General features: G+C 59.9%; 94 protein-coding genes, 2 tRNA genes and 1 pseudogene (1 of these 97 only partly in view). 55 read left to right on the forward strand and 42 right to left on the reverse strand.

Translation table 11 applies throughout. The annotated features are described in order from the left end of the window. Positions 1 to 51 precede the first annotated feature (51 nt). Entirely contained in the window at positions 52 to 750 is a 699-nt protein-coding gene (locus KYK83_RS03945) for a helix-turn-helix transcriptional regulator (protein WP_222827260.1), read from the reverse strand. A gap of 163 nt (positions 751 to 913) precedes the next feature. Here KYK83_RS03945 and KYK83_RS17515 point away from each other — a divergent pair, with 163 nt between their 5' ends. After that, on the forward strand, positions 914 to 1516 hold the full coding sequence (locus KYK83_RS17515; protein ID WP_196846376.1) for a helix-turn-helix domain-containing protein: 603 nt from the start codon (positions 914 to 916) through the stop codon (positions 1514 to 1516). 22 nt (positions 1517 to 1538) lie between these two features. Here KYK83_RS17515 and KYK83_RS03955 read toward each other — a convergent pair whose 3' ends face one another. The 10 genes from KYK83_RS03955 to rlmN form a co-directional block, all read right to left on the reverse strand. Continuing rightward, a complete protein-coding gene (locus tag KYK83_RS03955; RefSeq protein ID WP_221597588.1) occupies positions 1539 to 2060 on the reverse strand; it encodes a septal ring lytic transglycosylase RlpA family protein in 522 nt (173 codons plus the stop codon). A gap of 899 nt (positions 2061 to 2959) precedes the next feature. Continuing rightward, the gene (locus KYK83_RS03960) at positions 2960 to 4174 is read right to left on the reverse strand and encodes an argininosuccinate synthase (protein ID WP_222827261.1); all 1215 of its coding nucleotides are present in this window, start codon (positions 4172 to 4174) and stop codon (positions 2960 to 2962) included. Positions 4175 to 4293: 119 nt separating this feature from the next. Beyond that, positions 4294 to 4557 (reverse strand): DksA/TraR family C4-type zinc finger protein, encoded by a 264-nt coding sequence (locus tag KYK83_RS03965; protein ID WP_103023245.1) that lies wholly within the window; start codon positions 4555 to 4557, stop codon positions 4294 to 4296. Positions 4558 to 4625: 68 nt separating this feature from the next. Beyond that, a complete protein-coding gene (locus tag KYK83_RS03970) occupies positions 4626 to 5921 on the reverse strand; it encodes an SAM-dependent methyltransferase (protein WP_222827262.1) in 1296 nt (431 codons plus the stop codon). Between the two features lie 110 nt (positions 5922 to 6031). After that, positions 6032 to 6772 (reverse strand): molybdopterin-dependent oxidoreductase, encoded by a 741-nt coding sequence (locus tag KYK83_RS03975; protein WP_222827263.1) that lies wholly within the window; start codon positions 6770 to 6772, stop codon positions 6032 to 6034. Then, positions 6769 to 7434 (reverse strand): cytochrome b/b6 domain-containing protein, encoded by a 666-nt coding sequence (locus KYK83_RS03980; protein ID WP_222827264.1) that lies wholly within the window; start codon positions 7432 to 7434, stop codon positions 6769 to 6771. Before KYK83_RS03980 ends, KYK83_RS03975 begins: the two co-directional genes overlap by 4 nt. After that, positions 7431 to 8201 carry an SDR family oxidoreductase gene (locus KYK83_RS03985; RefSeq protein ID WP_222827265.1) on the reverse strand — a complete coding sequence of 257 codons (771 nt, stop codon included), beginning with the start codon at positions 8199 to 8201 and terminating at the stop codon, positions 7431 to 7433. Before KYK83_RS03985 ends, KYK83_RS03980 begins: the two co-directional genes overlap by 4 nt. 103 nt (positions 8202 to 8304) lie before the next feature. Beyond that, a complete protein-coding gene (locus KYK83_RS03990) occupies positions 8305 to 8748 on the reverse strand; it encodes a glycine zipper 2TM domain-containing protein (protein ID WP_222827266.1) in 444 nt (147 codons plus the stop codon). Between the two features lie 137 nt (positions 8749 to 8885). After that, complete coding sequence (locus KYK83_RS03995) at positions 8886 to 9527, reverse strand: MOSC domain-containing protein (protein WP_222827267.1); 642 nt, start codon at positions 9525 to 9527, stop codon at positions 8886 to 8888. A 279-nt stretch (positions 9528 to 9806) separates the two neighbouring features. Next, positions 9807 to 11060, reverse strand: a complete 1254-nt coding sequence (gene rlmN / locus KYK83_RS04000; RefSeq protein ID WP_222827268.1) for a dual-specificity RNA methyltransferase RlmN — start codon at positions 11058 to 11060, stop codon at positions 9807 to 9809. 288 nt (positions 11061 to 11348) lie between these two features. Here rlmN and KYK83_RS04005 point away from each other — a divergent pair, with 288 nt between their 5' ends. Then, positions 11349 to 12014, forward strand: a complete 666-nt coding sequence (locus KYK83_RS04005) for an outer membrane protein (RefSeq protein ID WP_103023253.1) — start codon at positions 11349 to 11351, stop codon at positions 12012 to 12014. A 57-nt stretch (positions 12015 to 12071) separates the two neighbouring features. On the opposite strand, the gene KYK83_RS04010 is transcribed toward KYK83_RS04005, so the two are convergent. The 3 genes from KYK83_RS04010 to KYK83_RS04020 are packed head-to-tail and all read right to left on the reverse strand — an operon-like array spanning position 12072 to position 14982. Beyond that, positions 12072 to 12554 carry an invasion associated locus B family protein gene (locus tag KYK83_RS04010; RefSeq protein WP_222827269.1) on the reverse strand — a complete coding sequence of 161 codons (483 nt, stop codon included), beginning with the start codon at positions 12552 to 12554 and terminating at the stop codon, positions 12072 to 12074. Next, a complete protein-coding gene (locus tag KYK83_RS04015) occupies positions 12547 to 13026 on the reverse strand; it encodes a GreA/GreB family elongation factor (protein ID WP_222827270.1) in 480 nt (159 codons plus the stop codon). Before KYK83_RS04015 ends, KYK83_RS04010 begins: the two co-directional genes overlap by 8 nt. A gap of 21 nt (positions 13027 to 13047) precedes the next feature. Continuing rightward, positions 13048 to 14982 (reverse strand): lytic transglycosylase domain-containing protein, encoded by a 1935-nt coding sequence (locus tag KYK83_RS04020; protein WP_222827271.1) that lies wholly within the window; start codon positions 14980 to 14982, stop codon positions 13048 to 13050. 104 nt (positions 14983 to 15086) lie between these two features. Here KYK83_RS04020 and dapA point away from each other — a divergent pair, with 104 nt between their 5' ends. Further along, positions 15087 to 15968 (forward strand): 4-hydroxy-tetrahydrodipicolinate synthase, encoded by an 882-nt coding sequence (dapA, locus tag KYK83_RS04025; protein WP_221597578.1) that lies wholly within the window; start codon positions 15087 to 15089, stop codon positions 15966 to 15968. Here the strand turns inward: dapA and KYK83_RS04030 are convergent. Beyond that, a complete protein-coding gene (locus KYK83_RS04030; RefSeq protein ID WP_222827272.1) occupies positions 15965 to 17038 on the reverse strand; it encodes a succinylglutamate desuccinylase/aspartoacylase family protein in 1074 nt (357 codons plus the stop codon). The two genes, dapA and KYK83_RS04030, sit on opposite strands and share 4 nt — an antisense overlap. A 114-nt stretch (positions 17039 to 17152) precedes the next feature. Further along, a complete protein-coding gene (locus KYK83_RS04035) occupies positions 17153 to 19099 on the reverse strand; it encodes an alpha/beta hydrolase family protein (protein WP_222827273.1) in 1947 nt (648 codons plus the stop codon). Positions 19100 to 19211: 112 nt separating this feature from the next. On the opposite strand from KYK83_RS04035, the gene smpB reads away from it, so the two are divergent. The 7 genes from smpB to alaS all read left to right on the forward strand — a co-directional run bounded on the left by smpB (position 19212) and on the right by alaS (position 29038). Further along, on the forward strand, positions 19212 to 19694 hold the full coding sequence (gene smpB, locus KYK83_RS04040; RefSeq protein ID WP_222827274.1) for an SsrA-binding protein SmpB: 483 nt from the start codon (positions 19212 to 19214) through the stop codon (positions 19692 to 19694). A gap of 129 nt (positions 19695 to 19823) precedes the next feature. Then, entirely contained in the window at positions 19824 to 20432 is a 609-nt protein-coding gene (locus tag KYK83_RS04045) for a DUF2062 domain-containing protein (protein WP_222827275.1), read from the forward strand. Further along, on the forward strand, positions 20429 to 22903 hold the full coding sequence (locus KYK83_RS04050; protein ID WP_222827276.1) for a hybrid sensor histidine kinase/response regulator: 2475 nt from the start codon (positions 20429 to 20431) through the stop codon (positions 22901 to 22903). Before KYK83_RS04045 ends, KYK83_RS04050 begins: the two co-directional genes overlap by 4 nt. Before the next feature lie 141 nt (positions 22904 to 23044). Then, a complete protein-coding gene (gene recA / locus KYK83_RS04055) occupies positions 23045 to 24109 on the forward strand; it encodes a recombinase RecA (RefSeq protein WP_103023260.1) in 1065 nt (354 codons plus the stop codon). Between the two features lie 195 nt (positions 24110 to 24304). Continuing rightward, on the forward strand, positions 24305 to 24931 hold the full coding sequence (locus KYK83_RS17520) for a glutathione S-transferase family protein (protein WP_222827277.1): 627 nt from the start codon (positions 24305 to 24307) through the stop codon (positions 24929 to 24931). Between the two features lie 183 nt (positions 24932 to 25114). Continuing rightward, positions 25115 to 26137, forward strand: coding sequence for an NAD-dependent epimerase/dehydratase family protein (locus KYK83_RS04065; RefSeq protein WP_222827278.1), 1023 nt, complete (start codon positions 25115 to 25117; stop codon positions 26135 to 26137). Positions 26138 to 26374: 237 nt separating this feature from the next. Next, a complete protein-coding gene (gene alaS, locus KYK83_RS04070; protein WP_222827279.1) occupies positions 26375 to 29038 on the forward strand; it encodes an alanine--tRNA ligase in 2664 nt (887 codons plus the stop codon). Here alaS and KYK83_RS04075 read toward each other — a convergent pair. The 3 genes from KYK83_RS04075 to KYK83_RS04085 form a co-directional block, all read right to left on the reverse strand. After that, positions 29035 to 29538 carry a YkgJ family cysteine cluster protein gene (locus tag KYK83_RS04075; RefSeq protein WP_222827280.1) on the reverse strand — a complete coding sequence of 168 codons (504 nt, stop codon included), beginning with the start codon at positions 29536 to 29538 and terminating at the stop codon, positions 29035 to 29037. The genes alaS and KYK83_RS04075 overlap by 4 nt on opposite strands. A gap of 3 nt (positions 29539 to 29541) precedes the next feature. Further along, positions 29542 to 31302 carry a cation:proton antiporter domain-containing protein gene (locus tag KYK83_RS04080; protein WP_234003109.1) on the reverse strand — a complete coding sequence of 587 codons (1761 nt, stop codon included), beginning with the start codon at positions 31300 to 31302 and terminating at the stop codon, positions 29542 to 29544. Between the two features lie 149 nt (positions 31303 to 31451). Continuing rightward, positions 31452 to 33107: a carbon-nitrogen hydrolase family protein gene (locus KYK83_RS04085; protein WP_196846356.1), complete on the reverse strand. Its 1656-nt coding sequence runs from the start codon at positions 33105 to 33107 to the stop codon at positions 31452 to 31454. Between the two features lie 197 nt (positions 33108 to 33304). On the opposite strand from KYK83_RS04085, the gene KYK83_RS04090 reads away from it, so the two are divergent. Further along, positions 33305 to 34525, forward strand: coding sequence for an FAD-dependent oxidoreductase (locus KYK83_RS04090; protein WP_222827281.1), 1221 nt, complete (start codon positions 33305 to 33307; stop codon positions 34523 to 34525). A gap of 60 nt (positions 34526 to 34585) precedes the next feature. Here KYK83_RS04090 and KYK83_RS04095 read toward each other — a convergent pair whose 3' ends face one another. Then, on the reverse strand, positions 34586 to 35806 hold the full coding sequence (locus KYK83_RS04095) for an NADP-dependent isocitrate dehydrogenase (RefSeq protein WP_103023265.1): 1221 nt from the start codon (positions 35804 to 35806) through the stop codon (positions 34586 to 34588). Positions 35807 to 36093: 287 nt separating this feature from the next. Between KYK83_RS04095 and KYK83_RS04100 the strand changes: the two genes are divergently transcribed. The 4 genes from KYK83_RS04100 to KYK83_RS04115 all read left to right on the forward strand — a co-directional run bounded on the left by KYK83_RS04100 (position 36094) and on the right by KYK83_RS04115 (position 43069). Further along, entirely contained in the window at positions 36094 to 37122 is a 1029-nt protein-coding gene (locus KYK83_RS04100) for a mannose-1-phosphate guanylyltransferase (RefSeq protein ID WP_222827282.1), read from the forward strand. Positions 37123 to 37465: 343 nt separating this feature from the next. After that, positions 37466 to 38179 (forward strand): ImuA family protein, encoded by a 714-nt coding sequence (locus KYK83_RS04105; RefSeq protein ID WP_222827283.1) that lies wholly within the window; start codon positions 37466 to 37468, stop codon positions 38177 to 38179. After that, a complete protein-coding gene (locus KYK83_RS04110; RefSeq protein WP_222827284.1) occupies positions 38100 to 39647 on the forward strand; it encodes a DUF6504 family protein in 1548 nt (515 codons plus the stop codon). Before KYK83_RS04105 ends, KYK83_RS04110 begins: the two co-directional genes overlap by 80 nt. Beyond that, on the forward strand, positions 39647 to 43069 hold the full coding sequence (locus KYK83_RS04115; RefSeq protein WP_222827285.1) for an error-prone DNA polymerase: 3423 nt from the start codon (positions 39647 to 39649) through the stop codon (positions 43067 to 43069). Before KYK83_RS04110 ends, KYK83_RS04115 begins: the two co-directional genes overlap by 1 nt. 7 nt (positions 43070 to 43076) lie before the next feature. Here the strand turns inward: KYK83_RS04115 and KYK83_RS04120 are convergent, their stop codons facing one another. After that, positions 43077 to 44387 carry a UDP-glucose dehydrogenase family protein gene (locus KYK83_RS04120; RefSeq protein WP_222827286.1) on the reverse strand — a complete coding sequence of 437 codons (1311 nt, stop codon included), beginning with the start codon at positions 44385 to 44387 and terminating at the stop codon, positions 43077 to 43079. A gap of 165 nt (positions 44388 to 44552) precedes the next feature. Between KYK83_RS04120 and KYK83_RS17655 the strand changes: the two genes are divergently transcribed. The 4 genes from KYK83_RS17655 to moaC all read left to right on the forward strand — a co-directional run bounded on the left by KYK83_RS17655 (position 44553) and on the right by moaC (position 48282). Next, complete coding sequence (locus KYK83_RS17655) at positions 44553 to 44945, forward strand: DUF2946 family protein (RefSeq protein ID WP_488153864.1); 393 nt, start codon at positions 44553 to 44555, stop codon at positions 44943 to 44945. 94 nt (positions 44946 to 45039) lie between these two features. Then, a complete protein-coding gene (locus KYK83_RS04125; protein ID WP_222827287.1) occupies positions 45040 to 47229 on the forward strand; it encodes a TonB-dependent receptor in 2190 nt (729 codons plus the stop codon). 87 nt (positions 47230 to 47316) lie between these two features. Then, a complete protein-coding gene (locus KYK83_RS04130; RefSeq protein ID WP_222827288.1) occupies positions 47317 to 47718 on the forward strand; it encodes a MerC domain-containing protein in 402 nt (133 codons plus the stop codon). An 87-nt stretch (positions 47719 to 47805) separates the two neighbouring features. Next, entirely contained in the window at positions 47806 to 48282 is a 477-nt protein-coding gene (moaC, locus tag KYK83_RS04135; protein WP_222827289.1) for a cyclic pyranopterin monophosphate synthase MoaC, read from the forward strand. On the opposite strand, the gene KYK83_RS04140 is transcribed toward moaC, so the two are convergent. From KYK83_RS04140 to yghU, 3 genes are all read right to left on the reverse strand, one after another. Beyond that, entirely contained in the window at positions 48283 to 49788 is a 1506-nt protein-coding gene (locus tag KYK83_RS04140; RefSeq protein WP_222827290.1) for an acetyl-CoA acetyltransferase, read from the reverse strand. Positions 49789 to 49855: 67 nt separating this feature from the next. Beyond that, a tRNA-Gln gene (locus KYK83_RS04145) sits at positions 49856 to 49930 on the reverse strand. 163 nt (positions 49931 to 50093) lie between these two features. Further along, positions 50094 to 50945, reverse strand: a complete 852-nt coding sequence (yghU, locus tag KYK83_RS04150; protein ID WP_222827291.1) for a glutathione-dependent disulfide-bond oxidoreductase — start codon at positions 50943 to 50945, stop codon at positions 50094 to 50096. 92 nt (positions 50946 to 51037) lie between these two features. On the opposite strand from yghU, the gene KYK83_RS04155 reads away from it, so the two are divergent. The 4 genes from KYK83_RS04155 (at position 51038) to KYK83_RS04170 (ending at position 56431) form a co-directional block, all read left to right on the forward strand. After that, the gene (locus KYK83_RS04155; RefSeq protein ID WP_222827292.1) at positions 51038 to 52039 is read left to right on the forward strand and encodes a DNA topoisomerase IB; all 1002 of its coding nucleotides are present in this window, start codon (positions 51038 to 51040) and stop codon (positions 52037 to 52039) included. Between the two features lie 138 nt (positions 52040 to 52177). Further along, positions 52178 to 53194, forward strand: coding sequence for a sensor histidine kinase (locus KYK83_RS04160; RefSeq protein ID WP_222827293.1), 1017 nt, complete (start codon positions 52178 to 52180; stop codon positions 53192 to 53194). Between the two features lie 277 nt (positions 53195 to 53471). Then, positions 53472 to 55541, forward strand: coding sequence for an NAD(+) synthase (locus KYK83_RS04165; RefSeq protein WP_222827435.1), 2070 nt, complete (start codon positions 53472 to 53474; stop codon positions 55539 to 55541). 26 nt (positions 55542 to 55567) lie between these two features. Further along, a complete protein-coding gene (locus KYK83_RS04170; protein WP_248284248.1) occupies positions 55568 to 56431 on the forward strand; it encodes a DMT family transporter in 864 nt (287 codons plus the stop codon). Here the strand turns inward: KYK83_RS04170 and KYK83_RS04175 are convergent, their stop codons facing one another. Beyond that, positions 56432 to 57514 carry a branched-chain amino acid aminotransferase gene (locus KYK83_RS04175; RefSeq protein ID WP_222827295.1) on the reverse strand — a complete coding sequence of 361 codons (1083 nt, stop codon included), beginning with the start codon at positions 57512 to 57514 and terminating at the stop codon, positions 56432 to 56434. Between the two features lie 439 nt (positions 57515 to 57953). Further along, positions 57954 to 58502 carry a hypothetical protein gene (locus KYK83_RS04180; RefSeq protein WP_222827296.1) on the reverse strand — a complete coding sequence of 183 codons (549 nt, stop codon included), beginning with the start codon at positions 58500 to 58502 and terminating at the stop codon, positions 57954 to 57956. A 34-nt stretch (positions 58503 to 58536) separates the two neighbouring features. On the opposite strand from KYK83_RS04180, the gene KYK83_RS04185 reads away from it, so the two are divergent. From KYK83_RS04185 to KYK83_RS04230, 10 genes are all read left to right on the forward strand, one after another. Then, on the forward strand, positions 58537 to 59274 hold the full coding sequence (locus KYK83_RS04185; RefSeq protein WP_222827297.1) for a TlyA family RNA methyltransferase: 738 nt from the start codon (positions 58537 to 58539) through the stop codon (positions 59272 to 59274). 55 nt (positions 59275 to 59329) lie between these two features. Then, positions 59330 to 60862, forward strand: coding sequence for an acyl-CoA carboxylase subunit beta (locus KYK83_RS04190; RefSeq protein ID WP_222827298.1), 1533 nt, complete (start codon positions 59330 to 59332; stop codon positions 60860 to 60862). A gap of 162 nt (positions 60863 to 61024) precedes the next feature. Then, positions 61025 to 61474 (forward strand): methylmalonyl-CoA epimerase, encoded by a 450-nt coding sequence (gene mce, locus KYK83_RS04195; RefSeq protein ID WP_196846339.1) that lies wholly within the window; start codon positions 61025 to 61027, stop codon positions 61472 to 61474. 24 nt (positions 61475 to 61498) lie between these two features. Further along, entirely contained in the window at positions 61499 to 62110 is a 612-nt protein-coding gene (locus KYK83_RS04200; RefSeq protein ID WP_222827299.1) for a glutathione S-transferase family protein, read from the forward strand. A gap of 85 nt (positions 62111 to 62195) precedes the next feature. Next, positions 62196 to 62981 carry an enoyl-CoA hydratase-related protein gene (locus KYK83_RS04205; protein ID WP_222827300.1) on the forward strand — a complete coding sequence of 262 codons (786 nt, stop codon included), beginning with the start codon at positions 62196 to 62198 and terminating at the stop codon, positions 62979 to 62981. Positions 62982 to 63032: 51 nt separating this feature from the next. After that, entirely contained in the window at positions 63033 to 65189 is a 2157-nt protein-coding gene (scpA, locus tag KYK83_RS04210) for a methylmalonyl-CoA mutase (protein ID WP_222827301.1), read from the forward strand. A 345-nt stretch (positions 65190 to 65534) separates the two neighbouring features. Beyond that, positions 65535 to 66545, forward strand: coding sequence for a biotin synthase BioB (bioB, locus tag KYK83_RS04215; RefSeq protein WP_222827302.1), 1011 nt, complete (start codon positions 65535 to 65537; stop codon positions 66543 to 66545). Then, positions 66542 to 66961 (forward strand): lysozyme inhibitor LprI family protein, encoded by a 420-nt coding sequence (locus KYK83_RS04220; RefSeq protein ID WP_222827303.1) that lies wholly within the window; start codon positions 66542 to 66544, stop codon positions 66959 to 66961. Before bioB ends, KYK83_RS04220 begins: the two co-directional genes overlap by 4 nt. A gap of 1 nt (position 66962) precedes the next feature. Then, entirely contained in the window at positions 66963 to 69029 is a 2067-nt protein-coding gene (locus KYK83_RS04225) for an acetyl-CoA carboxylase biotin carboxylase subunit (protein WP_222827304.1), read from the forward strand. Between the two features lie 179 nt (positions 69030 to 69208). Beyond that, entirely contained in the window at positions 69209 to 69466 is a 258-nt protein-coding gene (locus KYK83_RS04230) for a hypothetical protein (RefSeq protein ID WP_222827305.1), read from the forward strand. A 33-nt stretch (positions 69467 to 69499) separates the two neighbouring features. On the opposite strand, the gene KYK83_RS04235 is transcribed toward KYK83_RS04230, so the two are convergent. From KYK83_RS04235 to KYK83_RS04245, 3 genes are all read right to left on the reverse strand, one after another. After that, positions 69500 to 70915: a peptide MFS transporter gene (locus KYK83_RS04235; protein WP_222827306.1), complete on the reverse strand. Its 1416-nt coding sequence runs from the start codon at positions 70913 to 70915 to the stop codon at positions 69500 to 69502. Positions 70916 to 71034: 119 nt separating this feature from the next. After that, on the reverse strand, positions 71035 to 72144 hold the full coding sequence (aroB, locus tag KYK83_RS04240) for a 3-dehydroquinate synthase (protein ID WP_222827307.1): 1110 nt from the start codon (positions 72142 to 72144) through the stop codon (positions 71035 to 71037). Further along, on the reverse strand, positions 72135 to 72701 hold the full coding sequence (locus KYK83_RS04245) for a shikimate kinase (protein ID WP_103023292.1): 567 nt from the start codon (positions 72699 to 72701) through the stop codon (positions 72135 to 72137). The genes aroB and KYK83_RS04245 overlap by 10 nt, the downstream gene beginning before the upstream one ends. A 75-nt stretch (positions 72702 to 72776) precedes the next feature. On the opposite strand from KYK83_RS04245, the gene KYK83_RS17390 reads away from it, so the two are divergent. The 5 genes from KYK83_RS17390 (at position 72777) to KYK83_RS04265 (ending at position 78205) form a co-directional block, all read left to right on the forward strand. Then, positions 72777 to 72911, forward strand: a complete 135-nt coding sequence (locus tag KYK83_RS17390) for a hypothetical protein (RefSeq protein WP_255407925.1) — start codon at positions 72777 to 72779, stop codon at positions 72909 to 72911. Then, positions 72908 to 74755 carry a hypothetical protein gene (locus tag KYK83_RS04250; protein ID WP_248284249.1) on the forward strand — a complete coding sequence of 616 codons (1848 nt, stop codon included), beginning with the start codon at positions 72908 to 72910 and terminating at the stop codon, positions 74753 to 74755. The genes KYK83_RS17390 and KYK83_RS04250 overlap by 4 nt, the downstream gene beginning before the upstream one ends. 1 nt (position 74756) lies before the next feature. Continuing rightward, a complete protein-coding gene (locus KYK83_RS04255; protein ID WP_222827308.1) occupies positions 74757 to 75635 on the forward strand; it encodes a tyrosine recombinase in 879 nt (292 codons plus the stop codon). A 9-nt stretch (positions 75636 to 75644) separates the two neighbouring features. Further along, the gene (locus KYK83_RS04260; protein WP_222827309.1) at positions 75645 to 76589 is read left to right on the forward strand and encodes an acetyl-CoA carboxylase carboxyltransferase subunit alpha; all 945 of its coding nucleotides are present in this window, start codon (positions 75645 to 75647) and stop codon (positions 76587 to 76589) included. A 122-nt stretch (positions 76590 to 76711) separates the two neighbouring features. Then, entirely contained in the window at positions 76712 to 78205 is a 1494-nt protein-coding gene (locus KYK83_RS04265) for a M48 family metalloprotease (RefSeq protein ID WP_222827310.1), read from the forward strand. 49 nt (positions 78206 to 78254) lie between these two features. Here KYK83_RS04265 and KYK83_RS04270 read toward each other — a convergent pair whose 3' ends face one another. Together KYK83_RS04270 and KYK83_RS04275 are read right to left on the reverse strand one after the other, a co-directional pair. Then, positions 78255 to 78443, reverse strand: coding sequence for a Flp family type IVb pilin (locus tag KYK83_RS04270; protein WP_222827311.1), 189 nt, complete (start codon positions 78441 to 78443; stop codon positions 78255 to 78257). A gap of 121 nt (positions 78444 to 78564) precedes the next feature. Continuing rightward, positions 78565 to 78744: a Flp family type IVb pilin gene (locus KYK83_RS04275; protein WP_103023297.1), complete on the reverse strand. Its 180-nt coding sequence runs from the start codon at positions 78742 to 78744 to the stop codon at positions 78565 to 78567. A gap of 117 nt (positions 78745 to 78861) precedes the next feature. On the opposite strand from KYK83_RS04275, the gene KYK83_RS04280 reads away from it, so the two are divergent. Continuing rightward, positions 78862 to 79251, forward strand: coding sequence for an NUDIX domain-containing protein (locus KYK83_RS04280; RefSeq protein ID WP_346729419.1), 390 nt, complete (start codon positions 78862 to 78864; stop codon positions 79249 to 79251). Between the two features lie 50 nt (positions 79252 to 79301). Continuing rightward, positions 79302 to 79378 (forward strand) — tRNA-Arg (locus tag KYK83_RS04285). Positions 79379 to 79426: 48 nt separating this feature from the next. Here KYK83_RS04285 and KYK83_RS04290 read toward each other — a convergent pair. Next, complete coding sequence (locus KYK83_RS04290) at positions 79427 to 79789, reverse strand: metallopeptidase family protein (protein ID WP_248284251.1); 363 nt, start codon at positions 79787 to 79789, stop codon at positions 79427 to 79429. 124 nt (positions 79790 to 79913) lie between these two features. On the opposite strand from KYK83_RS04290, the gene KYK83_RS04295 reads away from it, so the two are divergent. From KYK83_RS04295 to folE, 3 genes are read left to right on the forward strand one after another with little or no spacing between them, the layout of a single operon-like run. Then, on the forward strand, positions 79914 to 80405 hold the full coding sequence (locus KYK83_RS04295) for a hemerythrin domain-containing protein (RefSeq protein WP_103023299.1): 492 nt from the start codon (positions 79914 to 79916) through the stop codon (positions 80403 to 80405). 15 nt (positions 80406 to 80420) lie between these two features. Continuing rightward, positions 80421 to 81962, forward strand: coding sequence for a phospholipase D-like domain-containing protein (locus KYK83_RS04300; RefSeq protein WP_346729413.1), 1542 nt, complete (start codon positions 80421 to 80423; stop codon positions 81960 to 81962). Continuing rightward, entirely contained in the window at positions 81959 to 82570 is a 612-nt protein-coding gene (gene folE / locus KYK83_RS04305; protein WP_103023301.1) for a GTP cyclohydrolase I FolE, read from the forward strand. The genes KYK83_RS04300 and folE overlap by 4 nt, the downstream gene beginning before the upstream one ends. Positions 82571 to 82647: 77 nt before the next feature. On the opposite strand, the gene KYK83_RS04310 is transcribed toward folE, so the two are convergent. Next, on the reverse strand, positions 82648 to 83430 hold the full coding sequence (locus tag KYK83_RS04310) for a class I SAM-dependent methyltransferase (protein ID WP_222827313.1): 783 nt from the start codon (positions 83428 to 83430) through the stop codon (positions 82648 to 82650). A gap of 656 nt (positions 83431 to 84086) precedes the next feature. Continuing rightward, positions 84087 to 84566, reverse strand: a complete 480-nt coding sequence (locus tag KYK83_RS04315; protein WP_103023304.1) for a peroxiredoxin — start codon at positions 84564 to 84566, stop codon at positions 84087 to 84089. Between the two features lie 204 nt (positions 84567 to 84770). Here KYK83_RS04315 and ahcY point away from each other — a divergent pair, with 204 nt between their 5' ends. From ahcY to trxA, 8 genes are all read left to right on the forward strand, one after another. Then, on the forward strand, positions 84771 to 86177 hold the full coding sequence (gene ahcY / locus KYK83_RS04320; RefSeq protein ID WP_196846323.1) for an adenosylhomocysteinase: 1407 nt from the start codon (positions 84771 to 84773) through the stop codon (positions 86175 to 86177). A gap of 83 nt (positions 86178 to 86260) precedes the next feature. Continuing rightward, on the forward strand, positions 86261 to 88606 hold the full coding sequence (locus KYK83_RS04325; protein WP_221597537.1) for a sensor histidine kinase: 2346 nt from the start codon (positions 86261 to 86263) through the stop codon (positions 88604 to 88606). Then, a complete protein-coding gene (gene tsaE, locus KYK83_RS04330; protein ID WP_222827314.1) occupies positions 88603 to 89040 on the forward strand; it encodes a tRNA (adenosine(37)-N6)-threonylcarbamoyltransferase complex ATPase subunit type 1 TsaE in 438 nt (145 codons plus the stop codon). The genes KYK83_RS04325 and tsaE overlap by 4 nt, the downstream gene beginning before the upstream one ends. Further along, positions 89037 to 90026, forward strand: coding sequence for an aminoglycoside phosphotransferase family protein (locus tag KYK83_RS04335; protein WP_222827315.1), 990 nt, complete (start codon positions 89037 to 89039; stop codon positions 90024 to 90026). The genes tsaE and KYK83_RS04335 overlap by 4 nt, the downstream gene beginning before the upstream one ends. Beyond that, positions 90023 to 90745, forward strand: coding sequence for a nucleotidyltransferase family protein (locus tag KYK83_RS04340; RefSeq protein ID WP_222827316.1), 723 nt, complete (start codon positions 90023 to 90025; stop codon positions 90743 to 90745). The genes KYK83_RS04335 and KYK83_RS04340 overlap by 4 nt, the downstream gene beginning before the upstream one ends. Beyond that, positions 90738 to 93743: a double-strand break repair protein AddB gene (gene addB / locus KYK83_RS04345; RefSeq protein ID WP_222827317.1), complete on the forward strand. Its 3006-nt coding sequence runs from the start codon at positions 90738 to 90740 to the stop codon at positions 93741 to 93743. The genes KYK83_RS04340 and addB overlap by 8 nt, the downstream gene beginning before the upstream one ends. Continuing rightward, a complete protein-coding gene (gene addA, locus KYK83_RS04350; RefSeq protein ID WP_222827318.1) occupies positions 93740 to 97219 on the forward strand; it encodes a double-strand break repair helicase AddA in 3480 nt (1159 codons plus the stop codon). The genes addB and addA overlap by 4 nt, the downstream gene beginning before the upstream one ends. A gap of 49 nt (positions 97220 to 97268) precedes the next feature. After that, complete coding sequence (gene trxA / locus KYK83_RS04355; RefSeq protein ID WP_103023311.1) at positions 97269 to 97589, forward strand: thioredoxin; 321 nt, start codon at positions 97269 to 97271, stop codon at positions 97587 to 97589. Here the strand turns inward: trxA and KYK83_RS04360 are convergent. The 3 genes from KYK83_RS04360 to KYK83_RS04370 are packed head-to-tail and all read right to left on the reverse strand — an operon-like array spanning position 97586 to position 101747. Further along, complete coding sequence (locus KYK83_RS04360; protein ID WP_222827319.1) at positions 97586 to 98410, reverse strand: inositol monophosphatase family protein; 825 nt, start codon at positions 98408 to 98410, stop codon at positions 97586 to 97588. The genes trxA and KYK83_RS04360 overlap by 4 nt on opposite strands. After that, entirely contained in the window at positions 98407 to 99633 is a 1227-nt protein-coding gene (gene argJ / locus KYK83_RS04365; RefSeq protein ID WP_222827320.1) for a bifunctional glutamate N-acetyltransferase/amino-acid acetyltransferase ArgJ, read from the reverse strand. Before argJ ends, KYK83_RS04360 begins: the two co-directional genes overlap by 4 nt. Positions 99634 to 99671: 38 nt before the next feature. Beyond that, positions 99672 to 101747, reverse strand: a complete 2076-nt coding sequence (locus KYK83_RS04370; RefSeq protein WP_222827321.1) for a spermine/spermidine synthase domain-containing protein — start codon at positions 101745 to 101747, stop codon at positions 99672 to 99674. Between the two features lie 178 nt (positions 101748 to 101925). Here KYK83_RS04370 and KYK83_RS04375 point away from each other — a divergent pair, with 178 nt between their 5' ends. The 3 genes from KYK83_RS04375 (at position 101926) to KYK83_RS04385 (ending at position 105919) form a co-directional block, all read left to right on the forward strand. Then, entirely contained in the window at positions 101926 to 102195 is a 270-nt protein-coding gene (locus tag KYK83_RS04375) for a hypothetical protein (RefSeq protein WP_222827322.1), read from the forward strand. 94 nt (positions 102196 to 102289) lie between these two features. Continuing rightward, positions 102290 to 105055, forward strand: coding sequence for a preprotein translocase subunit SecA (gene secA, locus KYK83_RS04380; RefSeq protein ID WP_222827323.1), 2766 nt, complete (start codon positions 102290 to 102292; stop codon positions 105053 to 105055). Between the two features lie 123 nt (positions 105056 to 105178). Next, the gene (locus KYK83_RS04385; RefSeq protein WP_222827324.1) at positions 105179 to 105919 is read left to right on the forward strand and encodes a sulfite exporter TauE/SafE family protein; all 741 of its coding nucleotides are present in this window, start codon (positions 105179 to 105181) and stop codon (positions 105917 to 105919) included. A gap of 30 nt (positions 105920 to 105949) precedes the next feature. On the opposite strand, the gene KYK83_RS04390 is transcribed toward KYK83_RS04385, so the two are convergent. The 5 genes from KYK83_RS04390 to KYK83_RS04410 all read right to left on the reverse strand — a co-directional run bounded on the left by KYK83_RS04390 (position 105950) and on the right by KYK83_RS04410 (position 114364). Next, entirely contained in the window at positions 105950 to 107080 is a 1131-nt protein-coding gene (locus KYK83_RS04390) for a hybrid sensor histidine kinase/response regulator (RefSeq protein ID WP_222827325.1), read from the reverse strand. Further along, positions 107077 to 107643, reverse strand: a complete 567-nt coding sequence (locus tag KYK83_RS04395) for a chemotaxis protein CheB (protein WP_222827326.1) — start codon at positions 107641 to 107643, stop codon at positions 107077 to 107079. The genes KYK83_RS04390 and KYK83_RS04395 overlap by 4 nt, the downstream gene beginning before the upstream one ends. Next, the gene (locus KYK83_RS04400; protein WP_248284252.1) at positions 107640 to 108464 is read right to left on the reverse strand and encodes a CheR family methyltransferase; all 825 of its coding nucleotides are present in this window, start codon (positions 108462 to 108464) and stop codon (positions 107640 to 107642) included. The genes KYK83_RS04395 and KYK83_RS04400 overlap by 4 nt, the downstream gene beginning before the upstream one ends. Continuing rightward, positions 108464 to 111772, reverse strand: a complete 3309-nt coding sequence (locus tag KYK83_RS04405; protein WP_222827439.1) for a response regulator — start codon at positions 111770 to 111772, stop codon at positions 108464 to 108466. The genes KYK83_RS04400 and KYK83_RS04405 overlap by 1 nt, the downstream gene beginning before the upstream one ends. Positions 111773 to 112189: 417 nt before the next feature. After that, the gene (locus tag KYK83_RS04410) at positions 112190 to 114364 is read right to left on the reverse strand and encodes a S9 family peptidase (RefSeq protein WP_430299011.1); all 2175 of its coding nucleotides are present in this window, start codon (positions 114362 to 114364) and stop codon (positions 112190 to 112192) included. Positions 114365 to 114826: 462 nt separating this feature from the next. On the opposite strand from KYK83_RS04410, the pseudogene KYK83_RS04415 reads away from it, so the two are divergent. Beyond that, a pseudogene (locus KYK83_RS04415) lies at positions 114827 to 115343 on the forward strand (serine hydrolase domain-containing protein) (it continues 359 nt past the right edge of the window).

The following is a 115343-nucleotide window of genomic DNA, read 5'->3' on the forward strand; positions in this document are numbered from 1 at the left end:
CCTCTCCCCCTCACGATCATGCAGGCAGGCAGGGCCGGTACGCCGGTTCGCTCAGACCGAGATGATGCCGAACTTCACGCCCTTGACCGCCGCGGCGGACCGGTCGTTCACCTCCAGCTTGGCGAACAGCCGCTGGATATAGGTCGATACGGTCGGCAGGCCGATGTTGAGGATCGATGCGATCTCCGAGTTGGTCTTGCCGTGCGCGATCCAGTGCAGGATCTCGACCTCGCGCGGTGCCAGCCTGGGAAACACGCCCTGCTGGTTGATCCGGTCCAGCTGCGTGTGCGCCGCCTGCATGATCGCCTGCAATTCGTCGATATCGGCGCGCTGCAGCACTTCGGGGCTTGTCACCTGCCCCAGCGCAAAGATGCCCATCTGCTGGTGCGATCCGAAGGTGGGGATCAGGAAGCCGTCGGTAATTCCGCCCTCGCGCGCGCGGCCCACGAACTCGCGTTCCGCCGGCGTCAGCGTCCCGCTCTTCCACACGTCGCTCAGCTGGATCGGGTGCCGGTGCCGCGCAACATATTGGGGGAAGGGGTCGGACTTGCTCAGCCCCTCGTCGCGATAGATGTTCCGCCACGCCTCCGGCAGGCCGCGCAATTCGAAAACCATGGCGCCCGGCTCCTCGGTCGACGGCACCATATACCCGAACCCCTCGAACCCCTGTTCGCGGAAATGGGCCCCGAGCATGTCGAGCAGCGAATCCCGGTCGGGGCACGCCTTGATCCGTTTGAGCAGCTCGATCACGCGCAGATCCCTATGTCCGTCATGCGGATGACATTGATTCGAATGACATTCAATATCATGTCATACTGCACAATGTCTCGCAATCTTGGCACCTAATCAGTTACACGTAGTTAATCATTATGAACGGAAAGTTCATGGTGGCATAAAAAACAGGGTCGAAAACGTGCAAGACAGACAATTCATCGTGGTGGACCGCGACTTTTCTTGTCGCAATCAACTCGCTCACAATCTCTCCCGCAAGGGTTACGTAATCCCCCTCGACCGCATGGAAGAGCTTGGTACACAGCGTCCCAAGGACGCCTGGGTCTTCGTCGGCGACGATGGCGATCAGGTCGAAGCCGCGGCCGATGTGCTCGACCGTGAACTCGAAAGTTTTCCCCTTGTGGCCTACGGCCGCACCCCGCAGATGAGCCGCGTCCTGGAACTCACCAACGGCCCCTGCGTCGGCTACGTCCAGTGGCCCACAGACGGGATCGAATTCTGGCGCAGCTTCGAAGCGCTTGAAAAACGTATTCCGCTCCGCTCGGAAGCCGCCCAGGTCGCCGCTCGCGCCCGGCGCATGCTCGCGGTCCTTACCGATCGCGAACGCGAAATCGCGGAAGGCATCTCGCAGGGGCTGTCGACCAAGGAAATGGCCGAACCGCTCGGCATCAGCCCGCGCACCATCGAGGTGCACCGCGGCAATATCCTCGCCAAACTCGACGCGCGGAATATGGCGGGGCTGGTCCGGCTCGTGGTTGAATCGGAATTGTCGACGCCCAGCTGATCTGCCGGGTGGGGAGGGGCTGTTACGCCGCTGAATCCAGAACGGCGAGTTCCACCGTTCCGCTTCCCGGGCCGATCAGCCCGAGTTCCGTCGCCGCAGCGCGGCTCACATCGATGACCCGGCCACCGTGGAAGGGGCCCCGGTCGTTGATGCGGACCGTCACCGTTTTCCCGTTACGCGGGTTGGTGACTTCGACCAGACTGCCGAACGGAAGCGTCCGATGCGCTGCCGTCATCGCGTTCATGTCGAACTTTTCGCCACTGGCGGTGGGCCGTCCATGGAAGCGTCGGCCGTAATAGGAAGCGACCCCACCCCCGATCGACGTAGCGACAGGCGATGCATCGACGGGTGGATCGATATGCGACAGGTCGATGGCATTGGCCGCCGGTGCCGGCGCAGTCGGAAGCGCCGTGCGCGCGACCAGATTGGCGTCGAACGCGGCACTGGCGGTCGCTGTGTTGGCGTTCTCACGCGGCTGAGCCGCGGTTGCGGGCAGCGCAAGGGCTGCAAGAAGTACTATGCTGCGAAGCGCGCGATTGGCCATAATTCTGGACCTCCCGTTCGGTTCCGGCGTCTATACGGGAGCCTTTCGCAGGAGTCCTTAACAGGGCGGCTAACTGCCCCATTCGTGCCACAGTTCATCGTAGTTCGGGAACGACGACGCGCTTTCCTACCGTATTTCGTGGCTGATCGGGGTGCTGGATACCAAGGCTGGTTGCATGATTCCCGCTCCGTTTTCCGGTCGCGGTAAAGCAAATGGGGCCGGCATTGCTGCCGACCCCACTCTCACCGATGCGTGGTCATGTCCGAAGACGAGAACTTGGCATCCGATGTTTTCCCTTCTGAGCATCCGAAGATGTTCGTCCGGTTCTGTCACCGGCGCTCGCACCGGCATCCGGTTCCGTCCGGCGGCCTACCCGGTCGAGTGCGCCAGGTCCGAAGACCCTCGCTTCTGTCCCAGGCCGGCCAGCGATGGGCGGCACCGAGATCGCGCTTCCCATAATGGTCGCTCGCTTTCATCTGCATCAGGGATCCAGTCCGAAGACCTTTTCTTCTGATGCTTCATCAGCAGACGACCGGTTGGCCCGATCCATAAAAGAAGTTTTCTGCGCTCCGTCATCGACCCACTTGCGTCAGACCGAAGTCTTCAGCACGTCAGTCTCTGGAAACACATGGACAGCTTCTTCCATGTCTTTCCGGTTTGGATATTCTCCGTAATTTCAAGCCGTTAGGCTCTCAATTTCGTCGAATGTCCGTGCCGTTCCGATGACTTGAAGCTGCTCCCGATGTAGCGATTCGTCCAGCGTGCAAGGCGCGAGTTATCCACTTTCCCCAGATTTGCTTGTGGAGGAAGGTGGATAACCAAACGCTTTATCGCAAAATCATAATGTCAGAGGGCTTGGCGGCGTAATATTACACTGCCTTGAGCTCTTGTTAGCGTAATTACCGATCGCGTTTTGCGAGAAGGCGAAGACGCAGAGCATTGAGCTTGATGAAGCCTTCGGCGTCTTTCTGGTCATACGCGCCCGCGTCATCTTCGAAGGTCACATGGGCTTCGGAATAAAGCGAGTCGGCCGATTTGCGCCCGACGACCATCGCATTGCCCTTGTAGAGCTTCAGGCGAACGGTGCCCGATACCTTTTCCTGACTGAGGTCCACTGCGGCCTGCAGCATTTCACGCTCAGGACTGAACCAGAGGCCATTGTAGACCAGTTCGGCATAGCGCGGCATCAGCTCGTCCTTGAGATGTGCGGCGCCCCGGTCGAGCGTGATCTGCTCGATGCCGCGGTGGGCCCGGGCATAGATCTCTCCGCCGGGCGTTTCGTACATTCCCCGGCTCTTCATCCCGACAAAACGGTTCTCGACCAGATCGAGGCGGCCGATGCCATGTTTGCGGCCCAGATCGTTGAGCGCTGCGAGCAACGTTGCAGGGCTCATCGCCTCGCCGTTCAAAGCGGTGCCATCGCCTTTTTCAAAGTCTATAGTGATGTACTCGGGCGTATCGGGCGCATCTTCCGGATGGTCGGTGCGCGAGTAGACATAATCCGGGGTTTCCTCCCACGGATCCTCGAGCACTTTGCCTTCAGACGAGGTATGAAGAAGGTTCGCGTCGGTCGAAAAGGGGCTTTCGCCGCGCTTGTCCTTGGGCACGGCGATCTGGTGCGCTTCCGCCCATGCGATCAGCGCGGTCCGGCTCGTGAGCTCCCATTCCCGCCAAGGAGCGATAACCTTAATGTCGGGATCGAGCGCGTAGGCCGACAGTTCGAAACGGACCTGGTCGTTGCCTTTGCCGGTTGCCCCGTGGGCGATCGCGTCCGCGCCGGTTTCATGAGCGATTTCGACGAGGCGCTTGGAGATGAGCGGGCGGGCAATGCTCGTACCGAGGAGATAGTCGCCTTCGTAACGGGCATTTGCCCGCATCATCGGAAAGACGAAATCACGCACGAACTCTTCACGCAGATCTTCGATGTAAATATGCTGGTCCGGAATTCCCATCGCGCGTGCTTTTTCACGCGCAGGCTCGATCTCCTCACCCTGACCAAGGTCTGCAGTAAAGGTGACCACTTCCAGTCCGCGCTCTACCTCGAGCCATTTGGCGATGACGGAAGTATCCAGACCACCGGAGTAGGCGAGGACGACGCGTTTGATATCGGACATGGGGGCACCTTGCTGTTACGCGCGCGCCGCTAGCAGGGGGAGGGGGCGCTAGGCAATCGTTTCACGCTTTGCCCGTCTAAAGCTGAAATGCTCACACGCTTCATGGGCGTGCGCCAGCATCAGCGCAATTGACTGTCCTTGCTTCCCCGGCGGTTGATGCCCGAACTGCGCGCGTTCGCATCACGGCCAGACTGGCAGGCAACGCACCGCTTGACGCCGGGTAGGGCTTCGCGGCGTTTCTCGGGAATTTCCTCGCCACATTCAACGCACCACCGCTCGCTTTCGCCCACCGGCAGGCGTGCACGTGCTGCGCTCACCGCGTCGGACACGGTGTCGTCGATCTGGTCCTGTACGGCGCCATCGCGCGCCCAACCGCCTGCCATGAAAGCTCTCCTTCCCTTACAAAGGTAGGAAAGAAAACGAGATAATCAAATCAGGGGAGGCAGGCGTATTACTCCGCAGCTTCGCGCAAAGCCGGATCGAGATGCCATTCGGGCACATTGCCCTCGTCGGCGGCCCGGAGCCGTGCGCTTTCCGCTTCCAGATATTCGCGGGTCATCGGAATGGCCTCGCGATCCTTCACATACTGGATTTGCCAGTTGACCATATTGCCGTGCCGAAAGCTCTGCTCTGCCCCAGCCAGATAGAACAACCACATGCGATAGAAGCGTTCGTCGTACAGCTCGACGATCTCTTTTTCGTGAAGGACGGTCCGGTTGTACCATTCTTCCAGAGTGTGACTGTAGTGGAAGCGCATCGCTTCGACGTCCGTTACCTCCCAGCCAAATTTCTCGCTCTGGCTCACGAGTTCGGAGAGGGCCGGAATGTAACCACCCGGGAAAATGTACTTGCGCGTCCATTTGTCGGTAAATCCGGGAGGGCCTGCGCGGCCACAGCAGTGACTCATCATGACGCCCTTGGGCGCCAGCAGACGTGCGGTGTGTTCGAAGAACTGCGGGTAGTGCGGCGTGCCGACATGTTCGAGAAGGCCGACCGAACTGATCCGGTCGAAGCTTCCGGTAACGTCACGATAATCCATCAATTCGAACCGCACACGGTCGGCAAGGCCAGCTTGCTCGGCCCGCTCCTGGCAGAAAGCGATCTGGTCCGGCGCGAGAGCGACGCCGGTGACTTCCACATCGTAATGGCGTGCGAGGTAGAGCGCGAACCCACCCCAGCCGCACCCGATATCGAGAATTCGCTGGCCCGGTTGCACGTACATCTTGGCGGCTAGATGCGCCTTTTTGTCGAGCTGTGCTTTCTCGAGCGAGGTCGTGGCCGGATCGCCACGGTAATAGGCCATGGTGTACTGGCGGTCCTCGTCAAGGAAGCGCTCGTAAAGCTCACGAGTGAGATTGTACGTGTGTTCAGCGTTCTTGCGCGCCTTGTCGCGCGGATTAAGGCTGTCGACTGTCGCGAGCAGTTTCTGGGCAGCCTTGCGCAGCGGTCCCTGCGGTTTCAGCGCCCGTTCGCCATCACCTTTGGCATTCTTGGTCACGAAGAGGACAAGGTCGCGAATATCGTGCGGCTCTTCGACATGAAGCCATCCCCACATGAAAGCTTCGCCCGCGCCGACCTGAGGGTAGCGGGCAATGTGATTGGCTGCTTTCTTGTCGGTCAGGCAGATGTGCAGGGGGGGCTCGCCTTCTGAAGCGGAACCGTACTCATAGGTCGCGCCATCGTAATCGGTGACGACCATCCGGCCCTGCTTGATCGCGGCTTTCAAAAATTTATCGAGCAGCCACATCTGAGGCGATCTCCCTTGTCTGAATTAAAGGCGTCTGTGGGGCACCGGGGGAGGGCAAGTCAATCGAAGCGGGATCGCGGAGCAGGAAGGTGCAGCAATGCCAACGTCGATCAGATGCCCGCGTACCACTGGTATCCGGCGCGGTCTTCCCAGTACCCGCCTTTGCCGAGACCCACATCATCGAGACTGGCGACAGCTTCGATCCCCGTGAGATATTTTGCGTGCTTGTAACCAAGCTGGCGTTCGATCCGCATCCTGAGCGGGGCTCCGTTGCGCACCGGAAGGGCCTGACCGTTCAGCGAATGAGCAATGATGGTTTGCGGGTGGTACGCATCGATCAAATCGACGCTTTCGTAGTAATCGCCGCCGTTCAGATTATCGGCGCAGCGAAAGATCACGAACCGGGCATCGTCACGCAATTCGGCAGCGTCGAGCAGCACAGAAAGTTGCGGCCCGGTCCATTGGCCGATCGCGCTCCAGCCTTCCACGCAATCGTGGCGGGTGATCTGGTTGCGCTGGGGAAGCCTGCGGATGTTCTCGAGGCTCAGGCTGAGCGGATTTGCGACCAGCCCGGTCACTTCGAGGCGCCAGTTGGCAAAGCCTTCGTCGACATGACGGGGATAGTCGCCGTTTTGCGGATCTGTCGAGCCATTGCCGCGAAAGAAGGGCGAGATGGCGCTGGCCGGATATTCCGGAGCGAGAGCATCGCGGCTCGTCAGCAGGCGCTGGGCATTCTTGTGCCAACTGTCGGCGGCGTCCAGAACCGCCTTGCCCGCGTTCGTTTCGGCTATCCGGTTGCATCCGGCGACCAGAGCCGCGCCCGCAGCGACGAGGAAATTGCGACGCTTCATGCCTTGCGCCCTCCCGTAATCATGTCTTGCATCTGGCGGATGGGTCCGGAAAGAATGACCAGCAAAACGTGCACGATAAAGAACCCGACGATCGCGAAAGCGAAGATGAAGTGCAGGCTCCGGGCCGACTGTCGTCCACCCAGAAGGTCTACCAGCCATCCGAAGGTCGGCTCCATACCGGGGCTGATGGAGATGCCGGTGAAGATCATCATCGGCAAAAACACGCCCAGCACGAGGCCATAGGCGAGTTTCTGGAGGAAATTGTACTTCCCTTCGTGATGATCGAAATTGAGCTTGAGATGTTCGACGACATCGCGCCAGATTGCGGAAGGTCGCCATTCCCTGCGTCTCGTGACGATATCGCGTTTGAAATGGCGATTGACCATCATCGCGATCCACATGAACAGCAGCCCCACTGCGAAAGGCCATGCCATCAGTATGTGCCAGTCCCGCGCAACAGCCAGGCTGTAATACCCCGGTATCGTCATCCAGTCGGGAAAGCGCGGCACCATGAGCCATGCCTGACTGGCTTCGAAGCCCCAATCGCCCCAGTACAGCCGACGATGCGCGTTCGAGATCGTCAGTCCCGACATGAACAGGACGACCACGCACAGCAGATTTAGCCAATGCCAGAGCCGCGTGCTGAGGGCGTGTCTTTTCATGCGTGCTGTTCCTCCCGGGCAAGGTAGATTACGTCGCGTGGCTGAGAGAGCAGGTGCTGCCCGCTGTCGCAATATAGCGTCTGTCCGCTGGCGAGATGACCTTGCGCGAGGAAAAGGGCGGCCTTCGCCACCTCGTCCTGGCCCGTCTTGCGCTTCAGCAGGTTCATGCGGTGGGAGATTTCGGTTTCCTCTTCGCGCTGATCGTGACTGGCAAGAATGGCGCCGGGGGCAAGGGCATAAACCCGGTCGTCCGGCCTGGCGGCACCCATGGCCAGCATCGGGACCGTCGATGCCAGCGCGTGCTTGCTCATCGTGTAGCTGAAGAAATCCGGGTTGGGATTGGCGATCTTCTGATCGGTAATCTGGATCACGCAGCGTCCGGCGACTGCACGTGCCGAGCGCAGATAGGCCTGCGCCATGAGGGCGGGGGTGCGAGCGTTGATCTGCATCGTGCGTGCATTCGTGGCAGGATCGAGAAAGGTTACATCGTCGGCTTCGAAAATGGCCGCGCAATTGACCAGTGCAGCCCAATCGGACAGGCGAGCGCTCAAATCTGTTATCATCTGCGCAGTGGCCGCGTCATCTGCGAGATCGAATTGCACCGTTTCGGCCGAGGGGAGACTGCCCGCCAGCGCTGCGGCGTCTTCTCGCGAGCATCCGTAATGGATCACCACATGCCATCCGGCATGGCCGAATGCCCGCGCGATCGCCGCGCCGATACGTTTCGCGCCTCCCGTTACGAGAACTGCTGGCCTGGCATCACTCATCACCGCCGACCATAGCGGCACGCCCGGCAAAGAAAAGGCGCGCCGCCACCGATGGTTCGGTAGCGGCGCGCCGCGAGACCGGTTTCCCGATCAGATCCAGCGATTAGCGGCAGCTCAGGCTGCCCCTGTCGATTTCGCGACCGACAACGCCGCCGACGACACCACCGAGGATCGCGCCGAGGGTACGATCACCGCGGCCGGCGATTTCGTGGCCGGCAAGGGCGCCCACGCCTGCACCGATGACAAGGCCGGTGGTGCCGTTATCGCGCTTGCAGTAATAGCGACCGTCATTGCCGCGCCACATGCGGTCACGGCGGCTGATACGACGGGGTTCGTTGTAACGGCCGCGATCGTCATAGACCCGCCCGCGTCCGCCACGATAGCGACGGTCACGGTCGTGCAGGGCCGCCACGGTCGTGGTCGGGGCAGACGTTTCAACCAGCGCGCTTGCCGAAGTGAAAGGGGCAGGTGCAATTTCGACAGCGGCGGCTGGAGTGGCGATTGCTGCCAGCGAACCTGCGGCGATACCAAGGGCGATCCTGTTCATCTGAAATCTCCTCATTCGTGATTTGTGTGTGGATGACGCTCGAAATCGCCAGAGGCTCCACAACGTCCGATGAACGATCTGTTGTCCTGCCAAAAACGCGATGAGCCGAGCCAAAACACAGGACCAGCCGCTGGTTTTCAGAGCTTTCGGGACAAGGAAAGGCGTACCTCTTCGCTCAGCTTTTCGAGCATGCAAATCTCCTCGAGCTGGTCTGGCGCGGGCTTGAAGGAAGGATCGTAAAGCGCCGCGAAGAGGCGTGCCACGGTCCAGTCCGTCTTGCCTTCATCGACCTTCGTCAGATGATCGCTTGCCTGCGCGATGCCTTCTTCGATGACGCGGTAATACCAGCCGCTGATGTGCGTCTTTACGATATGCGCAACCATGCCTTTCCGGCCGAAGCGATGTTCGATCTTCCAGCATGGTTTGCGGGGTTGGCTGACCTCCAGCAGGGCTTCGCCAAGACGGAAACGGTCACCGATGCGGACGTCGGTTTCGACAAGGCCCGTAGCCTCGATGTTCTCCCCGAAGGCGGAGGGACCTGACAGCAGATCGTGACCGCCGAGCCATTCGGCCCATGCGGAATAGTGGTCGTGAGGATAGTGATGCACGGCCATGTCGGGGCCGCCATGGTGCTTGGTGTCGGCAACCATGTCCCCTTCGAGCCCGAAGCGGCGGATCATGACCGGACCCTCCGCAGGCCGCTTGTCGATTGCGCTGAGTTCTGCGCCGTTGAAGGGCAGGGGCAGGCCCGTACACAAGGCTTCGACTACAATCGTCATGCGCAATCCCTCATCCGTCCCGATGGTTCGAGACCCGCACGGTAATAGACATGGACCACATGGACCACATGGACCACTGTCCAGGGCACAAAAATGTCAGCTTGCGAAAGGCCCGGGAACGCGAAGTTTTCCTGAGGGTCCGGGAGTGCCATCTGCCCGTATCAGCACACGAGAAGGGTGTAGGAAAGCGCTTAGATTCCTAAACGATCAGGACGGGCGCCGGGTAAACTTCAGTACGACGAAATCCGCATTACCGCGGCAGTGGCCCGCAAGCTGACCTCAGGCCGTCGCGGCTGGTTCCAATGCTTCGGCCGCTTCGCGGTCGCGTTGGGCGCGGCTTTTCTTTTCTGCGGCGGTCTTGAGCTGGCCGCAGGCCGCGTCGATGTCGCGCCCGCGTGGGGTGCGAACGGGTGCGCTGATGCCGTGTTCGAACACGATTTCGGAGAAGCGCTTCACCCGTTCTGGCGTCGAACATTCGTAGGGCGCGCCGGGCCAGGGATTGAAGGGGATGAGGTTCACCTTCGCCGGCAGTTTGTAATGCTTCAGCAGGCGAACAAGTTCGTGCGCATGCTCGTCGGTGTCGTTCTTGTCCTTGAGCATGACATATTCGAAGGTGATGCGCCGCGCATTCGACGCGCCTGGATAGGCGGCACAGGCTTCGAGCAATTCGTCGATGCCGTATTTCTTGTTGAGCGGCACGATCTCGTCGCGGATTTCCTTGGTCACCGCGTGGAGCGAAACCGCCAGGTTCACGCCGATTTCTTCCCCGCAGCGTTCCATTGCCGGAACGACACCGCTGGTCGAGAGCGTGATGCGCCGCTTCGACAGGGCCAGGCCTTCGCCGTCCATGACGAGCTTGAGGGCACCTTTGACATTGTCGAAATTATATAGCGGTTCGCCCATTCCCATCATGACGATGTTGGTCAGCAGCCGGCCATCGGAGGTGTATTGGGCGCTGTCTTCTTCCACTTCGAGACCCGCCATCGAACCCTTGGGCCATTCGCCCAGAGCATCGCGCGCCAGCATGACCTGGCCGACGATTTCACCCGGAGTGAGATTACGCACGAGGCGCATCGTCCCGGTGTGGCAGAAACGGCAGTTCAGAGTGCAACCTACCTGGCTTGATACGCAAAGCGTGCCGCGGTCGGCATCGGGGATGAAGACCATTTCGAATTCATGGCCGTCCGACGTCCTGAGCAGCCACTTGCGCGTGCCGTCGGTCGAATGCTGGGCTTCGACCACGTCCGGCCGGCCGATGAAGAAGCGTTCGGCCAGCCATGGGCGCATGGTCTTGGCGATATCGGTCATCGCTTCGAAATCGGTCACGCCGCGATGGTAGAGCCAGTGGAAGACCTGCTTGGCACGCAGTTTCGCCTGCTTGGCGTCGAGGCCCGCTTCGTCGAAAAGTTCGCGAATGCGGTCCTTGGGCAGACCGATCAGGTCCACGCGACCGTCTTCGCGCGGCGTGATGTCACGCGCGACGGGAACCGGGTCGATCTGCCCGGGGATGCTCATCAGTGTCGTCTGGGTCATGGGAGCGCCCCATATAGGGCGTGGAGGGGGATTTGGCCACATTGAAGAATTGCGCGAAAATTACGGACACCGAACAGGGTTCCGGAACGTGAACGCTTTCACTCCGCAGCGGGAGAACGGTGCGTGGATTCCTGCGTTTCATCCTGGGAAGTACACGCCCGGGCCGTAATAATGTGTCCCTAATGCAACATATTCTTGTTGTGTTACGTTAATGAAACTCGCCAGCGGAACCACCGTTTTCCTAGTCCACGCGATGCACAAATCGCGGGTTAAAAAACGGAGTATATAATGAACAAGACAACAGCTCTTCTCGTCGCAGGAACCATCGCCGGCATGTCGGCCCCAGCCATGGCGCAGAGCACCGATGGCCAGTTCACCGGCTTTCGTGCAGGTGTGACCGCGGGTTACGACGCCGTACAGGCCGGTAGCAGCGTCGACATCGACAACGAGCCGAACAACAACGACCAGTCGATCGACGGTCTCGCCTATGGCGTGGTCCTCGGTTACGACGTGGACCTTGGCGGCGCGGTTGTCGGTGTGGAAGGTGAATACACCGACTCCACGGCGAGCACCAACTTCGACGACGGCGATTTCGAAGGCTTTGGGCTGGGTGAAGTCGACGCTGGCCGCGATCTCTACATCGGTGCGCGCGTCGGTGCCAAGATTGCACCCGATGCCCTGCTGTACGCAAAGGGCGGTTACACCAATGCCAAGCTGAACATCCTCAGCGACTATGGCACGGTCGAAACCGATCGCGACTTCAAGCTGGACGGCTGGCGCGCAGGTGCAGGTGTTGAATATGCCGTCAACCCGAACACTTACGTGAACCTCGAATATCGTTATTCGAACTACAGCGACGCGAACATCGAATTCGCCGACGGCAGCACCAGCCGGAACTTCGATGTCGACCTTGACCGCCACCAGGTCATGGCAGGCGTCGGCATGCGCTTCTAAGCCATTGCGCCATTAAGAATGGGCCGGGGAGCTTGGTGCTCTCCGGCCCTTTTTTTGTCAGCGTCGCGAACAGGAAAGCGTTGCTGCATCCATGGCCGTGGCCGCGCCGGACAGGGAATAGCTGTCGGAGAAGCGACGGCCATTGGTGCCGGTAGCGCGGACGGTCATGCGGCTGGCCGACCGCATCGCTGCAACGATGGCGGCATCCATCGTGCGGTCTTCAGCCCAGGCATCGCCGCCGCCGCCGGTCAGCTGGAAGCTCTTGGTGCCGATGGAAAGCGTAATGCCGGGCCGCTGCGCGAGCTGGCGCGAGAGGCGGAAATGAACCTGCCCGCGGATGTTCTGGCGCGGCCAGGTTCCGATGGTGGCGAAGGGTTCGAAATCGCGGCGCGCGCGGCTGTCTTCCGGCATCGCGATGGCATAACACCGCGGTAGCGAGGGATCGCGAAATGCCCCCCAATCGGAAAACACGCCAAGGCTGTCCTTCGCTGCGAGGGGCGCAGCCAGTGTAAGCGCGGCGACTGCGATCAGTTTACACATAGGCGATCGCAACGATTTCCCATTCCTTCGCGCCGCCGGGCAGATTAACATTGCGCAGATCGCCAACCGATGCGCCTTTCAATGCCCGGGCGAGCGGAGACGACCAGCCGATGCGTCCGGAGCTGGCGTCCTGTTCATCGTCACCGACAAGGGTGACGACCCGTTCGTTATCATCTTCGTCCGCCAGAGTGACGGTGGCCCCGAAAAAGGCCCGTGACTTGTCGGGCTGTTCGACGGGGTCGATGACCCGCGCGGTCTTCATCCGGCGTGCAAGGTGCGACAGTTCGCGATCGATTTCGCGCATGCGCTTGCGGCCATAAAGATAATCGCCGTTTTCGCTGCGGTCGCCATTGCCCGCCGCCCAGCTGACTATTTCGACGATTTCGGGCCGTTCGGTGCCAAGAAGATGGTCGTAACGGGCCTTCATCGCGGCATAGCCAGCGGGCGTGACGGGATTGGATTTGGGCTGCATGGGCTTGCGCCCTAGCGCAAATCAGCGGCGCAGGTAATTCCCGATATCGCGTTCATAGCTGGACGATTTGTCCGGATGCATGTTGGCATAGCTGACCGCGTTTCCGATCACGCGCATGACATAATAGCGCGTTTCGAAATTGGACGGGATCTGTTCGATCCAGGTAACCCAGTCGACCGAACCATTGCGCGGATCGCCATTAGCCGCGAGCCACTGGTTCACCCGCCCCGGGCCTGCGTTATACGCCGCGATGGCCAGGGGATAAGCGCCGCCGTAACGGTCCATCAGGCGGGCGAAGTGCGCATCGCCGAGACGGATATTGTAGCTCGGGTTGGCGGTCAGGTCCGCCGACATGTAGCTGACCCCGATCTTGCCCGCTTCTTCGCGTGCGGTTCCGGGCATCAGCTGCATCATCCCGCGCGCACCGGCATGGCTCACACGGTTGCGGTCAAATTCGCTTTCCTGCCGGGCGATGGCATGAACCATGGTCCAGTTTGCGCCCGAATGGGTCTGCACGGTCGGGTAGCCGAGGCGTTCGAAGCCCTTGAAGCCGTGTTCGCCCGCCACGAGGCCCGCGACGACGGCCATTTCGTCCATACCGGTCTGTTCAGCCAGTTGACCGACGAGAGCCATTTCGCCGGGCGTGTCCGCTTTTTGGGCAATGGCTTCGAAGAAGGCCCGTTCGGTCCGCCAGTCGCGCCGATTGCGGGAAATCGCCCGCAGCGCACCGGTCAGCGGATGGGCTTCGAAAGCAGCGCGTTCGGCCGAACTGGCAGCGGGGACATTGGCGAATGTGGGCATGGGCCGGCCAAGCTCGCTTAGGGCGAGCTGTCCGTAATACCAGTCCGGATATTCGGCGGCCATTTCCCAGTAACGCTGGGCACCGGCACGATCACCGGCGCGGGACGCGGCGCGGCCGGCCCAATAGAACCCTTTCGAACGGGTCAGCGGCGTCTTGGCCGCAGTACCATAGCGGTAGAACAGCGGCGCGGCCTGGGCGCCGTCACCCATCGACCACAATGCCTTCGTACCGCCGAGCCACATGAGATCGGTATATTTGTCGCGCAGAGTGAAGGAGCCGTCCGAAATGTCCGTGCCGGGGGCGAAGACATCATCGATTTTCGACGCGATGCTGACAGCCTGCGCGGAACCCGCGCTCTTGGCCACGGCGAGGGCTTCGCTGACGAATTGCGTGCCATCGAAGGCAGGCGCGGCAAAGGATGCGCGGGTCGAGAGCAGGTTGACCGCTTCGTAGGGCTGGCCCGAATTGCGATAGTAGCGGGCAAGATTGTAAACGTAACCGGCGTCGCTCATCGCGTTGGGGGGAACCGGAACGCCTGCCTGCGACGGCGTGCTGCCCTGAAGCATGGCGAGCCGTGCCTGCGCGGTCGGACGATAGGCCGGCGATACGCGCACGATATGGCGCGAGGCGGCTTCATAATTGCCCTGCCACAGGAGCGCATCCATCCGCGCGTCCTGATCTTCGGGCGCAAAACGCGCGCCGAACAGGCCCTGCATGTAGAGTTCTGCCGGGCCGCTCATCGTGCCGCCACGCCAGGCTTCGCGCGCCACCTCCAGCGCTTCGGGGCGATCCAGCGACGCCAGCGCCAGGGCGTAACGCGCCTTGCCGCTATTGGTGAGGGGCGGGTGCCGGTCGAAGAAGGAGACGAGCGTCTGCGGAGACGGCGCATCGCGATCCAGCGCAGCTTCCGCCCGCCGCTGGAGCAGGTCCTGCTTGGGGAAATCGGGATAGCTATTGATGAAGCCCGCGTAGGAAGAGAAGGGCAGGTTTTCCTGACTTGTCAAATATTCCCACTGACCGACCGCCTGATCGAGGCTGCCCGGCTGCTGCGCGACAAGGCTCGTGCGCGCATTGTCCTGTGCCTGAGAGATTGAAGGGAATGCCAGCGAAGTGCCGAGCACAAGTGCGAGAGTGAAAACTGTTTTACTGCCCATGCTGGACATAGTGCCCGGCCCCTCCTTATCAGGCGCTGAATGAATTATGGCGCGTGCCGCCAAAAACTGCCTTGTTTCATATCTCTAACGCAGGACTCACGTAAATGTTTTCAGGCTCGATTCCGGCTCTGGCGACTCCTTTTCGCGACGGATCGTTCGACGAGGCCGCTTTTCGCAAGCTCGTCGACTGGCAGATCGATAACGGGAGCAAGGGATTGGTGCCCTGCGGCACGACAGGCGAGGCATCGACCCTGTCGAATGCAGAGCATCACCGGGTGATCGAAGTCTGCATCGAACAGGCGGCCGGGCGCGTCCCGGTGATTGCCGGCTGCGGTTCCAACGACACGCGCAATGCGCTGCTGCACATGCAGTTTTCGAAGAAGGCGGGGGCCGCGGCCGGACTGTGCGTCGCGCCCTATTACAACCGGCCGAGCCAGGCGGGCCTTATCGCCCATTTCAGCTTTCTTGCAGAAAACAGCGACCTGCCGATCGTTCTCTACAATGTCCCGGGACGGACGGTAACGGATATCGAGGACGAAACGGTCGTCGAACTGGTCCGCAAATACCCAGATCGGATCGTGGCCATCAAGGATGCGAGCGGCGACCTTTCCCGCGTCGCGGATCACCGGATGGGGATCGGGCGCGAGTTCTGCCAGCTATCGGGCAATGACGAATTGTGGCTGCCGCATTCGGCCGCAGGCGGATCCGGATGTATTTCGGTAACCGCCAATGTCGCCCCGGCGCTGTGCGCGGAATTCCACGATGCCATCGCAGCGAACGAGCTGGTCAAGGCACGGGAGCTCAACGACCGGCTGTTCCCCTTGCACTATGCGATGTTCTCCGATGCCAGCCCGGCACCGGCGAAATATGCGCTCAGCCGGGTACACGACTGGTTTTCGCCCGATGTCCGCCTGCCGCTGTGCAATGCCAGCGAGGCGAGCCGCAAGGCAGTGGACGAGGCGCTCGAGATTGCAGGCCTGATCTAGAGCACTTCGTCTTCGTCGAGCAATGGCGCGGCGGGGAAGGGCGGATCGCTGACCGCCAGCGCTTCGACGATACTGTCGGAATGCTCGCCCGCGTGATTGAGCGCATCGACTTCGGCGATATGGAATAGCGCATCGCCCTGATTGACGATCGGGAGCGTGGCATGTCCGATGATCACGCCGTCCGATGGGCTGACAAGCTTCATCGGGTCCTCTCCGAAGAGGCCGCCGACGAATGCCAGCGGTTCGCCCTTGCGCACGGCGTCGCCCGATTTGTGGATGCGGCGACTGACCCCGCCGCGCGGGGCGCGGACCCAGCTTGAACGGTTGGACCGCAGCGGCACATGGACATCTTCCAGGCCGTCTTCCGCATCGATCATTCCGATATGGGCAAGCACCCGGAGAACGCCCGCCACGCCGACATTGAGCGCGAAACGGTCGAAGCGAAGGGCTTCGCCTGCCTCCAGCAGGAGCATGGGCGTCTCGCGTTCGTGGGCAAGGGCGCGCATCGAACCGGGCCGCAGGGGGCTTTCTATGATGATGGGCGCACCGAATGCCATGGCGAGTTCCGACAGATAGGGGCTGCCAGAGGCAATGCGTATCTGCGGCAAATTGTAGCGATGGACCGCCGCCGAATGGATATCGATGCCCAGCGAACAGCGATCGATGACGTGGGTGAGGAAGCAGTGCGCCAGTTGAGCGGCCAGACTGCCATGCTCCGCGCCGGGGAAGCTTCGATTGAGATCGCGCCGGTCGGGCAGATAACGGCTGTGCGCGGCAAAACCGTAAATGTTGACGGCAGGCGCAAAAATGATCGTCCCTGCCAGCATTTCGGGCGACAGGCGTTCAAGCAATCGCTGGATCACGGCGGTGCCGATGATCTCGTCACCGTGAATGGCAGCGCTGACGAAAACGCAGGGCCCTCGCCGCGCGCCATGCATCACGCGAAGGGAAAGCGCAGAGTTCAGGCCCGTCACCTGCTGACTGACGGGAATGGCAATGGTCGCCTGCGTCCCCGGCGCGATCCGGCTTTCGTGAATGATGAAAGGTTCTGCGGAAGTTTCGGCGTTCATCTGCCTAATCGTCACAACGGCCAGCACCTTGGCAAGCGAAAAGCGTGGTGTGGCTGTTCCAGATGAGGGCGCATGCCACCTTGCCCGCGCGAGCCAGCCATCATCAGGATATCTTTAATCAGCCGGGTTATGCTTCTCCACAAATCCGACTGCCGCTTCGAGCATTTGCAGACGTGTCGATGACAGTGAAAGCCAGTGGTCTTCGCCCTGCAACGTTACCAATTCGAACGGTTTGCCGGCATCCTTCAGGGCATCTGCCATCTTGTGGGAATGCGAGTAGGGTACGACTGTGTCATCCAGTCCGTGAATTAGCAGAACAGGTGCATCGGCGCGTTGGGCCAGGCGACGAGGTGAGACTTCGTCCCAGCGGTCCTTCGATCCAAGTTGGTCCAGGAGGGACGATTTCGTAATACGTAAGCCGCCCGAAGCGCGATAATCTTCGTTATACATCGCCCGAATGTCGCTAACGGGGGCGACAGCTACCGCGCACCGATACAGATCCTGTTGAACAGTGACGCCGGCGAGAGCAGCATATCCGCCGTAGCTAGCCCCCACAATACAGGCGCGCTTGGGATCGACCAGGCCCTGTTTTGCCAATTCAGCCAAGCCGTCCGAAATATCGGTCTGCATTTTACGACCCCATTCACCGTAACCGGCGAGCTTGAAGGCCTGGCTTCGATTGGTGGACCCACGGAAATTGGGCTGGAATACTGCATATCCTCGAGATGCAAACGCCTGTGCCCACCAGTCGAACTGCAGGCGATCACTGCTGTGCGGGCCGCCGTGGGGCAATAAAACAACTGGGAGGTTCTTGGCTTCGCGACCTGGCGGCAACGTGAGAATGCCATCCATCTCAAGCCCGTCCGAAGCTGCGAAGGGGAAGGTGGAAATCGTCCCGACCTGCTTTGGTCCAAGGGTCTGCCGTTCGTAGGCAATCGCATCGGCTTTACCTGTGGCGAGGTTGACCACGAACCACGAACCGCTGTCGAGATTGCCACTTGTTCGAACCAGAACTTTTTTGAAGTCAGGTGTCCAGTCGACCATTCGCATATCGAAACCGGCAAAGGCCTTCTTGATTTTTTCTGCAGATTTCTGGAGCTCTTCGACGGCGAAAACCGGTTCGTCGTCGCTGTTTAGATAACCGGCGATCTGACCGTTCGTTTTGTCGAAGTATAAGCGCTTTATGTCCGTATCTTCGAGGAAGGGCTTTGGCTGCCCACCTGACATTGGAATTTCATACCAATGCGCAATGTTTTCGCTGTCTCGTGCCGCATAGACTATGTTCTGACCGCCATGCGACAAGCCGACGAGACCAACTCTGCCATTACGTTCGTTGCCGGTAGCGATGGTCGACCCCTCCGGCCCCGAGAGATGCCAATCTCCGTTGGTCATGCTGACGTCCAAGGTCGCAGCAACCTTTCCATTCCCATCGACGAGCCAATCGCGGTCCATACCTTCGCGAGGAGCACTCGCTATCCGTTTGGCGCGGTTTTCCTTGGTATCGACTTGATAGAGAAAAGGTCTGCCATGATCCCAGGTGAAATCATTTCCAAAACTCGAACCTTTTTTCAGTTCGATTGCGCCGAAAAATGCGGTCCAGCGGTTATCGGCAAACCGCACTCCGTAATCGCCATTAAAGGCGTCCATCAATTCACGATTCCGCCCGAATACTGTTTCTACTTCCCCGTCATAGGTTACGGGGATGAGCCGAGCGACGCTGAACTCCGCCTTGTTCGTAGTAAAACCCCAAAGCTTCTCGGTCTGACTGGTGACCAGAATAAGCTGGTCGTCACCAACCCACCGGAAATAGCGGATTTTCGTATCGCCTACCTGAAAACGGCGGATCGCCTTCATTTGTTCGTCAAGAAAGAGGAGTTGCCGCTCGCCTTTCAGCGTAATCAGCAGGGCTATGTTCGATCCGTTGGGCGATATCGCTGCATCTTCGACCTCGGGCAGTGCGCCATAAGCAGAAAGCGGAGGAGCGGATTGGGCGATTGCTATCGACGTAACTAATAATGTGATTGCCGCAAGCAGCGACGCAACGAATCTCGATAACTGCATATACCCCCCCAAGTAATCCTGTGTGATTACCCAAATGCCTTACTGGCGCAAGCGAGATTGATGCTGAAGGGGCTTGGCCTTTCCCACGCCATCTCCTACATGCGCCCGCCTTATGGCTCGTCCCAAAACCGCCACTTTCGATAAGCAGAAGACCGTCGCCGATAATCGGCGTGTGCGGTTCGACTATCATGTCGAAGATACCTTCGAGGCGGGACTCGCGTTGCAGGGCACCGAGGTGAAGGCGCTGCGGGCGGGCGAGGCCAGCATCAAGGAAAGCTATGCCGAAGTGCGCGACGGGCAGGTCTGGCTGGTCAATGCCAATATTCCCGAATATTCGCATGGCAACCGGCTGAACCACGAACCGCGCCGCCCACGCAAACTGCTGCTGCACGAGCGCGAGATACAGAAGCTTTTCGGTGCGGTCGAGCGCAAGGGCATGACGCTTGTTCCGCTATCGATCTATTTCAACGCGACCGGTCGGGCCAAGGTCGAGCTTGCGCTGGCGAAGGGCAAGCAGGCGCATGACAAGCGCGCCACGATCAAGGATCGCGACTGGCAGCGCGACAAGGCCCGCCTCATGCGCGAGCGGGGCTGACCGAGCCATTCGGCCCTTAAAAAAAGCGCCTGCGGTAACCACATCGCCAGCCATGCCGCATTCGTCGCAATCCGCTTCGCGCACCCCCTTGAACTCGCCTTCGAGGCAGCGCATGGCGGCGCTGTGTCAATGAGCAAGCGCAGATCGAAGACCTTTCTGACGGACTGGATCCGCCGGCATATGCCGACGCGCGAACAGATGGCTGAAAACAAGTATTTGCAGCCCATTGCTCACCGCTTTCTGACGCCGGAACTCTGGCGGTTCACGCGCCGCAGCGTCCCGCGCGGCGTGGCGCTCGGCATTTTTGCCGGCTTCATCATTCCGGTGGGGCAGATATTCCTTGCCGCTTTCATGTCCTTGCCCGCGCGTGCGAACGTGCCGTTGTCGGCGCTGGTCACCTTCATCACCAATCCGCTGACCTTTCCCTTCTGGGCCGTGGTGGCAAACAAGCTGGGTGTGTTCATACTCAAGGTGGACCTGGCGGCGACGGGCGGCGCAGCTCAGGACGAGATGACCAGCGGTCGCTGGTCGTGGTTCGTCAATCTGTTCGAAGGGGTGGGCGTGACGGTTCTGGTGACCATTTTCGGCTTCGTCGTCCTCGCCATCGTTGGCGCGTCGATCGGCTATGTGCTGGCGAGCATCGGGTGGCGCATCATCGTGGCTCGCAAGCGCAAACGCCGTCTGCGCGCAATGGAGCGTCGCCTTGAAGACCGCCTGAGCAAAGATGGCGAGGCATGAAAGTGCAGGACGATAATCCGATAATCCGCCTTCCACCTGCTCCATTGATGTTGGGAGTGGTGGCGGCTTGCATCATTTCCATCGGATTGGTGTGGCTGGTCGGCCAGCAATCGGTGGTGGCGCTGGCGTATGGCGGCGCGCTGATTGCGATCTTGCTGATGCTGCTGCTCGTCGCTCGTCTCAAGGCCGACCCTGCCGAGGCGCAGATGCTGCAACCCGACTGGTCCGTCACCAGTGCAGCGATCGAAACCAAGCACCGCGCCATAGCGATTGTCGATCGCGCCAACCGGATGGTGTGCGCCAATTCCACATATGAAGGATGGTTCGACGGAATTTCCGCTCCGTACGAACTGGCAATGGACGCGGCGTCGCGCGAAGCTGCATCGGAGGCGGCGCGGAGTGCGTGGCGAGATGGACGGGCCGAGGTTCCTGTTGTCCGGCTGTCCAGCGGCGACATGGAATATCGCCTGCGTATCGAGCGCAGTGGGCGGGGCGAGGCCTATCTGGTTTGGCGCTTCGACGAAATTCGTACGCAACGCAGTTACGATGGCCTGTCCGAACGGCTGGCCGGTCCATTGGGCGAAGTATTGTCGCGCGCAGGCGTGGAGGTTGCGCTGGTGGCACCCGACGGCATTGTGCAGACGACCACGCCGGGTCTGGCAGAACGGGCCACCGGCAGTCGCGAAAATGCAGTCGGCGGGCTGGAGTTCGTGCAATTGCTCCGATCCGACGACCGCGACCGGATTTTCTTCGCCAGGGAAGGGCAGCAGGGTTCGCCACAGACGCTGATCCATGTGCCGCTCGATATCCCGAACGCTTCGAAAATGAGCGATGCGGATGAAACGCCGTCCATCATGCTGTTGCTGGACAGCACCGTGGGTATAGGCGGCGGCTGGGAAAGCACGGGCAAGGCGGCGATACCGCAACTGGAAGCCCTGCTGTCGGCGCTGCCTCTGGGCCTTGCGCTTACCGACCGCGACGGACGCTTTCTGTTTGCCAACAAGGCCTTCTTGCGTGCGGTCGAACGCGAGACGTCCGGCCTGCCGCAGTTTCCATCCGATCTGGTCGTGCGCGAGGACAAGGCTGCGATGGCTGACACCGTCCGCCGCTTTGCAAAAGGGGCGACGGCCAGCGGCGACATGGCCGTGCGGCTTGGCAACAACAAGGACGAACCGGTCTCGATCGGTCTGGCCGGGGTGCGCGGGCTGGGCGATGCGGCGGTGCTTCTATCCATTTCGGACTCTTCGGAAGAAAAGCGGTTGCGGCGTCAGGTGGCCCAGGCGACCAAGATGCAGGCGGTCGGCCAGCTTGCAGGCGGCGTTGCACACGATTTCAACAATGTGCTGACGGCCATTATCGGTTACTGCGATCTCATGCTGCTGCGTCATACGCCGGGCGACAGCGATTATGACGACATCCAGCAGATCAAGGCCAATTCGAACCGGGCGGCCAGCCTCACCCGGCAGTTGCTCGCCTTCAGCCGCCAGCAGACGCTGCGCCCCGTAGTTCTGCAATTGCCCGACGTGGTCAGTGAAGTGAGCCAGCTTCTGAAGCGGCTCATGGGCGAGAAGATCGAGTTCTCGGTTCGTCACGATCGGGAGCTCGGTTCGGTTCGCGCCGATCCCCAGCAGCTCGAACAGGTTATCATCAACCTGGCTGTAAATGCCCGCGATGCGATGCAAGCCTATGCGTCGAAGCGGGGCAAGCAGGACTGGAAGGGCCGCCTGACCCTGGCCACGCGCCGGGTTTCCGCTCGCGACGTGCGCAAGATGGGCATCGATATCATGCTGGCCGACGACTACACGGTCATGATCGTCCAGGACACCGGCGGCGGGATCCCGGACGAGCATCTCAACAAGATATTCGAGCCTTTCTTCACGACCAAGGAGCAGGGGAAGGGGACCGGGCTCGGGCTTTCCACTGTGTATGGTATCGTCAAGCAGTCGAACGGCTTCATTTTTGCCGATAATGTGCAGGGCCCGGATGGCACCCCGATCGGTGCCCGCTTCACCGTTTACCTCCCGGTCCACAAGGGCGAACTGCCCGCCATCATGCGCGCCGACGAACCGGAAGAGCAGAAGGCATCCGAGTGGTCTGCAGGCGGCAAGCTGCTGCTGGTCGAGGATGAGGACATGGTGCGCGCCGTCGCCGAACGGGCGCTGGTGCGTGCAGGCTATACGGTGACCACCGCTTCCGATGGCGAAGAGGGACTCGGCATCGTGGCCAATGGCGATACGCAATTCGACCTGATCGTTTCGGATGTCGTCATGCCGGCAATGGATGGCCCTGCCATGGCGCGTGCGATCCGCAACGTTCGCGCTCACGTGCCCATCCTGTTCATGTCGGGCTATGCGGAAGAACAGCTGCGCAATGAAATCGACATCGAGAACATGTACTTCATACCCAAACCTTTCAGCGTGCAGCAGATCAACGCGAAAGTGGCAGAAGTGCTGAGCGCCCAGCGCAAGTAGCCTAGATAGCGTTACGCTGCCGATTGAAAGACAACGGGAAAAAACTTTCGTTCTCCACTTGTTCTTTTGGAACAAAGCCGATACATCACGCGTCAGTTGAAGAGTCGATACCGGCTCTGGCCAAGCGCAGGAGGTAATGTCATGGCGGCAAGTCTGAAGCTCGTAGAGGACAAGAAAGTGGACGCAGACCGTCAGAAGGCATTGGATGCCGCGCTTGCGCAGATCGACCGCGCATTCGGCAAGGGTTCGGCGATGAAGCTGGGCCAGAAGGAAGCGATGAATGTGGAGGCCATCTCCACCGGGTCGCTCGGTCTCGATATCGCCCTTGGCGTGGGCGGTCTGCCCAAGGGTCGCGTAATCGAGGTGTATGGCCCGGAAAGTTCGGGCAAGACCACGCTGGCTCTTCACGTAATTGCAGAAGCCCAGAAGGCGGGCGGCACCGCTGCCTTCGTCGATGCGGAACATGCACTCGATCCGGTCTATGCCAAGAAGCTTGGCGTGGACATTGACGAATTGATCGTGTCGCAGCCGGATACGGGCGAACAGGCGCTGGAGATCACCGATACGCTGGTTCGGTCCAACGCGATCGATGTGCTGGTCGTCGACTCCGTCGCAGCGCTCGTTCCGCGCGCCGAAATCGAAGGCGAGATGGGCGATAGCCACGTCGGCCTTCAGGCCCGTCTGATGAGCCAGTCGCTGCGGAAACTGACCGGTTCGATCAACCGCTCCAAGTGCATGGTGATCTTCATCAACCAGCTGCGCATGAAGATCGGCGTTATGTACGGCAATCCGGAAACCACCACTGGCGGCAATGCGCTCAAATTCTATGCGTCGGTTCGTCTGGACATCCGGCGCACCGGCCAGATCAAGGATCGCGACGATATCATCGGCAATGCGACCCGCGTGAAAGTGGTCAAGAACAAGGTGGCGCCGCCGTTCAAGCAGGTCGAATTCGACATCATGTATGGCGAAGGCATTTCCAAGATCGGCGAAATTCTCGATCTCGGCGTGAAGGCAGGCGTGGTCGAAAAGTCGGGCAGCTGGTTCAGCTACGACAGTGTCCGGATCGGTCAGGGGCGTGAGAACGCCAAGACCTTCCTGAAGGAAAATCCAGAGATGTGTACCAAGTTGGAAGCCGCAATTCGTGGCCGAACCGACGAGGTCGCCGAAGAGATGATGACCGGCCCGGACGCGGACGAGGACTGAATTCTCTTCAAGCGGGAACACGCTGATCCAGCATCCCCCGGATCAGCGCACTAGCCGGACTGTCCCCCGGCGTTCCCGAAAAAACGGAAAGCCGGTGTGCGCCGCTTCATGGCCACACCGGCTTTTCCGTATGGGATTGGTATCCGCTTCGATCCGGACCTAGTGTAGGTGCGAATCGCACGACAGGAGAGCCGCGTGACAGTCACCGTCCACCATCTCAACAACAGCCGTTCGCAGCGCATCTTGTGGTTGTTGGAGGAGCTGAACACTGATTACGACATCGTGCCGTATCAGCGCGATGCCGAAACCAACCTCGCCCCGCCCGAACTCAAGCAGGTCCACCCCTTGGGCAAGTCGCCGCTGATCGAAGACAATGGTCTGCAAGTGGCGGAAAGTGGTGCGATCATCCAGTATCTTTGCGAGCGTCACGGTGGAGGCAGTTGGCTGCCGGAAGCTGATACGGAAGACCATGTCCGCCATCTCGAATGGATGCAGTTTGGCGAAAGCAGCTTCTTCGTGCCCGTCATGCTCAAATTGTACACCGGGCGGCTCGGCGAGGCGGCGGCTGCCCTGGCCCCCCGCATCGACGAGCAGCTTGCCGCGCATATCCAGTTTGCGGAGGATAATATTTCCGACGATCTCCATTTCGTCGGCGATGACTGGACGGCGGCCGATGTAATGATGAGCTTTCCTGCCGAAATCGCGGTCATGCAGGGATATGGTGACAAAGCGCCCAAGCTGGCCCGCTTCGTCCAGGCGATCCATGCCCGTCCCGCGTGGCAGCGCGCCCGGGAACGCGGCGGTGCGTATTTCATGTGGTGAGCGTTACGGCACGGTCCGTCTTGCCTTCCAGCGAACGCGTTTGCTCTGCCAGTGTCACGAAAGGTGACGCATTCGCCATGACGGTAATCCGAATGAGCCCGGACAGAGAGTTTGAGCAGGTTCTTCAGCAACACTTTAGCCCTATAAGGCAGCCGGATAATCAGATTGCTGCGGGAATGATCGATGACTGAGACACGTACGGCAATGGTCACGGGGGCTGCCGGGTTCATCGGTTATTTCACCTGTCTCCGCCTCCTCAAGGATGGCTTCCATGTCGTCGGTATAGACTCGCTTTCCGATTACTATGATCCCGAACTGAAGCGACGCCGCCAGCAAGCTTTGCTTCAGCACCAGAGCTTTTCCGAGGTGAATGAGCCGATCGAGACGCCGGGATTGCTCGCCGATCTCTTCGCGAAACACACGCCGGATATCGTGGTTCATCTCGCGGCGCAGGCTGGGGTTCGCTATTCCATCGACAACCCGCGCAGCTATCTTGAAAGCAATCTCGTGGGGACGTTCGAACTGCTCGAAGCCGCGCGCTGGAACCCGCCACAGCACATGCTGCTCGCGTCAACGTCTTCTGCCTATGGCGCCAATACGGAAATGCCGTATCGCGAAAGGATGAAGGCGGACCATCAGATGTCCTTCTACGCCGCGACCAAGAAAGCGACCGAGGCGATGGCGCACAGCTATGCGCATCTCTACGGCTTGCCGGTGACGATGTTTCGCTTTTTCACGGTTTATGGTCCGTGGGGCCGGCCCGACATGGCCTTGTTCAAATTCACCAAGGCAATGCTGAATGGTGAGGCGATCGACGTCTACAATAATGGCGAGATGATGCGCGACTTCACCTATGTCGATGATCTGGTCGAGGCTGTTCGTCGCCTTATCGATGCACCCCCAATCCGGGTCGACCGCCCGGAGGACGTCGAGGCAAACGACAGTCTTTCCCCTGTGGCGCCATGGCGGATAGTCAACATCGGCAATTCGCAACCGGTGCAACTCGGCGATATGATCGCGGCTATTGAGGAGGCACTGGGGATAAAGGCGGAGCGTAATCTCATGCCGATGCAGCCCGGCGACGTTCCTGCCACCTGGGCGGATGCAGAATTATTGCATTCGCTTACCGGGTATGTCCCCCGCACCGATATTCGCGAAGGCGTGTCACGCTTTGTTACCTGGTATCGTGACTATTACCGGACGTGAATTCACCGCCATGGGCATATGCCGCCCCGCAAAGTCGCACGCTTCGCGATGAACGGTGCCATCCTACTTCGTAGCTATACACCCCGAACATAGCGACTTTCGAGCGTCCGGCCCCGGTCCATCCGGCACCGTCCGCCGGTGCGCACCCGCCTCATCCACTGCTGATCGCCTGTAACGCACAGTCTGGCTGGGCTTTCACGCTTGTCGCATGCCACGCGATTGCTTACTTGCCTCGCCATGACTTCGACCAACGACATCCGCCGCAGCTTTCTCGACTATTTCGCCTCCCACGAACATGCGGAAGTCGCCAGCGCCCCGCTTGTCCCGTTCAGCGATCCAACGCTCATGTTCGTCAATGCGGGCATGGTCCCGTTCAAGAATGCCTTCACGGGTCTGGAAACGCCACCGGCGCAACGCGCAACCAGTGCTCAGAAATGCGTGAGAGCAGGCGGCAAGCACAACGATCTCGATAATGTCGGCTACACGGCGCGCCATCATACCTTCTTCGAGATGCTCGGAAACTTCAGTTTCGGGGACTATTTCAAGGAACAGGCGATCGATCACGCCTGGACCCTTCTCACCAAGGAATGGGGCCTCGACCCCGAACGCCTTCTGGTCACCGTCTATCATACAGACGACGAAGCATTCGATCTGTGGAAGAAACGGACCGGATTTGCGGACGAAAAGATCATTCGTATTCCGACCAAGGATAATTTCTGGGCCATGGGTTCCGATGGACCATGCGGTCCGTGCTCGGAGATATTCTATGATCATGGCGATCACATCTGGGGCGGCCCTCCGGGATCGCCCGAGGAAGACGGCGACCGGTTCGTGGAAATCTGGAACCTCGTTTTCATGCAGTACACACAGGAAAACGACGAGATCGTCGCCGACCTGCCAAAGCCCAGCATCGACACCGGCATGGGGATCGAACGTGTCGCAGCCGTGATGCAGGGCGTGCATGATAATTACGATACGGACACCTTCAAGAACCTGATCGCTGCGAGCGAAAGCCTGACAGGCGTAAAGGCCGAAGGGGACCGGACAGCCAGCCACCGCGTCATCGCCGATCACTTGCGTTCGACAAGCTTCCTTATGGCCGACGGCGTGCTGCCATCCAACGAAGGGCGCGGTTATGTTCTTCGCCGAATAATGCGCCGCGCCATGCGTCACGCCCACCTTCTCGGGGCGAGCGAACCGTTGATGCACCGACTGGTGCCTGCATTGGTGACGGAAATGGGCCAGGCCTATCCCGAACTCGTCCGCGGCCAGCCGCTGATTCAGGAGGTCCTCGAGCGCGAAGAAACGCAATTCCGCCGTACGCTCGACAAGGGTCTCAAGTTGCTGGATGAAGCAACGGAAGACATGGGTGAAGGCGGCACTCTCGACGGTGAAACCGCGTTCAAGCTCTACGACACCTACGGGTTTCCCTACGATCTTACCGAAGATGCGCTGCGCAGCCGCGGCATAGGCGTCAATAAGGACGGTTTCGACGCCGCGATGGCGCAGCAGAAAGCTGCTGCGCGCGCAGCATGGAAAGGATCGGGTCAGGCCGCGAACGAAGAGGTCTGGTTCGATATTGCCGAACGTGAGGGCTCGACAGAGTTCACCGGTTACAGCTCTACGACCGGGGAAGCCGCCGTCGTCGCCATCGTCAAGGATGGCGCCGAGGTGCAATCGGCTGAGGAAGGCGACGAAGTCGTCATCCTGACCAATCAGACTCCGTTCTATGGCGAAAGCGGCGGTCAGACCGGCGATGCCGGGCGCATCTGGACACCCGAGGGCCTGGAATTTTCGGTCGAGACGACGAACAAACCTCTCGGTCGTCTGCACTCGCACGCCGGCACCATCACCAAGGGAACGGTCAAAATCGGCGAAGCCGTCCATCTCGAGGTGGATGGCGATCGTCGCGATCGTATCCGCGCGAACCATTCGGCGACCCACCTGTTGCACGCTGCGCTGCGTAACCGGCTTGGCGGACATGTGACACAGAAGGGCTCGCTGGTATCCGACGATCGGTTCCGGTTTGATTTTTCCCATCCTAAACCACTGAGCGAGGAAGACATCGCTGCGGTGGAAGCCGAGGTGAATGAGGAAATTCGCGCTAACGAACAGGTCGGTACACGTCTGATGACGCCTGACGATGCGGTTGCGGCCGGGGCGCTTGCGCTGTTCGGCGAAAAGTATGGCGACGAGGTGCGCGTACTTTCCATGGGCCGCAAGGGCGGGGAAGGGCGCAATTACTCCGTGGAGCTATGCGGCGGTACGCATGTGAAGGCGACCGGCGACATCGGGATCTTCAAGGTGGTATCGGAAAGTGCGGTCAGCTCTGGCGTGCGTCGCATAGAAGCGCTGACCGGCGAGGCTGCACGCCAATGGCTGGTAGCGCGCGACGAAGCGGTTCGCGCGATCGCAAGCGCGTTGAAAACGTCGCCAGACGACGCCCGCACACGCGTCATGGCACTTATCGAAGAACGTAAAAGGCTGGAAAAGGATCTGGCCGAGGCGAAACGCGCGCTGGCGCTTGGCGGTGGCGGTACTGCAGACGTCGCAGCAGCCGATGAGGACATTGGCGGTGTAACCTTCTCCGGTCAGGTCATTGCAGGACTTGATCCGAAGGAGCTTCGCCCATTGCTCGACCAGGCAAAGAACCGAATGGGTTCGGGTGTGGCGGCGATTTGCGCGGTCAACGATGGCAAGGGTGCCTTCGCAGTGGCGGTCACGGACGATCTCACCGACCGCCTCAGCGCTGTCGATCTGGTGCGCGCTGGTGTCGAGGCTCTGGGAGGCAAGGGCGGCGGTGGCCGCGCCGACATGGCCCAAGGTGGCGGTCCGGACGGCTCGAAAGCCGATGCAGCACTCGACGCCGTGCGCCAGGCACTGGCCCAAGTCTCAGCCTAACGGTCGAAATGCTCGTATAGAGCGCGTAGTTCGCGCTCGATCGCCGCTACTTCGGCCGTATCATTGAGGCTCGATCGAGACTGGGCAACATTTTCCAGACGCTCCGCCAAGACAGTCGCTTTGTCGCGCAGTTCGGCCTTGTCTGTCATCTCATGCGCCCGCTGTGCAAGGAAGTTCAGGTCTGCGACCGGCCGCATGGCGAGAAAGGCATCGACCATGGGGCCGAGCAGCGCTTGATCATTACGCCAGTCGTTACCGGCAAACAGGTTCTGGACGACGTGCTGGCCCGCACCGAAGCATTCGAACCGGATACAGCCGGCAAAACCTTCCTCGGCCCGATGCTCGTAAATGGTGCAGAGACCGTTCCCGCCAAGCTTGGGGCACGGTTCGCCAGCAGATTTGATGGCGGAGAATCCCGGCATGTCTTCGGAAGGGTAGGCGATGCAGCATAGCGCTGCACAGCGATCGCAGTCCGAGCGCGTTTCTAGCACTGCGGGCATGGGTCAGCGTTCCGATGTACTGGTGCGTAGCTTGGGCTTGTAGGTCAGCGCCCCTTCAAGCTCGATCTGTTCGCGGAATTCGTCGCGCTTTTCGTGAATGGACGCAATCACCGGCCCCATCGCAACCCCGATATCGATGAGCACGGCCTCGGAAAGCTGGAGCGAACTCTCCAGCGTTTCCGGTACGGCATGACTGGCTCCTGCGCGATAGAGTTCGGCAGCGTGCGAACTGTCGCGAGCGCGGGCCACGATCAGCAGGTCAGGGTATGTCTTGCGCAGTTTAGCCACCAAGCGCTGTGCCAGAACCGGCTCGTCCATGGTGAGCACCAGAGCGAGGGCATTCTCGATCCCGAGCTTGTCGAGCGCGTCGGCGCGAGACGCATCTCCGAATGCTGCACGGATGCCCTCGCGCTTGGCGTTGGCAATGAGGTCGGCGTTCGAGTCGATTGCGATATAGGGCTTGTCATGCGCTTCCAGCATCCGCGCGATCAGCTGGCCGACACGGCCCGCGCCGACGATGATGACGCGCGGCTTGTCCATGTCTTCTGCAGGCAGTTCGGGTATCGGCTCGATACGCCGCCCGATGATCCTGCCGATATGCGCAAGCAAGGGCGTCACTGTCAGGCCGATCGCCGTGACGATCTGCCAGAACTGGGCCGTACCGGGCTGGATCAACAAAGCCGCCGATGCAGCGGAAATGATGATCAGCGTGTCTTCGGACGGGCTGGCCATGAGAATGCCCGTCTCGACTGCCGTACTCCGGCGCGCGCCCATCAAATACAGCAGCGTCGTGGTAATAAGTGCCTTGAGCGTAAGCAGGCAGACGACTGCGATGGCGATTGCGCCGATGTTCTCGAAGATACTGTAGACATTGATCGTCATGCCCACGGTCAGCAGGAATATCCCTAGTGCAAACCCGCGAAACGGTTCGAGGATATTGGCTACTTCCGGGGAATAATCCGTTTCCGCGATCATCAGCCCCGCCAGGAGCGCGCCCACGATCATCGAGAGGCCTACCATCGAGGTCGCGAGGCTTGCCCCGATCACTACCAGAAGGCTTGCGGCGAGAAATATCTCGGGACTCTTGGTACGGGCTGCCTGAGCGAAGAGGCGCGGCAGAACGAAGGGGCCTGCGGCGAGCATCAGCACGATGACGACCGCGCCCTTCCACAGCGTGTCGACCATCCCCTCGAACCCGTCCGCCGCGGCATGGGGGGCGAGGGTGCCAAGAAGAAAGATGATCGGAACCAGCGCGATGCCTTCGAACAGCAACATCGACAGCGCCGCTCTGCCAACCGGTGTTCGAGTACCTGAAATCGGCAGAACGACTGCGGTCGAGGACATGGCCAGAGCCAGGCCGAGCGCCAGGGCCCCGGTCCAGTACTGCCCCAGAATGGAAAGGAAAATCGCGATCAGCGATCCGCCGACCAGCAATTCGAGCGACCCGAGGCCGAAGACCAGTCGCCGCAATTGCCACAGGCGTTTGTACGAAAGCTCCAGCCCTATCGCGAACAGCAGTAGCACGATGCCCAGCTCGGCAAACGGCTCGAGCCGTTCCGGATCGGTAATCGTGAACCAGGTGAGCCATTCATATTCGGATGTCGCCCGGCCAAGACCGAATGGCCCCACCACGACGCCGACCAGAATGAAGCCGATGATGGGCGTGATCTTGAACCGGGCAAACAGCGGGATCACGATTCCCACGGCACCCAAAATCACCAGTGCATCCGACATCATCGGAGGGATCGCGGTCTCGGCATTCATAAGGCGCGAATGTTTCCTTCGTGTTGAACGCAATGCACTAGCGAGATTGTGCTGGCATCACATAGAGATGGCGCCTGCCGGGTCAGGCGACGTCCGTAACCGGCTTAGCTATGCGCAAGCCACCTGTCAGCCCCGCAATGGCGCGCGGGCTAACCTCCGCCGATGGTGGATGGACCCAGAGGTTCGCGGCGCGGACGCGGTTTGCCCGGGTGCTTGCCATCCTCGTCCCATTCGATGCGGTAGAGGTCGAAACGCCGGTCGGCCAGATTGCGGACCGTCCCTTCGGCGCGCGCCCATTGCAGATCGGCAAGGTTGATGTCGCTGATGGTCAGCGTCTCGACATTCTCGGTCGCTTCGGCTGCGATACCATCGCGTGCGAAGGGAAAATCGCAGGGGGTCAGGATACAGCTTTGTGCATACTGAATGTCCATGTTGCCCACGTTCGGAAGATTTCCGACATTCCCGCTGAGCACCACGAAGCACTGGTTTTCGATCGCGCGCGCCTGGCCGCAATAGCGTACCCGCAGATATCCCTGCCGGCTATCCGTGCAGAAAGGCACGAATATGATGCGCGCACCTTCGTCGGCGAGGCGGCGGCTGAGTTCGGGAAACTCGCTATCGTAACAGATCTGCACGCCGATCGGACCGCAATCGGTCTGGATCACCTCAACCTTGTCGCCGCCCTTGATGTTCCACCAGTACCGTTCGTTGGGTGTCGGATGGATCTTCTCCTGAGCATGCACCGCACCATCGCGCAGGCAGACGTAGGCGACGTTATGAATATCGCCATCGTCCATGCGCGTGGGATGCGATCCGGCGATGATATTGATGTTGTAGCGCATGGCCATTTCCGAAATGTCCGTACGCAGCCGAGGCGTATATTCCGACAGGCGCTCGATCGCTTCGACCGGTGACAGTTCCTTCTCCTCGAAACTCAGCAGCATCAGCGTGAAGAGTTCGGGAAAGACGATGAAGTCGGCTTCGTAATCGCTTGCCACATCGACGAAATATCGGACGTGGCGCATGAATTCGTCATAGTCGGCGACCTGCCGCGCCTGGAGCTGGCAGGTGGCCACGCGCACGGCTTCCACGCCGCGGGGCAGGCGCTTCTTCACCGGCTGATCCCGTTCGACGTAAGGGTTTCGCCAGACCATCATCACGGCATTGCTCTGCGAGGCCTTGTCCTCGGGCAGATATCCTTCGAGAATGCGTTCGGGCTCGAAGCCGTTTGCCATCTGAAAGCGCAGGACGGGATCGTGCAGCTTCTTCTCGACCACCTTGTCGAGATAGTCCTGCGGGCCTTCTACGCGGCGGCGGAAGCGGCGATAATTGGGCATGCGTCCGGCAAAGACGATGCCTGTCAGGTCCTTATCTTCGGCCAGCGCCCGGCGCTCTTCATAAAGGCGCCGCCCGATACGCACGCCGCGCACCTTTGGATCGACGCACATTTCATAGCCGTAGAGCCAGTCGCCGGTCGGATCGTGGCGGCTGCCGTAACCGTTGCCGGTGATCTCGTCCCAGTCGTGGTCCTGAAAGGCGAGTGCCTCGGCCAGTTGCATTGTCGCGCAATAGCCGACGACCTCATCGTCGAGCAGGGCGACGAAGCACCCTTCGCGGAAATTGTTGATCTGCCCGCGGATCTCGCCGTGCGTATAGGCAGGCATGTCCTCGTAAACGCGGCGCACCAGATTGGCGATGCCGGGAATGTCCTTGATCTTGGCGTTGCGGATATCGAGCCGCTTCTGTCCGAATTTCTCCGGACCCTTGCGTTTTACACTGCGCTTTTTGGTCGGCTGCTTGGCCATTGTGTCCCCGTGTCAGATTTCTGGCATCAACGTTCAGTGTGAACGCGTTTCGCGAAGCGCGGTTTCGTGCCGATTTCGTGGTTGGCGATACGGCGCGCAGCGCGCTACGGCAACAGTCCTCGCTCGAGGGTCGCTGGCCGCCCTAGGGTCCGGGAAGGATGCGGATCGTGGGCGATTGTAAAAGAGAGACAGACGGAATGGTGAAACATGACGTGGTCGTTGTCGGGGGAGGGCCGGCGGGGATGATGGCGGGCCTGCTGCTGGCCCGGGCCGGTGTCGACGTTCTGGTGCTGGAGAAGCATGCCGATTTCTTCCGCGATTTCAGGGGCGACACGGTACATCCTACGACGATGGAGATCCTCGATCAGCTCGGCTGGCTGGATGAATTCTTGCGTCTCCCGCACAACCGGGTCGATAGTGCTGAATTCACTTGGGAAGACCGGACGTACAGTCTGGCCGATTTCTCCCATCTACGCACGCCGGCTCCTTTCATCGCCATGATGCCGCAATGGGACCTGCTCGACTTCCTGCGCGATAAGGCACGAGCTTTTTCCGGCTTTCATCTCGCGATGTGCGAGGAGGTTACCCAGCTTGTGCAGGAAGGGCGGCGTTTCACGGGTGTCGTTACCGCGGCTGGCGAGGAATTTCATGCTCGAAGGCTTGTCGTGATGGCAGACGGCCGATCCTCGCTGGTTCGTCGCAAGGGTCTCCTGTCCCTGCATGATCTGGGCGCGCCGATCGATGTCCTGTGGTTCAAGGTGCCCAAGAGCGGTTCCGGCAGCCGGCTGCGCGGACAGATAAAGGGCGGCCACATGCTCGTTCTGTTCGAACGCGGCGATTACTGGCAATGCGCCTTCGTCATCGCCAAGGGGCAAGCGGCGCGCATGATGGCACAGCCAATTGCGGACTTGCGCGCGCTGGTCGCCGCCGCGGCGCCGGATCTGCCCGATCTGGAACGCGCATTGTCGGATTGGGACCAGGTCAAATTGCTCAGCGTGTCGCTTGATCGGCTGGAAAAGTGGTATCTGCCGGGGTTGCTGGCAATTGGCGATGCGGCGCACACAATGAGCCCGGTCGGCGGCGTGGGCATCAATCTGGCCATTCAAGACGCGGTCTGCGCGGCCAATGTTCTGGCCGCACCGCTAGCCGCGGATCGCGATATCGATCACCTTCTGAGCAAGGTCCAGGCGAGGCGCGAACTGCCAGTACGCGTCGTTCAGGGCGTGCAGAAACTGGCGCACGAGGTGGTAATCGAACCAATCCTGAAAAGTCAGGACGGCAAGCCCCGCGAAGCGCCCTTGCCGCTAAGGATTGCCGATCGGTTCAGCCGCTTGCGACGCCTGCCTGCGCGTCTCATCGGTTACGGTTTCCGGCGTGAACGCCTGACAGCGCCATGCGCGGCGGAAAATGCGAGCTGATACGAAAAACCCCCGTCCCGAAGGACGAGGGCTCTTCAAATACTCAGTTGCGGTGGGGACCTAGCCCCAATTCGCCATTTCCTTCTCGAGGTTCTCGACAATCGCTTCGAAGAACTGTTCGGTGGTCATCCAGCTCTGGTCCGGACCGATAAGAAGCGCAAGATCCTTGGTCATCTTGCCGCTTTCGACAGTCTTGATGCAGACACGTTCCAGCGTTTCCGCGAACTTCACGACGTCCGGCGTATTGTCGAAACGACCGCGATAGATAAGGCCGCGCGTCCAGGCGAAGATGCTGGCGATCGGGTTGGTTGATGTCGCCTTGCCCTGCTCGTGCTGGCGATAGTGACGGGTAACGGTGCCGTGGGCAGCTTCCGCTTCCACCGTCTTGCCATCGGGCGTCATCAGGACCGACGTCATCAGGCCGAGCGAGCCGAAGCCCTGCGCGACCACGTCCGACTGTACGTCGCCGTCGTAGTTCTTGCAGGCCCAGACGAACTTGCCGCTCCACTTGAGTGCCGATGCGACCATGTCGTCGATCAGGCGGTGCTCGTACGTGATCTTCGCTTCAGCGAACTTGTCCTTGAATTCATTGTCGAACACTTCCTGGAACAGGTCCTTGAAGCGGCCGTCGTATTTCTTGAGGATCGTGTTCTTGGTCGACAGGTACACCGGCCATTTGCGATCAAGGCCATAGTTCATGCAGGCACGCGCGAAGTCGCGGATGCTGTCGTCGAGGTTGTACATCGCCATGGCGACGCCCGAACTCTGGAATTCATAAACGTCGAGGTCGATGTTCTCGCCATTCTCGCCTTCGAAAACCAGGCGCAGTTTGCCGGCGCCGGGGATCAGCGTGTCCTTGGCGCGATACTGGTCGCCGAATGCGTGACGACCGACAACGATCGGGTCGGTCCAGCCCGGCACCAGGCGCGGGACATTGTCGATCACGATGGGTTCGCGGAAGACCACGCCGCCCAGAATGTTGCGGATCGTGCCGTTCGGGCTGACCCACATCTTCTTGAGGCTGAATTCTTCGACGCGTGCCTCGTCCGGTGTGATGGTGGCGCATTTCACGCCCACGCCGTGTTCCTTGATGGCGTTGGCGGCGTCGACCGTGATCTGGTCTTCCGTCTCGTCACGCTTTTCGATGGAGAGATCGTAATATTTCAGATCGACGTCGAGGTAAGGCAGGATCAGCCGTTCGCGGATCCACTGCCAGATGATTTTCGTCATTTCGTCGCCGTCGAGCTCGACGATCGGGTTCGCAACCTTGATCTTGGCCATGGGTATCCTGTTCGTTCGAATTGAGGTTGCGCGCGCCATAGCAGAGCGCGGGGCGAGGGCAAGGGAGGGGGCAGGATAGACTTTGGCCGCTGGCGCGGAGAAGGCCGGGCTTGCTCCATGTGCAACCGATCTGGCGTGGGACCAGGCGATAAAAATGCTTTGGCTGGACATTGTCTGCATGCTCAGAGCCTTGCCCTGACGGTTTCTAAACTCGATAGTAACCATCGCAGCATAGGGTTTGCGGGCACTTCCAATCACCTGAATGATCAGATCTAACTAGGCGACGCATGACTATTGTTCCGGTAATTCTATGTGGCGGAAGCGGCACTCGGCTCTGGCCGCGAAGCCGGAAGGCGATGCCGAAGCCCTTCCTGCCGCTTGTCGGCGAGAGAACGCTTTTCGAAGCGACACTTCATCGCTGTGCCGATCCCGAGGTGTTTGCCCGCCCGATCGTGGTTACGGGGGCAGAACACGTCGAGCATGTAGAAGCGCAGTCCGGCCCCGGCACTTCGATCATCGTCGAACCGGAAGCGAAGAATACTGCAGCAGCGATCGCGCTGGCGGCATATCGGCTGCCGAAAGACGCCATAATGCTCGTTTGCCCGAGCGATCATCACATTGCCGATTTACAGGCGTTTACCGATGCGGCCACGAGCGCAGCGTCGCTGGCGAGCGATGGCTGGCTCGTCGCTTTCGGTATCGAGGCGAGGAAGCCGGAAACCGGATTTGGATATATCAAATGCGGCGCACGGCTTGGTGATCGTTCCTACCGTGTAGAACGGTTCGTGGAAAAGCCGGACCTCGCGACAGCCAGGTCTTTTCTCGCGCAAGGCGATTACCGCTGGAATGGGGGTTTGTTCGCGTTCGTCGCAGGGAAATTTATCGAAGAACTGGCGTCGCATCGACCGCAAATTTCCGCCTTGGTCGAGCAGGCGGTTCTCAGTGGCCGCGACGAAGGCGGTCACTTTCATCCGGATGCGGAGGCGTTTTCCAAGGTCAGCGGCGAAAGCATCGACTATGCAGTGATGGAGAATACCGACAGGGCCGCGGTGGTGCCGGTTGATATGGGGTGGTCGGACATCGGCAACTGGGTGGCGCTGCGTGAAGCCTGCGCAACCGACGGCAATGGGAATGTCGCGCCGAGCTCGGCGGAATTGATTGATTGCCGCAATGTGATGGTGGAGAGCGACGGCCCGCGCGTATCGGTCGTTGGGCTGGAGAATGTCACTATTGTCGTTTCGAACGGCGAAATACTGGTGACGAGCGATGCTGGGGCGCAAAAAGTGGGCAATCTGGCCGGGGCGAAAAATCAGTAATGCACGCTCGCGATTGAGCGGATTTCTACCGTGAATCTTTTCGAAACCTGCCTACTATCCCGCTGATAAAACGCGTGTAATGGGGTGAGGCACCTGGGTCCGTCTTTTTCGCAACGGTCCATGCCTTATGATCGATAAATCCCTGTTTATGAGCTCTGTGGCTGGCGTCTTGTTCGGGATGTCGGGCCAAGGCAATCGACAGCTCACATCTGGAATATCGCTCTTGATCGAATGATGGATCGGTGAGAACATAAGTGGAACATTGGTTAGGCCGATTCGTATCCACTTGATGTCACATGCTCAGAATATCTCACCGCCTCAAAACACTCCTCTGGCTGGGAGAGTGGACGCTCTGCGTGCTTCGGAACTTCCCGTTGCCCTGGGGAATGGCGCAGACGAATGGTCCCCTGATCTGCAGCTTCCGCATTCCATGTGGGAAATCTTCGGCAGCATGGACGATGTCGCCGGTGACGCGCTGGCACTTGCTTTCGCTCAGAAACATTGTGCTGCTGGCGGCGAAGGCTGGCGGTGGCTGTGGGTTCAGGATGCGCGCAGCACCCGATCTTCGGGGCGCCCGTTTCTTCATGGCCTGCCGCCACCGTTGCGCAGCGGCTTCATTCATGTCGAGGCAGGCAGTGCGGCCGATGCCTTATGGGCAATGGAAGAAGGCGTAAGATGCGGCGAGCTGTCCTTCGTCATCGGCGAGATCGTGGGCGATCCCAAGGTGCTCGATTTCACGGCCATCCGTCGGCTCGTGCTGGCGGCGGAACGCAATGGCGTGATGCTTTACCTGTTGCGCCGGGAAGGCTTTGCGAATCTTTCCGCTGCCCGGTTGCGCTGGCGGGTTACCGCTGCGCCTTCGGCATTGCACCGCTGGAACAGTATGGCACCCGGTGTGCCGCGCGTGCGCGCCGAATTGTTTCGCGGACGCGGCCTGAGGCCTGGGCAGTTTTGGCTCGAACATGGCGTGGGCTCGCATGAACCGGATCATAGTCTCCTTGTGGTTCCCGACCTTCGCGATCGACCGGTGGAGCCGGATTACCGCGCAACAGGGTGAGGAAGACGATCTGCGACAGCCCATCGTGCTGGTGAGCGACACGGCACATGGTCCCGTCATCGATGCCGTCAGCCGGATGGCCATGGCTGCTGGTGCGCAGTCCGGCATGCGCTTGGCCGATGCGCGAATGCTGGCCCCCGAACTGGTGGCCATTCCATTCGATCACGAAGGCAACCAGCGCACGTTGGGAAAGCTGGCGCTTGCAACGCAGCGCTGGGGGCCCTGGAGCATGGTGGACGGTTACGATGGCATATTGCTTGATAGTTCGGGCAGTGCACATCTGTTTGGTGGCGACGGTCCGATGCTGACGAGGATCGAAACGTTTTTTCTGAGGCAAGGTTATCAATGCCGTATCGCCTGTGCGCCCAATAGCGGAGCCGCCTGGGCGCTTTCCCACTATGCCGAGAATCGTTCGGCCATCACCATGCCGGACGATCTGCCTGAAGCGCTTGCGCCTCTGCCTGTTGCTGCCCTGCGGCTCAATTCGGAAACCAGACTGTTGCTGGCCCGGCTCGGGCTGAAAACCGTTGGCGACTTGATGGAAGTTCCGCGTGAAAGTCTCGTCCGGCGCTTCCGCAATCGTCGTTCCGCCGAAGCCAATCCCCTGGTCAGGCTCGATCAGGTGCTGGGGCGTAAGCACGAGCCGCTCGTCCCGCTTATCGAGCACCCACCATTCGGGGCAGAGCGCCGACTTGCCGAGCCGATCCTTCACCTCGAGCCGCTGCAGCATATCGTGGGCGATATTACGCATGACCTCATGCGTATCCTGGAACAGGCCAAACATGGCGTGCGCAGACTGTCGCTGCGTCTGTGGCGGGTGGATGGCGAAGATATGTACCGAACGCTCGAACTGGCTTCGCCGTCACGCGATCCCGATCATATCATTCGTCTGTTCGTACAACGGCTGGACGACGTTGAAGCCGGGTTCGGCATCGATCAGATCAGGTTGACTGCAATATGGACCGAGCCGCTGGATGGCGCACAGGATACGCTCGACAAGCTCGACACCAGCGGCACGGCGCTACCGGTTCTGATCGACAGGCTGGTTACGCGCTTGGGCAGGGACAGGGTGGCACAATTTGTTCCGCGTAGCAGCCATTGGCCCGAACGCTCACAGCGAGTGGCAGCGCCCGGCAAAACGAGCGCCGCAGTGCAATATGATCTCGGTTTCAACCAGCGCCCGCTCAAGCTGCTGGCCCGTGCCGAGCCGATCAGTGTCATCTATGCCACTCCCGAAGGTCTGCCTCGGCGCTTTCGCTGGCGCGGCGGGCTGCACGTTATTGTAAAGGCGGAAGGGCCGGAGCGGATAGCACCCGAGTGGTGGAGACAGCGGGCGAATGCGCGATTGCGTGATTATTACCGGATCGAGGACGAGGCCGGGCGCCGTTACTGGATCTATCGCAATGGCCTGATCGGTGACGGGCGAGGCGGGCCGCCCGACTGGTATCTGCATGGATTTTTCGCCTGATGCCCGATCAGCCGCTCACCCCTGATCGCCGAACGCTTGCCCGATTTTCCGACAAGGAATTCGTCGGCAACCCCCGCGCGCAATTCGTCGAGCTGGGGATCACCAGCTGCTTCTCGTTTCTGCGCGGCGCGTCCGATGCGGTGGATCTGGTCCTGACCGCATTCGCGCAAGGGTACGATGCCATTGGCATCGCCGATCGCAATACGCTGGCGGGGGTGGTGCGCATTCATACCGAAGCCAAGACGGCCCGGATGCGTCCGGTAATCGGATGCCGGATCGTGACTGTCGAGGGCTGGCATTTTCTCGCCTATCCGACCGACCGCGCCGCCTACGGACGGCTTACCTCACTGCTGTCCAGGGGCAAGATGCGGACTCTGGAAGGGAAATGGCAGGACAAGGGCGAGACGCACATCGATCTCGCAATGCTGGCCGACCACGCAGAAGGCATACAGCTGATCCTCATCCCCCCGGACGTTCTCGACGAGCGGTTTATGGCTGAATTGCGCAAGCTTGCCGTACAGCTGCCGACACTCCGGCATCTTGCCGCCGCCTATCTCTACTCCGGCGACGACATTGCGCGTATCAACCAGCTCGATACGCTGGCGCGAAGCACCGGCCTCACCATCCTTGCCACCAATGACGTGCACTATCACGCCCGCGACCGGCGGCCCTTGCAGGATGTGATGACCTGCATCCGCGAAAAGACGACGATCGATGGTGCGGGCCTTTTGCTTGAGGCAAATGCGGAACGTCACCTCAAACCGCCGGAAGAAATGGTCCACCTGTTTGCCGAATGGCCCCATGCCATTGCCGCGGCGCGTGACGTGGCCGATGCGAGCACGTTCGACCTTGAGGAACTATGTTATGAATACCCGGACGAGCCGATCCCCAAGGGCCGTTCGCCGGATGCGTATCTTGCCGAACTGGCCCGGCAGGGTGCACAGGCCCGTTACCCTCGTGGTGTTCCGGTCAAGGTAACACGCCTGATCGATTATGAGCTCGATTTGATCCGTAGGCTCGGCATCGCACGCTACTTCCTGACCATCAGGGACATCGTCGATTTTGCGCGGACCCGGGATCCGCCGATCCTGTGTCAGGGACGCGGCAGCGCGGCAAACTCCGCCGTCTGCTACTGTCTTGGCATTACGGCTGTCGACCCGGACGAGCACGAATTGCTGTTCGACCGCTTCATCTCCGAAGAGCGCAAGGAGCCACCGGACATAGACGTCGATTTCGAACACGAACGGCGCGAAGAGGTCATCCAGCATATTTATGATCGCTACGGTCGTCACCGCGCCGGGCTGTGCGCAACAGTAATTCATTACCGTCCGCGTATGGCCATTCGCGAAGTCGGTAAGGTTATGGGACTGTCCGAAGATACCACGAGCGTGCTCGCGCGGACCGTCTGGGGCAGCTATGGGCGAGAAATTGCAGAAAAGCATGCGCAAGAAGCCGGGCTCGATATGCGTGATCCGCACTTACGCCGTGTGCTGAAACTGACTGAGCAGATGATTGGCATGCCGCGCCATCTCTCGCAGCACGTAGGCGGTTTCATCCTCACTCAGGGCCCGCTGGTCGAAACCGTGCCAATCGGCAATGGTGCCATGCCGGATCGCAGTTTTATCGAATGGGACAAGGACGACATAGAAGCCTTGGGCATTCTGAAGATCGACGTTCTGGCGCTGGGGATGCTGACCTGTCTGCAAAAGGGTTTCGACCTGCTGCGCGATCACCATGATCGTGATCTGACGCTGGCGACCGTCCCGCGCGAAGATGCCCGTGTTTACGACATGCTGGTGAAGGGGGACAGCCTAGGCGTCTTCCAGGTGGAAAGCCGGGCGCAGATGAACATGTTGCCGCGGTTGAAGCCGCGCCAGTTCTATGATCTCGTCATTCAGGTGGCGATCGTACGTCCCGGCCCGATCCAAGGGGATATGGTACATCCCTATCTCAAACGGCGGCGGAAGGACGAAGCCGTGGTCATTCCAAGGCCATCCCCCCTTCATGGCCCGCCGAATGAACTCTCATCGATCCTCGATCGCACTTTGGGTGTGCCGATTTTCCAAGAGCAAGCGATGAAAATTGCACTTGATGCCGCAAAATTTTCCAGCACCGAGGCAAATCAGCTTCGCAAGGCGATGGCGACCTTCCGCAGCCGCGGCATGGTTGATGAATTGCAGGACAAGATGGTCGGTCGGATGATCGCGCGGGGCTATGACCCGGACTTTTCAGAACGCTGCTTCAACCAGATACGCGGTTTTGGAGAATATGGGTTTCCGGAAAGCCATGCGGCCAGTTTTGCCCATCTCGTCTACATTTCAAGCTGGATGAAATGCCATTATCCGGCCGCGTTTGCCTGTGCATTGCTCAATTCACAGCCGATGGGTTTTTATGCCCCCGCGCAAATCGTACGCGATGCGCAAGAGCATGGCGTGGAAGTACACGCAGTCGATGTCAATGAAAGCCACTGGGACAACACGCTCGAGCAGTGGGAAGGTAAATCTCAGCCACCCATGCGGCTGGGGTTTCGCCAGATCGACGGACTGACGGAGGTATCGGCCGCGCGGCTGGTTGCTGCACGCGATGCAGGAGGTCCGTACGATAGTGTTGTCGAACTGCGGGAGCGTACGAAGCTTTCGCCCAGTGTTATCGAAAGGCTTGCTGCCGCGGACGCGTTTCGCTCCATGGGGCTCGACCGGCGACAGGCGTTGTGGGATGCGCGCGCACTCAAATCGGTAGACGATCTGCCTTTGTTCACTGCGACCGCTGTTCGGGACGAAGGGGCAGAAATCACGCATCATATGTTGCCGCTGATGCCATTATCCGAACATGTCGTGGCCGATTATCAGACCGCCAGACTGAGCCTGAAAGCGCATCCCATGCAATTTTTACGCAACGGGATGCATGATCGCGGGGTTACCGCAAATGCGGACCTGCGTCGGAAAAATTTCCGTAGCCGGGTGAAGGTGGCCGGTGTCGTGCTGATCCGCCAACGCCCCGGCAGCGCCAAAGGGGTGTGTTTCATCACCTTGGAGGATGAGACGGGGGTTGTGAACCTCGTGGTGTGGCCGGATGTGATGGAGCGATATCGCAAGGTCATAATGAGTGCGCGACTGATGGAGGTTACCGGCAGGGTCGAGATGGACGACGAGGTGCTCCACGTCATTGTATCGCATATAGACGATGCGACCTGGCGATTAACCGAATTGAGTGATGACCTGATCGCACCCCAGATGTCGCGAGCCGACGAAGTCAATCGGCCCTTGCGAACCATGAGTGCGGCAAAGCGCAAGGTCGAGATATCACCCGGTCCGGGGAATACCGATAGTGCATCTCACCAAGCAAGACGAGCGTTGCGTGCGCCGCGGCCTTCGCATCCCCGCAACGTCCGCATCCTGCCCAACAGCCGCGATTTTCATTAGCCGGTGATCAACCGCGGCCGATGCTGGTGTAGGCAAATCCCCTGTCGCGCATATCTGCCGGCCTGTAGATGTTGCGTAAGTCGACCATCACCGGCGATTTCGCCAAATCCATGACGCGCTTCAGATCGAGCGCGCGGAATGCATCCCATTCGGTAACTATTGCGATGGCATCGGCGTCTGCAATGGCGGCATACGGGTCTGCGACCATTTCCACCTCTGGCATCAGCGGTTTGGCCTGTTCCATGCCTTCCGGGTCATATGCTGCCACATGCACGCCCGCGTCGGTGAGGGTCTGCGCAACCGCGATCGCTGGCGAATCCCGCATGTCATCGGTGTTCGGTTTGAAGGTCAGCCCCAGGAGAGCGACCTTTTTCCCACGCGCATCGTTCAACCCGCCAATCGCGTCGAGCACCTTGCGGCCCATCGCGCGCTTGCGGCTCTCGTTTGCCTTCACCACCGACTCAACGATCCGGGTGGGGCTGTCGTAATCCTCCGCCGTCTTGAGCAGGGCGAGCGTATCTTTCGGGAAACATGATCCTCCATAGCCGGGGCCAGCGTGGAGGAATTTCGAACCGATGCGATTATCCATTCCGATGCCACGGCTCACGTCTTGCACATTCGCGCCAACTTTCTCGCACAAATCTGCCATTTCGTTGATGAAAGTGATCTTGGTGGCAAGGAATGCATTCGCAGCATATTTGATGAGTTCGCTCGTGCGGCGCCCCGTGAAAAGGATCGGCGATTCATTAAGGAACAAGGGGCGGTAGACTTCACTCATGATTTCGCGCCCGAAATCGTCTTCAGCACCAATCACGATACGGTCGGGGCGTTTGAAATCGCCAATTGCGGCGCCCTCGCGCAGGAACTCAGGGTTGGAAACTACCGCGATGCGATGCGGTGTCCCGCTGTTCTTGAGAATCCGCTCAACCTCGTCCCCGGTGCCGACGGGTACGGTGGATTTGGTCACGACCACGGCGTCGCCAGCCAGATGCTCGCCAATCTCCTCGGCCACAGCGTAGACGAAGGAAAGGTCCGCATGACCATCGCCGCGCCGACTAGGAGTACCGACAGCGATGAAGATGGCGTTGGCGCCCTTGATCCCTTCGGCCAGACTCGCAGTGAATGTCAGTCGGCCAGCCCTTGCGTTCGATGTCACTAGATCGGCGAGACCCGGCTCATAAATCGGCATGATACCGTCATTCAGACGATCGATCTTCGACTGGTCCTTATCGATGCAAACCACGTCGTGACCGAAATCGGCAAAACATGCTCCTGAAACTAGGCCCACATAACCCGAGCCCACCATTGCAATCTTCATATTCTCACCTTGCTCGAAGCTGTAACCTGCCGGCCCTTCAAGATCCTGACCAATTTCCCGCGCAATGCCCTGCTTACATATACAGCACAACAGCCTTATCGCAGGCCGGGACTCCTTTGCTCACAAGCCCTTTGCATAAGCAATCGGATCAGCTAAGGGCGCGGCATGATATATTGTCACGCTAAAAGTCGAGGCTTAGCGCGCGGTGGACGCCGCTCGCTATCTCACCTTTGGTGTGCGTTGCTCGCGCTTTTCGTATTAGCGCAGAGTTTCATTGTCCAAACCCATTTCCATGAAACCGTCCAAGTCACCGCGCACACGCAAGGTACAATTGTCGCGCCGATACAAAAAGAACGGGACGACGACAGCCGATACGCCGGCCAGGATAGCTGTGCGATTTGCCGGGAGACAGGACAGTCGGGCCTCTATCTACTGCCCCCTGCAATACTGTTCTCTGCAGTGGAAACGAAAGAGCATTGGTCGCGCTGGCTGCCGATTGGCGAGTTTCGTTTGCCTACTCCGCCTGTCGGGTGGTTGGGGCGTGCCCCTCCTCAGTAACTCCATGTAAAATAACCGGCTATTCGCGCTGCGCGCCCGCTTTTGGCTGCAGCCGCGTCGTTTGTCGGTCCTTATCTTTATCGGAGTTATTTGAATGCGTTTTACTTTACTGACCTGCGCCGCGGCCGCCGCTCTCATCCCCTATGCGGCCATAGCCCAAGAAGCCTCATCTTCCGATCAGCAAGAGCCGGAAGCTCCGACGAGGACGTCCACCGAAAGGGGTGGAGACGATTTTCATAACGTGATCGTAGTTACAGCACCGGGTCTTGATCGCTTAGATGTTCTGGCAGGCACCTCCGTCGTCGATGGAATGGAGCTTCAGCGCAACCAGAACGGGCAATTAGGTGAGGTTCTGGCCAAGCTTCCAGGTGTGTCGGCGAGCGGTTTTGCGCCTGGTGTTTCGCGTCCCGTACTCAGAGGTTTCGGCGGTGAGCGCGTCCGAGTTCTGACAGACGGCATCGGTGCCATCGACGCTTCGAGTACATCCGATGACCACGCCGTTACCGTGGAGCCCCTGATCGCCGAACGCATCGAGGTACTTCGCGGGCCTGCAGTGCTGCTTTATGGAAGCCAGGCGATCGGCGGCGCTGTGAACGTCATCACAAAGCGAATTCCGCCACGCGTCCCGGATGAGCCCGTACATGTCGACGCAATGGCCGGCTTCGATACTGTCAGCAACCGGCGCGAAGGCGGCCTTTCGGTCGACGTGCCTGTTGGTGACAATCTCGCATTCCATGTGGATGGATCGTATCGCAACACCGATAATCTCGAGATTCCCGGATATGTAGCAACCGATCGCCTTCGCGCCCAACTCCTGGAATCTGCTGCGGAAGAGGAGGCCGAAGGTCATCTGGATGAGGCGGAGGAACTACGGGAGGGGGCGAACGCACGCGGAACTTTGCCGAATAGCTGGACGGAAACCTACACTCTGGGAACAGGGCTTGCCTATTTCTCGGGCAACAGCAGCCTTGGCGTATCTTTCGATTACTATGACACGAATTACGGCATACCGGGCCTGCCAGGCGTAGGACACGTGCATGAAGGTGATCATGATCACGATCACGAAGAAGAGGATGATGATCACGCGCACGGCGAGGAAGGGCCCGTTTCAATCGGCATGAAGCGGTACCGCGCCGATCTGAAAGGCGTGCTGGATCTTGGCGACGGCTTCTTCAACGAGCTGCGGACTCGGTGGGGATACAGCGATTATACCCACACCGAGTTTGAAGGAGACGACGTAGGAACCGTGTTCGATGTCGAGGGCGTCGAAGGCCGCGTGGAGCTTGTTCAATCGCGCCGTGGAAACCTTCAGGGTTCGCTCGGCGGTCAATACTCGCATACCAATTTCTCCGCTATCGGCGAAGAAGCTTTCGTGCCCAGCAACACGACCGATAGTTTTGCTTTGTTCACTGTGCAGGAACTCGATTTCGACAGGTTCGAAGTGGAACTCGGTGCTCGCTATGAGCACACCGGTGTCGACGCTTCGGATTCGATCGGCGTATCCCGCGATTTCGATACGTTTTCCGGAGCCATCGGCGCATCCTATACTCTTACGGATGGCGCGGCGGGCGATCTGCGAGCAGGGGTCAATCTCTCGCGAGCAGAACGTGCGCCTTCCGCGCAAGAACTATTCGCCGATGGTCCACACGTCGCAACGCAACAGTTTGAAATCGGCAGTCCTACTCTAGGAACTGAACGCTCGTGGGGCGTGGAAGGCTACGTCCGCGGTAACCTTGGCCCGGCTCTTCTGAGTGCGAGCGTCTACAGGAACTGGTTCAACGACTTCATTTTTCTTTCCGATACGGGTGCGGAAGAAGACGGGCTGGAGGTGTTTCAGTTTCTGCAGCAGAATGCGGATCAGTTCGGCATAGAAGCCGAGGCGAGCATGCCCGTTTTCGAAACCAATGACTTCAAGCTGCTTGCGGATGTTCGCGGCGACTATGTCAGGGCCACTCTGGCAGATGGTTCTCCGGTACCCCGTATTCCGCCCCTGAGCCTTTCCGGTGCACTCGAAGGGCAGTTCGAACACGTCGATGTCCGCGCAGAGGTGGAATGGTTCGATAAACAGGACCGCGTGTCGGAACACGAAGCGCCAACGGATGGGTATACCTTCGTAAATGCTTCTGTCGCGTGGCATCCATTCGAGGGGGCGGACAACCTGACCATCCTCGCGCAAGTGGACAATATCTTCGATGTCGAAGGTCGGCGCCATACGAGTTTCACGAAGGAATTCGTGCCTCTGCCCGGCCGGAATTTCAAACTGACCGCTCGTTTGAGCCTGTAAGTCCGCGCGAGACCGCGCATGCCGACGCCTGGATCACGGGCGTCGGCTTTCCTTTCCCTGCAGACATTCCTCAAAGGAAGAGACCGGATGCAATTCAGCAATTCTCCACATCGCAACCTGCTCGATGGAATGGCGATTGCCGGATCCGCGCTCTGCCTGATTCATTGTCTCGCCTTGCCACTCATCATCGCGTGGCTGCCCGCGCTTGCGGACTGGTTGTCCTGGCCGGAAAGCGTGCATCTCTGGATACTGCTCGCGGCATTGCCTCTGTCGTTCTTTGCCCTGTGGCGTCATGCACTTTGCGAAGGTAGAAAAGTGCCGTTTCTTCTCGGGATGGCAGGACTTGCCATTATGGCCAGCGCCCTTCTCATCGAGGCATCTCCCATTGAACCATTCGTGACGAGTATTGGTGCCGCGCTGCTGGCGGCAGCGCATATCCTCAGTTGGCGTGGAAGGCGTTCGTGCCACGAAGGGGAGTTACGCCAGTAAGCTCGCAGTCAATGTCGGCAGGCCTCGACAGGGACGCAATTAGCTGCTGCAAGCCCTCCGATAATTTCACTTACTGAAAGCGAACGAATGGCCGATCTGTCGCATATCGATAAACATGGGCGCGCACGAATGGTCGATGTTGGCGACAAGCCGGTTACAGCCCGCAAGGCGTCAGCAACCGGGACTGTGACGTGCCAGTTGCTCACGCTCGATTTGCTGAAAGAAAGCAAGGTTCCCAAGGGAAACGTCATCGGCACGGCCGAATTGGCAGGTGTCATGGCAGCCAAACGAACGGCCGACCTCATCCCCCTGTGTCATCAGATACCGCTTTCGCAGGTCGATGTTACGATTACTGCAGACGACACATTGCCGGGTTTCGCAGTCGCGGCAACGGTGCGAACAGAGGGACGGACCGGTGCCGAAATGGAAGCGCTAACGGCGGTATCCGTCGCGTGCCTCACATTGTTCGACATGCTGAAAGCGGTCGACAAGGATATGACCATCGGTGAAATCCGCGTAACTGCGAAGGAAGGCGGCAGGTCCGGCGATTGGCGACGCGCCTGATCAGCTGCGCTGCCAGATTGCAAGACCATCGCAAGCGCGTTGGATTTTCCCGCCGGTTCCTACAGGCTCGCATCGGCCATCGGTGAGAAACGCGATGGTTTCGCCGTCATCGGCAGGAACCTTGGCCAAGGTGCGTGATCCATTCGGCGTGAGTGCCACGATCACGCCGGATTTTGGAGAGCCGGCGCGGTCATAGTGCACCGTGTAAGTCTCTATGACGGCGGGCCCCGCATAATCTTCATCGATGGGCGGAACTTCACCGCGTCTGTCGTCGGCTTCGGTCTGATAATCGAAATCTTGCGGGAAAAGCGCGCCCGTTGGCTCGCCCGACAGCATGATGGTGTGATTGTGGGTGGCATATCCACCATTGGCGAACAGTAAACCTCGACCGTCGGTCCCGCGCAGTTTTTCGGCCATGGCGACCACAGCATGGCTCATATAGTTCCCAATCGGTCCTCCACCGAACGTCAGGCCGCCAAAAACCGTAACGGGTTTTTCGATCGGCCAATCCAGCACTCTGCGTGCCATCTTCGGAACACAGGGGAAGCAACTGTAAAGTTCTACATGAGCAAGGTCATTCGTGCCGATCTCGTTCAACGCCATCGCCCGTTCGATCGAGGTCGCCAGGCTGGGTGATTGGTCATAGCGGTCGCGAGCAAGGAAGTTGCCGCTTTCGTGTGCAGCCGCACCATAGCCGATATGGACGAGCCGCTCATCCGGAATGCCGCGCCTTCGCGCTTCCGCTAGAGACGTTACGATAAAAGCTGCGCCCTGATTGACCGAGGAATTGGCCACCTGGAGCTTCGTATAGGGAAAGGCGATGGGCCGATTATTCTCGCTGGGCTCAACGACAGCCTCAGCCTTTACCGGCTTGCGTATCCATGCCCCATCACTCGCCGCAGCCACCTCGCTCATAATGGCCCAAATCGCACCGGTTTCTGCCTGCCCTTCTGCCAGGCTCTGGCAATAGGACGCCCGCCCGGCGTTTTCGTAAAGCGGATAGACATCCGTGGGTACGACAAGGCCGTAGCTCTGCGGATAACCATGCCGGACCCGATGGCTCGCATCGCGAAGCGCGTTGGGTTTTTCGCCCCCCTCCGGCTTCTTCAAAGCGGCGAGATGGCCGGCTGTTCGCAACGCTTCTCCGCCAGCAATCGCACAGATTTTCGCTTCTCCGCGACCAATACGATTTGCGGCCTCGTGCAGGAGCAGTATGGGGCTGTCGCCATTGGGCAGTGCGGTCTGCATCCGGTGAGCCGGGTCGATCCCGAGGTCCTTCGCAACCTTCGCGTCGACCGGATTGAGCTGAGGCCAAGCGAGTTGGGCAACCACGGAAAGGGAATCGCAATCGACCAAAACGCCGCCGCCCGCATCTGCATCTGCGCGGCGCAGGGCGCGCGTCATTAGACCCACTGGATCGAGACCATCGGCCGGCGTCTCGGGCCAATCATTGATCTGGCCAACACCGATAATCACGGGGGTAGTTTCGGGGTCCTGTCCGGTCATAAAAGCGCTCCACCTGCCGCGATGCCTAGCAAGCAATCTGGTGCCTGCAACTGGAAGGTGAGAGAGCTGGCTGGGGTGGCAGGGATCGAACCTGCGAATGTCGGTACCAAAAACCGATGCCTTACCACTTGGCTACACCCCAGCAGGTGCGCGCCCCTATAGCGTGTCGTGCGCGGAAGGGAAGGGGTGGGATGTGGAAATGATGAGGGTGCCAGACCCGCGACTGGATATCGGGCAAACGTCCTCTCCTCGATTACTTGGAGGAGAGGACATTTTCGCCCTCAGGCGGCGGCGCTTGCCGCGGCCTAGATATTCTTGCCTTCGAAATCGCTGGACGAATGCCGTTCGCTCAGCTGTTCGTCTTCTTCACCCCAGGTCTTGTTGACGATACGCCCACGGCGCACGGCTGGCCTCTCGGCGATCTGCTTTACCCACCGCTCGACATGGGTGTACTCATGGATCGAAAGGAATTTGCGCGCTTCGCCGTAAATGCCGCCAGTGACGAAGGGGGACAACCACGGCCAGCTTGCAATGTCGGCGATCGTGTAGTCCTTGCCACCAAGATATTCGCTTTGGGACAGCCGCTTGTCGGCAACATCGAACAGGCGCTTCGTTTCCATGGCGTAGCGGTTGATCGGATATTCGAACTTTTCGGGTGCGTAGGCGTAGAAGTGGCCGAAACCGCCACCGATGAACGGGGCGCTGCCGACCTGCCAGAACAGCCAGCTCAGCACTTCTGCACGGGTGGTGTCAGCCGGAAGGAAGGCGCCGAATTTCTCAGCGAGATGAAGCAGGATTGCGCCGCTCTCAAAAACTCGGATCGGTTCCGGTCCGCTGCGATCGAGCAACGTGGGGATCTTGGAGTTGGGGTTGAGGTCGACAAAACCTGATCCGAACTGATCACCATCCGAAATGCTTATCGTCCAGGCGTCGTATTCCGCACCGGAATGACCCGCTTCCAACAGTTCCTCGAGCATTATGCCAGCCTTCACGCCGTTGGGCGTCGCCAGCGAGTAAAGTTGGAAATCATGTTCGCCGACGGGAAGTTCCTTGTCTTCCCGGGCACCCGCCGTCGGTCGATTGATGCTGGCGAAGCGCCCGCCATTCTCGGTGTCGGGTGCCCAGACTTCGGGCGGGGTATAGGTGGGATCAGCCATTGTGTTCTCCTGTGATGCGATGGCTAAGCCAGCCTTCGGTTCACCGCAAGGTGGGGAACCGGACTGCCCGTCCCACTGTTCTTCCCTTCACCATGACGAAGCTCATCTATGTCGACGACGACCTGCCTGGAATCACCCGCAAGGGTGCGGGGAAGGGATGGGCCTATTACGATCCCAAAGGTAAGCTTATCGGCGATGCAGAAGAAAAGCGTAGGCTCAATGCAATTGCCCTTCCGCCGGCTTATGTCGACGCCTGGTTCTGCCCCGCGCCGAATGGTCATATTCTCGCGACCGGCATCGATGCCAAAGGCCGCAAACAATATCGGTATCACCCTGATTTCCGCGCCGCGCGAGAAGGCGAAAAATTCGATAGCTGCGTTACCTTCGGCAGCCTGCTTCCTCTCGTCCGAAAGCGTGTAGAAAGCGATCTGCGCGGGCATAACCTCACCAGAGAGCGCGCCATCGCGAGCGTCGTGAGGCTGCTCGACCTTGGTGCGATCAGGGTTGGGAACGAAGGGTATGCAAAGGCCAACAAGAGTTTCGGTGCCACCACCCTGCGTAATCGCCACGCCGAACTGACCGGGAAGACCTTGCGGCTTCGCTACAAGGGGAAGGGCGGCAAGCTGCAGGAGGTTACCCTGTCCGATGGCAGCCTGGCACGAATGGTGCGCAAAATGCAGGATCTGCCAGGCCAACATCTGTTCAAATATGTCGATGACGATGGCGACCAGCACACGGTCGGATCGAGTGACGTCAACGACTATCTGCGCGAAACCATGGGGCAGGATTTCACGGCCAAGAACTTTCGCACCTGGCACGCAAGCGTCAGGGCGCTGACCTGCGTTTATGAGGGCGATGGCAAGCTGCCGATGAAGCAACTGCTCGAATGCGTCGCCGACCATCTGGGCAATACACCCGCGGTCACAAGAAAAAGTTATATTCACCCGGCGGTGTTCGAAGTTCTCGAAAATCAGATCGAATGGCGCGACGAGCTTCGCCTGCCACGCGCGACACGATGGTTAACGCGCGAAGAACGCGGCCTGATCGACCTTCTGCAGAACAGTCCCAGCGCGAGCACCCTGCTCGCCGCCTAGGGCCGAAAATCTCAAAATCATTTCGCAATTTCGGTAGGTTGGGCTAGCACTCTGCCATCGATGGTGTGGAACTGTCGACGGTTCGCATATACGCAGGGGTGTATTGCGGACAGCCATGCCTGCCGGAAGCTTATCACCATGCATCGCCTCGCAAATTTCGATGTCAGCCGGCAGTTTCTTACCCGTAAGGGCAAGATTACGGCGCAGATCGTATTCGGTACCCTGTGCGGTGCAGCGATTATCGGGCTTCGGACACTGTTCGATATGTGGGCGCCATCTTCAGGGCCCTTCGCTCTGATATATCCGACAGTGCTGTTATCGACGCTCTATGGCCACTGGCGCGCCGGACTGGCTGCTTTTTGCGTAACATTTGCGTGGGCCTGGTTCTTCGTCCTCCCGGTGCAATCCTCGTTCTTTTTCTCGGACCCCACCGATCCCGCTCGTGTCTTCCTGAACGCAGCAAGTGCGCTGGTCGTTCTGATTTTTGCCGAAGCGTTCCGCAGGGCAGCGCACGCCACGCTGACTGAAATTCGCCTGCGGGCTGATCGCCGCTTGACCCTGCTTGCAGACCTCGAGCACCGAACAAAGAACAATTTTGCGTTGGTCGCCAGCATGCTGGAATTGCAGAAACGGCGCATTCCCCATCAGGAATTGCATGCGCCGCTCGATGACGCAGTGGGCCGTGTACGAACCTTTGCGGACGCCTATTCCGCTCTCGCGCTCGAGCAATCGGACGATCCCAGCGTCGATATGAAGCCATATCTCGACTATCTCCTCAACCGGATCGAAGCGTCCAGTCTGCCACCTGCGGTCAAGCTGTTCCGCGAGATCGACGCAGCCACTTTGTTACGGGAGGAGGCGGTCGCCATAGGTCTCTATTTGAACGAAGCCGTCTCGAATGCCTGCAAATATGCCTTTCCGAACGACCGAAGCGGTACGATAGCCGTGTTCTTCCATGTGCGGGACAGGGGGTGGCGGTTCACGATCGAAGACGATGGTGTCGGTGACGCCGCGATACCCCACCCAGGTGGGGGCTTGGGAAGCCAGCTACTGACAGCATTCGCCGCTCAAGCGAGCGCAACCCACCATGGCGGGCCGGTTCTCAATGGCTATCGCAGTGAAATGCGAAAGGTTCTTGAAACCGAGGTTGCGTAGGGTAGCCTAAAAGGATACCGCGCCAGCCATGCATCTGGCCGGTAGCAAAATTCGGCAGTGGCGCGAGGCGCATCACCCCCCGCTTAGTGCGGACGAATTCGGTATGCGTTACGGCCAACCAGCGCCTTGGCCCAGTCGAACCGTCTACGGTTGGGAGGCGAAGGGTAAGATCGCGCGTGCGTCGGTCCAGAAACGCCTCGCTGAACTGGGTATTTGCAAGCCCGCCGACTGGCTTGAGCCGGCTTACGATAATCCCGACGAGAAAGGCCCCGCGTCAATGAGCGGTACCGAAACGCCCCCCTTCTTCGACCTGCATACGCATGGGTTTGTCAGAATTGCGACGAGCACGCCCAAGGTGCGCACGGCGGATGTCGAGTATAATGCTCAGGGTATCGTGGAGCAGGCGCGCATGGCGGATGTGCAGAACGTCGATCTGCTCCTCTATCCCGAACTTTCGCTATCGTCTTACGCTCTCGATGACCTTCATTTGCAGTCGGCGCTTCTCGACGCGGTCGAAGCGCAGGTTGAAGCGATCATAGATGCGTCGCGAACCTTGTCGCCCGTGCTCGTGTTCGGCGCTCCGCTGCGCCGCAATGGGCGTATCTACAACTGTGCGCTTGTGGTTGGGCATGGGGAACTGCTGGGCGTGGTGCCGAAGAGCTACCTGCCGAATTATCGCGAATATTATGAAAAACGATGGTTCGCCCATGGTCGCGAATGCATCGGTCTAACCATCGGTTGCGGTGATCATGAGGTGCCGTTCGGCACCGACCTTACATTTGGCGCGAGCGATCTGCCGGGTTTTGTCTTTGGTATCGAAATCTGCGAGGATTTCTGGGCGCCCAACCCGCCTGGGATCATGGCAGCACTCGCCGGCGCGACTATTCTGCTCAATCCGAGCGCATCGAACATAACCATAGGCAAGTCGGACGAGCGCCATCTGCTGAGCCGTGCCAGTTCGAGCCGTCAGGTGTGCGCTTACGCCTATTCGGCCAGCGGACACGGAGAAAGCACGACCGATCTCGCGTGGGACGGGCAGGGGATGATCTACGAACTCGGCGACCTGCTCGTCGAAAGTGTGCGTTTCGATCTCGATCCCGAACTCTGCATCACGGATGTGGATACTCAGCGCATCCTGTCCGAGCGCATGCGTATGCAGACGTTCAACGATGCCGCGGAGGCCGCAGGTCGGCCCGAGGACTGGTATCGACGTATTGTCTTCAAGCATCGTCCGCGGGGAGGGGATAAAGGGCTTCAGCGCCCCATCCGGCGCTTTCCGTTCGTCCCCAATCGTGCGGACAAGCTGGACGAAGATTGTTACGAGGCATTCAACATACAGGTCGATGCGCTGATGCGCCGCATCGATGCCACGGATCCCAAATGCCTCGTGATCGGGATTTCGGGGGGGCTTGATAGCACGCATGCCCTGATCGTGGCTGCCAAGGCGATGGACCGACTTGGCCGTCCACGGACAGACATTCGCGGATATACACTACCAGGCTTTGCTACCTCGGATGGCACGAAGGCCAACGCCTGGCGGCTCATGGAAGCGTTCGGCATCGCGGCCGAAGAAATCGACATCCGTCCTACCGCCACGACCATGCTTGAGAACATCGGCCATGCGTTTGCAGACGGGCACCCGGTCTACGACACGACTTTCGAGAACGTGCAAGCGGGGTTGCGGACGGATTACCTCTTCCGCCTGGCCGGTCAGCATGGCGGCTGGGTGATCGGGACCGGCGATTTGAGTGAACTTGCACTGGGATGGTGCACCTATGGCGTCGGCGATCACATGAGCCATTACGGTGTTAACTCGGGCGTACCCAAAACCCTTATTCAGTACCTGATCGGCTGGACGACCCGGACGAAGCAGTTCGACGACGGGGTTGAACAGGTGCTCGGCGATATCCTCGATACCGAAATCAGTCCGGAGCTCGTTCCTGCGGGAGAAGACGGCGAAATCCAGAGCACGCAATCGATCATCGGGCCTTACGAGCTTAACGACTTCTTCCTTCATCACATTATTCGCTGGGGCCAGAAACCCAGCCACGTCGCCTTTCTCGCTTGGCATGCCTGGAAAGACGCGGAGCAAGGTCTCTGGCCCATAGGTTTTCCCGAAGATGCGAAGAACGAATATGAACTGGCCATCATTGCAAAATGGCTGCGAAATTTTCTGAAGCGCTTTTTCGGTTTCAGTCAGTTCAAGCGAAGCGCCTTGCCGAACGGGCCAAAGGTTTCCGCGGGCGGTTCGCTGAGCCCACGAGGTGATTGGCGGGCACCCAGCGATGCCGTTGCCGACATTTGGCTGGCTGAATTGGATGCTGCACTTCCACGGGACGACGGCTGATCATGCCGGTACGAGCCTTGGTCATAATGATGCTGTGCAATGTGGTCTGGGCGCTCAACGTCGTCGTCAGCAAGGTCGCGATCGCAGACCTCGGCACGCCGCCACTATTCTATGCCTTGCTACGATCGATCATTATTGCAGTCGTGCTCATCCCGTTGCTGCGGCCGCTGCCCGACAAACTGTGGCGCGTCTTGCTGGTCGGTCTGGCGATCAGTGGCGGGTCCTTTGCGCTGTTGTTCATGGGTCTTGCCACTGCCAGCCCGTCTGCAGCGGGTGTGGTAAGCTTGACCGGTGCGCCGATGACGGTCCTGTTTGCCATCATATTTCTTGGCGAACGTATTCGGTGGCGCCGTGGGCTCGGTATCGGGCTGGCGTTCGGCGGCGTCCTGTTTGCAATGGCGGGGGACAATCAGATGGAAACGAGCACTGGCCTGCTGCTGGTGTTCATTTCCGCAGTCATCGGTGCATTGGGGTCTGTCTTCGTGAAGCGGCTCGATCTGCCTTCAATCCGGCTGCAGGCGTGGGCCGCTGTCGCATCGGTGGCAGTGTTGATTCCGTTCACAGTGGCGATGGAAAGCAATCAGTTCGCGGCGCTTTCCCAAGCTCCTTGGAAACTTGCTGCCTGTCTGTTCTTCGCTGCCATCATCGTATCAGTATGTGGGCACACCGCCTATTATCGCCTGCTGCAGGAACACGACGCCAATCTCGTCGTGCCTTTGACACTGTTCACGCCGATCCTGACGATACTTTTCGGCGCCTGGCTAACGGGCGATGCCATTGGCGGGCGTTTGATCACAGGCGGAGCGATAGCACTCGCAGGTGTGGCCATCATTGTATTGCGGCCGAGCGAAACATTCACCCGGCGCTTTCTGGTCAGACCAAGGTTCTGATCAATCGAGCTTGTGCGTCCAGCCGTACGTGTCCGGCACGGTCCCTTTCTGAATACCGACTAGTTTTTCACGGATCTTGTGGGTCATCTGACCCGTACCGCCGCTACCTATCGTGAATTCGCCATCCGGACTCAGAACAGTGCCGACCGGGGTTACGACTGCGGCAGTACCGCAGGCCATGGTTTCCAGTAGGCGCCCCTCAGTGGCATCTGCGCGCCATTGGTCGATGCTGTATGGTTCTTCGCGAACCTGAAGCCCCTCATCGCGCAGGAGCTGTATCAGGCTGTCGCGCGTGATGCCGGGCAGAATGGTGCCAGTTAGCGGCGGCGTAATGACACTTCCGTCGTTGAAGACGAAGAACAGGTTCATGCCACCCAGTTCCTCGATCCATTTCTTCTCGACGGCGTCGAGGAACACCACCTGATCGCAGCCATTTTCGATACCTTCGGCTTGCGGGACCAAGGACGCGGCATAGTTTCCGCCGGTCTTCGCAGCGCCCGTGCCGCCCGGCGCCGCACGGCTGTAATTGCGGCTGACCCAGATTTTGACCGGCTTGGCGCCGCCTTTGAAGTAGGGTCCGACCGGTGAGGCGATGAGGACATATTTATACTGTCGCGCCGGTCGCACGCCGAGAAATGCCTCGGATGCGAACATGAACGGACGAAGGTAAAGCGAACCATCGGGATCACCGGGCACCCAGTCACGATCTTTGGCGACAAGCTGGCTGATCGATTCGAGAAACAGTTCTTCCGGCAATTCCGGCATCGCCATCCGCCGGGCACTTTCATTGAACCGGCGCGCATTTTGCTCCGGTCGGAAAAGGGCGAGCGAGCCATCCTCTCGCTTGTAAGCCTTCATTCCTTCGAAGATCTCCTGCGCATAATGCAGGACCGCCGCTGCAGGATCGAGGCTGATCGGTTCGCGCGGGCCGAGCGTCGCCGTGTGCCATCCACCTTTGTCAGCATCGAAATCAATCACGACCATATGATCAGTGAACAGTTTACCGAAGCCGGGATCCTGCAATGCCTGCTGACGTGTTTCGCCGGGCACTGGGGCGGAGTGGGGAAGATGCTTGAAATCCATGGCCCGCGGGTAATGTGCGCTGCGAAATTTCGCAAGCGATCGGGTTGCGAGATCAAAATGAGAAGGGCAGCTCCACGCCCGTAGGTGGAACTGCCCTTCGCATGGTCAGCGGCGGGAAGTGCCGCTCACGTAGCCTCTAAAGGTATCTGCTTACCGATAGTGCTCCGTGCGGAAACTTGCCGACCTCTCTGCTGAACCATGAGACATCGGATCACCTCCTTTCGCGCTGTTTAGAGCCAAAGTACCCCGTTTCCGGGGAACAAGACCGCGTTTCGCCGCTGATCTTGAGGACATATTTGAGTCTTTCGCGGGCCTAAAACAACCCTTGAAAAAAAGTTTTCCCACGTCAGAATTGTCGTTTCTGGCTCCGAACATTCATCGAGCCGTCCTTCAGTTCCTCTTCTGGTTCACTGACGTCGGCGATCGCGAAGCGAATCCCTCAGCGGCATTCCTCGACCACGTGCGATACTTCCGCCCATGGCGGCAGGTAGATTGTGGATAAGCCGGGGACTTCCACAGCGAATCGCCCCCTGGTGATCGCCATTGCGTCGAGCAACGGATCGCGCGCGGAGACGGTGGCCACGGTGGTCGGCTGGCCGCCATCGCCCGGCCGGACTGCCAGTGTCCGATCCGCGGTTTCGGTACGGATGGTCATCCCCGACTGGCCCTGCACCTGACCAGCGCGGGTCAGAATGATCTGATTTGCCGACCGATCGCAGCGAATGGAAAACCGAGTTTCGGACGCATTTTCGCCGTATAAGGCTATTCCGCCATTCGTATCGCCGCGATAACTCCAGTCCCCTGGAGTACGGGGCTGGTCGATCCAGTTCTCGACCGGCGGCGCCTGAGGCGGAGGTGCGGGGGGCGTAGTTTGCACTGGCGTGGGCGCAGGCGCAGGTGCCGGGGTTGAATCGGGCGCCGGAACGCAGGCGGCGATGGTAAAAGTGAGCGCCAGCGCGCCACCTAGATGGGCATAGATCGGTTTCATGCAGCAACAATGCTCGCTAAGCGCCATGTTTCCAATGCCGAAAAAGAAGCGCCTTGATCAGATGCTGGTAGACCGCGGGCTCGTGGAGAGCCGTACGCGGGCCCAAGCCTTGGTAATGGCCGGTCTGGTTTTCTCCGGAGAACAGAAACTGGCAAAGCCGGGTCAGCAACTTTCCGAAGATGCACCCTTGGATGTGCGCGGACGAGATCATCCATGGGTCAGCAGAGGGGGGATCAAGCTCGCCCATGCGATCGACCATTTCGGCCTGGATCCTGCAGGGGTCACAGCGATGGATATCGGCAGTTCAACGGGCGGGTTTACCGATGTGCTGTTACAGGGCGGCGCAGATCATGTGTTCGCTATCGATAGCGGCACAAACCAACTCGCCTGGAAACTGCGGCAGGATGCCCGCGTAACGGTGCTGGAACAGACGAGCGCGCGCGTTCTGACGCCGGCGATGATCGATCGCCCGGCTACCTGGGTAGTATGCGACGCCAGTTTCATAGGGCTTTCAAAGGTGCTCGAACGGCCGCTGGAACTCGCCGAACGGGCTTGCCGTTTGGTAGCGCTGATCAAACCGCAATTCGAAGTCGGGCGTGAGGAAGTCGGCAAGAAGGGCGTGGTCAGCGATCCTGCGCTTCATCTGCGCGTTTGCGAGGAGGTGCGCGAATGGGTTGAAGGGCTTGATTTCAATGTGCAGGGAATCGTGGAAAGCCCCATCACTGGCCCGGAAGGCAATGTGGAGTTCCTGATTAGCGCCTCTCGCAATTGACCTTGAGGTATGCTTCGCCCTAGGCGCTCGTGCAATCGTATTTCACGGAGAGAGCATGTCCGCCAATATTGCCGAAATGGAACGCCGCCGCGATGCCGCACATATGGGCGGGGGGCAAAAGCGTATCGATGCGCAACATGCCAAAGGCAAACTGACCGCGCGCGAGCGGCTCGAAATCCTGCTCGATGAGGGAAGCTTCGAAGAGCTCGATACTTATGTAGAGCATGACTGTGTCGATTTCGGCATGCAGGACCAAAAGATCCCGGGCGACGGTGTGGTTACCGGGGCAGGCACGATCAATGGCCGGCTCGTCTATGTTTTTTCCCAGGATTTCACAGTCTTTGGTGGCTCTCTTTCCAAGCGCCATGCGGAAAAGATCTGCAAGGTCATGGACACCGCGATGAAGGTGGGCGCCCCTGTTATCGGTCTCAACGATTCTGGTGGTGCGCGCATTCAGGAAGGCGTCGCTTCGCTCGGCGGTTACGCCGAGGTGTTCCAGCGCAACGTCTTGGCAAGCGGCGTGGTACCACAAATCAGCCTCATCATGGGGCCGTGCGCGGGTGGTGCGGTTTACAGCCCCGCCATGACTGACTTCATCTTCATGGTCGAAGACAGCAGCTATATGTTCGTCACTGGACCAGATGTGGTAAAGACGGTGACAAACGAAGTGGTCACGCAGGAGGAGCTTGGCGGTGCGAAAACGCATACGACCAAGACCTCTGTCGCCGATAACGCCTTCGAAAACGACATCGAGACCCTGCTCGCAACGCGTAATTTCGTCGATTACCTCCCGCTATCCAACCGGGAGGACGTGCCCGAGCGGCCTACCAGCGATGCCTGGGATCGCGAAGAGCCAAGCCTCGATACGCTGATCCCCGATAACGCTAACCAGCCGTATGACATGCACGAAGTCATCAGGAAGACGCTAGACGAAGGCGACTTCTTCGAGATCCAGCCCGCCCATGCAGGCAATATCATCTGCGGTTTCGGCCGGGTGGAAGGGCGCACGGTGGGCGTGGTGGCGAACCAGCCAATGGTACTGGCGGGCGTGCTCGACATAAACTCGTCCAAAAAGGCTGCGCGTTTCGTTCGTTTTTGCGACGCTTTCGAAATCCCCATACTGACTTTCGTCGATGTGCCCGGTTTTCTTCCCGGGACCAGCCAGGAGCACAACGGCATCATCAAGCATGGGGCGAAGCTGCTGTTCGCCTATGCCGAAGCGACAGTTCCCAAGATAACCGTGATCACGCGCAAGGCTTATGGCGGCGCATACGACGTGATGGCATCGAAGCACCTGCGCGGCGATTTGAACTACGCATGGCCGACGGCGGAAATCGCGGTGATGGGCGCAAAGGGTGCGGTGGAAATCATTTTCCGACAGGACCGTGACGATCCGCAAAAGATCGCCGACAAGACCCAGGAATACGAAGCCCGCTTCGCCAATCCTTTCGTGGCTGCGAGCCGCGGTTACATCGACGAAGTCATCTACCCGCACTCCACAAGGCGGCGCATCGCACTCGGTCTGCGCAAGTTACGGACAAAGCAACTCGAGAACCCGTGGAAGAAGCACGATAACATCCCGCTCTGAGGGCCCCATGAGCGATATCTGGACTCAGCTGTCTTCGCCTTTGGGCCGAATTTTCCTGATACTTCTGATTGCGGGAGCGTTCGCCTTCTTGGCAAATGTCACCTACGACTTCGGTGCGTTACTTCACGAAATATTCTGCCCCACACATGGAATGGTATTCTCATGAAACTTGGCCGTCTCAACCACATTGGCGTCGCAACGCCATCGATCGAGGAATCGATCTCCTATTATCGTGATGTCATGGGTGCGGGAAGAATACGCGATCCGTTCGAGATGGAGGAGCAGGGTGTAAAGGTCTGTTTCGTCGACACACCGGGCGAGAATGGGACTTTCGGAACGCAGATCGAATTGATCGAGCCGCTTGGCGAAGACTCGCCCATCCATGGTTTTCTCGCGAAGAACCCGGCAGGCGGGCAGCATCACCTGTGCTACGAAGTCGAGGACATCGACGAAGCGCGCAGCTGGTTCGAAGGGCTGGGCAAGCGTATTCTCGGGCCTACGCGCATAGGTGCGCATGGCTCGCCAATCTTCTTTCTGCACCCCAAAGACATGATGGGTCAGCTGACCGAAATCATGGAGACGCCCAAGGACGACACGCACTGGTCGAACTGACCGGCGTGTAGAGAGAGGATCACGATGCTTTTATACGACAGCCCGAATCCTGCGCCAAATCCGCGCCGCGTGCGTATCTTCGCCGCCGAAAAGGGTATTGAACTTTCATCGAAGGAAGTGTCGATCCCCAAGCGCGAACAGAAAGCGCCAGATTATGTGGCCAAGAACCCCAGAGGCCAAACGCCAATTCTGGAGCTCGACGACGGAACAGTGATCGCCGAAAGCGTAGCGATCATGCGGTATCTGGAAGCAGAACACCCCGATCCGCCATTGTTTGGAACCACGGCACGTGAAATTGCCGAAATCGAAATGTGGAATCGCCGGGTCGAGATGATCCTCATGCCAGCCATTGCTGCGGTTTGGGTTCACACGCACCCATTCACCGCGGCGCTTCTTGGCCGGAACGTCGAATGGGGAGAATCCAACCGACCACGCGTTGTAGAAGGCATGCGCTTTTTCGATGGATCGCTCGAGGGACGCGAATATCTGGCTGGGGGGGGCTTTTCTGCCGGCGACATCCTCTTGCTGACGACTGTCGATTTTGCAAAATTTATAGGTCTCGAAATGCCGAGCGAATGTGCAGATCTTCTCCGGTGGCACGAACGCGTTTCCGCCCGGCCAAGCGCTTCAGCCTGAGTTCCGCACGGCGCGGCAAAGGGCTTGCGCGCCATATCGTTCGCAGCCAAGCTCGGTTGCTAAACGCAACGTTTGGGAGAGACGCGTGAGCTACGAAACCATTATCGTCGAAAAGGACGGGCCGCTTACCACCATCACGCTAGATCGGCCTGACCGGCTGAATGCGATGGCACCGCAGATGGCGGACGAACTTAGCGAGGCTCTCTACGACTTGGGCGACAGCCGCGCTGTGCTGATCACCGGGGCAGGCAAGGGTTTTTGCTCTGGTGCCGACCTCGCAGCGCGGGGGGAGCGTAGTGCCTTGAACAGCAAGGGCGGAAGTCACCGGGCTTTGCAGAACCATTACAACCCGGCAATCAACATGGTCCTGCGCGCGCCGGTTCCGGTTATATGTGCCGTAAATGGTCCTGCGGCCGGCGTAGGATGCAGCCTCGCGCTGGCCGGCGATTTCGTAATCGCTGGGAAAAGCGCTTACTTCCTTCAGGCCTTCGTCAACATTGGCCTCGTGCCGGATGGCGGATCGACTTGGCTTCTCGCGCGCGCAATTGGTCGTGCACGTGCCACCCGCATGATGATGCTGGGCGAAAAGATCGGTGCCGGTCAAGCAGAGGATTGGGGCCTGATCTACAAGGCATGCGAAGACGATGCTCTGATGGAAGAGGCGAGGGCGCTCGCCTTGAAGCTCGCCAATGGTCCCACGCTTGCCTATGCAACGATGAAGCGTAATATTGCGACCGCACTCGATGGCAGCATCACGGAAGTCCTTCTGGCCGAAGCCGAAGGCCAACGTCTGGCAGGCGCCAGCAAGGATGCGATGGAGGGCGGTATGGCTTTCCTTGAAAAGCGCAAACCGGCATTCAAGGGCGAGTAATTCGCCCGCCGGTCCTTCCCCTGTGCATACGATTGTGTTTAGGGACCCCGCATGACCGACAAGCCGACTTATGAAGACTGGAAGCCCCTCGCCGACAAAGAAGTGAAGGGGCGCGATCTGACCTGGCATACGCCCGAAGGCATCGCCGTTAAGCCACTTTACACAAGTGAGGACACCGCCGATCTCGAACCTGGCGTCCCCGGTATCGCGCCGTTTACCCGTGGCCCCTATGCCTCGATGTATACCGGACGTCCTTGGACAATCCGGCAGTATGCGGGCTTCTCCACCGCGGAGGAATCGAACGCCTTCTATCGCCGCAATCTTGCCGCGGGGCAGAAAGGGCTGAGCGTTGCTTTCGACCTCGCGACGCATCGTGGGTACGACAGCGATCACCCCCGCGTGGTCGGCGATGTCGGCAAGGCTGGCGTCGCGATCGACACCGTTCGTGACATGGAAATCCTCTTCGACCAGATCCCGCTCGACACAATGAGCGTGTCGATGACGATGAACGGCGCAGTGATCCCGGTTCTTGCGTTCTACATTGTCGCGGCAGAGCGTCAGGGTGTCAGCCAGGACAAGCTTTCGGGGACCATCCAGAACGATATCCTCAAGGAGTTCATGGTCCGCAATACTTATATCTACCCGCCCGAACCGAGTATGCGGATCGTTTCGGACATCATCGCATACACCTCGGCCAACATGCCGAAATTCAACAGCATTTCGATCTCGGGCTATCACATGCACGAGGCTGGGGCCACGGCGGTGCAGGAACTGGCCTTCACAATCGCTGACGGCAAGGAATACGCCAAGCGTGCGATGGAAGCGGGGCTGGATATCGACGCCTTCGCACCGCGCCTGTCCTTCTTCTGGGGCATCGGCATGAACTTTTTCATGGAAGTCGCCAAGATGCGCGCGGGCCGTGCGCTTTGGCATGAAGTTATGGAAGGGTTGGGGGCGAAGTCCGAAAAGTCGAAAATGCTGCGCACGCACTGCCAGACCAGTGGCGTAAGCTTGCAAGAGCAGGATCCTTACAACAACGTCATCCGCACCACGATCGAGGCGATGGCCGCGGTTCTGGGAGGCACGCAGTCGCTGCACACGAACGCTCTCGACGAGGCGATTGCGCTGCCGACTGATTTCAGTGCCCGTATCGCGCGTAACACGCAGCTGGTGATCCAAGAAGAAAGCGGCATAACGAATGTCGCGGATCCGCTAGGCGGCAGCTATTATGTCGAAAGCCTCACGGCCGCCCTGCTCGAGCAGGCGCGTGCGTTGCTGACGGAAGTCGAAGCGGCGGGCGGGATGACCGAATATGTCGCCAGCGGTAAGCCAAAGGCGCAGATTGAGGAAGCGGCTGCGGCCAAGCAAGCCTCCGTCGACCGGGGCGAGACCGTCATCGTCGGTGTAAACAAATATCGCCGCGACAAGGAAGACGAGATCGACACGCTCGATGTCGACAACCATGCGGTGCGTCGCAGCCAGATTGCGCGGCTGGAGAAAGTACGCGCGGATCGGGATGAATTCGCGTGCAAGGCCGCGCTCGATGCGCTCGCCAGAGGGGCGGCGCAGCGACAGGGCAATCTGCTTGGCCTGGCGGTTGAAGCGGCCCGTCACGATGCGACGCTCGGTGAAATATCCGCTGCGATGGAAGACGCGTATGGGCGCTACGACACCATGCCAAAGCCTGTGCGCGGGGTCTATTCCGCGGCTTATGCCGAAGATGATCGTTATGCGCAGGTTGTCGAAGGTGTGAGGGCGGTCGAACGGCGCCTCGGGCGTGCGCCAAAGCTGATGGTGGCCAAGATGGGCCAAGATGGTCACGACCGCGGCGCTAACGTCATTGCCAGCGCCTTTGCCGACATGGGCTTCGAAGTGGTATCGGGCCCGCTGTTCCAGACGCCTGCGGAAGCAATGGATCTTGCACTGGAAAACGAAGTCGATGCGATCGGCGCCAGCAGCCTTGCGGCAGGCCATAAGACACTCATTCCCGAACTGATCGACCTGCTGAAGGAAGCTGGCCGCGCCGACATCAAGGTGATCGCCGGCGGCGTTATCCCGCAAAAGGATTACGAATTCCTCCGCGATGCTGGAGTGCAGGGTATCTACGGCCCTGGCAGCAACGTGGTCGAATGTGCGGCGGATGTGCTGCGCCTGCTGGGCCACAACATGCCGCCAGCCGGCGAGGATCTGGACGAGGCGGCGGAGTGATAACCCTCAATTCGTCAATGCGAGCAACGCGAAGCAATCTGGGGCGCTGGTCTATGGATTGTGGGGTGGCCCTCCGGGCCGTCTTCGACTCTGCGGGCGGTTTCTCGCGATGACGAGGGACGGTGGCAGACTGTGGGCTGGGCTGAGACTAACGCTCAAGCTCTCGCTCGGCTCTATCGCCGTCATGATCCTCGCGATCATTCATTTCTACGCCATCTTCTTCCTACCTGCAATTAGCTACAGGACGCTTGGAACAAACTTGGAATGGCCCACAATTGGCGTTGTGTTTGTATCCTTTCTGATTTCGACAACCTTTGCCATTAACGTGATAGTGAAGCTCAAAGTATGACCCAAATCCGCACCGACTGGACCCGCGAGGAAATCGCTGGCCTGTTCGACCTTCCTTTCACCGAGCTGCTGTTCCGCGCCGCCACGGTCCACCGCGAATTCCATCCCCCCGAACAAGTTCAACTCTGCACTTTGCTCTCAATCAAGACCGGAGGGTGTCCCGAGGATTGCGGCTATTGCTCGCAGTCGGTGAAGGCCGATAGCGGGGTCGAGGCGACCAAGTTGATGGACGTGCGCGCCGTGCTGCAATCGGCGGCGCAAGCGAAGGATGCGGGCAGCCAGCGCTTCTGCATGGGTGCGGCCTGGCGCAATCCCAAGGACCGTGACATGCCCGCCATCGTCGAGATAGTGAAGGGTGTGCGCGATATGGGTCTCGAAACCTGCATGACGCTCGGCATGCTTACGCCAAAACAGGCGGAGATGCTCAAGGAAGCGGGCCTCGACTACTACAATCATAATGTCGACACGGGCCCGGAATACTACGAGCGTGTGATATCCAGCCGCAAGTACGAGGACCGGCTCGACACGCTACAGAATGTGCGCGATGCGGGGATCAACGTGTGCAGCGGCGGGATCGTCGGCATGGGCGAAACGCGCGAAGATCGCGTCGGCTTCGTCCATACGCTCGCTACGCTGGAACGGCATCCCGAGAGCGTGCCGGTCAATGCGCTGGTGCCGGTCAAGGGCACGGTGCTGGGCGACATGCTGGCTGACACGCCACTCGCCAAGATCGACGATATCGAATTCGTCCGCACCGTTGCCGTGGCACGCATCTGTATGCCGATGAGCATGGTGCGTCTCTCTGCCGGGCGCGAGAGCATGAGCGAAGCCACCCAGGCACTCTGCTTCTTGGCCGGGGCGAACTCGATTTTCACCGGCGACAAATTGCTGACCGCGCCCAATGCCGGCGACGACAGCGACGGCGCCCTCTTCGCCAAGCTTGGTCTGACCCCGCTTTTGCAGGAAGAGCCGATGCGAACGCGCCCCGTCATGGAACCGACTGAGTGATCTTCGCCGCTCTTTTCTTGCTGGCTCAAGCGCCTGACGCGGTGGCGGAATGTACGGACCCCAATACACAAGGGGAGATGAATGCGTGCGCCAAGCAGGATTTCGACCGTGCCGACGCTGAACTGAATGCTGTGTGGAAGAAGGTGGGCGGCTGGGCAAAAAACGCCGATGCGAAATTGGACAGAGGTGATGGGCAATCGGGCTACGCAGAAAGCCTGCTCGCCGCCCAGCGAGCATGGTTGACCTACCGCGATGCCCATTGCCGTTTGGTGAGCTTCGATGCACGCGGTGGCTCGATGCAACCGCTCCTGATTAATAACTGCCTGGCTGAACTGACAGAGAATCGCACTGCTGAGCTGCGCGAACTTCTCGTCAATCAGGTTTCGGGCGAGCCCAAGACTTTACCGGAGACTTAGCGTGTTCAAGAAAATTCTAATCGCCAATCGCGGTGAAATCGCTTGCCGGGTCATCAAGACCGCGCGCCGGATGGGTATCGCAACCGTCGCCGTTTATTCCGATGCAGATGCGCGTGCGCCTTTCGTGAAAATGGCGGATGAAGCGGTGCATATCGGCCCCGCCCAAGCTTCCGAAAGCTATCTTGTCGCAGACAAGATCATTGCTGCCTGCAAGCAGACTGGCGCCGAGGCCGTACACCCGGGCTATGGCTTCCTGTCGGAACGAGCGAGTTTCGTGGAAGCCTTGGCGAAAGAAAACATCGCATTCATCGGCCCGCCTGCCGAAGCCATTGCCGCCATGGGCGACAAAATCGAAAGCAAGAAAATCGCTCAAGAGGCGGGGGTCAACACCGTGCCCGGTTCGGGCGGCGCCATCGCCGATACGGCAGAGGCGCTCGAATGGGCGAACCGGATCGGCTATCCGGTAATGATGAAGGCCAGCGCTGGCGGCGGCGGCAAGGGCATGCGCCTGGCGTGGAACGATCAGGATGTGAAGGATGGCTTCGAAGCGACACAGCGCGAAGGACTGAACAGCTTCGGCGACGAGCGCGTCTTCATCGAGAAGTTTATCGAAGACCCGCGTCACATCGAAATCCAGATCCTCGGCGACCAGCACGGAAATGTGATCTACCTCAACGAACGTGAATGTTCGATCCAGCGCCGCCACCAGAAGGTGGTCGAAGAAGCCCCGTCGCCCTTCGTTACGCCGAAGATGCGCAAGGCCATGGGCGAACAATGCGTCGCACTGTCCAAGGCCGTCGGTTATTACAGTGCGGGTACGGTAGAACTCATTGTTTCGGGCGCGGACAAGACGGGCGAAAGCTTTTACTTCCTCGAAATGAACACTCGTCTGCAGGTAGAACATCCGGTGACCGAAGCGATCACGGGCGTCGACTTGGTCGAGCAGATGATCCGTGTTGCAGCCGGCGAAAAGATCGAACTGACTCAGGACGACGTGAAGATCGACGGTTGGGCGATAGAGAACCGGGTCTATGCAGAAGATCCTTACCGAGGCTTCCTGCCATCCACCGGCCGCCTCGTGCGCTATCACCCGCCGGTCGAGCCCTGGGCGGACGATGGATCGGAAAACGGGCGCCGCGGCGTCGACGGCATTCGAGTGGACGACGGGGTGTTCGAAGGCGGTGAGGTCTCGATGTTCTACGACCCCATGATTGCAAAGCTGGTTACCTGGGGCGAGACGCGCGACGACGCTGCCGATCTCCAGATTGCCGCTCTAGATGCGTTCAGGATCGAAGGCTTGGGTCACAATGTCGATTTCCTCAGCGCGATCATGCAGCATCCGCGTTTCCGCTCGGGCGAACTGACCACCGGCTTCATCGCGGAAGAATATCCCGAAGGTTTCGAAGGCGCTCCGGCCGATGATCGTCTGACGAGCGTACTCGCAGCCGTGGGCGGGGTCATCGCTACGGCGGATGCCGACCGGGCACGGCGCATCGAAGGGCAGTTGTCGGACGATCTCTATGCTCCGGGTGACTGGACCATTCGTATCGGCGAGCGCGAAGAGGGTTCGACGAGCTACGACGTGCGGCTGGAGGAAAACGCGCTGACGGTCGATGGTGAGCAAGTCACGATCGAGATGCAGTATACGCCAGGCGAGCGAATGGTGGATGTCGCGCTGTTTGAAAACGGCGCGGGCGAAGATGCCGAGCCGATCCAAAGCTACACATTTCAGTTGAAGCCGACGCGTACCGGTTATGCCGTGACAACGCGCGGGGCCACGCATCATTTGCGGATCCTGCAAACACGTATCGCCCATCTCGCATCGCATATGATCGAGAAGACCCCGCCGGACCTTTCCAAGATGTTGATCTGCCCCATGCCGGGCCTGCTGGTGAAGCTGCATGTTGGCGAGGGGGATGAAGTCCAACCCGGCCAGCCGCTTGCGACAGTGGAAGCGATGAAGATGGAAAACATTCTGCGGGCCGAAAAGCAGGCTACGATCGGCAAGATCAATGCCGAAGAAGGCGATAGCCTCGCCGTGGACGAAGTCATACTCGAACTGGAATAGGTCTTAGCCCGCGAAGGGCTTCAAGCCTTTCGCGGGTCAGATCGCCCCTATTAGAACATCGATCTTGCTCATTTTACGAGCGGCATGGATTTTTAGGTTAACGGCCTTCCAGCGATCGCCCAACTAACCGATACTACGCTCCTTCGAGTCGCTTCTGAACGCAATTACAGGAGCATCAAATGGCACAGCGGGGCACAGGGTTTTTCGATCGCAAAGGGCAGTATTTTAAGACTCCCGAAGAAGCGACGGTGAGCGATCTTGCCGGGATTCTCGGGAAAATAGGCGATGGTGAAAGCCTCGCTCCGGGGATTGCTCACACCATCCTTCAACGGCGTAGCGAAATCGAACGATTGCTGGCCGAGCACGATTCAATGATGGCAGATTACCAGCCGATCGCTTCGGGCAGGATGATGCGGCTGGAGCCTCGGGCAGGCTAGCCAAGCGCCTCCTGCGACAGCTCCGCGCTCGCGTCACGAGAGCGCGACGTTCTCCGGCTCGGCGTCGCGCATCAGGCGCGGTGCCAGCAGTAGCTTGAACAGGAGGAAGACAGCGCCCGCTGTCGCGGCAAAGCCCATGTGCATCAGCCAGAACTGCGTGATCGGCATCGTCTCGAACCAGCCCCCGACGTAACCGACAATGGAATTTCCGGCGAAGAAGGACAGGTAATACAGGCCGATCACGGTCGCGTTGATCTGCTTTGGTGCAAGGCGGGCGAACAGCGCAAGGCTCACCGGCAGCATGTGCGCAAAGCCGATGGCGTTCACGATATGGAACATTACTGGCCAGAAAAGCCCGATCTTCTCGCCCGGCGGTGTGGTGGCGGCGGCAAGATAGAGGCAGGCCATCCCGCCAATGGAGAATAACGATCCGATGATGATCTTCGTCAGTTCGTCTGGCTCCGTCCACTTGGTCTTCCACCAGCGATAGAACCCGGCGACGATGGCCAGAAAACTGACCGATACGATCGCATCCAGTGACACGAGCCAGCTGGTAGGAAGCTTCTCGCCGCCCCAGTAAAGCGCAAACTGCTGATCTCCCCATACCAGATAGGCATTGAATATCTGGTTGTTCGGCACAATGGCGAGCGCGAGGACGGGGATGAGAAGAATAAGAGCTGATGTCGCCAGCCAGTCTTGCCGCGTCATGGGTTCGCGCGGTTTCTTATCCGTTTTTGCCGCAGCCTTGCCGGGAACATCGAAATGCTCCTTGGGCAGATATTTCTGACCCGCGAGATAGATTGCGAGGCCGATCAGCATGCCAATGCCCGCCGCGCCGAACCCCCAGTGCCAACCCACCTTTTCACCCAGCGTTCCAACGATGAAGGGGGAGGCGATCACACCGGCGTTGATGCCGAGATAGAAGATCTGGAATGCATCGGCCCGCCTCAGGTCGCCCGGTGAGTAGAGGCTGCCGACCTGGCTGGCGATATTGCCCTTGAACAGCCCCGAACCGACGATCAGGCAAAGCAAAGCCAGCAGGAACGTCACGTTGAACGCCATCAGGAAATGGCCCAGCGCCATGACGATCGCACCAAGCAGCACGGTGCGTCTCTTTCCCAGTATTCTATCGGCGATCCAGCCGCCGAAAATGGGCGTCAGATAGACGCTCGCGGCATATGTGCCGAAGATGGCGCTGGCGAAGGGTTGGCCGTCGATTCCGCCATACAACGTTCGAAGCTGCTCGATCCCTGCAACGCTGCCAACCTCTTCCGGTTTGAGCAGGAAATTGACCATGTAGAGCACGAGCAGCGTCTGCATGCCGTAATAGGAAAACCGCTCCCACGCTTCCGTGAAGGCGAGGTAGCCAAGACCTTTGGGATGTCCGAGGAAACTGCGATCCTCGGGGTCGTACAGCCGGAGTTCGGGAGTCGCTTCGGCGACGGTCATGCGCGCATCCTCACCTGCAAGAGGCCGCCGGGATAGCGGCGCACCCCAATTGTGTCCCGCGATTTTGAAAGTCGTTCGTAGAAAATTGCTGCGCGTTCGACACGCAGCATTGCACCTGCTCAGTGAGCTTGAAGTTGCTCGTCGAGAAAGGCTGCCACATCCTCCAGCCGGACCTCGCGATCGAGAAATGCAGACCCGATGCCGCGCAAAAGTATGAAGGGCAGGATGCCTGCATCCATCTTCTTGTCATGCTGCATATGATCGGCAAGATCGCCGCCGCTGCATGCCAGTTCCAGCGCGGATATTTCCGCTGGCAGACCCGCGGCATCGACCGCATGTGTAACGCGTTCGGCGTCTTCGCCGCACATCAGACCGCGTCGCGCAGAATATCGCGCCGCCAGCACCATGCCCATCGCCACAGCCTCTCCGTGGAGAAGCTTGTCGGAAAATCCCGTCTCGGCTTCCAGGGCATGGCCGAAGGTGTGGCCCAGATTGAGCAGGGCTCGTGCGCCGCTCGTCTCCCGCTCATCCTCGGCGACGATCCGCGCCTTGGCCGAAACACTTCTCGCCACGGCGTCCTCCAATGGCGCTTGCTCCATTCCCAAGACCGCATCGCCATGCTCCTCCAGCCAATCGAAAAAACCGCGATCGCCAAGGACGCCGTATTTGAGAACTTCGGCATATCCGGCGCGCATCTCGCGCTGGGGGAGGGTAGAGAGGGTTCCGAGGTCGGCAAGCACAAGGGATGGCTGGTGGAAAGCTCCAACCAGATTTTTTCCTGCAGGTGTATTGATCGCCGTTTTCCCTCCAACCGAACTATCGACCTGCGATAACAGTGTGGTCGGAAGCTGGACGAAGCCGCAGCCGCGTTTGAGAATGGCGCACGCAAAGCCAGTCAGGTCACCGACGACCCCGCCGCCCAATGCAAAGACGTGATCTCCGCGCTCGACATTTTGCGCCAGGAGCCAGTCTGTAAGACAGGCAAGGCTGTCCCAGCTTTTCGAGGCTTCGCCGGGGGCGACATCAAACCAGCGCGGTTCGATTCCTGCCAACTCTAGCGAGCGCGAGACCGCATCGCCCCAGTTCGCACGAGCATTGATATCAGCCACAATGCAGACGTGGCGCTTGCGAAGAAACGGCTCTGCTTCGGTCGCGATGCTTTGAAGCAGGCCATGGCCCACCCGAACCTCATATTCCCGGCCTGCCAGTTCGACGGGGATTATAGCCATGCGTCGATTGCCTCCAGAATGCGCTCCGCCGTTTCGGCGTGGGGTCCGTTATTGGTCAGCACATGGATCGGCGCTTCGGCATAGGCCGCGCTACGCTGATCCTTCAATTTGGCGAGTATCTCGCGGGGGTCGCCCGTCCGCAGCAGAGGGCGGTCATTGCGCCGCGAGGTTCGCTCGACCAGCGTGTCGACATCGCAATCCAGCCACACCGCAATAGCCTGACCCAGAATTATTCCCCGCGTTTCGGGATCGACGAATGCGCCGCCACCCGTTGCGATTACGCCGTGGGCTTCGCCCATGAGCCGTGCGATCACGCGCCGCTCGCCATCGCGGAAATAGGCTTCCCCATGTGTTTCGAAAATCTCGCTGATGGTGCGATTGGCCGCGCGTTCTATCTCTTCGTCGACATCTATGAAATCTGTGCCGAGAATGGCAGCGAGTCGGCGTCCGACCGTTGATTTGCCCACGCCCATAAGACCCACCAGCACGACCGGCCGGTCTATCCGCCGGGCAATGCCACCGATCTCGGCAGGGGTGAGGCTGATCGCATGGGTCATTGCCGCCGTGCCTAGAACTGGGCTAGGGCGCGGGCAAGGTATCAGCACTTGGAGCGGGACGCGAAAAACTTGGCTATGAGCGGCAGGAAGGTTGGCGGCGTATTGGCTGTGCTGTTCGTGGCGTTGCTGATCGCAGCGTTGATCGACGGCGGCGAGGAACCGTTACACCCCATCGAACAGACGATCGATGTGCCGGAGGCGGCACGATGAAATCGGCATGGTTGATAGGCGGCGCAGCGCTCGCGCTGACGTCGGCAATGGTCTGGGCACAGGAAGCGCCGGTCGATTTGCTGCCGCCTGGTTTCGATGATCCCGCGCCGAGCCCAAGTCCTGCCCCGGCACCGCAGCCGAGCCGTGCACCGGCACCGACCCAGGGCAGTACCCCGCAACCGACGGCGACCCAATCTGGAGAGATCGTCCAGCCCCTGCCGGTGGAAGCGGCGCCATCGGGCGCGAATCTGGACTTGTCGGATCTGCCAACGCTGCAGGAACTTGAAGACATGTCGACCGATGAGCTCGACGAATTCCTCGGCCTCAAGCCCAAGTTCGATATTCCGCCCGCGGCCCGTCGCTCTATGGAGCGTGTAGGCGTTCTGGGTGCGGGCGAGGGCGGTCTTCCTTCGGCCTCGCTCGAAAAGCAGCCCGCGGGTCTGGTCCGGGCGGTGCTTGCCGGAACCACGCAGCCCATGGTTTCGCGCTGGGGCCATATCCTGCTTCGGCGGGCGCTGGCCAGCAGGCTTGCTGCGCCCGAGGGGATGGATCCGGTCGAATTCGCGACTCTGCGGGTCAAAGTGCTCAACGCGATGGGCGAATATGTGGTCGCTCGGGCTCTGGTGCAGGATATCGACACAGGCAATTATTCGCCGGCACTCACCAATGCGGCGGTGGAAGCGTATATAGGAAGTGCCGATGTCGTGGGTGCCTGCCCCGCGGTTCAACTCGTCCAGACAAATCGTGACGATACCGAATGGCAGATGCTGGCGGGGATCTGCAATGCCTATGCTGGCGAAACAACGCGGGCACAGAACGATCTTCGCCGTCTGCTGAACCGCACTCAGGACGATCGCATCGATGTACTTTTTGCGCAGCGCTTCGCAGGGGCGGCTGGGCGCGGTCGCCGCGCCGTTACCATCGAATGGGACGACATCAATTCCCTGACGCCGTGGCGGTTCACCATGGCAAATACGCTTGGCGAGACGATCCCGGATAAATTGCTCGACCGGGCCAATCCCCAGCTTCTGAGCATTGCGGCAATCACCCCGGCACTCACGCCCGCACAGCGCGCAGCCGGTGCCGACGTTGCCGGAACTAGCGGAATTCTATCTTCTGCAGCGATGGTCGATCTGTACAGCCAGCTTTACGCTCAGGACGGGGTGGCGGGCCCCGCAGCGCAGACCGCGTCTAGCCTGCGCGAAGCCTACGTCGGCACCAGCCCGGTGCAGCGCATCGGTGCGATCAGGGATATCTGGTCAAGTGGTGGCGATTATTCTTACGGTCGCATGGTTCTTACCGCCTACGCTGCCGCGCGTATCCCTCCGAGCAGCGATTTCAGTGAAGACGCCGGCGGGCTCATCGCGTCCATGCTCGCTGCCGGGCTCGACAGAGATGCGGTTCGCTGGTCCGGCGAAGTCGATGGCGGAAGTCAGGCTTGGGCATTGCTTGCCCTTGCTGCGCCCAACAGTTCCACTGGCATCAGCAGCGGCGATATCGACAGCTTTATCGACGATGATAGCTCGTCGGGGCAGCGCAAATCGCGCATGCTGGTCGCTGGGCTGGCCGGGTTGGATAAAATCGGCGAGGGCGCGCTGGATCAGTATGATGGGCGCCTCGGTGTGAATATAACGGCAGAAAGTCGCTGGACCCGCATGATTGATCAGGCTGCCGCAGTGAATAATCGCGCTCTTGTCGCCATGCTTGCGGGCCTCGGAATGCAGGGTGCAAGCTGGGATCGCATGACGGCCCGCCATCTCTATCACATCGTATCCGCCTTGCGGCGCGTGGGACTGGACGCCGAAGCCAGGATGATCGCCGCGGAGGCCGTGGCGCGCGCCTGATGTGAGCGCGATTCCCGATTTCCTCGCCATGCTTGCTGCCGAACGGGGCGCGGCGCGCAATACGATTCTCGCTTATGGCCGTGACCTGGAGCAGGCCGAGGAACTGATCGGTTCGAACTTGGACACGGCAAGTTCTGCGCAGCTGGCCAAACTCGGCGCAGGCTGGTCCGACCTTGCCCCCTCGACAATGGCGCGGAAGGTTTCGGCCTTGCGACAGTTTTTCGGCTTTCTGGTGGATGACGGGTTGCGAGATGACGATCCGACCCATGCGTTGCCGCGACCCGCGACCCGCCGTCCTCTGCCAAAGATACTGTCGCACGAAGAGGTCGAATCGCTTTTCACGGCAGCAGAAGAGGCTGCGCAGACAGATAGTCCCACCGCCGTGCGTCTACTGACATTGCTGGAAATGTTGTACGGATCGGGCTTGCGGGCGACCGAGCTCGTGTCGCTACCCGTATCCGCGGTACCGCGCGATTCCCCTTTTCTTACCGTGATCGGCAAGGGTGGGCAGGCGCGGATGGTGCCCGTCAGCCACCGCGCGGACAAGGCCCTCAAGCGCTGGCTTGCCTTGCGCGATCTCAGTTCGAGATGGCTGTTCCCCTCGCGCACCGGCCACCTTTCTCGAGTGCGCCTGTTCCAGATACTGAAGGATTTGGCCGTTCGTGCCGATCTGCCCCCCGAAAAGCTGAGTCCTCACGTCTTGCGCCATGCCTTTGCAACTCATTTGCTTGAGGGCGGCGCGGACCTTCGCGCACTGCAGACATTGCTGGGCCACTCCGATATTTCGACCACCCAAATCTATACGCATGTCGATGCTGCGCGGCTCGTCAGGCTCGTCAACGAAAGGCACCCGCTTGCACGCGGGCGTCGTTCGGACTAGCGCACGGCCATGATTTCCTACCTCGAATTCGAGAAACCCGTCGCCGAACTGGAACAGCGCATCGCAGAACTGCGCAGCGCAGCCGATGGCGACGATGTCGATATCTCTACCGAACTCCACCGTCTCGAGCAGAAGAGCGCCGATCTTTTGGCGAGCACGTACGAGTCGCTCAGCCCCTGGCAAAAGACACAAGTCGCCAGGCATCCCTCACGCCCTCATTTCCGTGACTATGTCGAACAGGCTTTCGAGGATTTCGTGCCGCTCGGGGGCGATCGTAATTATGGTGACGACGAAGCCATTCTCGGTGGCTTCGCCAAGCTCAATGGACGCAAGATCATTCTGATCGGCCATGAAAAGGGCAACGATACGGCCAGCCGCATCCGTCACAATTTCGGGATGGGCAAACCGGAAGGCTATCGCAAGGCGATACGCCTCATGGAAATGGCCGGTCGTTTCGGACTGCCAGTGGTTACGCTCGTCGATACGTCGGGCGCGTTTCCTGGGGTCGAGGCGGAAGAGCGCGGGCAGGCGGAAGCTATTGCGCGCTCGACGGAGGCGTGTCTCGCCCTGCCGGTACCCATGGTGGCGGCAATCGTCGGCGAAGGCGGTTCGGGCGGCGCAGTCGCGCTGGCCAGCGCCGAACGTGTCCTGATGATGGAACATGCCGTATACTCGGTGATCTCACCCGAAGGCTGCGCATCGATTCTCTGGCGTACCGCAGAAAAGGCGCCCGACGCGGCAGAAGCGATGAAGGTCACCGCTCAGGATCTAAAAGGTCTCGGCGTGATCGACCGCATCGTCCCCGAACCGGTGGGCGGTGCGCACCGCGATCCCGTAGTCGCTGCCACATCTCTGGGTGCCGCGATCGCTGAAGAACTGGACATGTTGGGCGGTTACGCGCCGCATGAGCTCAAGCGTCAGCGTGAAGACCGTTTCCTGGCAATAGCTGGCTGATTTGCAGTCCGAGCGGCGGGAACAAAATTCCGCTCGTTCCGGTTCTCCTACCGTCAACGAACAACAGCGCGCGGGCGGATCATGCCGTCCCGCGCGTTCGTGTAAATCGGGGAGAATTCTTCATGTTACGCAAAAAATTTATCGCGGCGTCATCCGTCAGCGCTCTCGCACTCGCCTTGTCGGGTTGTGTTGGTGCCGGAAACATTCCCAGTGCATCGACGCCCATCACGCAGAGCGAAGCGCAAATGGGCGCCGAAGCACATCCGCAACTGCTCGCTGAATTCGGCGGTGCAATGACCGGCAGCCAAGCGCAATATGTCGAACAGGTCGGAAAGAACATCGCGGTCCATTCCGGCTTGGGGAATGCGCGCGAATCGTTCACGGTGTCTCTACTCAACAGCCCGGTGAACAATGCCTTCGCCATTCCGGGCGGTTATATCTATACCACCCGGCAACTGGTTGCTCTCATGAACAACGAAGCCGAACTTGCCGGTGTTCTCGGGCATGAAGTCGGCCATGTGGCCGCCCGCCACTCGCAGCGCCGCCAGGCGGCCGCCCAGCAGAACTCTTTACTCGGTGCGGCAGGTGCAATCCTTTCGGGTATCCTCCTCGGCAACAGCGGCGTCGGACAACAGATCTCGCAGGGGATTCTCCAAGGCTCGCAATTGCTGACCCTGAAGTTCTCCCGCTCGCAGGAACTGGAGGCTGACGGGCTCGGCATTCGTTATCTCAATCAAGCGGGCTACGATCCACGTGCCATGGCCAGCGTTCTGCAGAGCTTGGCGCTTCAGAACGCGCTCGACGCCAGGGTCCAGGGTCGCGGGAACGCGAGCATTCCTGAATGGGCATCGACCCATCCGGACCCGGCAAGCCGTGTGCAGAGTGCCCTTGCGACAGCGCAGGCTTCTGGCGCGACAGGTGGGGTCACCAATCGCGACACCTTCCTCACGCGCATCGATGGCATCACCTATGGTGACGATCCGTCGCAGGGTGTGGTCGAAGGGCGCCAGTTCATCCATCCCGAACTGCGGCTCGCATTTACTGCTCCGCAGGGCTTTTTTATGGTGAACGGCACCGACGCCGTCACGATCAATGGTCAGAGTGGGCAGGCGCAATTTACGATGGCACCGTATAGCGGTAACCTCGACAATTACGTCACAAGCGTTTTTTCTCGCCTAAGCCAGCAGCAACAGATCCGACCGCAGTCGATTCAGAAGACGACCGTCAACGGTCTTCCCGCGGCTTACGGCAGCGCGCGTGTGAATTCAGGGAATGGACAGGTCGATGTGACGGTGTTCGCCTATCAATTCGCCAATGATCGGGCTTACCATTTCCTCGCCATCACCCCGGCTGGCGGGACTTCAAGCTTCAACGAAATGTTCGGATCGATGCGGCGTATCGACGCGCAGGCAGCAGCCAATGTGATCCCGCGTGTGATCGACGTGGTAACCGTCGGCAGCGGAGATACGATCAATTCGCTGGCTAGCCGGATGGCCTATAGCGACAATCAGGTAGAACGGTTCCGTGTCCTCAACGGGCTGACGTCAAACGAGGGAATCAGCGCAGGGCAGAAGGTCAAGCTGGTGGTCCGTGGGCGCGGATTGCCAGTTCCATAGTCGAGTGAATAAAAGGGGCGACGGACCGAAGTCCGCCGCCCTTCTTTCTTCATGCTCCGGCAGCTGGAGCCGGCGTGCCAGTCATAGAGCTCGAAACCTTGGTGAACGTCGTGCTGAGGTTCGTGCCGAGGCTGCTCATGGCAGTGATTGCAGCAACTGCGATAAGTGCAGCGATCAGGCCGTATTCGATTGCGGTTGCGCCTTCTTCATTGCGGCGCAGCTTGCGGAAAAACTTCATGTGTCGTCTCCTGGTTCAGTCTTCGTACCCGGCTCGTTCCGAAATCATGGTGCGAGCAACTTGCTTCTTGCACGGCAGTGGTTGAAAAAATCCTAACTGCACGAGCATCTTTTCGCTCTCATCAAACCCCGGTCGAAGCGAGAATGGTGTCACTGATCAAGTTCCACATTCCGATGACTTCTTGCCCGAAAGTCTGCACTGCCCCGACCATGGCGAGGAAGATAAGAGCGAGGATCAGCCCATATTCGACTGCAGTGGCACCTCGCGTGTCGCGTCCCAGATCTTTAAGGAATTCGACCATTACCAGATGCCCCCATCCGTCACTTGTCCAAGCTGACCGCTCGTGATTACTTTTGGTCAGGTTAAAAAAGGGTTGAAGGCAGCACCGACTTTGGAAAAAATCCCGACATGGATCTGCGTGGCCGCATTGGCGCTGCGGGACGATAGAGGGCGCTGGCTCATGCATCGTCGGCCTCTCCATAAACATCATGGCGGCCTGTGGGAGTTTCCTGGCGGCAAGGTGGAGCCCGGCGAACGCCCGCGTGAGGCTCTCGTCAGGGAAATACAGGAAGAGCTGGGACTGTCGCTTGTGCCGCACGCCGCTCAGCCTGTCGCATTCGCCGAAGAGGATGACACGGGCAGCGCGAAGCCGATTGTCATAATGCTTTACAGTTCGGCTTGGGACGGCAGTCCGGTCGCGGCTCTCGAAGGCGGCGAAATTGCCTGGTTCAGGCCGCACGAGATCGATTTGCTGCCAAAACCCCCACTCGATATCGAACTATCTCGAAGGTTGTTCGAAAAAGGGTGATTTAGGGATTGCCAAGACTCTGGAGCCTGCCTATGTGGCGCCCTCCAAGCGCGCCCGTAGCTCAGCTGGATAGAGCACCAGACTACGAATCTGGGGGTCAGAGGTTCGAATCCTTTCGGGCGCGCCAATTTCCAAAAGCCCGCCTCCTTATCGAGGCGGGCTTTTCGATTCCCGGCTAGTCGGCCTGGTCTTCGAGCCGGTGCATGTCTTCGTCGCTGAAGCCGAAATGGTGGCCCGCCTCGTGCACGACGACATGGCGAACGAGGTCTTCCATCCTCACCCCCGTCGCACGCCATTCCGCGATCAACGGTTCGCGAAAGAGCCATATGCGCGGCGGCATCCTCCCGCTTTCCCAGATCGATCGGTCGGGCAGGGGCTCACCCTGGTACAGTCCGGACAGTTGCCAGTGATCGTCGAGATCCACGGATTCAAGCTGTTCGGGCGTCGCAAAGTCCTCGACCTCGAGAACGACGTCGCTCAGCTGACTGCGAAACTCTGCGGGAAGTCCGGCAAAGGCCGCCTCCGCCATGATCTGCATCTGCTCTCTGGAAGGGGCCGGTCGGTCATGCATGGTGATATGGATATGATTGCGCCGCAGGATCGGTTCAAGGCAGGAACCGCACTGCGTGTGACCTGTTCAGGTTTCGAAGGAGATTGATTTCATGGCTACCGCCACCGAGATTTTCGAACGACTGAAGCAGGATCACGACAAGCATAGGGAACTTCTCGACAAGCTGCTCGAGACGAGCGGCGACAGCGATGATCGTGAAACGCTGTTCGAGGAGCTGACCAAGGAACTCAAATCCCATGCCGCCGCCGAAGAGCAGGCCTTATATTCGACGATGCTCAGAAAGCCGCCGACAACGGACGAAACCCGTCATTCGGTTGCCGAACATCACGAAATCGAGGAAGCGCTGAACGATCTCGCCGCGACCGACATGTCGTCGGGCGGCTGGCTGACGAAATTCAAGACGTTCGATCATGACTATCGCCATCACATCGATGAAGAGGAAGAAGATCATTTCCCGGATTTTGCGAAATATCTCGACGATAAGGATATGGAGCACATGGAACGGGTCTTCGAGCGTCGTAAGAAAGAAGAGAAGGCAGAAGCCGAGGTGACTCCTGAGAAGAAGGAAGACGCCAAGGAATAGGGGGATAGGGGGGTTGTGAGCAAAAACGAAGAACCGGATCCGAGCCGTATCTCGCGGCTCGATCCTTCGGTCGAACCGGGCGTCTGGCGCTACGCCAAGGCATCTCGCGCCAGCGTCATCATCGATGCGGCGGATTATTTCGCTTTCATGCAGGAAGCCATGCTCGGCTCGCGCCGTCGCATCCTTCTCATCGGATGGGATTTCGATACCCGCATTCATCTCGAACGCGGGCGCCGGTGGTGGCAGCGCACCTGGAAGCGCGGTTATCCTTCAAGGCTCGGCAGTTTCATTGCCTGGCTCGCGCGGCACCGTAAACAGCTCGACATACGTCTGCTGAAGTGGAGCGTCGGCGCCTTGTCCACTATCGGTCGGGCCTCGATGTGGTGGGATCTCGCTCGCTGGGTTCGCCACCGGCAAATCAGTTTCAAGTTCGATACGGCGCACCCGATCGGCTGCACCCATCATCAGAAGATCGCGGTTCTGGACAACAAGGTCGCCGTGTGCGGCGGTATCGACATGACCGACAAGCGCTGGGACACGCGCGACCACAAGGAACACGATCCGCGGCGCAAGACTCCTCGCGGAACCGATTACGGCCCGTGGCACGATGTCAGCATGATGATGGAGGGCGATGTTGCCAAGGCTTTGGCCGATCTCGGCGGTGACCGCTGGATATGCGCCGGGGGCAATCAGTTGCCGGACGTCGAGGATGGGCCGGGCAATCCCTGGCCAAATGCCCTGACCGCGCAGTTCGAAGATGTCGAAATCGGCATCGCCCGAACCCGCGCCGCCTATCGCGACTGGGATAAGGTCGATGAGATCGCGCAGCTCTATCTCAAGCATATCGCGGGCGCCAAACGGTTCATCTACGCCGAAAGCCAGTATTTCGCTTCACGCGTGATCGCCGAAGCGATCATCGAGCGGCTGCAGGAAGACGATCCGCCGGAAATCGTGATCGTGCATCCGCGTCATGCCGATGGCTGGCTGGAACAGCAGGCCATGGACCATGCCCGCGCCGAGCTTGTCAGATCGATCGAGGAGGCCGACATGAAGGGCCGCTTCTCGCTCTGGTCACCCTTTAGCGGCGAAACGCCAATCTATGTTCATGCAAAACTGATGGTCATCGACGACCAGATCCTGCGAATCGGATCGGCCAATCTGAACAATCGCTCGATGGGGCTCGATAGCGAATGCGATGTATTCATCGATTCAACCCGTCCCGGCAACGAACATGCCGCCGATAATATTGCCGCCCTGCGCTATTCCCTCTTGGCCGAGCACTGCGGCCTGGAAGAAGCCGACATGCCCGAACTGCTCAGCCGGCACGGATCGATGATCGGGCTGATCGAAGATTCCCAAGGTAGCAAGGGGCGCACTTTGGAGCGTTATCGCCCGCCCGACCTCAACGATGTCGAAGAAACGCTGGCCCGCAGCGCCTTGCTCGATCCTGAAGACCCGGACCACATGTTCGAGCCATTTGCAAAGGGCGGTCTTTTCCGCAAGGGGAGCAGGCTTTCGCGGTTTCGCGATAAGATCAGGAGGTACAGGGGAAAGTGAGTAGCCTAGTTGGACCCGACGAGGACGATCCGCGCGCAAAGCCGCCGGTGCCCCAGCATGTCCAGGATGCCATCCGCACTCTTATCGAGTGGACCGGAGACGATCCCTCTCGCGAAGGCCTGCTCGATACACCCAAGCGTGTGGCGAGGGCATGGAAAGAATATTGCGTTGGCTACGAAGAAGACCCGGCGCAGCACCTTGGCCGCGTGTTCGAGGAAGTGGGCGGTTACAACGAAATCGTCCTGCTAAAGGACATTCCGTTCCAATCCCACTGCGAACATCACATGGCCCCGATCATCGGCAAGGCCGCCATTGCGTATCTGCCCAATGATCGGGTGGTCGGCATTTCGAAGCTCGCGCGTGTCCTTCACGGTTTTGCGCGCCGGCTTCAGGTTCAGGAACGCCTCACGGCCGAAGTCGCGGACTGCATCTGGGATAATCTTCAGCCTCAGGGCGTCGCCGTGGTCATCGACGCACAGCACAGCTGCATGACCGCACGCGGAGTCCGCACGCCTGGTGTAGGCATGGTCACCAGCCGCATGATGGGCACTTTCCTGGATGACCACCGCAGCCGCGAAGAAGTGCTCAAGCTCATGGGGTATGGGTAGCGATTGGCAGGCGGCCCCTTACCGCTAGGCGTCTTTAAACTTGCCGATCGCATGGATGTCCGGTCGACGCCGGTGATCTATTCGGCTTCTGCGATGACCAGACGCAAGGGACCCTCATAAAAGGGTCGGCTCCGCCAGTGTCCGTATTGCTTATCCCACTGACCATTCGCCAGATCTTGCGACAACCTGTCGACGAACTGCTGGACGAGGGATTGTGGCACGAGGCTCCAACTTGAACATGCGAGCCGGGCACCTTCTTCTAGGAAAGCTTCCGGTCGGCCGTAATAAGCTTCGTTGAACCCGTCGGCGCATTCCAGCGGGATAGGTACCGGCTCCACCGTAACGGTCCCGCCAAGAGCCGCCTCGATGCGCTTTAGCGGAGGGAAACGGCGTGCTTCGATCTCGCGGACCTGTGGGATGTAGTCGCTTAGCCAGTAATCCATCATCATTGCAGGATCGCACACCAAAAGGACGACCGGACCCCGAGTGACCCGGCGCATTTCCGCAAGACCTTTTTCCAGATTGGACCACTGATGCACTGTCACGGACGCCATTGACGCATCGAAGCTGTCGTCTTCAAACGGGAGGCTCTCTGCCACCGCGTCGATGGCAACTGCCAGATGGGACGGCCTCTGAGCCCTCATGGCTGCCGACGGTTCTACTGCCGTTACAAGGCAATCCGTCGGCTCGTAGGAACCGGCGCCTGCGCCGACATTCAATACCGTCTGCGCATCGCCAAGGGCACGGCGTATCTGCAATGCAATTGCGGGCTCGGGCCGACGGTAGTGACTGTAAGTCCGCCCGATCCGGCCGTAGTCGACATCGCCCGCACTGCCATCTGATAGTCTTGCCTGGCTCATGACCTCTCCCGTTCTTCCGCTGCGACTTGTAAAAGCTCTCCTGAAATTAATGAAGACAGCAGGTGACAGCGCCGATGATGGTTCCTCGTTTGAAACGACTTTCCTACAGGATCGATATCTGCTCCAGACTGGCAGATGTCCAAACGACCTGCCCATAAAGCCCGCCGTCGACCGCCATTCTTCCATCCCGCCATGCCAAGGACTCGCACCGACGGCTGGAGCGTTTCGCGCCAATGCGAATTCCTGGCGCAGCTATATGTCGCTGGTTCGGTCGGCATTGCGGCACGGCGCGTGCGAATGACACGGGCTTCCGCCTATCGGCTCCGCGATCGGGCTGATGGCGCTGGGTTCGCCTTTGCCTGGGACCATGTGCTCACGCCGCCAGGCACGGGGCACACAGCCCGCCGGGAACCGGATTGGCGGAAGGTTACAAATGAGGAGCTGATCTGCCGCGCGGAAGAGGGGCTGGTCCAGCCGGTCGTCTATCGCGGAGCAATGGTCGGTATTCGCTGGAAACCCGACATTTCCGCGGCGTTGCGACTGATGCGGAGGTCGGCGGGGGCGCCAATACGCAAAAGGGCGAGACCACCGGTCCCGCCCTTCCACGAGTTTTTAAAACAGCCCCGGTCGGTGTAAACCGGATGCCGTCGATGGACCTAGAGTTGGCCGAGCATATGTTCGGCGCTCGAAACCGAGAAGTCGCCGGGTTGTTCGACATTGAGCTGCGTCACGACGCCGTCGTCGACGACCATCGAATAGCGCTGCCCGCGTTTGCCCAGGCCGAAGCCGGAACCGTCCATGGTCAGTCCGACCGCTTCGGCGAAATCGCCATTGCCGTCGGCCAGCATGGTGATGTCGTTCGAACCGGAAGCATTGTTCCATGCGCCCATGACGAAGGCATCGTTGACCGCTGTCGCAACGATTTCATCGACGCCCTTCGACTTCAGCTCGTCGGCCTTTTCGACATAGCCCGGCAGATGGCGCGCCGAGCAAGTTGGCGTGAATGCTCCGGGGACCGAGAAGAGGGCGACTTTCTTGCCCTTGAAATACTCAGCCGCATTGACCTGTTCAGGGCCGTTCTCGGTCGCTTTGACCAGGGTTACATCGGGCAGTTTGTCGCCCACCGAAATCGTCATGTTGGAAACTCCGTCTGTCCCATCCTTGGCGCGAGGTAGGACTGTGGCCCGTGCGGCGCAAGTTCTGCCGTATAGTAAATCGGGCCTGCGCTGCGACGGGGGGCGCAGCATTGCCCTCGCGGCGGCAAGTGGCTAGGGGCGGGGCCAACAGAACGACCGGGATTTTTCTTTGCGGTCGCCAATTTCAAAGCCGAGGATTTTTTCGTGACCGATTTTACCGATTACGTCGTCAAGGACATTGCACTGGCCGAATATGGCCGCGCCGAAATCGCCATTGCCGAAACCGAAATGCCGGGGCTTATGGCCCTGCGCGAAGAATATGCGCAAAAGCCGCTCAAGGGCGCGCGCATCACCGGCTCGCTGCACATGACCATCCAGACGGCCGTCCTGATCGAAACGCTCGTGGCGCTGGGCGCAGATGTGCGCTGGGCGACCTGCAACATCTATTCGACGCAGGATCACGCTGCCGCGGCAATTGCCGCACAGGACATTCCGGTTTTCGCGATCAAGGGTGAAAGCCTGGCGGATTACTGGGACTATGTCGGCAAGATCTTCGATTGGTCCACCGATGAAGACCAGGATCAGACTGCCAACATCATCCTCGACGATGGCGGCGATGCGACAATGTTCGCGCTGTGGGGTGCCCGCATCGAGGCAGGCGAGGAACTTCCCGAGCCGCAGAACGCCGAAGAAATCGAATTCCAGCGCGCGCTCAAAGCCTTCGTTGCTGCCAAGCCTGGCTACCTGACCAATTCGGTTAAGAACATCGTCGGCGTGTCGGAAGAAACGACCACGGGCGTTCACCGTCTCTATCACCTTGCCAAGCAGGGCAAGCTGCCGTTCCCGGCCATCAATGTGAACGACAGCGTGACCAAGTCGAAGTTCGACAATCTCTACGGCTGCCGCGAATCGCTGGTCGATGCGATCCGCCGCGCTACCGACGTGATGTTGTCGGGCAAGGTTGCCTGCGTTGCTGGCTTCGGCGATGTCGGCAAGGGCTCGGCCCAGTCCCTCCGCAATGGCGGTGCGCGTGTCCTCGTTACCGAAATCGATCCGATCTGCGCACTGCAGGCCGCGATGGACGGTTTCGAAGTCGTCACGATGGAAGAAGCGGTGAAGGTCGCCGACATCTTCTGCACGGCGACAGGCAACGAGCATGTGATCACTGCCGAACACATGAAGGCGATGAAGAACATGGCAATCGTGTGCAACATCGGCCACTTCGATAGCGAGATCCAGATTTCGGCGCTCGACAATTACGAGTGGAACGAACTCAAGCCTGGCACCGATCTCGTGAAGTTCCCCGACGGCAAGGAAATCATCGTCCTTGGCAAGGGTCGCCTCGTGAACCTCGCTTGCGCGACTGGCCACCCGAGCTTCGTGATGAGCTTCAGCTTCACCAATCAGACGCTGGCCCAGATCGAATTGTGGACCAAGGGCGAAGACTACAAGAACGACGTCTATGTGCTGCCCAAGCACCTCGACGAAAAGGTCGCCGCGCTTCACCTCGACAAGCTCGGTGTGAAGCTCACCCAGCTCAGCCAGAAGCAGGCGGATTACATCGGCGTCCCGGTCGAAGGGCCGTTCAAGCCGGAACATTACCGCTACTGATTGTCGCAACTGGCGGAAATACCGTCGCATGAACGCGCGCGGGGGCATTGCACTCCCGCGCGCGTCCGCATAGCTGGCGGGTAATGGATACTTCTCCCGCACTGTTGGCCATTATCGGCCTCCTGCTGGCCTTGTGGACCGCTGGCGCCGTGTGGGTGATGTTGCGCGCGACCGGGCGCGAACAGAAATCCGTTGCCAGCCGCAAGGCGGCGCAGCGCCTTTCCCGCATGATCGAGGAAGGCCCCGCCATCCCGATGCTGGTGCGGGCCGATGGACGGATCGAGGCGCCGGACCGGCTGGCTCGCTGGATCGGTCTCGAAAAGGTGCCCGACTACCTCAGCGAACTGGCAGGCGCCGACGGCCGCGGGTTGAGCGAAGACCAGGTCGAAGAACTCACCCGCTATGTTCGCCGTACCCAGAAAACGGCCCGGCCGTTTCGGATGGCCATCACCGTATCGCCGGGGTCGGGCAAGTCGCTCGCAATGCAGGGCACCCTGGCCGATTCGGCAGTGTCGCCCGGGGGCGCGGCCCTGATCTGGGTATTCGATTTCAGCGAGAGCGAAGCCGAGCTGACCCAGCTGCGCGAGGAGGCGGCGCGTGCCCGCGAAGATTTCGGCGCACTCGTGGGTCTGATCGAAGCCGCGCCCATGCCGATGTGGTTCCGCGGTGCGGACATGCATCTACGGCTCGTCAATAAGGCCTATGTCGCTGCAGTCGGTGCCGAAAGCGCCGATCAGGTCGTCGCAGACCAGATCGATCTCGTTGAAACGGTCAACGGGCGTACCGCAGCGCAAGTCGCGCAGCAGGCAGCCGATCGCCGGCAACCTATCGAACGGATCGTAAGCGCCACGATCGACAGGGCGCGTCGCACGATGCGCGTCACCGATCTTCCACTCGTCGGCGAAGGCATTGCCGGCTACGCGGTAGATATCGAAGAAATGGAAGAGCAGGCGCGCGAATTTCGCGCCTTCCGCGAAGCCCAGCGCTCGATGCTCGACCAGCTTTCCATTGGCGTGGCCCAATTCGATTCGGCGCATCGCATGACATTTGCGAACCAGCCATTTCACCGCGTGTTTTCTCTGCCGCCCGGTGTGGTGAACGACCGGACGACATTCCAGCACATGCTGCTGATCGCCCGCGAGAATGGCCGCATCCCCGAAGTGCGCGATTTTCCGGCTTGGCGAAACGAACTCGCCGAATGGTTCCAGCACGACGAGCCGCACGAGGAAGCCTGGTCGCTATCCGACAGCACTCATCTTCGGATCGTCGCCCAGCCGCTGCCGGATGGCGGTCTCGTGATGATTGCCGAAGACCGGACGGAGCAGCTGGCCCTGTCGGCAACGCGCGATACGTTGCTGCGCACCAGAACCGCCACCTTCGACAGCCTGTTCGAAGCGCTCGCGGTTTTCGCTCCGGACGGACATCTGGAATTGTGGAACCGCGGGTTCCCCGGCGCCTGGGGTATCGATCCGGAAGCCTTGGATGGCCATCCACAAGCCGAAGACCTTTTGAATGCCGTCGCCAAAAATCTGTCCGACCCATCGGCTATTTCGCGCATCAACCAGGTGATCCGCGCCGCAACGCTGGATCGCAAGAAAAGCGATGGCCGGGTCGAACTGGCCGATGGGCGAACGCTCGATTTTACCGGTGTACCGCTTCCCGACGGCAATGGCATGCTCACTGTCCTCGATGTCACCGCCTCGCGTCAGGCCGAAGAGGCCCTGCGTGAACGCAACCGTGCGCTCGAAGAGGCAGATGCAGTGATGACCCGCTTCCTCGCCAATATGAGCTATGAATTCCGCACACCGCTGACGTCGATCGGTGGATTTGCCGAATTGCTGACAAGCGGCATCGCGGGAGATCTGACCCCGACGGCGAAGGAATATGCGCAAGCGATCTCGCTTTCCGTCGGCAAACTCACCGAACAGGTGGAGAATGTCCTCGACCTGTCGCAGTCAGAAGCGGGCTTGATGCCGCTGCGCAAGACCAAGCTCGAACTGATGCCGTTTGTCACCCAGATCGTGCGCAAGCAGGAAGACCGGATCCTCGAAGGCGGATTGACGCTCGACCTGCGGGGCGACCCCGGCAAGACGATTACTGCGGATCCGCAACAATTGCGCCGGGCCATCTCCCAGCTTCTCGACAATGCGATCAACGGGACACCGCGCGGCGGTCGTATCCTCATCGATATCGGCCGCAAGCGCGGCGAGACCAAGATCGTTATTTCCGACAACGGTCGCGGGATGAGCCAGCACGAACTTGCCCGCGCGCTGGAGGGCATCCGGATGTCGGCGGATGGAAAGGGTATCGAGCGCCGGCATGGGCTCGGAATTCCACTCGCGCGCCAGCTTGTCGAAGCGCACGGCGGCACGCTGGAAATCCACAGCCGGAAGAACGGCGGCACAACCGCCTCGATCACGCTCCCATGACCGTCCCGCTACCGGATTTGGCGGCAATGGAGGCTCTCGGGAGAAAAATTGCCGGGAAGATCGAGCCGGGTGATGTCGTGGCCTTGTCAGGCACGCTTGGCACGGGGAAGACAACGCTTGCCCGCGCCATCATTGCTGCGCTCGGCTATGAAGGCGAAGTGCCGTCACCCACTTACACCATCATCGAAACCTATGATGGATTGCGCATCCCTCTCGTTCATGCCGATTTCTACCGATTGAACCATCCCTCCGAAATCGAAGAACTCGGCCTCGACGACTATCGCGACGGAGCAGTGTTGATTGCCGAATGGCCCGACCACGCCGGAGGGTTTGCGCATGAGGCGGGATGCCTGTCTATCACGCTTGAAAAAGTGGGTGAGGGGCGCGAAGCCGTTGTATCGTCCGGCGCATCTTGGCAAAGCCGCTGGCCATGAGTGACGCTCTGCCTGAAGGCATCCATAACTTCCTTGGCAACACCGAGTGGGAAGGGGCAGAGATTGCCCCGCTTGTCGGCGATGCCAGCTTCCGCCGTTATTTTCGTCTGCGCATGGGCGGCAGGACCGCAATGCTTATGCATGCTCCGCCACCGCACGAAGACCCGAAGCCCTTTCTCCAGGTGGCGCACTGGCTCGAGGCGAATGGTATGCGCGCGCCGCATATTCTTGCGGAGAGCGCGCCCGAAGGATGGGTGCTGACCGAGGATTTCGGCGATCAGCGAATGCGCGAGTGGATCGATGAGCATCCAAAGGATGAACGTGACATCTACGCGAAAGCCATCGAAACCCTTGCCCAGTTACATCGCCTGCCTCCCGGACCGTTCCCGCTGTACGATATGGCGGTGTATCAGCGGGAGGTTGACCTGTTCGTCGAATGGTACTGTCCGGCCATGGGGCTGGTCGTAGATGCGCCGAGCTGGGCGGCAGCGTGGGAGGAAGCACTCGCGCCCTTGATGAAGGGCCAGAACCCCGGCGTTACGGTTTTGCGCGACTATCATGCGGAAAACATCATGCTGCTCGAGCCAGAGGAGCTGGCAGGCGCACAGGGGCTGATCGATTTCCAGGATGCGTTGGTCGGGCACCCGGCCTACGATCTCGTCAGCTTGTTGCAGGATGCCCGGCGTGACGTTTCTCCGGCGCTCGAGGAAGAAATGCTCGGTCGCTATCGCGCAGCAGCCGATCCGGGCGAGCATTTCGAAGCGGATTACGCACGCCTCGGGGCTCAAAGGAATGCCAAGATTGTCGGCATTTTCACACGACTGTGGAAGCGTGACGGCAAGGCCCGGTACCTCGCCATGATTCCCCGCGTGTGGGAGGCAATGGAGCGCGATCTGGCACATGATGCAATGGCGCCGGTGGCCGAATGGTTCGCCCGCAACGTACCGCAGGAAATCCGTGATACGTTTGGCGGTGAAATCCAGTGACGGCATTGGTCACCGACACGGCGATGTTGATGGCCGCGGGCCTCGGCAAGCGGATGCGCCCATTGACCGCATCCACACCTAAGCCCTTGGTCCGGGTCGCCGGAAGACCGCTGATCGACCGGGCGCTTGACCGGCTGGAAGAAGCAGGCGTTTCGCGCGCTGTGGTCAATGTCCACTACCTTGCCGATGCCATCGAAGCGCATATTGCGTCGCGCAAAGCGCCGAGCATCACCTTCTCGGATGAACGCGATGCACTGCTCGAAACCGGCGGCGGCATGGTGAAGGCGTGCGATGCGGGAATGCTTCCCGACCCTTTCTTCGCCTGCAACGCGGACAGCATCTGGCTGGATGGGCCGCGCAATGCCTTCGCCGATCTCTCCACTGCCTGGGATCCGGAGCGCATGGATGCGCTTCTGCTCGTCGTCACGCATGCAAGGGCGCATAACTTTGACGGAACGGGCGATTTCTACATGGATGGTGCAGGGCGGCTCAAGCGCAAGCTGCCCGGCCGCATTGCGCCCTTCATCTATACGGGCATCCAGCTCGTTTCGCATCGCCTGTTGCGCGATGCACCAGACGGCAAGTTCTCGACCAATGTTCTGTGGAACAGAGCCATCGAAGAGGGCCGCCTCTATGGCCTGGCATTCACTGGCCACTGGTATGAAGTCGGCACCCCAAACCATATTCGCCCAACGGAAGATGCATTGACCGGTGGCTGAGCGGGTTCGGCCCAAGGTCTATTCGATTGCCGCCCACCGCGGCTTCGCCGATGCACTTGTTGCAGGACTCGTGCCTCGATACTCTGAACCGGAATTCGGCCTCGCACGCCTGACGCTCTTGCTGCCGAGCAGCCGCGCGCGCCGCACCGTTTCCGAAGCCTTCATCCGTCACGCGGGAGAGCAGGGCAATCCGGGTTTGTTGATGCCGCGCATGGCGGTTGTCGGCGACCTGGATCTCGATGAAGCGTTGGGCCCGCTGCTCGATCCGCTCGGTGCGGACATTCCAGCGGCCGTTGATCCACAGCGTCGCTTGTTCGCCTTGGCGGACCTGATCGCCGAAACCATGGGGGAAAGCGCCCCCACAGGCGCCACCTTGCTTCGTCTCGCGAGAGAAACCGGCGCGACGATGGACAGGCTTCTGGTCGAAGGAATTGGCCCGGAAGAGCTCGTCGGCGATGCAGTGCTTGACCTCTTCGGATCTTTGTCCGGCCATTGGCAGGACAGCCTGCGGGTGTTTGCGACTGTACAGGCGAAATGGCTTGGCCGCCTGCAGGAATGGAACAGGCTGGATGCGGCTGCGCGCCGGAATCGACTGTTCGACTTCGCAGCCGAAAGCTGGAAAAGATCGCCTCCCGGCACGCCAATGGTGGCGGCTGGTGTGACGAGCGCGGCACCTTCGCTGGCGCGGCTGCTGCGCGTTGTGGCCGATCTGGATGAGGGGGCAGTCATTCTGCCCGATTTCGATCTCACGATGCCGGCCGATGTGTGGGACGAGCTGGGCCGCGCAGGCGCCGCGCCCGAACCGGGAGACACTCCATTCGCGCGCGATGATGCGGTTTCGCACCCACAATACCATTTGAAGCTGTTGCTCAACCGGATGGGCGTGGCTCGGGAAGAGGTCCAACCTTGGCACCGCAAAGGTCTGGCTGCGTCTCCGCCGGAACGCAGTCATGCCATCGGCTCGCTCTTCCTTCCTCCCGAGGCCAGCAAGACCTGGATCGAGCTACCCGCGGAAAAGCGCCGTTTGGCTGGCGTGCGGATTATGCAGGCCGCAACGCCCGAAGAAGAGGCGCAGGCTGTCGCATTGCTAGTGCGCGAAGCGCTGGACCATCCCGGAAAGCGCGTGGCCGTCGTCACGCCAGATCGGCCGCTTGCTCGGCGAGTCGTCCATCACCTCGCCCGCTGGAATATTCTTGCAGACGATTCTGCCGGACGCCCGCTTGCGCAAACTGCAGCAGGCCGTGCATTTCTCCTCACTTCCGAGGTCATGGCCGAAAATGCCAAAGCGGTGCCCTTGATGTCTCTGCTTGGTCACCCACTTGCCGATGGCGGGATGGAACGCGGAACATGGCTTCGGCACCTTCGGACAGTCGAGCGCGAACTGCGCGGTCCGAGGCTGGAAACCGGTCTTCGGCCAATCCGTGATGTCGTGGAAAAGCTGGTGCCCACCCATAAGCAGTTGGGGGATTGGTGGCAGCTAACCGAGGCGGCGATCGCTCCCTTGCTGGAATATCAACCTGACCAGACCGCACGATTGAGCGATCTGATCGATACGATTGCCATGGCTGCCGAGAATTTGTGCGGCGAGAAACTCTGGGCGAAGGAAGATGGCCGGAGTCTAGCGCAGTTCGTCGAGGATTTTCGTCTCCACGCCCGGGAGGCGCAATTCGACATTCTTCCTCGCGACGTCGCTCGCGTGCTGGTGGATGCAATGGAGCCGGTGGCCGTTCGCCCGCCCTATGGCGGTCACGCGCGGGTACAGGTGCTCGGATTGCTCGAAGCGCGCATGAACCGTGCGGATATCGTAATCTGCGCAGGTCTTAACGAAGGTGTATGGCCGGGGCGTGGCAGCGTCGACGCGCTTCTGGCGCCGCCGGTATTGCGGGCACTGGGTGTTCCCGGTGCGGATTTCCGTATCGGCCTTTCGGCGCACGATCTCGCCGGTGCGCTTGGTGCTCCTGAAGTCGTGCTCAGCCGTTCGGCGCGGGATGAAAGTGGGCCGACGATACCTTCGCGGTTTCTTCTGCGCGTTCAGGCGTTGCTTGGCGATCTGCTGCCAAGACATACGGACACACGCGCCATCGATTTGGCCCGGGCCATGGTCCGCACGCCCGAAGCGCCAGTCTATCCGCGGCCTCGTCCAATGCCGAATGCGGACCAGCGACTGGTCGATATTTCGGCGACTGCGCTAGATCGTTTGCGCGGTGATCCTTACCAGTTCTTCGCGGGCAAGATCATGCAGTTGCAAGCGCTCGACGCGCTGGACGCGTCGCCGAGCCCCGCATGGCAGGGTGAGGTCGCGCATCAGATCCTTGAGGAATGGCACAGGGCCGATCCCAAACCGCCAATCGTCGAGATAATGAAGCGAGTGTTCGAGGAGCGAAACGTCCACCCGCTTATGCGCGGTCTGTGGCAACCACGCCTAGAACGCGCTCTCAAATGGGTCGAACATGAAGTCGCTGGTTACGGCGATCGCGAGGTTGTCGCTGTCGAAGCGTGGGGCGAAATGCATGTCGACGGTGTGCGAATTCACGGAAAGATCGACCGGCTTGACCGGTATGCTGATGGGACGCTGGCTATCGTCGATTACAAGACCGGCTCGCCGCCTTCGTCGAAGATGGTCGAACAGGGATACGCCCTCCAACTCGGACTGCTCGGAATGATGGCGGAGCGGGATGGCTTCAAGGCGGCATCGGGCGAAGCGACCAGGTTCGAATACTGGTCGCTGGCCAAGGCCAAGACCGATGGCAACCCGTTCGGCTTCGGATACGTAGAGACACCGCTCAAGGTCGGAAGCAAAAGGAGCGGCCTGCCACCGGAAGATTTCCTACCGACAACCGCAGCCTATCTGGATGGTGCAATTGCGGCCTGGATCAAGGGCGATGAGCCCTTCACCGCGCGGCTCAATCCCGATTATCCGGGTTACGATACCTATGACCAGCTTATGCGGCTGGACGAGTGGCTCCCGCATATGGACGTGGAAGGGGAAGAGGCGTGAGCGGCCAGGTTTATCCGCTCGTTGGTCATCAGCGCGACGCGGTCGATCCGCGGGAGAGCGTATGGCTCTCCGCCAGCGCAGGGACCGGCAAGACGCAGGTACTCTCTGCGCGCGTCCTTCGCCTGTTGCTCGAACCGGGCGCCGATCCTTCACAAATCCTGTGTCTGACCTTCACCAAGGCTGGGGCTGCCGAAATGGCGGTTCGCGTCAATGAAGTCCTGGCGCGGTGGGTTCGCCTGCCGGACGAAGTGCTGGCTGAGGAACTGGCCAATCTGGGCTCGCCGACCGATCCGGAAACCCGTTCCCGGGCGCGGTCGCTGTTTGCAAGGGTTCTCGACTGTCCCGGTGGCGGGCTGAGGATCGATACCATCCATGCCTTCGCCCAGTATCTGCTCGCAGCGTTTCCCAATGAAGCGCAAATCCTGCCCGGCAGCCAGCCGATGGAAGATCGCGATCGAGACCTCTTGAGCCTCGATGTTCTCGCTGAACTCCTCGAAAGCGGTGAACCGATCGTGCGCGAGGCGGTGGCAGAGATGAGCCGCCGCAAGGGGGCGGATGCCGTACGCGGCTGGCTGATGAAATGCGCCGGGTATCTCGACACATGGTACCAGCCCGACTGGCAGGGCGATCTCACTGCGCCGGTGCGCCGGATGCTAGACATTCCATTCGATGCTGGAGCAGATTGGGTCGCTGAAGCCTGCACCGATGGTGAATTTCCTGTCAGCGCTCTTCTGGCTTGCAGTCGCATCAACGCGGAGTGGAATACCGCCACTGGCCTGAAGAGCGCCGATTTCGCCGCGGGATGGCTGGCCGCGAGTCCCGCTGCCCGTCTTGCCGAACTTGATGGCTTCTTCGGCACCTTGCTTACGCAGAAAGGCGAGCCGAAGAGCTTGGCCAATCTCGAAAAGATCGATCCCGCGTATGGCGGATATATAGCCGATGTTGTGGACGGTATTGCCTCAGTCGCGCAGCGTCGTGCGCTGCTTGACCTTGCCGATTTTCTCGTACCCCAGCTCACGGCTGGCCGCGCATTTGCTTTCGAGTGGGAGGCGGCCAAGGCGCGCGAAGGACTTGTCGATTTCGACGATCTTATTGCCCGTGCCGCCAACCTGCTTTCTGACACGGCAATGGCTGACTGGATCCGCTACAAGCTGGATCGCAGTTTCGACCATATCCTCGTCGATGAAGCGCAAGATACCAATCGGGCGCAGTGGCAGATCATAGAGGCTTTGACCGACGATTTCTTCAGCGGCGAGGGCGCGCGTGGGAATGCGGTGCGCACGATTTTCACCGTTGGCGATTTCAAGCAGGCAATCTTCGGTTTCCAGGGCACCAGCCCGAAGAATTTCAGGGACGCCCGGGATCGTTTCGCCGAAAGCATGCGGAAAACAGCGGACGCGGCTGCCGACCTGCAAGGCGGGCCGTATCCGCGCTATCTGCGGGAATACGGGCTCGGTCAAAGCTTCCGTACCGCGGACAATGTTCTCGATTTTGTCGACAGTGCCATTGCCGCGATCGGCAGCGAAGGCTTGGGTCTCGATAGAGACGCTGAAGAGCACGAAGGTCAATCCCGTCCTGGCATGGTGACCCTCTGGAACCTGATCCACGCCGATAGCGGCATGGAAGAAGGCGAGGTAGACGAAGGCTGGCTGGGACGTCACGATCGTAAATTGGCCGACCGTATAGCGCAGCAGGTTCGGCACTGGATGGATTTGGGCTTTCCCTTGGTGAAAGATCGACACAAGGGTGGTGCACCTCGGCGGGCTGGTCCCGGGGATGTCATGGTGCTCGTGCGCAAACGGCGCGATCTGGCGTCGCTCATAGTAGCGCGCCTTCACCGCCGGGGCGTACCCGTCGCAGGGGTGGACAGATTGCGATTGGGCAACCCGCTCGTCGTCAAGGATCTGATGGCAGCCATCCGGTTTGCGGCACAGCCCTTGGACGACCTGACCCTCGCATGTGTGCTCGTATCACCGCTGATCGGCTGGTCTCAGGAAGAACTGCTCGAGTACGGCTATCGCGCCAAGAATGTCCGCCTGTGGGAACACCTGCGTAAAAGCGAAGCGCCTCGCGTCGGGGAAACCATGGCAATCCTACGCGAGATTCTACGCCGGGCGGATTTCGACACTCCGCAGCAATTGCTTCACTGGATATTGATCGGCCCGATGGATGGGCGTCGGAAGCTTGTCGCGCGGCTGGGGCGTGAAGCGAACGATCCGATCGATGAATTGCTCAATGCGGCCAACGCCTACGCTGCAAGCCATATCGCGAGCCTGCAGGGCTTCATCCAATGGTTCGACGCTGGCGAGGGCGAAATCAAGCGAGACGCAGGCGAGGGCGGCGATCAGGTTCGCGTCATGACGGTGCATGGTTCGAAAGGGCTCCAAGCCCCCATCGTTGTACTCGCCGATGCGGCAATAGGCCCGGACGGCGCGCGCGATCTCGAACTGGAGGAAACGCCGCTGGGGCACGTCGAGCCGCGGCGCATTCCCTTGCCCGGGCTGACCAAGGAACAGAAAGTCGGCCGGTTGCAAGTAGCGGAAGAGCGCGCTGCTGCCGCCGAAATGGAAGAACACTGGCGTCTGCTTTACGTGGCAATGACGAGGGCGGAGGAAGCGCTATTCATCGGAGGTTCGCTCGGTCCCCGCGACGTGAAACGTGGCCAGGCGCACGAAGATAGCTGGTACGCACGGCTGAAGCCTCTCTTCGGCAATGAGCCGCTAGCCGATGATCTGTGGGGTTCGCGTTGGGAATGGGGCGAACTGACCAAGGAAGCCCCGATCGAAAGCGTATCGGCAGCAGAGCCCGTCACCGCACTTCCTGCATGGGCAGTAAGTCCGGTCGGGCCGGAACCGCGTCCGCCCCGGCCACTTGCCCCGTCGGGTCTTGGTGAGGTGGAGGGAAGCGATCCGCCCCTGCCGCCAACACATACAGCCGACGCCGCCCGCAGGGGCACGCTGATCCACACGCTTCTCGAACGATTGCCGCTTGTGGACGAAGACGATCGCGAGGCGCGCGGATTATCTTGGCTCGCGCGGCAAACGCCCGATCTCGATGAGCATGAACGTGCAGACATTCTCGAGCGGGCACTGACGGTATTGGGAGATCCGCAGTTTGCACCGGTCTTCGGGCCGCAGGCTCTTGCCGAAATCCCGCTTGCTGCGGAAGTGAATGGGCAGGTGGTGATGGGGACCGCCGACCGGCTCCTCGTCACCCCCGAAAAGGTCACGGTCGTCGACTTCAAAACGGCGAGGCGTCCGCCCCTATCGGTCGATGCCATTCCCGACAGCACGATGAAGCAGATGGCAGCATATGCGGCGGCGCTGGAGGTGATCTACCCTGGCCGCCAGATCGAGGCCGCCGTTCTCTATACCCAGACACCGCAGCTCTTCGCCTTGCCCGGCGAAAGACTTGCCGCTTACAAGAGCGCGTTTGCGGCTCCGCAGGAAAGTTTTGTGCTGCCGCCAGTTGAGTAAATACATGCGCAGCCCACATTGGGTGCCGACGAAATGTAGGAGATTTCCAATGGCCACCACCGCCGTTACCGACGCCAGTTTCAAGTCGGACGTCCTCGAAAGCGAGAAGCCCGTGCTCGTGGACTTCTGGGCCGACTGGTGCGGACCGTGCAAGATGATCGCACCAGCCCTTGAAGAACTGAGCGAAGAACTGGGCGACAAGGTGACGATCGCGAAGATGGACATCATGGAAAATCCCGATGTTCCGGGTTCCATGGGCGTGCAGTCGATCCCTTATCTTGTTTTGTTCAAGAATGGCGAGCCGGCTGCGCAGATGCGCGGTGCCGCCCCGAAAGGCCAGCTAAAGCAATGGCTTGAGGGCGAACTTTAGTCCAATCTAGAATATAGTTCGGCCAGCTCGTCCCACAGGGTCGGGCTTGCTGCACCCAGCAGGCCCGTTCGGCCCACCTCATCCACGCGATAGGGTGAGCCGTCGGGCCTTGCCGCTTTTCCGCCAGCTTCGTTCAGCCACAGAACGCCGGCAGCGTGATCCCAGGCAAGCGTGCGCTCGAAGATCGATACGTCGTTCACGCCGAGCGCGAGACGAGGATACTGCTCCGCCGCGCAATAGGGAATGTCGACCAGATCGTACATCGGGGCGATGTGCCGCCTGGTCGCATCCCGCCGCGCATCGTCCATGAAAACAAGCGAAATGGCAGCTATCGGCGGGGTCTGGCCCGTCGGACGAGCAACGACCGTTTCCCCATTCACGCTCGCACCTTTACCCGCGCGCGCAACGCAGAAACGGCCCGTGAGGCAGTCAAAAATCCAGCCCGACCGGGCCACGCCCCCGTCTGCGTGGGCAATGATGATACCGAAGGGCGGTTTGCCCGCGGCGAAATTGCGTGTGCCGTCAATCGGATCGACGATCCAGCATGGCCGATCGAGCCGATCGAGTATCGACGGGTCCGCATGCGCCGTCTCTTCGCCCACGAATGCGAGAGTTCCGTCGATAGCGGATAGCCCTTCGCGAAGCAGCGCCTCGCTATCCTTGTCCGCGATCGTAACGGGGTCGTTACCGCCTTTGTCTTCCACATCGCCGGTCGCAAGGTTCTGATAACGCGGCAGGATCGCCTGCTCCGTCACGCGCTGCATCAAGGCGAGGATCGCCTCGTCCAGCGCCCGATCTTCGGAGGTGAGCGGAACAGTCATGAACGATAATCCGCGTTTATTGAAATATATCCGTGCGTCAGGTCGCAGGTCCAGACGGTCGCGCGGCCATCGCCCACACCGAGATCCACATCGATGCGAATATCCTGACCCTCGAGATGCCTGGCAACCGGTGCTTCGTCATAATCTGCGAGCGGCTGGCCGTCTTTTGCTGCCCAAGTGCCGCCAAAGCCGATCGAAAGCCGGTCGCGATCGGCAGGCTCACCAGCCTTGCCGACGGCCATAACGACCCGGCCCCAGTTCGCGTCACCCCCCGCAACGGCCGTCTTCACCAGCGGCGAGTTCGCTATGGCGAGGCCGACATGGCGAGCGCTGGCGGCGTCGGCAGCGCCGGTCACCGCTATCTCGATGAACTTTTGTGCACCTTCTCCGTCGCGCACGACCAGATGCGCCAAATCGCGGCAGATACCTAGAAGGGCGGCGTAAAACGCATCCGCCCCATCGTCATCCCAGGACGAGAGTGCCGGATTGCCAGCCTTTCCGGTGGCAAACAGGAGAACCGTGTCGCTGGTGGAGGTATCACCATCGACGGTGATGCAGGAGAACGTTGCCTCATTTGCCTTGGACAACATTTCCTGAAGAAAAGCCGGATCGACAGCGGCGTCCGTGAAGACATAGCCAAGCATCGTCGCCATGTCCGGCGCGATCATGCCGCTGCCCTTGATGAAGCCGGCGAGCTCCACGCGGGTTTGGGCGAGCATGGCGGAAGCGGAGGCACCCTTGGTGAACGTATCGGTCGTGCCGATGGCGCTGGCCGCATCTTCCCAGCCGCATGGCGCTGCAACCAGTGCCGCTTCGATCCCTGCCTGGGCCTTGTCCTTGGGCAGGGGCACACCGATCACGCCGGTGGACGACACGAACACCTCGCTCGGATCGCAATCGAGTGCAGAGGCGACCTGCGCCATGATCTGTTCCACCGCCTCGCGTCCGCGATAGCCGGTGAAGGCGTTGGAATTGCCGGCGTTAACGATGAGCGCCCGGGCCCGGCCCAACCTAGCCTGTTCCCGGCCGAGTTCGACCTCGCTAGAAGCGCAGGCGCTCCGCGTGAAGACCCCCGCCACGGCAGTGCCGGGGCAAAGCTCGACATAGGTCAGGTCGCACCTGTCCCACGCCTTGTATCGCGCGCGGGCGATACGCAGCGTTACACCGTCGATCTGCGGCATGTCGGGGAAAGGGCGGGCGAGGGGAGAGCGTTCGAGATCCATGTCTCAGCCGCTACCCCCGCGTCCGTTGTTTGCCAAGTTCAGGCGGCGCGGCCAGCACTGCGCGGAACCAGCCAGAAAGCAAGACCGTACAGTAGCAGGGTCGCGATCAGCAGATTATTATACCCGGTGAACAGCGAAAGATATTCCAAGCAACCGCCAACAATAGTTCCAATGAGATTCAGCGCGAACGCACTTTGCGAATTTGAGGATTCCCGGAATCGCTTGGCGAAAGCAATATTCGCTAGATAGATAGGTAGGAAAGCCAGCACCGTGCCCGCGAACAGGCGCGGCCAGAACGGGAGGGGCAATAACCATTCGGGTTTAATGATCCACGCTGTGGCCAGTGAAACCGCAATCGCGGCAAATACGACCTTCAACGGTGGGGTTTTGAACTTGCGTTCCGTTTCCACTGCCGCGAGAACGACCACGAGCACGCCTGCAAAGACCAGCGCGTTAACGAACCACGTCGTGCCGAATAGCAAAGCGAAAGTCGCGATATTCTTCGTTTCCAAAAGCAGGAAAGCGGCACCCATGAAGAAAAGGTCAGCGTAGGGGCGCATTTCCTTAAGCGGACCACCCAAAATGCGCACCGTTATCACCGTGACAAGCAAAATACCCACTAGGGTGATGGCGTAGAGCGGTGGGAAGCCCTTGCCGTTGAAGTATAGGAATGGCGCATCGTCGGTGACTGTCTCGATGTTCGTAAATGAGGAAGCGCTGGACCAAGCGTTCCCACAAGATTGCGAGGCGGGTTGCTTGGCGATCGAGATGACGGCCTGTTGACCAGCGAAGGTGTCGACACACGGGGCATGTCCAAACGCCTTTGCGGCGGTCGCTGCGAGGCGGTTGATAAGCCAATCCTCGCGGTAGTAATTATACATTGCAAATGCGCCGTCTTCACTGAGCACGCGCGCAACCGACTCCAATGCTTCATCCGTGAAAAGGAAACTTTCAAGGCGGATCTGCGATGCACCACTGACAAGCGTGAGTGAATCCGGCAAAGCGAAAAGTACGAGATCGTATTTCTTATCGGTATTCTGGAGAAAGGCACGACCATCATCCACGTGGCGAGTGACGCGCGGGTCATCGTAGGGTCGATCGATGTTGTAGGTCGCGCCCAATTCCATAATGACTGGATCGATGTCGACCGCATCAATTGATTTAGCGCCTTTGGCAAGCGCAATCGCGACGTCCGAACCCGAACCTGCACCAATGATCAGGACGTTGTCGAGATCACCCGATGCAACACGGTTGTAAGGAGTTTCATAAATTCGTTCGCCTTGTGTGATCTTCCATTCTGCTGGAGCCATCAACTGGTGAGGAACCCGGTTGGCGCGGATTTCAAGAAAGCCAGGAAATTCATCTGAGCCCGACGTCTCTATTTTGTAATATGGCGACCAATAAACGTCTTCACGCAGGCTCTCTTGCCCGAGCGGAATGAGAAGCGCCGCGCACCACGCTAAGCTAACTAAGCGACGCTTATGGTCAGTCAGGACGAGGTACGGTACAACGGCCATAAGGCCCCAGACGATCGACGGCGCACGCAGAAAGCTCAGGGCGGTAAATGTAAGAATGCCTACGAGCGATCCAATGAGGTCCCAGCGATAGGCAGTAAGCGGCGCTAGTCTTGCAAAGCAGCGGCCAACAAGTTCGGCAGGTCCGGCAAGAATGGCGGCTACGATCACGAATACCAAAGGCAACGCCACCCATGCGGGGGGGCCAACGATATTCAGAGACGTGAAATAGATCAGGTCAGATCCCGTGCTTTCGACCGAAACGGGAAACTTGATCACAGCAATCACAAGGATTGTCAGCAGTGGTAGGGAAAGCGGCCAGATCGACCACGATTTACGGCTGATAAGAAAACCTGCCCCAATACCTAAGAAAGATCCCAAAAGAACGAAGTTCGAGAAATACGACAGATGAACAACGTTCGCTCCGAGCCAGCGAATCAGCGCAAGTTCAACGAACAGCATTGTAAACGCCGCTAAAACGAGCCGTCTCACCACGACGGTACTCTCCGTAGCCTCGTCTGCTGTGGACGCATGCCCTTTGTCGGTCCAATTACTACCAATGGGATCGAGTGCCCCATTTGCCGTCGACGCATCCGTCATGGTTATCCCCCTAAAAGATGGCATCCCCATTATGCAGGGACGCGTGTCCAATGGACGGAGTGACTATGGCGCTATGGTTAATTCAGGGTAAACAGGACCAACGCGATCGTAGATAATCCCGGCATTTACGCAGTCAGCGCGGTGGACAAACGCGGAATGCGCACTACTTTGCAGCTTCATGCTTCGTCGCCTGATTACCCTGCTTGCGATCCTGTCCGGCCTTACTGCTGCCGGCGCGCCCGCGCATGCGGTTGTTTACGATGCGGCATCCGGGGTCGAACTGGCGGCCAAGGCGGAAAAAACCTGCAAAGGCGATGCCTGCAGGTGCACCGATGCCGATCGCCAGACCTTCGATCTGCCCCGGGAAAAGAAGCCCAGCAAGCCGGCGACCGTCATCACGGTTTTCATTCCGACTGTGCAAATGGGTATCGACCGCGCCCGCGAATAGGCTGCCGGTTCAGTTCCAGATTTCCGTTCGGCACGAGCAGCGTGCGCGGACGTTCACCCCATAGAATTCATCCGGAAGGCTCAGGGCCCCTCACATGTTCAATACGCTCATGAAATCGATGTTCGGTTCGTCGAACGAACGTTACGTCAAATCACTTGGTAAAATCGTCGCACAGATCAACGCGCTCGAACCGCAATTGCAGGCGCTTTCCGACGAGGAACTCGCCGCCCAGACCGACAAGTTCCGCGGCCAGTTGGCCGATGGCAAGACGCTGGACGATATTCTTCCCGAAGCCTTCGCCACCGTACGCGAGGCATCGGTCCGGGTGCTGGGCATGCGGCACTTCGACGTGCAGATGGTGGGCGGTATCGTCCTCCATCGCGGCGAAATTTCGGAAATGCGCACCGGTGAAGGCAAGACGCTGGTCGCGACACTGGCGACCTATCTGAACGCGATCGAGGGCAAGGGCGTTCACGTCGTGACCGTGAACGATTACCTCGCCGCACGCGACGCGGAATGGATGGGCCGCCTGCACCGCTTCCTCGGCCTGACAGTGGGCGTGATCGTGCCCAACCTTGCCGAACCGCAGCGCCGCGATGCGTATAATTCCGACATTACCTATTCGACGAATAACGAACTGGGTTTCGATTACCTGCGCGACAATATGAAACACGAGCGCGGCCAGATGGTGCAGCGTCCGTTCAATTACGCGATCATCGACGAGGTGGATTCCATCCTCATCGACGAGGCGCGTACGCCGCTGATCATTTCCGGGCCGACCGAGGACAAATCCGACCTCTACATCTCGATCGACGAGGTGGTGAAGACCTTCCCCGAAGACTGGTACGAGAAGGACGAGAAGCAGCGCAGCATCCAGCTGACCGAAGAAGGCACCGAAGAGGTCGAAAAGCTGCTGATCGAAAAGGGCCTGCTGGAGTCGGAAAATCTCTACGACGTGGAGAACACGCAGGTCGTGCACCATCTCGACCAGGCCCTGCGCGCCGTGCACATGTTCAAGAAGGACATCGACTACATCGTCAAAGACGACAAGGTCGTCATCATCGACGAGTTTACCGGCCGCATGATGGACGGTCGCCGCTGGTCGAACGGCCTGCACCAAGCGGTGGAGGCCAAGGAGGGCGTCAAGATCGAGCCCGAGAACCAGACGCTCGCTTCTATCACCTTCCAGAACTACTTCCGCATGTATCCCAAGCTGTCGGGTATGACCGGTACCGCAGCCACCGAAGCCGCTGAATTCTGGGACATCTACAAGATGAACGTGGTCGAGATACCGACCAATGTTCCCGTCGCCCGCATCGATGAGGACGACGAATTCTACAAGAATACGCAGGACAAGTTCAAAGCCATCGCCAAGGCGATCGCCGAGAAGAATGCCATCGGACAGCCGGTGCTGGTCGGCACGGTGTCGATCGAAAAGTCGGAAATGCTCAGCGAATTCCTGCGGCAGGAAGGCGTCGACCACGAAGTTCTCAACGCGCGCCAGCACGAGCGCGAAGCGCATATCGTGGCGCAGGCAGGCCGCATCGGTGCCGTGACCATTGCGACCAACATGGCCGGTCGCGGGACGGACATCCAGCTGGGCGGCAACGTCGATTTCCGGATCGACGACGAGCTGGGCGACATGGAAGATGGCGCCAAGAAGGATCTGGAAAAGGATCGGATCAAGGCGGAAGTTGCAGCCGAGCGCCAGAAGGTGCTCGATGCAGGCGGCCTGTTCGTGCTGGGCACGGAGCGCCACGAAAGCCGCCGCATCGATAACCAGTTGCGCGGCCGTTCGGGACGCCAGGGCGACCCGGGTCTGAGCCGGTTCTATCTGTGCCTGGAGGACGATCTGCTACGCATTTTCGGTCCGGACACGCTGTTTGCCAAGATGATGAACTCGAACCTGGAAGACGGCGAAGCAATCGGGTCCAAATGGCTTTCCAAGGCCATCGAAACCGCCCAGAAAAAGGTCGAGGCGCGGAACTATGAGATCCGCAAACAGGTCGTCCAGTACGACGACGTGATGAACGATCAGCGCAAGGTAATCTATGAACAGCGCGCCGAAATCATGGACAGCGAAGCGGTCGATGATGTGGTGGTCGACATGCGTCACGATGCGATCAATTCGCTGGTTGGCGAAGCCTGCCCTCCGGGCTCCTATCCCGAGCAGTGGGATATCGCCGGCCTGAAGGAGCGCGTCGGCGAAGTTCTCGGCATCGACGTCCCCATCGAACAATGGGTCGACGAAGATCAGGTCGAACCCGAGATTATCGAGGAACGACTGGCGGCAGAAGCCGACACGATCATGGACAACAAGATCGCGGCGGCGGACCCGGGCCTGTGGCGCCGTATCGAGAAAAGCGTGCTGCTGCAGGAACTTGACGGGCAGTGGAAAGATCACCTCGCAACCCTCGACGCCTTGCGTCAGGTGGTGGGGCTGCGTGCTCATGCGCAGAAGCAACCGCTGAACGAATACAAGCAGGAAGCCTTCAGCCTGTTCGAAAACATGCTCGACAATCTGCGCGAGACGGTGACCAACAAGCTGATCAGGCTGGAACTGGTGGAGCCGGCACCGCTGCCCCAGATAGACCTGCCTGACCTTCCCGATTTCCTGACCGGCCATATCGATCCGCTGTCGGGTCTCGACGATTCGAACGATGGCGATGGTTCGGCCAGCCGCGCGGCGCTGTTCGGCGCCCTGGCGGGCAGCCCTCGTGCCGCCGTAGGGCCGGGCGGCTCTGCCAGCGACAACCCCTATGCGGGAATGGAAATCAGCCGAAATTCGCCGTGCCCGTGTGGATCGGGCAACAAGTACAAGCATTGTCACGGGGCCATCAGCGCCGGGTCGACGGTCTGATCGAACCGTCGCGCCGCGTGTGGCGAAATATCAGCTAGTATGTTGGACGGGGGCCGTGGACGATCACGGTCCCCGTTCATTCATTTCCAGGCATAGGCCTCGGTTCGGATTGGGATTGCACCTATGGCCGCATTGATTGCGGGTTTTTTCGTCACGGCGCTGCTCTATGCGAGCGTCGGGTTTGGCGGCGGGTCGACCTATACGGCTTTGCTTGCCCTATCGGCGGTCGACTATCGTGTGCTTCCGCTTCTTTCGCTGGCCTGCAACATCGTGGTCGTCGCAGGCAGCACGGTGCGATTTGCGCGCGCGGAGATAACGCCCTGGCGCGGCGCGATAATCCTGACAGCGATCGCTGCGCCGGCAGCATTCCTGGGTGGTCTGACACCTATCGGCCAATCCGCATTCCTTGCCATACTGGGTGCGAGTCTGCTGCTGACCGCGCTGACGCTGGTGCTTCCGTCGCGGGCAAGCGGAGATTCCGACCCGACGCGCTTGGCGCGGTTCATGCCGTTGCTGGCCGTTCCCCTTGGCTATCTGGCTGGCCTGGTCGGCATCGGCGGCGGCATCTTCCTGGCGCCGTTTCTTCACCTGACGAAGTGGAACAGCGCGCGAGCCATAGCGGCGACGGCAAGCCTGTTCATTCTGGTCAATTCCCTGTTCGGGCTGGCCGGACAATTGCTGAAAGGCGGTGCAGAGCGATTGGGAGCCGCGGTGGACCTTGGCCTGCCCCTGCTGATCGCCGTCGCCATCGGAGGCCAGATCGGCAGCTTCCTGGCGCTGAAATATCTGCCCCAGCGCTGGATCCGCCTCGGCACCGCAGCGCTCACCGGCTGGGTAGGCGCGCGTCTGCTGCTGAATTTGTGAGAAAAGTGGTCATCTGAATTAGCCGTCGCGTCAATTGGCGAGCGGCAATCGCACTTCAAACGTGCTGCCTTCGCCGGGCAGGCTCTTCTGAAGCACGATCTCGCCGCCATGCAACTCGACGAGTTGCTTCACCAGTGCGAGACCGATGCCCAGTCCTTCGCCCACGACGCCCAGCCCATTGTCCGACTGTTCGAACATGTTGAATATCTGGGCCTGCTGACCGGGCGGTATGCCGATGCCGTTGTCGGAAATTTCGATGATCGCGAAGCCATCGGCTTTCGAAACCTTGACTCCGATGTCACCGCCTTCGGGCGTATAGCGCGCCGCATTACCGACTATGTTACTGATGATCTGAATAAAACGCGCCGGATCCACCTCGAGAGCGATCGCATCGTCCGGTGTCTCGACGGTCAGGCTATGATTGGCAGCGACGATGGCTGGCTCTGCAAGCTCCAAGGCGGCCGGCAGCACTTCGTCGAGGCCGACCTTTTGTTTTCTCAGCAATATCTTGCCGCGTTCGATCCGGTTTATGTCGAGCAGATCGTCCACGAGGCGGGTGACATGGTTGAGGTTCTGCCGCATCGAGAGGCGCACCTGGCTGAGGTCTCGCCCGCTATTCCCGCGATCCATTATGTTGAGGCCGGATGAAAATACCGCCAGCGGATTACGCAGTTCGTGGGCAAGCACTGCCAGAAACCGGTTCTTCTGCTGATTGGCGGCTTGCAACGCGGCGGTGAGTTTCGCCAGTTCGTCACGCTGGGCGGTGATCTGGCGGCGCTGGTTGTACAGATCGAGAAATACATTCGCCTTGGAACGCAGGACGTCTGCTTCGATCGGCTTCTGGATGAAATCGACAGCGCCGGCTTCATATCCGCGAAACCGGCGCGCTTCATCGCCCGATCCCGCTGTTACGAAGATAATGGGGATGTGCCGCGAACGCTCGTTGGCGCGCATGAATTCGGCCAGTTCGAAGCCATCCATGCCCGGCATCTGGACGTCGAGCAGCGCAAGCGCGTATTCGTTGGCGAGCATCAGCTCGAGCGCTTCTTCGCCGCTTTGCGCCTTGTGCAGATCCAGGCCTTCGCTTGCGAGGAGCGCCTCGAGCGCCAGCAGGTTCTCTTCGAGATCGTCGACGAGCAGGAATTTGACGGGATCGGTCATTCTTCGAGCATCGCTTGCAGAGCGTTGGGGATGTCGTCCAGCCTTATCGTACGTGCTGTGGGGCATGCGGCGAGGGCTGCTTCGGGCATGGTGGCGACTTCCGCGGTCGCCGGGTCCTGTACGAACCCGCGGCCGCCGGCCTCGCACACAGTCTTCAACCCTTGGGCGCCATCCTGGTTCGCGCCGGTGAGGACAACCGCCGCGAGCGCCGATCCAAACGCATCGGCCGCAGTCTCGAACAGGACGTCGATGGCGGGGCGCGAGTGATTGACGGCTTCGTCGGACGACAGCGCGAGTGTTTCCGCAGTTTCCACCAGAAGGTGATAATCGGGCGGGGCGAAATAGATCATGCCGGGTGCAAGCGGCTCCTTGTCCTCTGCTTCCTTGACCTTGAGGCGGCATTTGCGCGCGAAGAGATCGACAAGGGCATTGTCCTTGCGCGGCGGAATGTGAACGACCACCAGGACCGGCGCTGGGAAATCCGCAGGCAGGTCCGGCAGCACATGCGACAGCGCCTGAACGCCTCCGGCGGAAGCCCCGATGACTACTGCTCGCAGACTCATCGCGACGCCTTCCGGTAAATCTTCTCTTCGCGAACGAATTCGGAAAAGAGATGTGCATGTGCCGAAAAGCGCAGGTTTTCCTTCGAGCCGACGCCAAGGAACCCGCCCCGGACCAGCGCGTCGCCAAACAGTCCGACGACGCGATCCTGCAGTTCGCGATCGAAATAGATCAGCACGTTGCGGCACGAGATCAGATGCATCTCGCCGAATGCGGCGTCGGTCACGAGGCTATGGTCGGAAAAGACGGTGCGCTCGCGCAGGGACTTGTCGAACACGGCCCGGTCGTAATTCGCGGTATAGTAATCGGACAAAGACGTGTGTCCGCCCGACAGCCGGTGGTTTTCCGTGAAGAGCCTGATGCTTTCGAGGGGATATACGCCCGCTTGCGCCGCCTTGAGTGCGGTAGGGTTGATGTCGGTCGCGTAAAATATCGTCCGTTCGGCCAGACCTTCCTCGGCGAAGAGGATCGCAAGCGAATAAAGTTCTTCACCGTGGCTGCACCCGGCGACCCACACCTTGAGCGAGGGATAGGTGCGCAGGTGCGGCACCACCTTTTCTCGAAGGGCCCGGAAGTAGGACGGGTCGCGAAACATTTCGCTGACTTGGACAGTCAGAAAATTCAGCAATCGGGGCAGGATCGTCTCGTCATGAAGAACGGCGGACTGCATCTCCGATATGCTGTCATAGCCCCATTGCGTGCGCGCTTGCAGCAGGCGCCGCTTGATCGATGCGCGGGCGTAATGCCTGAAATCGTAGTGATAATGGCGATATACAGCATCCAGCAAAAGCTGGATCTCGATATCTTCGATACTGTCCGCCATCAGCGAGGCATCCATACGCGCACCAGCGAGAGCAGTTTGTCGACGTCGATCGGCTTGGCCATGTAGTCGTTTGCGCCGGCATCGATGCATTTCTGCTGGTCGTCCGGCATGGCCTTGGCCGTGAGCATCACGATCGGCAGTTTGGTCCATTGCGAATTGTCCCGGATCGCACGAGCGGCAGTCAGCCCGTCCATGACCGGCATCATCACGTCCATCAGGACAAGGTCGATCTGCTTGTCGGGATCGCCTTCAGCCTCGGCAAGGGCGTCGAGAGCTTCCTGACCGTTGCGCGCGATCCGCGTGAGGGCCCCGCGAGGTTCCAGAACACTTGTCAGCGAATACACATTACGCACATCGTCTTCGACGATCAGAATTCGCTTTCCTTCCAGTGCGGCGTCGCGGTGACGGGCCTTCTCGATCATCTGGCGCTGTTCGGGCGGAAGTTCGGAGACGACCCGGTGGAGAAACAGCGAGACTTCATCGAGGAGACGTTCGGGAGATTTCGCTCCCTTGATGATGATCGAGCTCGAATAGCGGCGAAGGCGTTGCTCTTCCTCTGCCGACAGGTCGCGTCCGGTGTAGACGATCACGGGCGGTAGCGGCGCTTCGCCTTCTTCGCTCAGGGTTTCCAGCAAGGTAAAGCCCGAGGCGTCAGGCAGCGAGAGATCGAGGACCATGCAGTCGTACTGACCATCCCGCAGTTCCTCCAGGCACTCGGCCGCCGTGCCGACCCCGACTGTCTCCACGTCCTGGGATCCTAGTAGCTCACCGACCGCGTCACGCTGAACCTCGTCGTCCTCCACGATCAGCACGCGCCGCATCCGGGACGCGAGCTTTTCCTGAAGACCGGCGAGCACTTCGGCGAGCTGTTCGCGCGGCGCAGGTTTTTCGAGAAAGCCGATCGCGCCCAATGCCAGCGCCGTCTGGCTCTGGTCCGAACCGGAAATCACGTGAATCGGAATATGCCGGGTTTCTTCCTGATGCTTCAGGCGATCGAGCACGGTAAGACCGGACTGATCGGGCAGGCCGATATCCAACACGATCGCGCTTGGACGGTAATCCCGGGCGAGGTCGATCGCTTCCTGTGCCGTCCCGGCGACAATGCACTGGAACCCCAGTTCGCGCGACAGTTCGCAAACGATGCCGGCGAAGGTCGTGTCGTCCTCAATGACGAGCAGCAGCCGCTTGCCTTCTGCGAGGGCATCGCGATCGTCGTCGAGCATGGCGGGCTTGGCTGGCGCGGTTCGCGGCTTCGCTGGAGGTAATGCGGCCGGGGTGGGCGCGTCGTCACGGGTGACCGGCATCGGCTGACGCGAGGCGACCTTGGCAGGATCATAGGTTACCGGCACACGCACAACGAAAGTGCTGCCTTTGCCTTCTTCGCTTTCGAGCCTGATGGTGCCGCCAAGAAGGCGCACGAGTTCGCGCGAGATCGACAGGCCGAGTCCAGTGCCGCCGAATTTGCGGCTGATCGTACCGTCGGCCTGCTGGAATGCTTCGAAGATCGCCTCGCGCTGACCTTCGGCGATGCCGATGCCGGTGTCGGTGACGGCAAGCTCGACCATGTCGTCCGATCCGGCGGAAATCAACAGTCGGACGCTTCCCTTCTCGGTGAATTTGAGCGCGTTCGACAACAGGTTCTTGAGCACCTGCTCGAGCCGTAACCGGTCGGTTTCGATCGATCTTGAGGCGTCGGGCGCCACGGTAATATCGAGTTCCAGCCCGCGCTGCTGTGCAACCGGCTCGAACACCTTGCGCAGGTCCCCGGCAAGCCGTTCGGTTGCAACCGGCGCTGCTTCGATCTCCACGTGGCCAGCCTCGATCTTGGAAAGGTCCAGGATGTCATTGATCAGCGTCAGGAGATCGTTGCCCGAAGATTCAATCGTGCGGGCGAATTTCACTTGTTCTTCCGACAGACTGCCGTTCGAATTGTCGGCCAGAAGCTTGGACAGGATCAGCAGCGAGTTGAGCGGGGTGCGCAATTCGTGGCTCATATTGGCCAGAAAATCGGATTTGTACTGGCTCGCCTGTTCCAGTTCACGCGCCTTTAGCTCAAGCGAGGCGGCAGCGCGACCCAATTCGTCGCGCTGGCCCTCAAGCGTCTGGGCCTGTTCTTCGAGCTGGCTGTTGGTCTGCTCAAGCTCGACCTGCTGCAGTTCGAGGCGCGCCTGCGATTCCTTGAGCGCATTGCCCTGTTCCTCGAGCTCCTCGTTGGAGACCCGCAGCTCCTCGCTCTGGGCCTGAAGCTCGCCCGCCTGCCGCTGCGTTTCCTCCAATGCGTCCTGCAAACGCTCACGGAACCGCGCCGATCGCAAGGCGATGCCCACCGCGCCCGACACCGCTTCGAGCAGTTCGAGCACGCGCTCGTCGACCTCTTCGAAGAAGCCGAGCTCCATGACGGCATTCACGCGCCCGTCGGAAAAGGCAGGCGCTACGACCAGATGCCGCGGTGTTTCGCTGCCGAGCGCCGATCCGATCTTCAGGTACCCTTCGGGCAGGTTGGTCAGCGTCGTCGCTCGTGCATCCGCCGCGACCTTTCCAAGCAGCCCTTCGCCAGGCCCGAACGCTTCGGGCACTCCGGCCTCATCCGGCACGCCAAGCATGGCAACTCTATTGAAGGCGCCGCCTTCGCTCTTGAAGAGCGCACCGGCGACCGCGTCCGTGCGATCGGCGAGGAATGTCAGAATGGCCGCCGCTAGCTGCGGGACGGTCTTCTCACCCCGCATGGCTTCGCCAAGTTCGACCTGTGCGGTCTGCATCCAGCGCTGACGCTCGCGGTTACGGTTGGTGCGGACCATCAGTACGAAGATCGCAATTGTCAGGGCGATGCCGATCAAGCTGGTGACAATGGCGCTGACGACAGCGGTGCGCGACGCTGCGGCAAGTTCCTCGACCCGTTGCTGGCGCTCGCGCACTTCCTCGCGCTTCATCTGCGCCAGCTGGTCGCGGATTGCGTCCATGGCGATCTTGCCGCGCTCGCTAACGGTCAGATCGATGGCTTGCGCGATACCTTCATTGCGCCGCGTCTGGATGGCGCGTGCGGAAAAGCGGAACTTGTTCTCGATCGCAGAACGGAGCCGTTCGACATTGGCACTCTGAACACTGCTTGCCCGGGTCAACGATTCAAGCGCCGTCAGATTGTCGCGGGCGGTGCTGACCCCGTCGTAATATGGCTCGAGAAAATTGCCCTCGCCGGTAAGGAGATAGCCGCGCTGCCCAGTCTCGGCGTCCAGACTTGCCGCCAGCAGTCCGTCGAGAGTGCTCAACACTTCGTGCGTATTGCGGATTCGCGCTTCGTTGGCGCGCATGTCGTTCACGTTGGAATAGGCGGCGAAAGCGCTGATCAGGAAAAACCCGACACCGATCAGCAGCCCGCCGATCGTCCATCCATTCGCAGAATTACGAAACAACCGCGCATATGCTGTATTTTTCAAAGAAACGGCGCCTTAAGGAAATTCGCGCCCGCCTTAGCGAGGCCCGTTGACGGTTATCAAACAAATTTCGCGATTTATCTGATGGCGACCCGGAGAAAAGGTGGCGCGGATCCCGTGTGTATTTCGAATTTTGTTCAGCAAGCAATGATCGGGAAAGTGTCGGCGAAGCAAGCGCGCTGTGGCTTGGAAACGCCGACCATCCAGGAAGACAAATACGGAATCTTTGCGGTGGGCGATCGTTACCTCAGAGAATGAGCACCTTCGCAAGGAATCCGCTTCATCGCTGCAGCTCTATTTTTCTTTTTCAGACGATTGAGCGGCGCCTCGTGTCCAACCGGTCTTGTAGCGATCGAACCAGGCGAGGATCGCCGAGGCTTTTGCTGCGGATTGCGAGGGGCGGGCGGCGATGCCACCATGGCTGGCTCCGGGGACTTTGACCAGTGCCGTCGGAACGCCACGCAGGCTTAGCGCAGTGTAATACTGTTCGGATTCGCTGACGGGGGTGCGATAGTCCTCGCTTCCGACGACCACCAATGTGGGTGTCTCGACATCGCCAACGAGCGACAGCGGCGACAGGCGCCAGTAGGTTTGCGGATCTTCCCACGGCTGTGCGCCGATCCAGTATTTGCCAAAGAAGGAAGGGCCATCGGCAGTAAGCGCCTGGGTGGTCCAGTTGATGACCGGCTTTTGCGTTGCCGCTGCCTTGAATCGCCGCGTTTTTCCGACGATCCAGCTTGTCAGAACGCCCCCACCCGAACCGCCGGTGACGAACAGTTGGTCGGGATCGGCGATCCCGAGCGAGATTGCGCGATCGACGATAGACATGAGGTCGAAATAATCGTTGCCCGGATAGGCCTTGTCGATCTGATTGGCGAAATCTTCGCCATAACTGGTAGAGCCCCGCGGATTGGCGGACAGCACAGCGTAACCTGCTGCCGCGTAGAGCTGATTGTCGGTCGAGAAATGCGGGCCGTAGGCCGCGAACGGACCGCCATGTATTTCGAGGATGAGTGGGACGCGCTGGCCTTCGACGTAATTCGGCGGCAAGGTCAACCAGCCTTCGATCTCGAGCCCGTCATGGCTTGATTGTGTCGCTATACGTCGAACTTCACCGAGAGATTTGACTGCTCTCAACGACCGGTTGAGATCCGTCAGAATGCGCGCTTCGCCGCCGGTACGAGCAAGCTGAACTTCGGCGGGGCGAATTGCGGTGCCCCCTGTGAAAGCGATCATATCATCGTCGGAAACCGAGAAGCTGCCGCCAGTATAGGGGCGGTCGAGGCCGCCGCCGGAAAGACCATCGACTACATCGCGCACCGAACCATCCAAGGCGATGCGAGCGACCCTCGTCTCACCGGAAATATCGTATTGCGCATAGATCCCGCGTCCATCGGCATCCCAGACGATACCCGCCGGGCTGAAATTCCAATCGGCTGTGAGGTTGCGGACATTCGATCCGTCGCGGTTCATGACATAGAGGTCGTTGTCCTCGTAGGCTCGCAATGCATCATCGAATCCGAGATAGGCAATCAGCTGCCCGGAAGGCGATACGACAGGATTGCCGTCCGGACCATCGCGATCGGTCAGCTGGCGAATTCCGCCGGACGCCACATCGAGCGCATAGACCTCACCTTCGACTGAATCGATTTCCCAATCGGCACGGCGGTTGGCACCGAAATATATCGTGGAGCCATCTGGCGACCAGCTAAGTGGGCCGCCATCATGGAAGCGGCCGAAGGTAAGCTGGCGCGGCGCGCCTCCCGTGCTCGGCACAACGAAGATCTTGTCGAAACCAGGTTCGAGATAGCCTTGGCCGTCAGCCCGATACGTCAGCAGATCGCGAATTTCGAGTGGCTCGGCCCAGTCTGCACCTTCCGGTTTGTCTGATGGCGCAGAGCCCAGCTTTGGGCCGTCATCCTTGACCAGCATCGTATAAGCAATCGACCGACCATCGGGCGACCAGGCCATACTCGAAGGGCTGGTAGGTAGTCCCGTCAACCGAACGGCATTGCCGCCCTCGATCCAGTGCACCCAAAGTTGCGGCCCGCCGCCTTCCGTGGACACATAGGCGATTCGGTCGCCGCTGGGCGACCACCGAGGGTTGAAAGCATCGCCATTGCGTCCGGCGAGCGGAGTTTCGCGACCGGTGCGCGTGTCGATCAACCAGATCGATCCAATCGCGCGATCGGACATGATGTCGTTCGACTGGCGCACATACGCAATGTAGCGCCCGTCGGGGCTGATTTGCGGATCGCTGGCGATGGCAAGATCGAACAGGTCGGCGCCGGTGAAGCGGCGCTCGGGCCCGCTGCGGGTGCTCCCCGTGGCAGCACCGGACATGGCGGTGGCCTGCTGGGACTGTGCATCGGGAGCAGCCGTTTGCTCAGGTTCGGGTTGCTGTGCGACGGCCATCTGCATCGGGAATGCAAGCAATGCCATGCTCATCACCAACTTGCCTGTGGCCATGCAGTATTCCTTTCCTTTGTTCGCCGATCTCGGGCGCTGGGTGTTTTGGAGCTTAGGCGAGTTTTCTTATCTGGTGCAATGATCAGCTTGCCCAACTTAGTATCGCGATGCGGAGCCGTTTCGCTCCTCCGGTATGAGAGCTCGTCGGAACATTCGATGGGCCAGAGGTTAGAATTGGAGTCTTGTCCAAAACCAAGGCTATTCATCTGGGCGAAAATGCTTCGCCTCACTGTTTGAAGCAGTAGCTCACAAATGAGGTGGAAATTGATACGCTCAGTCTATGGTGCTTTAGCGGCTCTTACTTTGACATCCACGGGTTGCGGTGCGGCCCAGGATGCTAACAACACGTCATCGCATGACATGGGTGAGACGGCACCCGCAACGAGGGGCCTGGACGCTGCCGCCATGGAGCAGGTCTTCAACCGAGCCGAGAACCTTCCCAACATCCGCTCGCTTATCGTGATGCGGGGCGGTGAGGAACTTGTTGCGCGTCGGTTCCATGGCGGAGCCGCGCTAGACGATACTGTTAACATCAAGTCTGCCTCGAAGTCGGTCATTGCGGCACTGGTAGGGATTGCGATCTACCGGGGCATTTTTGATGGCGTCGATCAGCCAATCCTAACCGAATTGTCGAGCCATGCCCCGCGAGAGGCCGATCCACGTCTCAGCCGTCTGACCATAGGCAATCTGCTTTCAATGCAGGCCGGATTGGAACGCACGTCGGGAGATAATTATGGCCGTTGGGTGTCGAGTCCGAACTGGGTTCGATATGCGCTCTCGCGGCCTTTCGTTGAAGAACCAGGCGGTGCGATGCTCTATTCGACCGGCAGCACCCATCTACTGTCCGCCATGCTGACGGAGGCATCGGGTCGATCGACCTAGGCGCTGGCGCAGGCATGGCTGGCCGATCCGCTGAATGTCGCCATCCCGCAGTGGGAACGCGATCCACAGGGAATTTACCTTGGCGGCAATCAAATGG

Source organism: Qipengyuania pacifica, assembly GCF_019857205.1.
Lineage (GTDB): Bacteria > Pseudomonadota > Alphaproteobacteria > Sphingomonadales > Sphingomonadaceae > Qipengyuania > Qipengyuania pacifica.

Bases quoted from the DNA above. Each gene is read 5' to 3' on its own strand.
- KYK83_RS03955 (WP_221597588.1), bottom strand. From the start codon at position 2,060: ATGGCCAATCGCGCGCTTCGCAGCATAGTACTTCTTGCAGCCCTTGCG.
- KYK83_RS03960 (WP_222827261.1), bottom strand. From the start codon at position 4,174: ATGTCCGATATCAAACGCGTCGTCCTCGCCTACTCCGGTGGTCTGGAT.
- KYK83_RS03965 (WP_103023245.1), bottom strand. From the start codon at position 4,557: ATGGCAGGCGGTTGGGCGCGCGATGGCGCCGTACAGGACCAGATCGAC.
- KYK83_RS03970 (WP_222827262.1), bottom strand. From the start codon at position 5,921: ATGTGGCTGCTCGATAAATTTTTGAAAGCCGCGATCAAGCAGGGCCGG.
- KYK83_RS03975 (WP_222827263.1), bottom strand. From the start codon at position 6,772: ATGAAGCGTCGCAATTTCCTCGTCGCTGCGGGCGCGGCTCTGGTCGCC.
- KYK83_RS03980 (WP_222827264.1), bottom strand. From the start codon at position 7,434: ATGAAAAGACACGCCCTCAGCACGCGGCTCTGGCATTGGCTAAATCTG.
- KYK83_RS03985 (WP_222827265.1), bottom strand. From the start codon at position 8,201: ATGAGTGATGCCAGGCCAGCAGTTCTCGTAACGGGAGGCGCGAAACGT.
- KYK83_RS03990 (WP_222827266.1), bottom strand. From the start codon at position 8,748: ATGAACAGGATCGCCCTTGGTATCGCCGCAGGTTCGCTGGCAGCAATC.
- KYK83_RS03995 (WP_222827267.1), bottom strand. From the start codon at position 9,527: ATGACGATTGTAGTCGAAGCCTTGTGTACGGGCCTGCCCCTGCCCTTC.
- rlmN (WP_222827268.1), bottom strand. From the start codon at position 11,060: ATGACCCAGACGACACTGATGAGCATCCCCGGGCAGATCGACCCGGTT.
- KYK83_RS04005 (WP_103023253.1), top strand. From the start codon at position 11,349: ATGAACAAGACAACAGCTCTTCTCGTCGCAGGAACCATCGCCGGCATG.
- KYK83_RS04010 (WP_222827269.1), bottom strand. From the start codon at position 12,554: ATGTGTAAACTGATCGCAGTCGCCGCGCTTACACTGGCTGCGCCCCTC.
- KYK83_RS04015 (WP_222827270.1), bottom strand. From the start codon at position 13,026: ATGCAGCCCAAATCCAATCCCGTCACGCCCGCTGGCTATGCCGCGATG.
- KYK83_RS04020 (WP_222827271.1), bottom strand. From the start codon at position 14,982: ATGGGCAGTAAAACAGTTTTCACTCTCGCACTTGTGCTCGGCACTTCG.
- dapA (WP_221597578.1), top strand. From the start codon at position 15,087: ATGTTTTCAGGCTCGATTCCGGCTCTGGCGACTCCTTTTCGCGACGGA.
- KYK83_RS04030 (WP_222827272.1), bottom strand. From the start codon at position 17,038: ATGAACGCCGAAACTTCCGCAGAACCTTTCATCATTCACGAAAGCCGG.
- KYK83_RS04035 (WP_222827273.1), bottom strand. From the start codon at position 19,099: ATGCAGTTATCGAGATTCGTTGCGTCGCTGCTTGCGGCAATCACATTA.
- smpB (WP_222827274.1), top strand. From the start codon at position 19,212: ATGGCTCGTCCCAAAACCGCCACTTTCGATAAGCAGAAGACCGTCGCC.
- KYK83_RS04045 (WP_222827275.1), top strand. From the start codon at position 19,824: ATGAGCAAGCGCAGATCGAAGACCTTTCTGACGGACTGGATCCGCCGG.
- KYK83_RS04050 (WP_222827276.1), top strand. From the start codon at position 20,429: ATGAAAGTGCAGGACGATAATCCGATAATCCGCCTTCCACCTGCTCCA.
- recA (WP_103023260.1), top strand. From the start codon at position 23,045: ATGGCGGCAAGTCTGAAGCTCGTAGAGGACAAGAAAGTGGACGCAGAC.
- KYK83_RS04065 (WP_222827278.1), top strand. From the start codon at position 25,115: ATGACTGAGACACGTACGGCAATGGTCACGGGGGCTGCCGGGTTCATC.
- alaS (WP_222827279.1), top strand. From the start codon at position 26,375: ATGACTTCGACCAACGACATCCGCCGCAGCTTTCTCGACTATTTCGCC.
- KYK83_RS04075 (WP_222827280.1), bottom strand. From the start codon at position 29,538: ATGCCCGCAGTGCTAGAAACGCGCTCGGACTGCGATCGCTGTGCAGCG.
- KYK83_RS04080 (WP_234003109.1), bottom strand. From the start codon at position 31,302: ATGAATGCCGAGACCGCGATCCCTCCGATGATGTCGGATGCACTGGTG.
- KYK83_RS04085 (WP_196846356.1), bottom strand. From the start codon at position 33,107: ATGGCCAAGCAGCCGACCAAAAAGCGCAGTGTAAAACGCAAGGGTCCG.
- KYK83_RS04090 (WP_222827281.1), top strand. From the start codon at position 33,305: ATGGTGAAACATGACGTGGTCGTTGTCGGGGGAGGGCCGGCGGGGATG.
- KYK83_RS04095 (WP_103023265.1), bottom strand. From the start codon at position 35,806: ATGGCCAAGATCAAGGTTGCGAACCCGATCGTCGAGCTCGACGGCGAC.
- KYK83_RS04100 (WP_222827282.1), top strand. From the start codon at position 36,094: ATGACTATTGTTCCGGTAATTCTATGTGGCGGAAGCGGCACTCGGCTC.
- KYK83_RS04110 (WP_222827284.1), top strand. From the start codon at position 38,100: ATGAACCGGATCATAGTCTCCTTGTGGTTCCCGACCTTCGCGATCGAC.
- KYK83_RS04115 (WP_222827285.1), top strand. From the start codon at position 39,647: ATGCCCGATCAGCCGCTCACCCCTGATCGCCGAACGCTTGCCCGATTT.
- KYK83_RS04120 (WP_222827286.1), bottom strand. From the start codon at position 44,387: ATGAAGATTGCAATGGTGGGCTCGGGTTATGTGGGCCTAGTTTCAGGA.
- KYK83_RS17655 (WP_488153864.1), top strand. From the start codon at position 44,553: ATGATATATTGTCACGCTAAAAGTCGAGGCTTAGCGCGCGGTGGACGC.
- KYK83_RS04125 (WP_222827287.1), top strand. From the start codon at position 45,040: ATGCGTTTTACTTTACTGACCTGCGCCGCGGCCGCCGCTCTCATCCCC.
- KYK83_RS04130 (WP_222827288.1), top strand. From the start codon at position 47,317: ATGCAATTCAGCAATTCTCCACATCGCAACCTGCTCGATGGAATGGCG.
- moaC (WP_222827289.1), top strand. From the start codon at position 47,806: ATGGCCGATCTGTCGCATATCGATAAACATGGGCGCGCACGAATGGTC.
- KYK83_RS04140 (WP_222827290.1), bottom strand. From the start codon at position 49,788: ATGACCGGACAGGACCCCGAAACTACCCCCGTGATTATCGGTGTTGGC.
- yghU (WP_222827291.1), bottom strand. From the start codon at position 50,945: ATGGCTGATCCCACCTATACCCCGCCCGAAGTCTGGGCACCCGACACC.
- KYK83_RS04155 (WP_222827292.1), top strand. From the start codon at position 51,038: ATGACGAAGCTCATCTATGTCGACGACGACCTGCCTGGAATCACCCGC.
- KYK83_RS04160 (WP_222827293.1), top strand. From the start codon at position 52,178: ATGCATCGCCTCGCAAATTTCGATGTCAGCCGGCAGTTTCTTACCCGT.
- KYK83_RS04165 (WP_222827435.1), top strand. From the start codon at position 53,472: ATGAGCGGTACCGAAACGCCCCCCTTCTTCGACCTGCATACGCATGGG.
- KYK83_RS04170 (WP_248284248.1), top strand. From the start codon at position 55,568: ATGATGCTGTGCAATGTGGTCTGGGCGCTCAACGTCGTCGTCAGCAAG.
- KYK83_RS04175 (WP_222827295.1), bottom strand. From the start codon at position 57,514: ATGGATTTCAAGCATCTTCCCCACTCCGCCCCAGTGCCCGGCGAAACA.
- KYK83_RS04180 (WP_222827296.1), bottom strand. From the start codon at position 58,502: ATGAAACCGATCTATGCCCATCTAGGTGGCGCGCTGGCGCTCACTTTT.
- KYK83_RS04185 (WP_222827297.1), top strand. From the start codon at position 58,537: ATGCCGAAAAAGAAGCGCCTTGATCAGATGCTGGTAGACCGCGGGCTC.
- KYK83_RS04190 (WP_222827298.1), top strand. From the start codon at position 59,330: ATGTCCGCCAATATTGCCGAAATGGAACGCCGCCGCGATGCCGCACAT.
- mce (WP_196846339.1), top strand. From the start codon at position 61,025: ATGAAACTTGGCCGTCTCAACCACATTGGCGTCGCAACGCCATCGATC.
- KYK83_RS04200 (WP_222827299.1), top strand. From the start codon at position 61,499: ATGCTTTTATACGACAGCCCGAATCCTGCGCCAAATCCGCGCCGCGTG.
- scpA (WP_222827301.1), top strand. From the start codon at position 63,033: ATGACCGACAAGCCGACTTATGAAGACTGGAAGCCCCTCGCCGACAAA.
- bioB (WP_222827302.1), top strand. From the start codon at position 65,535: ATGACCCAAATCCGCACCGACTGGACCCGCGAGGAAATCGCTGGCCTG.
- KYK83_RS04230 (WP_222827305.1), top strand. From the start codon at position 69,209: ATGGCACAGCGGGGCACAGGGTTTTTCGATCGCAAAGGGCAGTATTTT.
- KYK83_RS04235 (WP_222827306.1), bottom strand. From the start codon at position 70,915: ATGACCGTCGCCGAAGCGACTCCCGAACTCCGGCTGTACGACCCCGAG.
- aroB (WP_222827307.1), bottom strand. From the start codon at position 72,144: ATGGCTATAATCCCCGTCGAACTGGCAGGCCGGGAATATGAGGTTCGG.
- KYK83_RS04245 (WP_103023292.1), bottom strand. From the start codon at position 72,701: ATGACCCATGCGATCAGCCTCACCCCTGCCGAGATCGGTGGCATTGCC.
- KYK83_RS17390 (WP_255407925.1), top strand. From the start codon at position 72,777: ATGAGCGGCAGGAAGGTTGGCGGCGTATTGGCTGTGCTGTTCGTGGCG.
- KYK83_RS04250 (WP_248284249.1), top strand. From the start codon at position 72,908: ATGAAATCGGCATGGTTGATAGGCGGCGCAGCGCTCGCGCTGACGTCG.
- KYK83_RS04260 (WP_222827309.1), top strand. From the start codon at position 75,645: ATGATTTCCTACCTCGAATTCGAGAAACCCGTCGCCGAACTGGAACAG.
- KYK83_RS04265 (WP_222827310.1), top strand. From the start codon at position 76,712: ATGTTACGCAAAAAATTTATCGCGGCGTCATCCGTCAGCGCTCTCGCA.
- KYK83_RS04270 (WP_222827311.1), bottom strand. From the start codon at position 78,443: ATGAAGTTTTTCCGCAAGCTGCGCCGCAATGAAGAAGGCGCAACCGCA.
- KYK83_RS04275 (WP_103023297.1), bottom strand. From the start codon at position 78,744: ATGGTCGAATTCCTTAAAGATCTGGGACGCGACACGCGAGGTGCCACT.
- KYK83_RS04290 (WP_248284251.1), bottom strand. From the start codon at position 79,789: ATGCAGATCATGGCGGAGGCGGCCTTTGCCGGACTTCCCGCAGAGTTT.
- KYK83_RS04295 (WP_103023299.1), top strand. From the start codon at position 79,914: ATGGCTACCGCCACCGAGATTTTCGAACGACTGAAGCAGGATCACGAC.
- KYK83_RS04310 (WP_222827313.1), bottom strand. From the start codon at position 83,430: ATGAGCCAGGCAAGACTATCAGATGGCAGTGCGGGCGATGTCGACTAC.
- KYK83_RS04315 (WP_103023304.1), bottom strand. From the start codon at position 84,566: ATGACGATTTCGGTGGGCGACAAACTGCCCGATGTAACCCTGGTCAAA.
- KYK83_RS04325 (WP_221597537.1), top strand. From the start codon at position 86,261: ATGGATACTTCTCCCGCACTGTTGGCCATTATCGGCCTCCTGCTGGCC.
- tsaE (WP_222827314.1), top strand. From the start codon at position 88,603: ATGACCGTCCCGCTACCGGATTTGGCGGCAATGGAGGCTCTCGGGAGA.
- KYK83_RS04335 (WP_222827315.1), top strand. From the start codon at position 89,037: ATGAGTGACGCTCTGCCTGAAGGCATCCATAACTTCCTTGGCAACACC.
- trxA (WP_103023311.1), top strand. From the start codon at position 97,269: ATGGCCACCACCGCCGTTACCGACGCCAGTTTCAAGTCGGACGTCCTC.
- KYK83_RS04360 (WP_222827319.1), bottom strand. From the start codon at position 98,410: ATGACTGTTCCGCTCACCTCCGAAGATCGGGCGCTGGACGAGGCGATC.
- argJ (WP_222827320.1), bottom strand. From the start codon at position 99,633: ATGGATCTCGAACGCTCTCCCCTCGCCCGCCCTTTCCCCGACATGCCG.
- KYK83_RS04370 (WP_222827321.1), bottom strand. From the start codon at position 101,747: ATGACGGATGCGTCGACGGCAAATGGGGCACTCGATCCCATTGGTAGT.
- KYK83_RS04375 (WP_222827322.1), top strand. From the start codon at position 101,926: ATGCTTCGTCGCCTGATTACCCTGCTTGCGATCCTGTCCGGCCTTACT.
- secA (WP_222827323.1), top strand. From the start codon at position 102,290: ATGTTCAATACGCTCATGAAATCGATGTTCGGTTCGTCGAACGAACGT.
- KYK83_RS04385 (WP_222827324.1), top strand. From the start codon at position 105,179: ATGGCCGCATTGATTGCGGGTTTTTTCGTCACGGCGCTGCTCTATGCG.
- KYK83_RS04390 (WP_222827325.1), bottom strand. From the start codon at position 107,080: ATGACCGATCCCGTCAAATTCCTGCTCGTCGACGATCTCGAAGAGAAC.
- KYK83_RS04395 (WP_222827326.1), bottom strand. From the start codon at position 107,643: ATGAGTCTGCGAGCAGTAGTCATCGGGGCTTCCGCCGGAGGCGTTCAG.
- KYK83_RS04400 (WP_248284252.1), bottom strand. From the start codon at position 108,464: ATGGCGGACAGTATCGAAGATATCGAGATCCAGCTTTTGCTGGATGCT.
- KYK83_RS04405 (WP_222827439.1), bottom strand. From the start codon at position 111,772: ATGCGCGCCAACGAAGCGCGAATCCGCAATACGCACGAAGTGTTGAGC.
- KYK83_RS04410 (WP_430299011.1), bottom strand. From the start codon at position 114,364: ATGGCCACAGGCAAGTTGGTGATGAGCATGGCATTGCTTGCATTCCCG.